General features: G+C 57.3%; 96 protein-coding genes and 3 pseudogenes (1 of these 99 running past the window's edge). 33 read left to right on the forward strand and 66 right to left on the reverse strand.

What is annotated here, in order from left to right; genetic code table 11:
- From RRH01S_RS25020 to RRH01S_RS25065, 10 genes are all read right to left on the reverse strand, one after another.
- Positions 1-715, reverse strand: the 5' portion of a protein-coding gene (locus RRH01S_RS25020) for an aldose 1-epimerase family protein (protein WP_234711737.1). 293 nt of this gene lie to the left of the window's left edge; only the first 715 of its 1008 coding nucleotides appear in the window; the start codon lies at positions 713-715; the stop codon falls past the left edge of the window.
- Positions 706-1119, reverse strand: a complete 414-nt coding sequence (locus tag RRH01S_RS25025) for an NUDIX hydrolase (RefSeq protein ID WP_234711738.1) — start codon at positions 1117-1119, stop codon at positions 706-708. Before RRH01S_RS25025 ends, RRH01S_RS25020 begins: the two co-directional genes overlap by 10 nt.
- 98 nt (positions 1120-1217) lie before the next feature.
- Positions 1218-2036: an inositol monophosphatase family protein gene (locus RRH01S_RS25030; RefSeq protein WP_042474789.1), complete on the reverse strand. Its 819-nt coding sequence runs from the start codon at positions 2034-2036 to the stop codon at positions 1218-1220.
- Positions 2029-2832, reverse strand: coding sequence for a glycerophosphodiester phosphodiesterase (locus RRH01S_RS25035; RefSeq protein ID WP_042474793.1), 804 nt, complete (start codon positions 2830-2832; stop codon positions 2029-2031). The genes RRH01S_RS25030 and RRH01S_RS25035 overlap by 8 nt, the downstream gene beginning before the upstream one ends.
- A gap of 14 nt (positions 2833-2846) precedes the next feature.
- The gene (locus tag RRH01S_RS25040; protein WP_052365273.1) at positions 2847-3710 is read right to left on the reverse strand and encodes an ABC transporter permease; all 864 of its coding nucleotides are present in this window, start codon (positions 3708-3710) and stop codon (positions 2847-2849) included.
- Entirely contained in the window at positions 3700-4632 is a 933-nt protein-coding gene (locus RRH01S_RS25045; protein ID WP_042474796.1) for an ABC transporter permease, read from the reverse strand. The genes RRH01S_RS25040 and RRH01S_RS25045 overlap by 11 nt, the downstream gene beginning before the upstream one ends.
- Positions 4632-5630: an oligopeptide/dipeptide ABC transporter ATP-binding protein gene (locus RRH01S_RS25050; protein WP_042474798.1), complete on the reverse strand. Its 999-nt coding sequence runs from the start codon at positions 5628-5630 to the stop codon at positions 4632-4634. The genes RRH01S_RS25045 and RRH01S_RS25050 overlap by 1 nt, the downstream gene beginning before the upstream one ends.
- Complete coding sequence (locus RRH01S_RS25055) at positions 5627-6574, reverse strand: ABC transporter ATP-binding protein (RefSeq protein ID WP_042474801.1); 948 nt, start codon at positions 6572-6574, stop codon at positions 5627-5629. The genes RRH01S_RS25050 and RRH01S_RS25055 overlap by 4 nt, the downstream gene beginning before the upstream one ends.
- 57 nt (positions 6575-6631) lie before the next feature.
- Positions 6632-8200: an ABC transporter substrate-binding protein gene (locus RRH01S_RS25060; RefSeq protein WP_042474804.1), complete on the reverse strand. Its 1569-nt coding sequence runs from the start codon at positions 8198-8200 to the stop codon at positions 6632-6634.
- 60 nt (positions 8201-8260) lie between these two features.
- The gene (locus RRH01S_RS25065; RefSeq protein ID WP_042474806.1) at positions 8261-9034 is read right to left on the reverse strand and encodes a DeoR/GlpR family DNA-binding transcription regulator; all 774 of its coding nucleotides are present in this window, start codon (positions 9032-9034) and stop codon (positions 8261-8263) included.
- A gap of 239 nt (positions 9035-9273) precedes the next feature.
- Between RRH01S_RS25065 and RRH01S_RS25070 the strand changes: the two genes are divergently transcribed.
- Positions 9274-9465: a hypothetical protein gene (locus tag RRH01S_RS25070; protein WP_042474809.1), complete on the forward strand. Its 192-nt coding sequence runs from the start codon at positions 9274-9276 to the stop codon at positions 9463-9465.
- 245 nt (positions 9466-9710) lie between these two features.
- On the opposite strand, the gene RRH01S_RS25075 is transcribed toward RRH01S_RS25070, so the two are convergent.
- From RRH01S_RS25075 to virD1, 9 genes are all read right to left on the reverse strand, one after another.
- Positions 9711-10175: a cupin domain-containing protein gene (locus tag RRH01S_RS25075; protein WP_042474812.1), complete on the reverse strand. Its 465-nt coding sequence runs from the start codon at positions 10173-10175 to the stop codon at positions 9711-9713.
- 253 nt (positions 10176-10428) lie between these two features.
- Complete coding sequence (locus tag RRH01S_RS25080) at positions 10429-12483, reverse strand: virA/G regulated protein (protein WP_042474814.1); 2055 nt, start codon at positions 12481-12483, stop codon at positions 10429-10431.
- Positions 12484-12548: 65 nt separating this feature from the next.
- On the reverse strand, positions 12549-14219 hold the full coding sequence (locus RRH01S_RS25085; protein ID WP_042474817.1) for a type IV secretion system single-stranded DNA binding effector VirE2: 1671 nt from the start codon (positions 14217-14219) through the stop codon (positions 12549-12551).
- A gap of 13 nt (positions 14220-14232) precedes the next feature.
- Positions 14233-14424, reverse strand: a complete 192-nt coding sequence (gene virE1 / locus RRH01S_RS25090; RefSeq protein WP_042474821.1) for a type IV secretion system effector chaperone VirE1 — start codon at positions 14422-14424, stop codon at positions 14233-14235.
- Between the two features lie 576 nt (positions 14425-15000).
- Positions 15001-17499: a virA/G regulated protein gene (locus RRH01S_RS25095; RefSeq protein WP_042474823.1), complete on the reverse strand. Its 2499-nt coding sequence runs from the start codon at positions 17497-17499 to the stop codon at positions 15001-15003.
- A gap of 107 nt (positions 17500-17606) precedes the next feature.
- A complete protein-coding gene (gene virD4, locus RRH01S_RS25100) occupies positions 17607-19601 on the reverse strand; it encodes a type IV secretion system ATPase VirD4 (protein ID WP_042474826.1) in 1995 nt (664 codons plus the stop codon).
- A 59-nt stretch (positions 19602-19660) separates the two neighbouring features.
- On the reverse strand, positions 19661-21985 hold the full coding sequence (locus RRH01S_RS25105; protein ID WP_234711739.1) for a virA/G regulated protein: 2325 nt from the start codon (positions 21983-21985) through the stop codon (positions 19661-19663).
- A 271-nt stretch (positions 21986-22256) separates the two neighbouring features.
- On the reverse strand, positions 22257-23597 hold the full coding sequence (locus tag RRH01S_RS33625; protein ID WP_080705466.1) for a T-DNA border endonuclease VirD2: 1341 nt from the start codon (positions 23595-23597) through the stop codon (positions 22257-22259).
- Between the two features lie 27 nt (positions 23598-23624).
- Positions 23625-24071, reverse strand: a complete 447-nt coding sequence (virD1, locus tag RRH01S_RS25110; protein WP_042474831.1) for a T-DNA border endonuclease subunit VirD1 — start codon at positions 24069-24071, stop codon at positions 23625-23627.
- Between the two features lie 256 nt (positions 24072-24327).
- On the opposite strand from virD1, the gene RRH01S_RS25115 reads away from it, so the two are divergent.
- Together RRH01S_RS25115 and RRH01S_RS25120 are read left to right on the forward strand one after the other, a co-directional pair.
- Positions 24328-25023 carry a conjugal transfer ATPase VirC1 gene (locus tag RRH01S_RS25115; protein WP_042474834.1) on the forward strand — a complete coding sequence of 232 codons (696 nt, stop codon included), beginning with the start codon at positions 24328-24330 and terminating at the stop codon, positions 25021-25023.
- A gap of 2 nt (positions 25024-25025) precedes the next feature.
- Positions 25026-25634: a conjugal transfer protein VirC2 gene (locus RRH01S_RS25120; protein WP_042474836.1), complete on the forward strand. Its 609-nt coding sequence runs from the start codon at positions 25026-25028 to the stop codon at positions 25632-25634.
- 133 nt (positions 25635-25767) lie between these two features.
- Here RRH01S_RS25120 and virG read toward each other — a convergent pair whose 3' ends face one another.
- From virG to RRH01S_RS25175, 12 genes are all read right to left on the reverse strand, one after another.
- Positions 25768-26529, reverse strand: a complete 762-nt coding sequence (gene virG / locus RRH01S_RS25125) for a two-component system response regulator VirG (protein WP_161990910.1) — start codon at positions 26527-26529, stop codon at positions 25768-25770.
- 220 nt (positions 26530-26749) lie between these two features.
- On the reverse strand, positions 26750-27781 hold the full coding sequence (virB11, locus tag RRH01S_RS25130) for a P-type DNA transfer ATPase VirB11 (protein ID WP_110924661.1): 1032 nt from the start codon (positions 27779-27781) through the stop codon (positions 26750-26752).
- 40 nt (positions 27782-27821) lie between these two features.
- The gene (gene virB10 / locus RRH01S_RS25135) at positions 27822-28955 is read right to left on the reverse strand and encodes a type IV secretion system protein VirB10 (protein WP_042474842.1); all 1134 of its coding nucleotides are present in this window, start codon (positions 28953-28955) and stop codon (positions 27822-27824) included.
- Entirely contained in the window at positions 28952-29833 is an 882-nt protein-coding gene (virB9, locus tag RRH01S_RS25140) for a P-type conjugative transfer protein VirB9 (RefSeq protein ID WP_042474844.1), read from the reverse strand. The genes virB10 and virB9 overlap by 4 nt, the downstream gene beginning before the upstream one ends.
- Positions 29830-30543, reverse strand: coding sequence for a type IV secretion system protein VirB8 (locus RRH01S_RS25145; protein ID WP_042475081.1), 714 nt, complete (start codon positions 30541-30543; stop codon positions 29830-29832). Before RRH01S_RS25145 ends, virB9 begins: the two co-directional genes overlap by 4 nt.
- Positions 30530-30709 carry a type IV secretion system lipoprotein VirB7 gene (locus RRH01S_RS33630; protein WP_374188766.1) on the reverse strand — a complete coding sequence of 60 codons (180 nt, stop codon included), beginning with the start codon at positions 30707-30709 and terminating at the stop codon, positions 30530-30532. Before RRH01S_RS33630 ends, RRH01S_RS25145 begins: the two co-directional genes overlap by 14 nt.
- A 21-nt stretch (positions 30710-30730) precedes the next feature.
- The gene (locus RRH01S_RS25150; RefSeq protein WP_042474849.1) at positions 30731-31618 is read right to left on the reverse strand and encodes a type IV secretion system protein; all 888 of its coding nucleotides are present in this window, start codon (positions 31616-31618) and stop codon (positions 30731-30733) included.
- Positions 31619-31718: 100 nt separating this feature from the next.
- Complete coding sequence (gene virB5 / locus RRH01S_RS25155; RefSeq protein ID WP_042474851.1) at positions 31719-32381, reverse strand: pilin minor subunit VirB5; 663 nt, start codon at positions 32379-32381, stop codon at positions 31719-31721.
- A gap of 16 nt (positions 32382-32397) precedes the next feature.
- Positions 32398-34767: a type IV secretion/conjugal transfer ATPase VirB4 gene (gene virB4, locus RRH01S_RS25160; RefSeq protein ID WP_042474854.1), complete on the reverse strand. Its 2370-nt coding sequence runs from the start codon at positions 34765-34767 to the stop codon at positions 32398-32400.
- Positions 34767-35093 (reverse strand): type IV secretion system protein VirB3, encoded by a 327-nt coding sequence (locus RRH01S_RS25165; RefSeq protein ID WP_042474859.1) that lies wholly within the window; start codon positions 35091-35093, stop codon positions 34767-34769. The genes virB4 and RRH01S_RS25165 overlap by 1 nt, the downstream gene beginning before the upstream one ends.
- The gene (gene virB2, locus RRH01S_RS25170) at positions 35093-35458 is read right to left on the reverse strand and encodes a pilin major subunit VirB2 (protein WP_042474862.1); all 366 of its coding nucleotides are present in this window, start codon (positions 35456-35458) and stop codon (positions 35093-35095) included. The genes RRH01S_RS25165 and virB2 overlap by 1 nt, the downstream gene beginning before the upstream one ends.
- Positions 35458-36195, reverse strand: coding sequence for a type IV secretion system lytic transglycosylase VirB1 (locus RRH01S_RS25175; protein ID WP_042474864.1), 738 nt, complete (start codon positions 36193-36195; stop codon positions 35458-35460). Before RRH01S_RS25175 ends, virB2 begins: the two co-directional genes overlap by 1 nt.
- A 422-nt stretch (positions 36196-36617) precedes the next feature.
- Between RRH01S_RS25175 and RRH01S_RS34895 the strand changes: the two genes are divergently transcribed.
- The gene (locus RRH01S_RS34895; RefSeq protein WP_234711745.1) at positions 36618-36914 is read left to right on the forward strand and encodes a plasmid pRiA4b ORF-3 family protein; all 297 of its coding nucleotides are present in this window, start codon (positions 36618-36620) and stop codon (positions 36912-36914) included.
- Positions 36915-36922: 8 nt separating this feature from the next.
- A complete protein-coding gene (locus RRH01S_RS34900) occupies positions 36923-37483 on the forward strand; it encodes a plasmid pRiA4b ORF-3 family protein (protein ID WP_234711740.1) in 561 nt (186 codons plus the stop codon).
- A gap of 103 nt (positions 37484-37586) precedes the next feature.
- Here RRH01S_RS34900 and virA read toward each other — a convergent pair whose 3' ends face one another.
- Entirely contained in the window at positions 37587-40076 is a 2490-nt protein-coding gene (gene virA, locus RRH01S_RS25185) for a two-component system sensor kinase VirA (RefSeq protein ID WP_042474867.1), read from the reverse strand.
- Positions 40077-40720: 644 nt separating this feature from the next.
- Here virA and RRH01S_RS25190 point away from each other — a divergent pair.
- Entirely contained in the window at positions 40721-40975 is a 255-nt protein-coding gene (locus tag RRH01S_RS25190) for a hypothetical protein (protein ID WP_234711741.1), read from the forward strand.
- Between the two features lie 354 nt (positions 40976-41329).
- Positions 41330-41492: pseudogene (locus RRH01S_RS35255) on the forward strand (type II toxin-antitoxin system HipA family toxin); the annotation flags it as partial.
- Here the strand turns inward: RRH01S_RS35255 and RRH01S_RS25195 are convergent.
- The 8 genes and pseudogenes from RRH01S_RS25195 to RRH01S_RS25225 all read right to left on the reverse strand — a co-directional run bounded on the left by RRH01S_RS25195 (position 41483) and on the right by RRH01S_RS25225 (position 51404).
- Complete coding sequence (locus RRH01S_RS25195) at positions 41483-41920, reverse strand: VirK family protein (protein WP_042474874.1); 438 nt, start codon at positions 41918-41920, stop codon at positions 41483-41485. The pseudogene RRH01S_RS35255 and the gene RRH01S_RS25195 sit on opposite strands and share 10 nt — an antisense overlap.
- 590 nt (positions 41921-42510) lie before the next feature.
- On the reverse strand, positions 42511-43449 hold the full coding sequence (locus RRH01S_RS33635; RefSeq protein WP_080705469.1) for a hypothetical protein: 939 nt from the start codon (positions 43447-43449) through the stop codon (positions 42511-42513).
- A gap of 483 nt (positions 43450-43932) precedes the next feature.
- Positions 43933-44593: pseudogene (locus RRH01S_RS34905) on the reverse strand (transposase); the annotation flags it as partial.
- Positions 44594-44743: 150 nt separating this feature from the next.
- Complete coding sequence (locus tag RRH01S_RS25205) at positions 44744-45919, reverse strand: cytochrome P450 (protein ID WP_042474877.1); 1176 nt, start codon at positions 45917-45919, stop codon at positions 44744-44746.
- A gap of 74 nt (positions 45920-45993) precedes the next feature.
- The gene (locus RRH01S_RS25210; protein WP_042474879.1) at positions 45994-47253 is read right to left on the reverse strand and encodes a cytochrome P450; all 1260 of its coding nucleotides are present in this window, start codon (positions 47251-47253) and stop codon (positions 45994-45996) included.
- A 311-nt stretch (positions 47254-47564) separates the two neighbouring features.
- The gene (locus RRH01S_RS25215; protein WP_042474882.1) at positions 47565-47939 is read right to left on the reverse strand and encodes a hypothetical protein; all 375 of its coding nucleotides are present in this window, start codon (positions 47937-47939) and stop codon (positions 47565-47567) included.
- 17 nt (positions 47940-47956) lie between these two features.
- Complete coding sequence (locus RRH01S_RS25220) at positions 47957-50332, reverse strand: S8 family peptidase (RefSeq protein ID WP_042474885.1); 2376 nt, start codon at positions 50330-50332, stop codon at positions 47957-47959.
- Positions 50333-50375: 43 nt separating this feature from the next.
- Positions 50376-51404: an AAA family ATPase gene (locus RRH01S_RS25225; RefSeq protein WP_165586813.1), complete on the reverse strand. Its 1029-nt coding sequence runs from the start codon at positions 51402-51404 to the stop codon at positions 50376-50378.
- 339 nt (positions 51405-51743) lie between these two features.
- Between RRH01S_RS25225 and RRH01S_RS25230 the strand changes: the two genes are divergently transcribed.
- Both RRH01S_RS25230 and RRH01S_RS25235 read left to right on the forward strand, forming a co-directional pair.
- Positions 51744-53462 carry an ATP-dependent nuclease gene (locus RRH01S_RS25230; protein ID WP_042474888.1) on the forward strand — a complete coding sequence of 573 codons (1719 nt, stop codon included), beginning with the start codon at positions 51744-51746 and terminating at the stop codon, positions 53460-53462.
- Positions 53449-54867, forward strand: a complete 1419-nt coding sequence (locus RRH01S_RS25235; RefSeq protein WP_042474892.1) for a UvrD-helicase domain-containing protein — start codon at positions 53449-53451, stop codon at positions 54865-54867. The genes RRH01S_RS25230 and RRH01S_RS25235 overlap by 14 nt, the downstream gene beginning before the upstream one ends.
- Positions 54868-54876: 9 nt before the next feature.
- On the opposite strand, the gene RRH01S_RS25240 is transcribed toward RRH01S_RS25235, so the two are convergent.
- The 9 genes from RRH01S_RS25240 to RRH01S_RS25280 all read right to left on the reverse strand — a co-directional run bounded on the left by RRH01S_RS25240 (position 54877) and on the right by RRH01S_RS25280 (position 68309).
- A complete protein-coding gene (locus RRH01S_RS25240; RefSeq protein ID WP_042474894.1) occupies positions 54877-58155 on the reverse strand; it encodes a UvrD-helicase domain-containing protein in 3279 nt (1092 codons plus the stop codon).
- Positions 58152-60758, reverse strand: coding sequence for a PD-(D/E)XK nuclease family protein (locus RRH01S_RS25245; RefSeq protein WP_042474896.1), 2607 nt, complete (start codon positions 60756-60758; stop codon positions 58152-58154). The genes RRH01S_RS25240 and RRH01S_RS25245 overlap by 4 nt, the downstream gene beginning before the upstream one ends.
- A gap of 51 nt (positions 60759-60809) precedes the next feature.
- Positions 60810-61445 carry a hypothetical protein gene (locus tag RRH01S_RS33205; RefSeq protein WP_052365249.1) on the reverse strand — a complete coding sequence of 212 codons (636 nt, stop codon included), beginning with the start codon at positions 61443-61445 and terminating at the stop codon, positions 60810-60812.
- A 419-nt stretch (positions 61446-61864) separates the two neighbouring features.
- Entirely contained in the window at positions 61865-62125 is a 261-nt protein-coding gene (locus RRH01S_RS35260; RefSeq protein ID WP_374188767.1) for a M20/M25/M40 family metallo-hydrolase, read from the reverse strand.
- Positions 62126-62451: 326 nt separating this feature from the next.
- The gene (locus tag RRH01S_RS25260) at positions 62452-63849 is read right to left on the reverse strand and encodes a hypothetical protein (RefSeq protein WP_042474902.1); all 1398 of its coding nucleotides are present in this window, start codon (positions 63847-63849) and stop codon (positions 62452-62454) included.
- Between the two features lie 47 nt (positions 63850-63896).
- Positions 63897-65219 (reverse strand): M20 family metallopeptidase, encoded by a 1323-nt coding sequence (locus RRH01S_RS33210; RefSeq protein WP_052365250.1) that lies wholly within the window; start codon positions 65217-65219, stop codon positions 63897-63899.
- 120 nt (positions 65220-65339) lie between these two features.
- Complete coding sequence (locus RRH01S_RS33215) at positions 65340-66395, reverse strand: nitrilase-related carbon-nitrogen hydrolase (RefSeq protein WP_161600011.1); 1056 nt, start codon at positions 66393-66395, stop codon at positions 65340-65342.
- 271 nt (positions 66396-66666) lie between these two features.
- On the reverse strand, positions 66667-67353 hold the full coding sequence (gene scpB / locus RRH01S_RS25275) for an SMC-Scp complex subunit ScpB (RefSeq protein WP_042474905.1): 687 nt from the start codon (positions 67351-67353) through the stop codon (positions 66667-66669).
- Between the two features lie 2 nt (positions 67354-67355).
- Positions 67356-68309, reverse strand: a complete 954-nt coding sequence (locus RRH01S_RS25280) for a DUF1403 family protein (RefSeq protein WP_080705475.1) — start codon at positions 68307-68309, stop codon at positions 67356-67358.
- A 169-nt stretch (positions 68310-68478) separates the two neighbouring features.
- Here RRH01S_RS25280 and RRH01S_RS25285 point away from each other — a divergent pair, with 169 nt between their 5' ends.
- The 5 genes and pseudogenes from RRH01S_RS25285 to RRH01S_RS33645 all read left to right on the forward strand — a co-directional run.
- Positions 68479-68736, forward strand: a complete 258-nt coding sequence (locus tag RRH01S_RS25285; RefSeq protein WP_042474909.1) for a type II toxin-antitoxin system VapB family antitoxin — start codon at positions 68479-68481, stop codon at positions 68734-68736.
- Positions 68736-69122: a type II toxin-antitoxin system VapC family toxin gene (locus RRH01S_RS25290; protein ID WP_042474912.1), complete on the forward strand. Its 387-nt coding sequence runs from the start codon at positions 68736-68738 to the stop codon at positions 69120-69122. The genes RRH01S_RS25285 and RRH01S_RS25290 overlap by 1 nt, the downstream gene beginning before the upstream one ends.
- Positions 69122-70186 (forward strand): tyrosine-type recombinase/integrase, encoded by a 1065-nt coding sequence (locus tag RRH01S_RS25295; protein ID WP_174080925.1) that lies wholly within the window; start codon positions 69122-69124, stop codon positions 70184-70186. The genes RRH01S_RS25290 and RRH01S_RS25295 overlap by 1 nt, the downstream gene beginning before the upstream one ends.
- Positions 70187-70751: 565 nt before the next feature.
- Entirely contained in the window at positions 70752-71708 is a 957-nt protein-coding gene (locus RRH01S_RS33640; RefSeq protein ID WP_080705470.1) for a hypothetical protein, read from the forward strand.
- Positions 71709-71837: 129 nt separating this feature from the next.
- Positions 71838-72251 (forward strand): annotated as a pseudogene (locus tag RRH01S_RS33645) (site-specific integrase); the annotation flags it as partial.
- Positions 72252-72551: 300 nt separating this feature from the next.
- On the opposite strand, the gene RRH01S_RS25315 reads toward RRH01S_RS33645, so the two are convergent.
- The 5 genes from RRH01S_RS25315 to repA all read right to left on the reverse strand — a co-directional run bounded on the left by RRH01S_RS25315 (position 72552) and on the right by repA (position 77642).
- On the reverse strand, positions 72552-73208 hold the full coding sequence (locus RRH01S_RS25315) for a hypothetical protein (protein WP_131597865.1): 657 nt from the start codon (positions 73206-73208) through the stop codon (positions 72552-72554).
- A gap of 46 nt (positions 73209-73254) precedes the next feature.
- On the reverse strand, positions 73255-73698 hold the full coding sequence (locus RRH01S_RS25320) for a transposase (protein ID WP_042474931.1): 444 nt from the start codon (positions 73696-73698) through the stop codon (positions 73255-73257).
- Positions 73699-74038: 340 nt separating this feature from the next.
- The gene (repC, locus tag RRH01S_RS25325; protein WP_042475098.1) at positions 74039-75253 is read right to left on the reverse strand and encodes a plasmid replication protein RepC; all 1215 of its coding nucleotides are present in this window, start codon (positions 75251-75253) and stop codon (positions 74039-74041) included.
- 155 nt (positions 75254-75408) lie between these two features.
- Entirely contained in the window at positions 75409-76431 is a 1023-nt protein-coding gene (repB, locus tag RRH01S_RS25330) for a plasmid partitioning protein RepB (RefSeq protein ID WP_042474935.1), read from the reverse strand.
- On the reverse strand, positions 76428-77642 hold the full coding sequence (repA, locus tag RRH01S_RS25335) for a plasmid partitioning protein RepA (RefSeq protein ID WP_042474938.1): 1215 nt from the start codon (positions 77640-77642) through the stop codon (positions 76428-76430). Before repA ends, repB begins: the two co-directional genes overlap by 4 nt.
- 387 nt (positions 77643-78029) lie before the next feature.
- On the opposite strand from repA, the gene traI reads away from it, so the two are divergent.
- The 13 genes from traI to RRH01S_RS25400 all read left to right on the forward strand — a co-directional run bounded on the left by traI (position 78030) and on the right by RRH01S_RS25400 (position 89218).
- Positions 78030-78653 carry an acyl-homoserine-lactone synthase gene (traI, locus tag RRH01S_RS25340; RefSeq protein WP_042474941.1) on the forward strand — a complete coding sequence of 208 codons (624 nt, stop codon included), beginning with the start codon at positions 78030-78032 and terminating at the stop codon, positions 78651-78653.
- Positions 78654-78663: 10 nt separating this feature from the next.
- Positions 78664-79641: a P-type conjugative transfer ATPase TrbB gene (trbB, locus tag RRH01S_RS25345; protein WP_042474944.1), complete on the forward strand. Its 978-nt coding sequence runs from the start codon at positions 78664-78666 to the stop codon at positions 79639-79641.
- Entirely contained in the window at positions 79631-80014 is a 384-nt protein-coding gene (locus tag RRH01S_RS25350; protein ID WP_042474947.1) for a TrbC/VirB2 family protein, read from the forward strand. The genes trbB and RRH01S_RS25350 overlap by 11 nt, the downstream gene beginning before the upstream one ends.
- Positions 80007-80306 (forward strand): conjugal transfer protein TrbD, encoded by a 300-nt coding sequence (locus RRH01S_RS25355; RefSeq protein WP_042474950.1) that lies wholly within the window; start codon positions 80007-80009, stop codon positions 80304-80306. The genes RRH01S_RS25350 and RRH01S_RS25355 overlap by 8 nt, the downstream gene beginning before the upstream one ends.
- A gap of 10 nt (positions 80307-80316) precedes the next feature.
- On the forward strand, positions 80317-82773 hold the full coding sequence (locus tag RRH01S_RS25360) for a conjugal transfer protein TrbE (protein WP_042474953.1): 2457 nt from the start codon (positions 80317-80319) through the stop codon (positions 82771-82773).
- Positions 82745-83548 (forward strand): P-type conjugative transfer protein TrbJ, encoded by an 804-nt coding sequence (gene trbJ, locus RRH01S_RS25365; protein WP_042474955.1) that lies wholly within the window; start codon positions 82745-82747, stop codon positions 83546-83548. Before RRH01S_RS25360 ends, trbJ begins: the two co-directional genes overlap by 29 nt.
- Complete coding sequence (gene trbK, locus RRH01S_RS25370) at positions 83545-83745, forward strand: entry exclusion protein TrbK (RefSeq protein ID WP_042475101.1); 201 nt, start codon at positions 83545-83547, stop codon at positions 83743-83745. The genes trbJ and trbK overlap by 4 nt, the downstream gene beginning before the upstream one ends.
- The gene (gene trbL / locus RRH01S_RS25375; protein WP_042474958.1) at positions 83739-84920 is read left to right on the forward strand and encodes a P-type conjugative transfer protein TrbL; all 1182 of its coding nucleotides are present in this window, start codon (positions 83739-83741) and stop codon (positions 84918-84920) included. Before trbK ends, trbL begins: the two co-directional genes overlap by 7 nt.
- Positions 84921-84940: 20 nt before the next feature.
- On the forward strand, positions 84941-85603 hold the full coding sequence (locus RRH01S_RS25380) for a conjugal transfer protein TrbF (protein ID WP_042474960.1): 663 nt from the start codon (positions 84941-84943) through the stop codon (positions 85601-85603).
- A gap of 17 nt (positions 85604-85620) precedes the next feature.
- Positions 85621-86433, forward strand: coding sequence for a P-type conjugative transfer protein TrbG (gene trbG / locus RRH01S_RS25385; RefSeq protein ID WP_042474962.1), 813 nt, complete (start codon positions 85621-85623; stop codon positions 86431-86433).
- Positions 86434-86436: 3 nt separating this feature from the next.
- On the forward strand, positions 86437-86877 hold the full coding sequence (trbH, locus tag RRH01S_RS25390) for a conjugal transfer protein TrbH (protein ID WP_042474965.1): 441 nt from the start codon (positions 86437-86439) through the stop codon (positions 86875-86877).
- A gap of 11 nt (positions 86878-86888) precedes the next feature.
- Positions 86889-88184 carry an IncP-type conjugal transfer protein TrbI gene (trbI, locus tag RRH01S_RS25395; protein WP_042474968.1) on the forward strand — a complete coding sequence of 432 codons (1296 nt, stop codon included), beginning with the start codon at positions 86889-86891 and terminating at the stop codon, positions 88182-88184.
- Positions 88185-88513: 329 nt separating this feature from the next.
- Complete coding sequence (locus RRH01S_RS25400; protein WP_042474971.1) at positions 88514-89218, forward strand: autoinducer binding domain-containing protein; 705 nt, start codon at positions 88514-88516, stop codon at positions 89216-89218.
- Positions 89219-89220: 2 nt separating this feature from the next.
- Here the strand turns inward: RRH01S_RS25400 and RRH01S_RS25405 are convergent, their stop codons facing one another.
- Positions 89221-89544: a transcriptional repressor TraM gene (locus RRH01S_RS25405; RefSeq protein ID WP_042474974.1), complete on the reverse strand. Its 324-nt coding sequence runs from the start codon at positions 89542-89544 to the stop codon at positions 89221-89223.
- A gap of 212 nt (positions 89545-89756) precedes the next feature.
- Here RRH01S_RS25405 and RRH01S_RS25410 point away from each other — a divergent pair, with 212 nt between their 5' ends.
- Complete coding sequence (locus tag RRH01S_RS25410; RefSeq protein ID WP_042474977.1) at positions 89757-89987, forward strand: helix-turn-helix domain-containing protein; 231 nt, start codon at positions 89757-89759, stop codon at positions 89985-89987.
- A gap of 45 nt (positions 89988-90032) precedes the next feature.
- Here the strand turns inward: RRH01S_RS25410 and RRH01S_RS25415 are convergent, their stop codons facing one another.
- The 5 genes from RRH01S_RS25415 to traA form a co-directional block, all read right to left on the reverse strand.
- Positions 90033-91613, reverse strand: a complete 1581-nt coding sequence (locus tag RRH01S_RS25415) for a Fic family protein (RefSeq protein WP_042474981.1) — start codon at positions 91611-91613, stop codon at positions 90033-90035.
- 205 nt (positions 91614-91818) lie between these two features.
- Positions 91819-92436: a TraH family protein gene (locus RRH01S_RS25420; RefSeq protein ID WP_042474987.1), complete on the reverse strand. Its 618-nt coding sequence runs from the start codon at positions 92434-92436 to the stop codon at positions 91819-91821.
- 16 nt (positions 92437-92452) lie between these two features.
- Positions 92453-93616: a conjugal transfer protein TraB gene (locus tag RRH01S_RS25425; protein ID WP_042474991.1), complete on the reverse strand. Its 1164-nt coding sequence runs from the start codon at positions 93614-93616 to the stop codon at positions 92453-92455.
- On the reverse strand, positions 93606-94142 hold the full coding sequence (gene traF / locus RRH01S_RS25430) for a conjugative transfer signal peptidase TraF (protein ID WP_234711742.1): 537 nt from the start codon (positions 94140-94142) through the stop codon (positions 93606-93608). The genes RRH01S_RS25425 and traF overlap by 11 nt, the downstream gene beginning before the upstream one ends.
- A gap of 26 nt (positions 94143-94168) precedes the next feature.
- Positions 94169-97495, reverse strand: coding sequence for a Ti-type conjugative transfer relaxase TraA (traA, locus tag RRH01S_RS25435; RefSeq protein WP_042474996.1), 3327 nt, complete (start codon positions 97493-97495; stop codon positions 94169-94171).
- Between the two features lie 254 nt (positions 97496-97749).
- Here traA and traC point away from each other — a divergent pair, with 254 nt between their 5' ends.
- From traC to RRH01S_RS25455, 4 genes are all read left to right on the forward strand, one after another.
- Positions 97750-98046, forward strand: a complete 297-nt coding sequence (traC, locus tag RRH01S_RS25440; RefSeq protein WP_042474998.1) for a conjugal transfer protein TraC — start codon at positions 97750-97752, stop codon at positions 98044-98046.
- 4 nt (positions 98047-98050) lie between these two features.
- Positions 98051-98266 (forward strand): type IV conjugative transfer system coupling protein TraD, encoded by a 216-nt coding sequence (gene traD, locus RRH01S_RS25445; protein ID WP_042475001.1) that lies wholly within the window; start codon positions 98051-98053, stop codon positions 98264-98266.
- A complete protein-coding gene (traG, locus tag RRH01S_RS25450) occupies positions 98253-100181 on the forward strand; it encodes a Ti-type conjugative transfer system protein TraG (protein WP_042475005.1) in 1929 nt (642 codons plus the stop codon). The genes traD and traG overlap by 14 nt, the downstream gene beginning before the upstream one ends.
- 243 nt (positions 100182-100424) lie before the next feature.
- Complete coding sequence (locus RRH01S_RS25455) at positions 100425-100850, forward strand: thermonuclease family protein (protein WP_178128729.1); 426 nt, start codon at positions 100425-100427, stop codon at positions 100848-100850.
- Between the two features lie 322 nt (positions 100851-101172).
- On the opposite strand, the gene RRH01S_RS25460 is transcribed toward RRH01S_RS25455, so the two are convergent.
- From RRH01S_RS25460 to RRH01S_RS25475, 4 genes are all read right to left on the reverse strand, one after another.
- The gene (locus RRH01S_RS25460) at positions 101173-101490 is read right to left on the reverse strand and encodes a hypothetical protein (protein WP_042475012.1); all 318 of its coding nucleotides are present in this window, start codon (positions 101488-101490) and stop codon (positions 101173-101175) included.
- 283 nt (positions 101491-101773) lie between these two features.
- Positions 101774-104083 (reverse strand): methyl-accepting chemotaxis protein, encoded by a 2310-nt coding sequence (locus RRH01S_RS33225; protein ID WP_234711743.1) that lies wholly within the window; start codon positions 104081-104083, stop codon positions 101774-101776.
- A gap of 139 nt (positions 104084-104222) precedes the next feature.
- The gene (locus RRH01S_RS25470) at positions 104223-105302 is read right to left on the reverse strand and encodes a substrate-binding domain-containing protein (protein ID WP_042475015.1); all 1080 of its coding nucleotides are present in this window, start codon (positions 105300-105302) and stop codon (positions 104223-104225) included.
- A 57-nt stretch (positions 105303-105359) separates the two neighbouring features.
- Positions 105360-105650 carry a hypothetical protein gene (locus RRH01S_RS25475; RefSeq protein ID WP_042475019.1) on the reverse strand — a complete coding sequence of 97 codons (291 nt, stop codon included), beginning with the start codon at positions 105648-105650 and terminating at the stop codon, positions 105360-105362.
- Between the two features lie 537 nt (positions 105651-106187).
- Here RRH01S_RS25475 and RRH01S_RS34910 point away from each other — a divergent pair.
- Complete coding sequence (locus tag RRH01S_RS34910; RefSeq protein ID WP_234711746.1) at positions 106188-106382, forward strand: WGR domain-containing protein; 195 nt, start codon at positions 106188-106190, stop codon at positions 106380-106382.
- Between the two features lie 58 nt (positions 106383-106440).
- Here RRH01S_RS34910 and RRH01S_RS34515 read toward each other — a convergent pair whose 3' ends face one another.
- Positions 106441-106614, reverse strand: a complete 174-nt coding sequence (locus RRH01S_RS34515; protein WP_165586814.1) for a hypothetical protein — start codon at positions 106612-106614, stop codon at positions 106441-106443.
- Between the two features lie 323 nt (positions 106615-106937).
- The gene (locus RRH01S_RS34520) at positions 106938-107090 is read right to left on the reverse strand and encodes a hypothetical protein (protein WP_165586815.1); all 153 of its coding nucleotides are present in this window, start codon (positions 107088-107090) and stop codon (positions 106938-106940) included.
- Positions 107091-107379: the final 289 nt, after the last annotated feature.

The following is a 107379-nucleotide window of genomic DNA, read 5'->3' on the forward strand; positions in this document are numbered from 1 at the left end:
CTAGCCGTAACGAGTTTAGAAGAGGCTCGGGCACACCGGTCACCTGCAAGTTTTCGTCGAGGAAGGGATAGCCGAAATTCAGGTGATAGAGAATGGCGTGACGCGTTGGATAGAAGCTTCGATTGGTCACAGTATCTTCGATCGTCAGAACCGACGAGACGACCGGTAGCGTGATTCTCCGATGCAATTCCAATGTCTCACCAAATACACTTGCCTGCCTGACAATCCCTTCGCAATATATCTCGCTTGAATTCGGGTCCACACCGTAACAGACAAGCCGCGCTTTCTCGGTCGAGATTCTACCATGCTGCGGCATTGTCTTCGTCTTGAGGTGAGGATGATTGTAGTGAGAGATATCTATTTCACGAGGCCGACTTATATGATCGAGGCCGCAGGTCACCAGGAAGCCATCGAAGTTGCGCATAAAGGCCCACCCATCCTCCGAACCGGGATCGCTCACCGGAAACCGCATCTGTGTCGGCGAATGCCAGCCAATATTGGTGCCTTTGAAGAAGAGGTTCGCAATATCGAACCCTCTGTCGACCGCCACTTCGAAAGCAATTCCGCTTGCGTTCCGCGCGATCAGGATCCTCTGACCGCGCCCAGGACCATCTTCGAGCGTGGCAAGCCGTATGTCCGCGACAGCTCTTAGATCCGGCGTCTTCTTTCTTAGATTGATGTCCACAATATTCTCCATCGCGAGCACTAAAAACATTCCAGGGCATCGTCTGAGCGGACGACGTTGCTCGTCCCGCCCAACTGGCTGCCCTGCAGATTCATGAAAAGCCGCTGCAACTCGGGTTCGTCTACCGCCCGAGCCGCGTCCGTCGGCGAAAACCACCTGATCTGGCGTTGCCCTTTTTCAGGAAAGTCCTCTTCCAGCTCCGATACAGCCAGCAGATGAACCTGAACCAGGCAGGGGATAAACTCGCCTTGCGAGACCCTCTTTTCATACCTGTAATGTCCGAAAGGCTTTTTGCGGACGTGACCACGCACGCCCGCCTCTTCCCATGCTTCCTGCTTCGCAACCTGATGCGGTTTCTTCTTATTGATTGACCAGCCCTTGGGGATGATCCAACGACCGGTCTCGCGGCTGGTGATGAGAAGAACCTCAACCACACTCTCAACGATATCGGTTGCTCGCAAACATATTGCTGCACATTGGTTCGCCTCTGGGTGTACGATGGTCTGAGCCCTTCCGGTAGAGCCGCGCCGCATTACGCAGCCACCGCCACTTTCTCGAGAAGAGGCCTGACTTTCTCCAGGAAGTCATTGCTGCCGCAAGCGAACCGGAGTTTAGCCGCAAGGTCGATCCGGTCCCAATCGATCGTGTGGGACACGCCGAGATTGGCGAGGATTGGAAGCCCCGCCATAACATCCCACGTCGAGTCTCCAAGCGAAACATAACCGTCGGTCTCACCCATGGCGACTTCGATGAGAGACAGGGTTGCCGAACCGCAGCACCTGAAGCTGATGCGAAGATCGTCAGAGATAAATCGCACCACCTCAAGCCGGTCATCAGTGGCGACCGATGGATGAAGACCGATCCCCATGGAAGCCTGCGAGAGGTCAAGGGCGGGAAGCGCCGGCATCGGTTTGCCGTTCAGCCGCGTTTCGACCGATTGTCCACCAGCCAACATAAGTTGGCGGACTGGCGCGTAAATCACACCGAATACCGGCCGCCGGTTTTCGTAGAGACCGATCGAGATCGCCCAGTTCTGACCGCCACGGACGAAATTGAACGTCCCGTCGATCGGATCGATCACCCATGTACGCCCAGAAGTCCCTTTGATTTCGCCACCTTCTTCACCGAAGATGCCGTCATCAGGGAACGCCGCTCGCAGATTGGCGATCAGGAATTCCTCGACGTCCTTGTCGGCCTTGGTAACAAGATCAAGGTGACCCTTTTTTTCCACCGGCAGGTTGGACAAGGACCGGAAGTGGATCAACGCGAGCTCGCCGGCTTTGCGGGCGATTTCTTCGACAACCGCCTCAACTGCACGTTCGGACGGGTTCGAACCATTGGTATCAGCCATGGGCTTCGTCCCGGAGCCGTTTGACCTGCGCAACATCGTCACTGATGAGCTGATCGAGTTGCCCTTCCCCGATCCATTGAACAACCTGGGCTTCGATATCTACGCCGTTTTCCTTGAGAGTTTTGAGCCGTTCCGGACGCGGCACATGTAGAAAAGCCGCAATGCCTCCGTCGTGCAACTGCAGCGCCTCGCCGCTCGGGAAGTGGTTGATCTCGAGATTGATGGCATCCAGATTTGCTTCGCGGGCGATTGCGGCCGGGTCGATCAGGCGCGAATGCGATAGGCCAACGGTCGGCACCTCGGGTATCGCCTTCTTGATAGCCCGCAGCTGGACGAAGTCGAACGAGGAGAACTGCAGAAGGTCGGCGCAACCGAGTTCGTCGATGACCGCCCGCAGCTTCGGGAAAAACACGTCGTCGCGATCGTAGGTCTTGAGTTCAACCTGATAGATGATGCCGAGCTCACGCGCGAGCGGCAGCGCGTCCTTCAACAGCGGAATATGCTCGCCTGCGAATTCATCGCCGAACCATCCACCGGCATCGAGCTTGGCTATCTCAGAGTATGTCATCTTGCTGATGAGGCCGTGACCGTTGGTGGTGCGGTCGACAGTCTCGTCGTGAATCAGGACAAGCTCACCATCGCTGGTGATCCTGAGATCAGTCTCGCAGGTGACACCTCGTCCTGCGAATTCATGGGCCTTTCGGAACGAAGCAAATGTGTTTTCCGGAGCGCCCGCACTGTGGCCTCGGTGACCGGCGAGACGCATCGTCGCCGGTGTCATTCTAAGCGGATTCATGCTTTCTCCTTTTTCTAACGGAGCCGCGCGTCAAAACGGTCGCGCAAAAAGTCGCCGAGCAGGCTTATGGACAGTGTGGTGAGTACGATGATCAGACCCGGCAGGGCCGCAAGCCACCAAGCGATCGCCAGGTAGTTTCTGCCGTCGGCGACCATCAGGCCAAGGCTCGTTGCCGGCGGCTGAATGCCCAGACCCAGAAAGCTCAAACCGCTCTCAAGCAGGATAATCTCAGGAAAGTTCACTGTGAGTTGGACGATGAGTGGCCCGGCAATGTTCGGCAGAATATGGCGCAGGTAAATGCTCAGGGATGGCACACCGACGATGCGGGCCGCCTCGGCATAGCCTTCCTGATTAGCACTCAGAACAAGACCACGGGTTAGGCGCGCGTACCGCCACCAGTTGAAGATGCCCACCAGGAAGACGAAAAGCAGCGGACTTGAGCCGAAAGCCGCGAGAACGCCGAGCGCGATGATGATGAAGGGCACGGAGGACATGGCGTCGGCAAAACCCATGATGAGATTGTCGATCCAGCCCCCGAAATGCGCCGCTAGGAAACCAAGGCTGGTGCCGATGAATGCGCAGATCACCGAGCCGATGAGCGCGATCATCAAAGTCGTCTGCGTTGCGACCAACAGATTGCTGAGCAGGTCGCGGCCGAGATGGTCGGTGCCCAGCAGATATTCCGGCAATTTCCCGGGTGCGGCGAAACGCGTCAGGGGCGATTGCTGGAGATATTCATAGGGCGCAATCCACTGAGCGCTCGCCCCGATCACCACGATTACGGCGATCCAGGCAAGGCATACCCATGTACTCGCAGGCACACCTGAAGCAAAACTCCAAAGTTGCCGCCTTGGCAGGACAGTTGCTTTAGTTTGCATCATTGTTCTGAAGCCTGATTTTCGGATTGAGGACAGCGTACAGAATGTCGACGGTCAGATTGATCGTGACCATGAACGCGGTGAAGAGAATGATCATGGCTTGGACAACGTTGAGATCGCCGGTCGTGGCGGCACGGACAAAGCCGGTCCCAAGCCCCGGCCAGGCGAATACCGGCTCGACCAGCACGGCGCCACCAAGCAGACCGCCGGCAATGAAGCCCACCACCGTCACCATCGGGATCGCAGCATTCGGAAGTGCGTGGCGGAGGATAACCTCCCACTCTGACACGCCGTCGGCGCGGGCGGCGGCGATATAAGGTTGGCCGAGCACGTCGATCAGCGTCGAACGGGCGAAACGCGCAACCGCGGCCGCGTTGAACAAGGCGAAGGTCGCGATGGGCAGAATCGCGTGCTGCAAGGTCGAACTGCCGGAGCTCGGCAGGACACGCAGCCAGACCGCAAAGACGAAAATGAAAATGAGGCCAAGCAGAAAGTTCGGAATGCTATAGCCTAGCACTGCTCCAGCCATGACCGTTTTGTCGATCGCGCTTTCGCGACGTACGGCAGCGATAATGCCCGCCGGGACGCCGATCAGGATGCTCACGAAGAAGGCCGATACAGTCACCAGGAGCGTCTTTGGGACACGTTCTGCAATAATCGTGAACACCTCGCGCCCATCGGCAAAAGACGTTCCGAAATCACCCCGGAGCGCATTCGTCACATAGATCAGGAACTGTACCGGGATCGGCTTGTCCAATCCCCAGTTCGCGCGGAAGGCCGCCAGCGCTTCCGGCGTCGCCATGTCGCCCAGCAACTGTTCCGCAGAGTCACCGCTCAAACGCAGAACGATAAACACGAAGGTCACGGTGAAAAAAAGAATCACTAGGGCGCGGACGAACCGCGCAAGAATAAAGCGAGCCACTATGCGACCTCCATCTGGGCAGCGATCGAGCGCGGAAATTCCTCGGCGCGATGACAGGCAACCTGCTGGTCGCCCACCTGTCGAAGCGCCGGCGCCTCGGATGCGCATCGGTCGATTGCAAACGGACAGCGCGACCGGAAAGCGCACCCTAGCGTCAGCTTGCTGACATCGAGTTCTCCCTGTATTGGCGGCTCGATGTTGCGAACGCTCGGATCCATCGTCGGCACGGATGCAAGCAGCGCCCGAGTGTAGGGATGGCGAGGCCATGAATAGACCGACCTGATATCGCCGGTCTCGACGACACAGCCGAGATACATGACGGCGATACGATCGACGAGGTGCCGGACAATCCGCAGGTCATGTGTGATGAACACATAGGCGAGGTCCAGCTCCTGCCAGAGCGACCGCAGGATCGAAACGACCTGGGCCTGAACAGAGACATCGAGCGCTGACACCGCTTCGTCGAAGACGACCAGTTTCGGTTCGAGGATCAACGCGCGAGCGATCACGACGCGCTGGCGCTGGCCACCGGACATCTGATGAGGAAAGCGGCTCATCATCGCGCTCGAAAGGCCGACCCGTTCCAGCATGGCGGCCGCGCGATCACGCGCACCAGTCCGGTCGGCGACGCGATGCACCCAGACCGCCTCGGCCACCTGCTCGCCGATCGTCATTTGAGGATTGAGAGCCGACAGTGGATTCTGCTGAACGAGGGAAGTCCGCTTACGAAACGTCGACCAGTCTCGAGATGTGCGATCCGTGTGTTTCACACCTTCGAACTGAACCTCGCCCTCGGTTGGAGGGGTCAGGCCAAGCAGGAGGCGGCCGAGCGTCGATTTTCCGCTGCCGGATTCGCCGACCACGCCGATCCGCTCCCGGGGCGCGAGTTCAAGGTTGATGGAATTCACCGCCACATGCATCGACGGCTTTGCGAACATCCCGGATCTCAGCCGAAAGACCTTGGTTACGTCGCGGGCTTGTAGAAGGGGCGTATTCATGCGCTCACCGGATGATAACAGGCGGCCTCATGAAGAGGACCGACGTTGGCGGGAGCGGGCAAGCTGGCGATGCAACGGTCGCTCGCGCGTGAGCAACGCGGATGGTAGTAGCATCCCGCGGGAAGGTTATCGAGAAGAGGCACTGTTCCCGGAATCGGTATCGGCGGTTCAAGATCATCGGGATTGATGGTTGGCATACAGTCGATCAGAGCGCGGGCGTACGGGTGTGCGGCTCGTCCGAGCAGCTCACCGACAGGCGCCGTTTCGACGATCTTGCCGCAGTACATGACGGCCGCGCGATCAGCCAGACGGGCGATCACTCCGAGGTCATGAGAGACGATCAGCAGCGCCATGCTCGTTTCGGCTCTGAGTTCCTCAAGCAGGTGGAGGATCTGGGCCTGCGTCGTCACGTCGAGCGCCGTCGTGGGCTCGTCGGCGATTAACAGCTGGGGCTTGGCCGCAAGCGCGTGCGCGATCATCACACGCTGGTTCATGCCCCCTGAAAATTGGTGGGGATAGGAGCGGAGCCGGCTCTTTGCCTGGTCGATACCCACGCGCTCAAGAAGCCGCATTGCTTCGAGCCGCGCATCGTTGCCTTTCAGTCCTTGATGCCGATAGAGCGCCGACTCCAAGTAATACCCGATGGTATGAACCGGATTGAGGCTGCTCGTCGGGTCCTGGAAGATCATGGCGATCGACGGCCCCTTGTCCTTGCCGCTTCGCGGCCCCTCGCCTTCCAGCGTAATCGTGCCGCCCGTTTGAGCGATGCCCCGGGGCAACGCCCTGGCAACGGCGAAGCACGTCATGCTTTTGCCGCAGCCGGATTCGCCGACGAGTCCGAGTGTCTGTCCGGCTTCCAACGAGAAGGTGACGCCGTCGATGATTTTGATTTTACGTGCCGGGACCTCAACGACGAGATCACGGACAGTCAAGAGTTTTGGCATTGGATCCTCCCATGGGCGGTGCGCACGGATGCGCACCGCCTACTCGACGGATTAGTATTACTTGAAGCTGAGGTTTTCGGCCCGCAGTTCCATCGTTTCGAAGCTGACCGGCTTCCAGTTGACATCCTTCCGGGCCGCGTAAACGTCGTACGGCTGGTAGAGAAGGACTGCGGGTGCCTCTTCCTCGAAGATATCGCGCATGCGGTTGAGGGCATCGAAGCGCTCCTGCCCGTCTGGAAGCTGCGCAACTTTGCCGGCCAAGTCGTTGAATTCCGCTGGCGCCTGCCAGCCCCACCGCTTCTGGATGCCGCGACCGGGGCCGAACTCGGAGACCATCGTGGTGAGACCATCGGTCAGCCACTGGCCGTTCGACCAGTTCCTGATCAGAACATCCGCGTCCTTCGGCGTGGTCCCTGGAGCAAAGATCTTCGGGACGACCGTGACGCCGATCTCTTTCCACATCTCGATCATCATCATCAAGGCAGGAACGGCATTGGCGTAATAATTGCCCATCGTATGATAGGTTATGGGCGTGCCGTCGTAGCCGCTCTCTTTCACGAGCTTCTTCGCTTCCTCGATATTATACTCCAACGGACGCCGCTTGGGATCGTAGCTCCCGCCGTAGCTCGGGAAGTTGAACCCGTTGGGGATCGATGCCTTGTTCTTCCAAAGCGACTCGACCATCAGCGGCCGGTTCACGCCAAGCGCTAGTGCGCGCCGCAGCTTCTTGTCCTTGAAGATCGGCTGGTTCATGTTGAAGGTGAACATGTGGACGTTCTCGATCAGCGTCCCGCGTGTTTCGAGATCCGGATAGCCGTCGACCAGCGCCAGGTCGTCCGGCGTCAACGTCGTGATGATGTCGTACTCGCCGCTGATGAGGCCCGCGACACGGGTCGCCGGTTCAGCCACGATCTGATAGGTTATTTTCGAGGCAGTGGGTTTCGTTCCCCAATATGCGTCGTTCGCCTCGAGGGTGACATGGTCGTTGGCGACGAAGTCGGCGAACTTGTAGGGACCGGTACCTATCGGCTTGTTGCCGAAGGCAACCGGGCCGAGGCCCTTGTAGTATTCCTTCGGAACAATACGGCCGAGCCACGACGCCACGTATTTCTCGATCAGATAAGATGGCGTTTTGGTGCGCAAGACGACCGTGTATTTGTCTTCTACGACGGGCTCATCCCAATTGGGCGAGAAGTTGCGGCCGTTGGGGATGGTCTTGATCGCCTCGTCACCCCACAACCGCTCCGATGAGAACGTATAAGCGACGTCGTCCGCAGTCATTTCCGCGCCGTTGTGGAACATGACCTTCTGGCGCAACTTGAAACGGACCGACTTGTCATCGATGCGCTCCCAGCTCTCTGCGAGCGCCGGCGCCAGCGCGATACCGTTGCCCGGCGCGCCATTGGCGAACCAGTCACGTGCGATCAGCGTGTCGAAAATCTGGTGGACGATACGAGGCCCCGTGTTGCTGATTGCGTTAATCGGCTCGAGTGTCGGCGGCAGGCCGTTAACGCCGATGCGCAGTGCGCGGCGCTCCTGCGCGAAGGCCAGCGTGCCGACGGTGGTCGATGCCAGCGCCGCAATACCGGAAGCGATTAGGAATTCTCTACGATTTGTCTTGAGCATCTGGTTTTCCTCTCCCTGCTCTGTCTGAAGTTTGCTGATGCTTTCCCGCGGACTTCGAACCTAGTTCGCAATGACGAACTTCTTCCGCAGCTTCTCCGGTGCTGTCTCGATGATGTTTCGGGCGCCGGCGTCGGTAACAATGACACCGACGTCTTCGATCCTGGCGGTCACAGAGAGGCTCGATTTCGTGAACTTTGAGTGGTCTGCTACGACGATGACGCGGCTCGCCACCTCGATCATTGCCTTCTGGACGCTCGCGTTCTGTGGTGACGCCGTGCAGATCAATCCCCGGTCGAGGTCGATCGAACTGGCGTTGAGGATGAGCTTGTCGACGTTGAACTGGCGGATGAACTGCTCGGCGAGCGGGCCCCTGAAGGACCGGTTCGTGTCTGTGTATTCTCCGCCGACCGAATAGACGTTTTTCGCCTCACCGCGGATCAATTCCGCAATGATGTCGGCGCCGTTCGATATCAGCGTGAGCCCAGTGCGCCCCACGATTCTCTTTGCAACTTCCAGCGCAGTTGTGCCGGCGTCCAGAAGAACCGCGTCTCCGTCCACGATCATTGCCGCAGCAGCGGCGGCAATCGCCGCCTTTTCCGGCTGGCGAGACACGGCGCGAGCCGCATGGGTGGAATCCTGCCCAACCTGATTGATGCTGACTGCGCCACCATGGGTTCTACGCAGCAGCCCGGCAGCTTCGAGCTCACCCAGGTCACGACGGGCGGTCGCCACCGATATCTGGAAGCGTTCCGTCAGCGTACCGATGGCGAGGAACTGCTCCTCGCGCAACAACTCGACGATCCTTCCTTGGCGATCCTGGGCATTATTGAGCACCGGCAACCTCCCTATTGACAGATGCGTGATCTATATCGATCACCGTTATGAGCGAAACAGATCGTAGTCAAATGAAGAATTCATGACACTACAGTCCGCAAAGCCAGTTTTTCTGCGACTAGCATAAGTGCTCGCAACTAACTCGAGCTCTGATCCCCTGCCACCCTATTGTTTGTTTGATCGATATCGCTCATACGGTGACCCGGAGGCAGACGGCAGGTTAAGACAGGAGGAAAGTCTTGGACAATCGCGCATTTGAGCGGCGTCGCGAACAGCTCACGCGCCGCAATCTCTCTGGCTTCCAGGAACCTTCAAACCCGCCCGACAAGCGCTTCATCCTGTCTGCGAGGCGGCGCGGGCAGGATGCCGGTGGGCAGCAATCCTCCCTGCTTTGCCCACCGGCTGGTTTCTCAAAATATCGGGATCTCTAGTCATCTTGACGTTTTGACGGACAGGAGTCCGCGTCCGATGGTGCAGATCCTACTCCGCACCGCTCGCTGTAAGCACGGGCCAGCGCCATAGCCGCCCCCCTTGCTATCGAGCGGTTCGGCCTCGAGGAGGGCCGGTTCGTCCGGCGTGGAAACTAGACAAAAGATGGACCTGGAAGGTATGGGCTTCGTTCAGGCCGAGCCGACCCGCTGATCAGCCGAAATGGCGCTACGATTGCATAAAGACATCATTGATGTAAGGCCGGATAATGATTGCGGACTGTTATGTCCTCGGGCAACCGACGACGCAGAGCGGTCATCTCAGCCGGCAGCAGGACCACGCTTTCCTGCTCGTTCGGGTCGGTGCGGGCGATGACCGCTGGCGCCGGCCGGTCGCTGAGATTGGCGGGAAGATGCGGGACGCCGGCCGGGATATAGAACATCTCGCCCTCGCGAACGATGACGTGTTCTTCCAGCTCGTCGCCGAACCAGCAATGCGTCTCGCCGGAAATCGTATAGATCGCCGTCTCGTGCGAGGCGTGAAGATGCGCCTTGGCACGAGCACCCGGCGGTATCGTCAGGAGATGCATGCAGATCCCCGTCGAGCCCACTGTCTCGGCGGCAATCCCTTCAAAATAGCTGAAGCCCTGTTTTCCGGAATAGGCGCTGCGGGGCCGCACGACACGGCAGGTGGGCTTCGATGGAACACTCATGGCATTGCTCCCCTGGATCTGGTGGCCCAATACAAGTGCATCGCGGGCGGCGCAAAAATTTCTCACCGAGTCGCCTGCGATGCGTCGAAGTCCTGCAGCGGGATGTCACTGAAGCGATTGCGTTTCATCACGATGTCCTACGCTCTCAACTATTTCTCGAGCATCGCTTCAAAGTGGCGTGTTCCGCATGGCTTGGTCTGTTTCAATCAAGCCAATGGGTAGATGCCAGATGTATGTGAACGGTATATCTATTCTAAAGTGAAAGCCCTCCTGACATGGAGCGCTCTCGGCTCCGTGAGCTTTCCAAAACCCTCGATCGCTCGTTATCCGCCTTCGGCAAAGGACCCGGTAATGGAACACCAAGCAATTCATTCAGTAAGGCTTGCTGTTCCGAATCTGTCAAATGGTCGCGTTGCGTCGAAAGTTCTGGCCGGCCTTCTGAGACGTGCGACAAGCCCGGTTCGCCAAACAATGACTGCGGATCAAAGCGCTCGCTTATTGTATTGGTTGAATGATCGCGTTCCAAAGGCCCTTGAAAATGTTCATCGACTACACTCCTCGGCACTGAACTCGTTCGCACCAGACTGTCTCCGGAAGCTTCACGGAAGCTGTCCTCAATGCGCCCGCCTGGTGCGGCATGTACTTCCAACGGCGGCGGGACTGGTACACTATGCAGGAAACTCAAGAGGTCTTGGTCGTTTGGATCCGACTGATGATTATTGATCGGGGATAAAGACACCGGCGGTGGTTGGGAATTCGTTCTATCGACCGAGAATTTCTGATCGGCGGATGGGTTTAGCGAGGCCTTCCGCGAGCCTAACATCCTTGTTCTTTCCGGGGATCCCGGAAACGACATCTCTGTTATTGGCCGGTTTGACCGGAAGAGATGTCCCGGCCTCTCACTGAGGTTTTTTTCTTCTTGCATTTCCCTTTCATTATCACGCTGGAGATTGATGGCCAGTGGCTCTTTGTACGACTTAGCCCCTTCCGCTCGAAAAGCTGGATCTGAGAGACGCACATTTGACAACGGAGGTGGTGTTTGAGAATTGACCTGTCGCTCTGAGTTCGGTTGGCGAAACAAGGGTGACGTTTGTACAACGGCATCAATTGGTTGGCCTTGTGCAGGCACAACCTTAGTTTCGGCCTCGTCACGACGGCCGCCTCCAACAAAACTGACCGGATACGACTGCGGCGCTAAATGCACATTTGCCGCCTCCCGTAGAGGCGATATGGGGATAACTGCGCGCTTCTGCCAAGCCTTCCTATGCTCAACGGATTCCAAATCGCGCAGCTTCTGAGCGTCATGTTCTTGTTCACTTAGCGCCGTCAGTTTGCGACGAACCGTCACGCCAAGTATCTTTTTTGAGACTTTTTTGACATCAGCGTTCAAATACGCTGTTTCACTCTTGTAGATCTTACCGAAGGTATGCTTGGTGCTCTTCAATTGCCCGCTGGCATCATCGTAAACGGCCGATCGCTTATTGAAGAGCCGGCGGTGACTTGATATATCCCGGCCAAGTTCGTTGCCCTCCTTGTCTAGGAGGGAGCTATAAGATTTGCTGAATGCGCCACCAAGTTTTCGAATCGTCGTCCGAGAAGTTTGACGGTCCGCGGCTCTCGTTAAATTCTTCGAAAATCCGAGACGTTTGCTGCCGACGAGCTCGAGGTTGCCTTTGTCGTCCCGCTCAAAAATTTCCTGCTTGGAACCTTTTTGACGGGTTAGTTCACGAAAGACCCGGTTTTCCGGTCCGCTCCGATAGGGTGCGCTCACCTTCTCGGAAATCGGTTGAAAAAGCCTATTTCGGTTGACATGCCGCGTACGGATCAGCAGGCCATTTTCGTCTCGTTCCCATTTTTCCTCAAAGCGTCCGTGTTTGTATTTCACAAGCTTCGCGCGAAGTGTACCGTCCTCGGCATAGAGATGGCTGCTAACGCTTCTCCAGGTCTTCTTTTCGTGGAGACCCAAGTAAATATCGCCGGTTTCTGCGTTACGCTTCAGAACTTTCTTCGTTTTTCTTAGTATACCATGCTCGCGCGTTAATTCTTCTGGGCTGTCGACCCGAAGCCGTTTATTTCCAAGCATTTTATAACTTATTTCGCCTCGAAAGCCGGCGTCCAGCTTGTCGATTATCTGCATATCGGCGGCATATTTTCGCTTCTGGTCCGGGGTTTCGAACCGGGCTAGCGTCCTTGTTGCCTCCTCTTCAGTAAGTAATGCCTTACGCGTTTGCTCAGAAAGCCGCTTAGCAGAACGGCGCATGTCAGCCGTAAGCGACTTCGCGACACTTTTTTTCGTCGTGTCGACCATTGTTGAACCCTTTCATTGGCATGTTTGAACTAGTGGGCTTCGTCACTGACGTGCTAGCAGGAAACCTACAGACTGTTTACGGTTGGACCACGCGGCCGGCTTTCGTAACTCCGCCGGCTGTCACTGATGGGTGGCAATGCTGGCTCTGGCCGGACAAAAGCACGTGAATATCTATCGGACGGTTCAGCGAGAAGCTGCGCTGCGTCGTTCGGCAATTTCATCATCAGGCGCTCATATTCCGCAACACTAGTGTAAGTGCCAGTTCTCTGACCCTTTTCATTGCGATCCGCTATCAGGACATCTTTTTGAGACAGTTGTTGCAATTTTTCCGAAGACAAATCTCGAACGTCACGTAAGTTCGGGCCCTCTGCAACAATAACCGCTGCCTGTGCGTCAAACTGCTCAAACTTGATACTATTCGCATGACTTTGCCGACCCATCGACACGGGCAGACCAACTCGATCCATCAGCTGGGTAAAGTGTTCCGGGTCGGAATACTCCAGTCTGGGAGGTGACATATAACGGTTTCCGTCGCGAGCAAGGACCTGAACGCGATCCCACAACTTTCCCTCTTTCAAGGCTTGCGCCCAAGGGGAACTGGGCATGTTTTGCAATAGGTAGTCAGCGCTTACATGACGATCGCGAGTCATCCCTCCCTGCCCATCTGGCTGCCTTCCCATATTCACAGTCGCAGCCGGAAATTGCCTGTTGTGAGCTCTGTTCTCGCCGGCGAACTCTGCGAAACGGATATCCGCACTGCCTCGCTCCCATGATTCCAAATATTTGGAGTCATGCATAATGCCAGACTTGGATTTCAGCTTGATCTCGGTATCACTGCCGTACTTATTTTTGATGGCGCGTTCGAATTCCTCAAATCGCTTGTTAGCGTAAGCGTCGCCGGCAAACCTATACGAGAAATGTATATCATTCTGCGGGGTCTTGATTAAAATATCGGGCAACAGAGAACCAGCTTGAAACTCGTGCTCGTAGCGCTTTTGAATTTCTCTGCGCCCATATTTCTCTGTTTGTATGTATCTATCCTCGGGCCTCAACTTATAATTTCGATCGAGCTTGATATTCTTGTCTGTTTGATAAAAAATTTCTGTGCCGGTGATACCCATCTCCGCGTGAGCTCGGTTCCAGACTTCCAACTTGTATTGAAAACGCGGTTTGCTCCGTTCTTTTGGCTCCAGCTTATGCAAGCTTGCAGCCAATTGTTCGGGAACATCAATCTTGTCGAATGCGAGGGGTGGGGGATAGTAGTTGCCGACCCCGTCCCTATAGAGCCGGCAGCTCGCATTGAATTCCGCCTTGGTGGGCAGATGATCGAGGTTACCTTTAACAGTACCTGCGAAGCTGTCTTGTCCGGTTTGCCGCACAAGAATATACTCGTCTGGGCGCCGATCATGGCCTGGTAAAGCCATATTCGCGAACAAGCTGGATAACTCATTTTCAACCCCAGACCGATTGTCATGGGCGCTGCTAAAAACATGGCTTGACTGAGAGCCGAGCAACTCCGCATCCAGGTGAGAGTTGATATCTTCCGTGTGGGTGGGGCTCCCGTGGATGTCGTGTGTGAGAATTTCGTAGCTGCCCGTCATCTCAATATCGGAAGTCGTGTTTGAATTCACGCCCGCTGTCCTCTGGCGCTTTAGATCGGCGACACCAGCATTTTTGACGTCGTGCTCGCCAGTCACATTGATATATTCATCGTTGCCGTCGGCCTTCGGATTCATCGTCTAACTCCTTTTAGCCAGCTAGGTTCTCTTCCGGGAGCGGGCAGTGAAGGACAAAATTCTCCAGTTCGATCATTTCGAGATCCAAACTCGTAAAACCATTCGGCTGGTGATTGTTGCTCAACTCCTCTGTGTGAATTTCTTGCGGCTCCTCAACCGCCAAGACAGGCCTGTTTTTATTCGCATTTAGTTTGATGATTGCCATATCGTTGTTTCTCCTACAGAAATTACGACGTTCCTAGCGCCTGCCGCTCCGGGCCTAAGCCCAACCTAAAAACATCGGACGGAAATTCATGAGCGCAAATTAGAGCTTTCTCCATCTTCACGGTCCCAAATGGCCTGGTGCGAGGCTGTTCCGGTACGCAGTTTCCATCTCGCTTCTTCAACCAAGTGTCCCTTAAAGTAAGTCACACCCTGAGATTGTCGGATTGTCTGCCAAGTGAACTTGACTATCGGCGGCAAGCGGTTCAGACGAAAGCCAGCTTGGGACGCAAGCGGTCCAATCAACATCAACCGTGCACAGTATTTCCAGACTCTTGCAACGGCAGTCTCTCTTCGGGCACAATCTAGACTCCGAATAGAAATGAGTTTGTGTTGAACCTACCATCCGAGCCTCAGTCATTAAACGAATATCGCGTTTCATATGTAACTCTCGCTAAATCACGGAGTTAGCGCGACTTTTTCAAAGAAGGCCGCAGGAGAAAGTGGCCGAGTAAACGGTGCCCCTGTGAATGATAGTCTGTCGGAATGCCACAATGAATTGTCATTCTGGATCCTACCGTCAGCGTTCACGGTGCTCCGCACGGCCTCGATCCCGCGGATCATAGACTCTTCGCTCGTCGTGCGGGATGGTATTGTCGTCCTTCGCGCTCGACGATTGAGCTTTCGAAGGTGACGCGCCTATCAAACCGGCGGTCCGGTCCAACGCAGAAACAAGGGCGGTTTTTTTCTTCCGCATACCAAGTGGTTTGGCGTCCAGATTCTTCTTGACGTCATATAGAGCCAAAAACTCCCGGTATACTTGCTGCTCACGCTCGAGAGTTGGCCATCTTCCGGTCAATGCGGTCTCTCGGGCAAGCACAGCTTCTGTTTGCCCACGGGGTCCAAGGTGCAGCAATTGAGGGGCTTGCTCTTTGCTGGGGGGTGAAAGGACAGGATCACGGCTCACCGTATAGTTATAGCTAGTTGTCGCGACCTGAATTGGCATGGTGACTCCATTGGGCGATTCACTTTGCAAACCATCGTTAGCGAGTTGATGCGCGTAGCCTAGCTGGTTCAACTGATACCCATTTGAAGCGGTCGCACCCTCCGCAGACGCAACAGGGTCCGACAGAGTTGCCCTTTGGTCTGAGCGATAGCTTGCATCATCTGGCCATCCGCGCCCAATCAGTCCGGTCCGTCTCCTGCCAGTGCCAACATGTTGGCGATGAAGCTCCTTGCATTCGAGGTAGGCAGGCATCGGCCTTTCCAGCCGCCGGCCCTCTTTTGTCGCCCGCAGGGTATTGTGGACAACCTTGAATCCGAAAATATGCTCCGACTCGTACTTCCCGGTCTCGGTCGCGAGCCGCGCTCGTTCATTTTTCCGACTTCCATAAGTACCAATATTGTCATTTCTCGAGCGCACGGCTTTTTCTGGCTGAGGGGATTGTATCGTCAAACAACCTTCATCGGACGACAATCCATTCGCGCTGGAAATCGCGTCATAGGCCGTTGCTGTGGCGGCTCGGTGGCTCTTGGTGCCGAGCCGCTTTACTTTGCTCGCACCCTCGAGGCGATTACTGCCGGCGATGATCGCGGTTTGGTCTGAATCCGGTCCAGAGGACCCGAAATTTAGTGTGCGCCTTGTTTCCAATTGTGCACATGCCGGGTTTTGCACGTGAGCCGTCTCTTGTGCTGCGTCACGTGCAAGACCGGGCCGGCGCGATGCCGGTTGATTATCCAAAATGGGAAGAATGTTCCTGGCTGTGCTTGCTTCCGATGGGGGAGCAACCGCCTCGCCATCCTCAAACGGATCATGTTCATCGAGAATCCAGGCCGATGGGTCGAGCTCTGCCAGACGCGCGTTCACCACCAGATTTTGCCACCGCGGCTGGGCTAGTTGCCTCCACCTTCCATACGCCTGACGTTCCGCATCCCCAAGCGACATTCCCTCATATACGAAGACTGAAGAAGGTATCTTCCCGATCGCCGGGTTCGAAACGGCATCGCCTTCAATAGCAGCTTGGCGTGCGTCTATGATAAGATCTTCCCAGGTGGGTCGGTCCGGCTTGCTCCAGCGATCATGTGCAGCGCGCTCGGCTGCTCCGAGCGCAACTCCATCGTACACAAAGGCACGCAACACCTGCTTGCCGTTAATTGGGGCGCCGGACATGCGCCCTGACTCGTTGGAAGCAACGTCCTTGCCCCGTTCGTGTTCGCACGACATCGAAGCAGAGTGCAATTCCGCGACGCGTGCGTCCACAACGAGGTCTTCCCATCCTGGCTGCGCGGGCTCGAGCCATTTTTCATACGCTAGCCGTTCCCCCTCCCCAAGCGGGACGCCTTCGTACTCGAAGACCGAGCTGTCATTTGATTCGTTGAGCCAGGTAGAACTGCCGATTGCCTGAAGACGGGCGTCAACTATCAGGTCTTTCCAGGATGGTGGTTGCGGTTTGCTCCAATTCTCATATGCTTCGCGCTCAGGTGAGCCGAGTCTCATCCCATCAAATTCAAATGGTTCAGGGAAACCGTCTTTTTTGTCAATCGAGCTCGTCCGCTTACGCTTAGGTGCATCGGATCTGAATTCCTCGTGAAGGCGACTATACTCATTCGGAATTGAAGTAGAGGTGTCTAGCTCTTCAATACGCGCGTTCACAACGAGTTCTTGCCAACTGGGCTGCCCCGGCTCCACCCATTCCTCGTAGGCACGCCGTTCCCCTCCCCCCAGAGGAACCCCCTCATAGACAAAAACCGAAGAGGTGCTTTCTCCGACATCGAAATTCCAAGCGGAACTGTCAATCGCATTCACGCGAGCGCTCAGTATCAGGTCTTTCCAACTGGGCCTGTCCGCTCTATCCCATGTCTCATAAGCGGACTGCTCGGCAGCACCCAGTCTCATTCCCTCATAAAAGAATGGCGCAGATGAATTTGCCCGGTGATCCGTTTGGCCGTCAGATGGGGAGCTAGCAAAACGGTTCAAAGGCTCTTTGGGATGAAGGACAGGCGTAACCCCGGCGTTAACCTCGAGCGAGTATTCAGCCCACTCGGCGAATCCAATTTTCGAGCTTCCCGACGGTTTCATGGCGATATCTCATTAAACAGCAACCTTCAGCGGTAGTAATGCATTCACGAAACATAACATCTGACGGCGCTAGCAAGACTCGATCCGATGCGGCGTCACAACGATCTTCAAGTGCTGGAAGCCGTTCTACCTCGTTGCTGGAGCGAAATGATCTGGTCCAGGAGTTCGCGCTGCGCCAAAAAGGCTGGAGCAATTTCCGCAAGCGTCTCGGAGGTTGCGGTGTCCGCACCTTTGTACTCCCGCTTGTCACCAACTCCGTTTGAACCCGGGCGAACTTCTATTGGTATTGACACGCTGTGCTCTCCATCAGCCACGGTTCTGCTTTGGGGGGTACCGACTTCTCCATAGTCACTCTCTTCAATCTGCACCGGTTTTTGCAAAGTTGTATCGGCTGCTCCCTGGCCGAGCTTGCCGTCAAAGAGGTTTGTGTCTCCCGGCAGCATCAAAGATGCGGGCTCGGGAAGGGAACCCTGTTGGCTTTCGAAAATCCGCTTCAATATGAGATCCGAATAATATCGCACTTTTCTCAGTTTGAGGGGAGGTTGGCCCTTGATAAGGACTATTTCATAATTGTCGTCGAGTAGGCGGACTTGTTCGGCGCGCAGAAGCGGTGCTCCTTGGTCGGAGATTTGGATGTTATGATCAAACATGCGCGCTTGGCTGTACGACGTTGAGCGAGCCTGGAACGTGTAGTCGCCGATAGCCTTAGAAATGTAGGTCGGCGTCTCGTCATCAGCAGTCGCCATGAATACCTGGACACCCGTATTGCTGAGAAAATTTTGCTTACCAGCCTCATCATAAGTTCCTGTCAAAGCCGACAGACTCTGAATAATAAACATGAAGCGGCCCTTGTAGCCGGCGATCGTCGTAATTGCCGTCTCCACGGCTTCCAGCTTGCCCAAGTGCTTGAACTCATCGAGGAGAAACAGAACTTCGTGCCGTTCATCCCAAAGTGGCAGCGATCGCTGCAGGATTGATACAACCTGCTGGAAGAGCAGACGCATCAAGGGCGCTATGACTTCGAGATCGTTCGGGCTGACACAAAGATAAATACAAGTCCTCTTCCGCCGCAGATCGTAGACGGAAAAATCCGAGCGGCTTGTAGCCGCTTTAACGAGTGGATCGGCCCAAAGATTGAGTCCGCCGTCGCCGAGCACCGATGTGTAGGACGTCAATATTTTGGTGTCATTTCCCGCCATATTGTCGAAGATGCGCTGAGCCTCTTTGTTTTGTGTTTCCTCCGCGAGTTGCGCAAATAGTTTGTATTTTTCGCCCGGCTGAGCAAACAGATCGTAAACGGCACCGATCGTTGGTGTGCCGCGCTCAATGCAACTCAATATGCCTGCTACGAAAAGATCCCGTGCCCCGTCGATGAAACCTTCGGCTCCCTTGCCTTTGGCTGTGATGAGATTCGCAGCGAGGCGGCGCGTTTCTGTAAAGCGCCGTTCGGGCGGCAACGCGGCAATATCCAGGACGGGATTGTAACAGTGCGTTCGCCGCTCTGGATCTAAGGGCGAGAACTTGAAAACCGCATCACCGCTTGATTTACGCGCCCTCGATGTGAGTTCAAATAGTTCGCCTTTCACGTCCAGAGCAATCACCGAGCCCTTGAAGGTTAGCAACGTCGGGATAACGACGCCAACGCCCTTACCAGCACGAGTCGGCGCGACAACAAGGCTGTGAGGTTGTTCTCCATTACTCAGGTAGCTGCCAAACCAACGTGGTCCACAGGTCTTGCCGAAGATGGGACCCGTGACGTGACTGTAGCGCCGAAGGTAGCCGGCGTGCTTCATCTCACCGGAGCCTGCCCAGCGAGCAGTGCCGTGATGTTCGCGATCGCGCATCGAGAACAATAGTTGGCATAGCAACACAAGCGTCGACGTGGCAACGATAATGGCAAGTCCGCGATAGAACGCGGGGCTTTGGTATCCCAAATAAGGTGGTGTCTCATACAGGAACGCAAAAACGCTGAAAGTCATCATCGTTTCGCCAGTAAAGCCATGGCGAAATGTTGCATAGAGACTGGCTGCACAAAACCCAGCTGCCAATGAACATGCTATGCTCACAGCTAGGCGTAATGGCGTGTACTTGCCTGAATTCATCACGTAACCACGCTTTGTTCACCTATTGGAAACGCCAATTTGTTTACCGGCAGCTGGATCTACAGCCCATAGCTTTCCCGCACCCGCGGTTCAAACGCCCTCGTACCACGCTGCGCGTCACGGCCATGCCCGCTCCGGCCCATGGACTGATCTGCTAACCGGTCTGCATGTTGCGCGCGATCTTCGGTTAGGTCACCGACAGTTTTTGCGTTTGACGTTCCAGGTTCGCCAACGTGGTCGTGGACACGAGTGGGATGTATGAACTCGATAAAAAGGTTTTCGGCGCCGTTCGCAACTTTGGAATTATAGGTTTCCGGCGTCATGTAAGCGTTGCCTGGCGATTTGAGCCAAACATTTTCCGCGCCATACGTATCCGTTACAGTCGCAAGCCTTTCCAACCTGAGAAGTTTTGGCCAAAACGAAAAGAAGGTTCCGCTAGGATGCTGTACCATCACCTCCGGATTGTGCACGCCCGCCTGTCGCGGGAACTCATAATCATGTTCGCTGATCCGTGGTCCAGCAGGTGTATAATAGAAATATTTGCTACCGGACTTCAATCCGCTGAAAGCATTTCCGGAGAGACCGAGCGCGTTCATTCGTTCCAGATACTTTTCCGGCCCGAGATGCAAAAGGAGCTGGTTTCGCGGCATGTAGGATCTTTGCGCGCCATCCGCTTTGACGAGGATCACACTGTTTTCCAACTCCTCCGCAGTCGGCCACTTCCGCAATCTTTCAAATAGTTGCTTGCATGTTTCAAAGCGCATAACGTGGTTCAACGGGTGGGGCCAAGGAGGAATTGGCTCGTTCCCAATTAGTAGGTGGTCACCAAGATGTTCAGCATCGAAAATCGTTTGAATGGACGGGTGTCGCGGCTGGTAAACATAGGATGCGCCAGATTCTGACTGAACCTGATAATCTAACGAGATTTTTTGTTTCTCTTTATCCGAAGCATCTCGTCGGATATCGACACGCGGTGCCTTGCCGATCTTCAGTGGCCCCGCGACGTCCGAGCCTGAAGGCTCCGCTTGGGTAGCCTGCGGTAGTCCAGATACTCCGCTTTCGAGCGTGATAGGTGCCGCCCGGGCGACGCTCGTTCCCGAAACCGTAGTGGGCGAACGAACCTCCTCGATAGCCTCGTTCAGACTGAGCCTATGAGATTTTCCAGCAACATCCTGCTCGAAACGACGCCTCTTGGAATGCAGCTCGACGAGTGCGTCGATCCGCGCTAACTCTTCGTCCGTCCATTCGGAGTCGTTGGAATTCGATTCTGATGGGCTTGTCACCAGCCGCGAAGTCCTCTGATGGGCCGCGGGGTCTCTAGGTAGTCCGTCGAGGCCCGCAGCAAAATCCTTGCCTGAGAAAACATCGCCCAACGGGGCCGCAGGAACAGCGGGTGCAACATCCCGCGCCGAAGTCGAGCGGGCTTCGAAGAGTGCGTCGATCCGCGCCAGGTCCTCCTCGGTCAGTTCGGGGAAGTCGTCGGACTTCGTTTCTAATGGGCTCGATTCCTGCCGAGAAGTTTCCTGATGGACCGCAGGATTCGTAAGCCAGCCGTCGTGGCCTGCGGCAAGATCCTCGCGTGAGAAGGCATCGTCCAAGCTGACCGCATGAATAGTGTGCGCAACATCCCGCCTCGAAGGCGAGGGGGCTCTGAAGAGTGCGTCAATCTGCGCCAAGTCCTCGTCGGTCAACTCGGGAAATGCATCGAAGCGTTCCTCCGGTGAGCCAAGCGATCGAACGGAACCTTCTTGGATCAATCCTGAAGCTGTTTCGCTACCGATTTCGGTCGCGTCGTCGAAATAGTCACTGTCGGCGAGGATTTGGGTGCTTTCGGTGCTGGTGGACCCTGCGTCAATGCTTAAATTCGTAGCGGCTATATCAGCAGGAACAACCTGAGTACTGAGCGGCGAACTGCTGTCGGCGAGCAAATCAAGGTCATCTAACCCTGGCCCAGAGAAGCCTTGTTCCGTCGAAGGAAGGCTATCCCCGCTGTCTACCATCCAATCCGGTGCGCTGTCGAATGTTTCTTCAGGCTGGCCCTCTCCAGGAATGATGACTTCATGACTTGAACCAAAAGCGCTTGTGTCAACAGGTTGCGTCGCAATTTCGTGCTGAGATTGCGTACCGCTCTCTCCAGCCTCTTCGATATTATCCAGCTCCATTACAGACCGGTGCGCCCCTTGCGACGCAGGCGTCGCGGTCGAGCTATGGTTCATAGCCAAAGACGCGGCAATAGTACCCACCTGCTTTTCCGAGCTGGTATTCCGTTTCGCCACTGATTCACTTTCGTCACCGGTTTGCTCGTGTTCGCGCAATCGCTTTGTTTGCCCCTTGCCAAAACGTGACGACGACGTTTCGTGGTACGCTGCGGCAGTGGACTGCATTTCAATCTCCCGCAGGTATTGCATGGCCGTACGAAAATACCCTTTATTCCTCGGAAAGACCGCTGATTGGCCTGCCGGAGCTTCGGCTGATCTCGCCGGGGGTATCTCTGCGGTATTCTGGGGATGGGTTGCAGGCCGTTGATTTCCGGTGGAAGTACCTGGAAGGTCGCGAGCCCCACCAGGAATTAATGGTCGTGAGGAATTCGAGTTCACCGTAGTGGAGCGGCTCAAGTCTCGACGGAATTCTTCATCTGCCATGATCGATCCTTTTCTACCTTCTATTTCCCTCATCCCCTTGGCTGCGCCCGTCCCTTGACCGCTTGCGAATGCTCGGCTCGGCGTCATCATCACGAGGACGCTTAGAATTTGGCTGTCGCTGCTGCGGGCGATCGGCTCTCGGAGGCAATCCGTCCGTAGCGATGTTGGTCTGTCCCGGGTCATGCAACGGATTTGGTTCAGGGGGCTGTATCGGCGATCTTATCGGATCGTCCGGGGCAACCGCTACGTCGGTGATTGTCACTCCCGTCCGAATTTCGTTTACCCTGGTCAGTTTTGCGCCGCTCTGCTCTTCCTCATCACCGCGAGGCCGTTTTCGAAGAGGTCGTTGCCGAACGTCATCTTCGCGTGTTGTGTGCGTGACGGTTGCCAAACGATGAGTGCCAGAACGGCCTTCAAGATCCTGGCCGTCTCCGGCTATGGTGAGAGGGCCGTTCCTCAAATTGTCATCGTCCACAAAGGCTTCATCGCCGCGGGATTGAGAACGGGAATCGTTTCCAGACGGTACACGATTCGGCGTCACGCCGTCGCCGTTCGACCCGACTGGTGCGCGGGAACGCACTTCAGACACCGGTTGTAGACACTCGTTTCGTTCCGAACCTTCTGACACGTTTTGAGGTAGCTCACCGTACGAAGAATTGAAAGATTGATCCGGTTCTCGGTCGTTTCCCCCAGGCGAGAATTGTTCGAAATGAGGATCCTCGAAACGAATTTGATTGGCCTGCTGCCGCTCAAGGCGTCGATACTGGGCAAAAGTCATCGGCCGATCGGTGATGCCGCGCTCAGCTCGCCTGGTCGCCTCGAGGACGACGCCATGGCGAAGTGAAATCTCGGCCATTTTAATGCGCAAGGCGTCGTAATTGAGTTGGGGGTGGCGTCGGGATATTTTCAGCCAGCCGTGCCCCAAAAGTTCGCGACGATTAACGACCACATGCAGATGTGGGTGATCGCGATCGATGTGAAAGGCTGTAAGATAGTTGTATCGGCCTCCCCCTGAGCCTGACCCAAACATCTCGTCTGCCCACTCCCGGCTCGCTGCATAGGCTGCTACCTGACTTGTACCGGCAGGGAAGCTTACAATGATGTGGGTGGTCAACTCCTGTTGCCTTTCCTCGTCTGGCTGACTTTCGTGATAAGTTCCGGTTTCTTGAACCCAGCTTCGGGCGAGCTCGCGGATTTCATCCGGTGGTACGAAAGTATCGAGATGCCGGGCCGAGCGCTGCAGCTCCAACTTGCCCTTCCGGGATAGATACTCCAACTGATTGATAATCTGTTGGAGGGTCTTCGTCCCACCTCCTGGCACGATGCGGATGATGACTTGAGACCGATCGGGCATCCAACAAATTCCCCGCCAGGTGCTACGTCAGTTCTGCAAGGCGTCCGCCAGCATGGAGCAACCGTCGATCCTTCGCCGTGATACGGACAAAATGGTACGGAGCAAGCCGTCGAGGTCAGCGAACGATTTACCAAAAGCGTTTCGTTCAGCTTGCAGAGCCCCTAAATCCGTTGTCGGATTTTCAGCATAGGCGCACAGCAGCGCGGCAATGTTGTTTGAGAGTGCTCCTATGGACTGAAGTATGGCTTCCATCGTCTGACGAGACTCTGCATCGATTTCGAGAAAGCCGGCAATGCGGCGGACCGCAACTCTTATGGCCATGCTGTCGGAGAGCCCTAGCAGACGGGCTTGGCTGGAGAAGCTCTCATATTCGGCCGATCGCAAACGAGTGCTAACGACCTTGAAACCTTCAATCTTCGGGCCTTCACGCCGGTCGACAATGTCACTTGAAGTCGGTTTTTCGCTTTGCGACATGGCTTGCTCCATAGAAAGCGGAATGATCTGGATTTGTTTCGGAGTGGAACTCTCCAGTCGAGACCAGCAGAGCCTAGCCTCGAACGGAATAAACTCAAGAATATCCTGCGCATAGTTCGATTTGTATAGTTACATTTGCAATTATCTTTCAATGCAATTGAAATATATGCCTGGTAGTTTTCTTTTATACACACAGCCACACATACAAACAAAAATACGGACGCACTTTCGTTCACAACGTCGGCAGGATAAACTCATGAAACTTCTGACATTTTGCTCATTTAAAGGAGGCGCCGGCAAGACCACGGCGCTCATGGGTCTTTGCGCCGCTTTTGCAAGAGACGGCAAAAGAGTGGCTCTCTTCGATGCCGATGAGAACCGCCCCTTAACGCGATGGAAAGAAAACGCCATGCGTAGCAACACCTGGGATACATCCTGCGAGGTGTACGCTGCAGAAGAAATGTCACTTCTTGAAGCGGCTTATGAGGACGCCGAGCTTCAAGATTTTGACTATGCGTTGGCCGATACGCATGGTGGTTCGAGCGAGCTCAACAACACAATCATCGCTAGCTCAAACCTGCTTCTGATCCCCACAATGTTAACTCCGCTCGATGTCGATGAGGCTCTTTCAACATACCGTTATGTCGTCGAGCTGCTGCTGAGCGAGAACTTGGTGATCCCGACCGCCGTGTTGCGCCAGCGGGTCCCGGTTGGCCGATTGACCACGTCGCAACGCGCGATGTCAGACATGCTGGCGAACCTGCCTGTCGTGCAATCTCCAATGCACGAAAGAGACGCATTCGCTGCAATGAAGGAGCGTGGCATGTTGCATCTCACATTGCTGAACACGGCAAATGATCCGACGATGCGCCTCCTCGAGCGGAACCTCAGAATTGCGATGGAGGAACTCGTGACAATTTCAGAATTGATCGGCGAAACCTTGGGGAACTGAAGATGGGGATCCGCAAACCCGCTTTGTCTGTCGGTGAAGCAAGACGGCTTGCTGCCGCGCGACCGGAGATCGTTCACCCAATCCCAGCTCGTTCCTCAAAAAACTCGGCGCAACCGCAGTTACCTGAAAGAGGCGGACAGGAAGATCGACCACCTCCTCCTATCGCCGCCAAGCGTCGTGACAACTCCGATCGGCAATCAATGCTAACGGCGGACGCCTTGAGTTCGACTGCGCCGCCGGAAAAGATCCAGGTCTTTCTTTCGGCGCGACCACCCGCTCCTGAGGTATCAAAGATATATGATAACTTGATTCTGCAGTACAGCGCTTCCAAGGCGCTGCAGATGATCTTGCGCCGTGCACTCGCCGATTTTGAGAACATGTTGGCGGACGGATCATTTAGCACGGCCCCGAATAGCTACGCGGTTCCCCAGGCAATTTCCGAAAAATCTATCATCGTTCAGACCTCCCGCATGTTCCCGGTATCGCTGCTAAAAATCGCTCGCAATCATTTTGATCCGTTGGGATTGGAGACTGCCCGGGCTTTTGGCCACAAACTGGCTACAGCCGCGCTTGCATCTTTCTTCGCTGGAGAGAAGAAGACTAGAGGCTAACCTTTAGGACCTATCCGACCACTTCGCAGTGCTGATGTGCTCGGAGTACGGAGTGTAAGCGGCCCATGCCACTCGGCCAGAACAATCAGTTAACTTTGGGAACAGGGTGCCAAGTCCGGTAGGCACCACTGCATCAGGCCGCCATCATGCCTCCATAGGAAACATTCACGTCAGCGTCAAAGAAATAGCCGGCGCCTCTTGCAGTCTTGATTAACTGAGGGTTTGTTGCGTTCTCTTCGAGTTTTCGGCGGAGCCTCAATATGAGGACGTCTATACTTCTGTCATATACCTCCTCCTCGCGCACTCGACTGGCGATCAGAAGCTGCTCGCGTGATAGGACGTCTCGCGGTTTCTCCAGGAAAGCAACCAAAAGATTAAACTCACCTGCCGTGAGTTTCACCTCAGCGCCCTCTTCCGAAATCAAACGGCGTTGCCTGAGGTTAAGGGTCCAGTCAGCGAAATAAAATGAGCGTCGATCTTTCGTTCGCGCGACGCTGGGCCGCACGCGCAATGCAACACGGATGCGCGCTAGAAATTCGCGGGTCCCAAAAGGCTTGGCGATAAAATCGGTTGCTCCCAGTTCGAGCGCGACAACTTTGTCCGCCTCCTCAAGGCGATCACCGCTAATAATTATGATTGGGACGTCTGATTTGGTCGCCAGGGTGCGAACGATCTCAAGCCCATCTTCACGACCCAAATTAAGATCGACAACCGCAACATCGACGGTCTCGGAAGAGAGCACGCGATTGAACTGCTTGCTATCGGCTACAGCGGTCACCTTAAAGGCATGTACCGTAAGGTACTCGACTATAAGATGACGCATAGCGACATCGTCATCTATGACAAGAACGTGTTTCAACGGTTCGCCTTTCAATCTAGGATCCTGGCCAGCAATTTGCAGCTCAACGGAATCTATGCATGCAAAGGATGTATGTGTTAGACTCCACTCGTCAATTTTTTCTCACTATACGGGAACTCCGGCAGAATTTCGGCCCGGCCCGTGCATGACAAAAATGCTAACGAATTGTTTCAGTTTCATGACAAAGATTGCTGGGCTTTGCTACAAATGTAATTTTGTAACAAACCCCGTTATATTTTGAGTGGAAGGAATACTACTATTGATTGAGAAGATCGCCTATGGTCTCGCCTCGACGGCGCGCCTCTGCCGCAAGCCAGATTTCGCCCACCTCATAGACGTCATCGTAGGCATGGAAAGGTATGATCACATCGATGGCCGTTGCGAGCATGTCAATCAGTGTGCGATCTTCCAAGCTAGCGCCTTGCGTACTACTTTTTACGAGTGAAAACAGCTTTTTGAAACCTTGAATGGGATTGGCGCCGTGTATTGTGGAAATCGATCCCGGATGCCCTGAGACGACTTCACTCAGATAAGCCCATGCAGCGTCGTCGCGCATCTCGCCGAGCAGTATTCGGTCCGGTCGCATACGCAGACTAGCCTGGAGCAGGTGCTCGGCGGTCACGGCACCCAGCCCAACCCCATTTTTAGAATAGAGTAGCCTTACGTGGTTCTCGTGTGGAATGACCAGTTCGAGCGTATCTTCAATGGTGATCAGCCTTTCCTGCGGCGGGATAGCGCTGATCAAGGTTTTGCTCATCGTCGTCTTGCCGCTACCAGTGGGGCCGCAAAGCAGCATCGTCAGTCGACCAACGACGCACGCGTGCAGAAACGCTTCCAGATCCCCGTTGTCGTAATGCTGAAGGATAGCGTCATCATGCTGATCTTGCCGCATTTTTCGTGTCTGCCACTGATTCCACCTCGAAGCAGCATAACGGGACGAGACTTCTCTAAGACCAGAAACACGGGAGCTTGGGCGCCGAATCGTTAAGCTGACGGTACCCGACGGGACGGTCGGCGGCAAACAAATTTGCAGCCGCTCACCACCTGGAAGTTCAGTAGCGCAAAGGGGGTTGCGTGGTCCGACATCCTGCTTTCTCAGCGCGCCAGCTAAAATAGCGATATCTTCGAGATCATCATAGGACAGAGGCAGAGGCAATTTGGTGAAGATGCCAGCTTGGCGTACAAATGCCTCTCCAGGTCGGTTTATCGCAACTTCTTCGGTCCTCGAGTCGTCGAGCCACTCCAAAATCGGCTTGAGCAGGAAGCGTAATTGCGGATCCACCTCCATTTGTATTGTATCCCCATCTGTAAGCGAAAAGTTGAATTCTTTAAGGGCGGCGATCCCGTCCCCGCACCGTGCCGGCAGTGGTGCGAAGCTGGTAAATGCCCGAGAAATCGAGGTCCCGTGCCACGAAAATGGAGACCTTGTCCCCCTGATTTTTCTTCAAAGTTGGCGGTATGTTGATGGTGGCCTTGAGGGCTGTGTCCGCCGTTTGTTCACCGTTATTCTGGAAGCTGTTGAAGCTCATCCCGCCGCCCGAGTTACTACCGTAGGTGCTCGCTGCTTGGAAGGCTCCTTGCACCACACTCAAGAGCATGGCCCCACTAAAGCGCTGCCAGAAGTGGTTATCGACCATGCCCGGTAATCCCGAGCGACCGAGTTCGTCTGCGCTTGGCGATGCAAGCGAAATCATGGCATGGTCGGGCGTCTCCGCGCGATCCCAAAGCACAAAAACGCGCGCATCACCCTGCTGTAGACCACGTTGGATTTCGCCTACAACGGTGGTGCCACGATCGAGAAGCACGACATTATTCGTTGCTCCACGAACATCTTGAGGCAACACGCATTTTACATAACCTGCCAAATTTGTGTCGATTGCCGTTTGTAGGATGCACGGAATAATCGTCCCCTGCGTCACCATGAAGTCCGGGTGGGGCAAGAGCGTAGCCCTGCTAGGCTGTAGCTCAGTGGGCTTCATGCGTATCGACAGATCGTTCTCGGTAGCTACTTCGCCGTTCGGCAAGGACCTGTCTTCTCCTGTGTCTTCGTGTCTTCGGTCAATCTCGCCCTGATTGGCGCGCTTGCTGATCCCTTGATCACCACTGGTATACGCAAAAATCGGTGTTTCTTCCGGGCGCGGTTCATGCCGCTCCGGCTCACTTCGTCCTGGTGGAACAGCAGTCGGCTGGACGGCTTCCTGGACAGCCGGAGGATCAGGCGGAACCTCAATTGGAGCCGGATGAAATGGCTTGGTGTTCGTAGCAATCATGGTTGCCGGCGGTGCGTTTCCATTTTCCTTCCTTTGACGCCCACCAAGCCAAACGAGGCTAAGTGATAACGCGAGAACGACACCTCCTACGACCAACTTTTGAGACCCGGAAAGGCGCCGGCGATGTGTGTCGGAGACGAGAGATCCAGATGCATCGACATTATGCGCCGATTGCTGATTATCGTCGTTCATCCCCTCGCCTCCTTAAGGACGCGCTTCACATCAGGCCTCACAGTGCCCGTCTCTGGCCTCCGGCCCACGGGATCGTAAGCGGTATTCCAGATGCATAGTACGGTGTGGCCATCCCTCAGACGCCAGCCACGGGAAACCGAAGAAATCTCGACATAGCTCCCTTTGACTGAATAGTTCGCGACAGCCTCTTTGCCATCGGCATTCATCGTGTAGATGGAGGGTATGCGCACATTGCCTGGGAAGTGGAATACCGTCGTAAATCCATTGTCGAAGACTTCGAGCGGCAACAGCGAACGATCGCCCTGAGCGACGTAATGCCAATTCTTGTCTCCGGCAACAACGGTCGTGGCAGGCTGATCCAATAAATCCACCGCTCTGCGTTGATATTGTGCTTCTGCATGCAGACGGTCTGCAACAGCCTTTTCTTGTGCCTCCTTCCTGCGAGCCGCTGTGTCATCGGAAGGGTACGCGAATTGTACGCTGTAGTAGAGATCGGGCTGCTCTTTATCGAGGCGCGACATCGTCTTGGAAGATATGCTGAAAACATAGCGCCGCATCCCGGCATCGCTGGCAGTTAGCACGACCACTGGCTGGGGCGGCAGAACCTGGCTAGCCTTGAAGAAAAGATAATTTCCGCGCGGAAGGGCCGCGAGATCTTTGCTATTGGAAACGGCAACAGCGGTAACCGTTTCGTTAGCCGCGAATGTAACAACCAAGGTGGCTCCAACCGCCGTCGATAGGCGCACCACTTGATCGGGATTGTAAGCCAGATAGCGCATGCGCGGATCGAGTTTGCCGGCCGCCGGCGTGTCTTCAGCCTTCGCGCCGGTCGCGGCGAAAAGTAAACATACCAGAATGAGAAACGCTTTTTTCGTCATGGTTCGCTGTGGCCTACGTTCGAAACGGTATCTTCCGATGTCTGGTAGGAGGTGACAACCACACCTCCCGGGTTGGTCAGTCTCAATCTCCCGGGCAAGTTGGTCACCTTTTCGTAGCGAACTGTCGCAGTCCACGTGCTCACCACCGGCATTTTGCCGTCGACGACGAGGGTCCGTTTATAGCGAATTTGCTGCACACCCGGAGCGACATCATTCGAAGCGATGTGCTCGACCTCCAGCCTGCCGCGTTTGCCGAGAATCACTTGAGGCGAACTGGGATTGGGATAGTTGAAGAATTGCTGATAATCTTGGCGCACTGTTGGGGCGCTGAAGTTCGATACCAGGTCATAGGCGTACTGGGCGGTATCGGCATTATAGCTCTCGCGCAGCCGAACATACTCCCACAACGAGGCGTTAACGACGGCCTCCTCCTGAGTTGCAGGCAATCGCGAGACGGATACCTCGCTGTCAACGGTGCCATCCGGCCGTACCCATAGATATACTGGCACAAGCCTGATCAGCGGCACCATGGTGGCAATGGTAAAGGCTTGAGCAACATTCCCTAAGACCGCAACGGCCGCGACAATTGCAATGACCTTGGAGAGACGCCGCGCCGATTTCGCACGCGCAGTTTGAAAAGCCTCCACTGCCTTGTAGTGCTCAGCTAGGCTTTCCCGCCCTACCAACAAGGCGTATTCAGACTCCTTCATGGCGTCCACCCGCGTTGGTGAGCTGAAGATCTGACGGCGTAGGCTGCCATCGCCCGACATTCAGCGGGAATATTGGGCCTTTGCAGCTCGCCAATTTGTCGTTCGTCTGGCAACCGCTTAAAGCGAGAACCATACATAGTAGGCAATATTTCATCGAGTTCTCCATTGACGCGATCTTTTCGCGCGCCTAGCGGCGCTCGACGTGAGCGAAGCGTCGGTACAAGCTGTTGGCAGATTGAGTCGAGCCGCTCCAATAACTGCCTCCGATGTTGCCGGCGATTGCCGGCAAAGCGACAATGAGCGCGTCACCAGTCAGAAAGAACATGTCGAGTTCGTAAAGACCAATGATCTTAGCCGCGGTTGTACCGGCGAGGGTAATTACCCCGAGCATAAGGGTGAGCGCAGTCGCTTCAGTTAGAATGACGATGGTCGCCACGAGGTTTAACAGGAGAAGCAGGAGACCGTAGGTGATAAGTTGACCAATCCACTTGGCCGCAATGTCGCGAGTGCGATCAAAGATATATCCTACGAGGATCAGCGGACCGATCGCCAGCAGCACTTTCGTGAGAATGCCAACGGCGTCGTAAATTCCGAACGCAGACCAGAGCGTGCCGTAAAAGACCCATTGAGCCCCCTGAAATGCAAGGATGTCCTGGTCATTCATTGGCCCGATTTCGGATGCGATTTTCTGAAATGCGACCTGGGTTAGGGCGAACATCGTATCCAGCTGAGCTGGAATGGTCTGCAGTGGCAGCCCACTGCCACTAAACTGCTGAATAAAGTTTGGAATCGTCTCTTCAAAGACTGAAACCACATAGTCATGGTAGTTGGCTTGCCCGACGACAAGGGCAACAACGACGGTGACCGTGATCACCCGAGTGATACCACCGCGCGTGTCGATTTCGCCACGCATGACCAGAATACCCTGAACGATAATCCAAAGAGTGACACAGGCGATCAATGGCGCGCTCACCGCCTGCTGGATCGTCCCAAGCATCGTGTCGAGGCCTGTAGTAAAGGCTAGATCGAAGATCGTATGAATGGCCGTAAACGGCGCCGGAATCGTGAAGTTCATCGTTTGGACCTGACCTTGACTGGCTTGTCGCGGAATGTCGGATACACTAAACTTGCATGCTGAAGTGTGCGGATGGACAGCACGAATAAGTTGCGCAATCTCAGGGGGCGACCCCAAAGATGACCGCAGTCTTTTGATGCTCTTTGCGTTGAGCTGCCGCCTCTTCGGCCTCATGAAGGCCAGCCTGGGCGGTGGTCATCGTTAACAAGTTGGTCGCCTGGACATTTTGAATCATTGCGTCGTGAATCTGCTTGAGAAGCAAACCGTTGGTGACGGTTGCCTGCATAATATTGCGGGAGCGAGAAAGCTGTGCCGACGTCTCGGTGTTCGCCGTCAAGCGTTTGTCCATCGCCTCCAGGTTGTCGGCCGCAATGCCGGCGCTATTCGCGGCACCGGTGATCTGCGACCGCAACAGTTCCGCTTCAGCGTCGCCACCAACTACGGCGCGATCTCTATCGGTGGTGATCGCACGCGCCATGGTCGACATTGGTGTTCGCGCCGAAAACATTTCCGTGTCCAAGTCCCTGGTCGAGGGATACTGATTTTTCTGATTGAGCGAAGTCAGCAGTCCGGTGACGCCGTAGGCCGACGTCAACATTGTAACCATCGCTATAGTCTGACTGAGATTTTCAGCAGTTGTGAGCGCCGTCGCCAGCGTCTCGGCTTCCGTCCCCGGGTCGCTAACAACGAACTGCGCCCGCGCGGAGCCAGCAGAAAGAAGGCTGACGGTCAACGCCATTGCAATATGTTGCGTCGTCTTCATAGTTTCCTACCTTTGATCAATCTTTTGCCTCTTGGTAACGGGCCATGAATTCGCTGAGCCAGGCGGATGGGTGGTCTCCCTGTGATTCGCGCAACCTATCCGCGAATCGCACCGTGTTGGCGCGTCCCGACAGGACGGCGACATATTCGCGCATTTCCCGCAGATCAAATTCGCAGATGACGCTTCCGCTCTCTCGTTTAAGCAGAAACTTCCGATTACCTACCGCCATGTCTTCACGGATCGCCTGAAATTCCTTTTCAGTGCATTTCAGTCCATCGACATATGCCGATCGGTCTGCGGTAGGCGACGGATAGAAGATCTTCGTCATACATTGCGCAACCAGGCTGGCGCCTAACTGCGATTCCAGAACATGCTCAGGTTGCTGGGTTGCCAGTATTAGCATCCCGTTGTTTTTGCGAACGGTAAGCAGGAATTTGTCGACCACAGCCGAAAATTTAGGGTTTAACAGATAGGCGCGAAACTCATCGCAACTCATCACAAACCGGCGGCCATCGACCATGGCTCCAATTCGGTGTAGGAGATATGCTGCGGCGGGAGCGCATACTTCCTCATATTCGAGAAGATGCGTCATATCGAAACCAGTAATCGAAGGATCCAATTTTACTTCGTCAAGCTCGCCGTCGAATGCCCAGCCCAGTGCATTGCCTCGGCACCAGCGTTCGAGTCGCGCTCCCGCGCCTTCGGCAGGCCCATGCAACAGAAATTCACGTAATCCCGCGATAGACCGCATATGGGGATCAAATGAGAGCTGTCGATGAATGCCCCGCACTAGACGGCGATTCTCTTCCGGAGAAATTCCTCCACGGCCATCGCTCTCAATGAGCGCGACGATCCATTCGCACAGAAAATCGTGTGAGGATGCCGTATTTTCCAGACCACGCAACGGCGCCAATCCGCTAGGCGCTCCTCTGCGGAGTGCCAAATATGTTCCTCCAGTGGCGCGGACCAGCAACTCACCCCCACGGTCCTTGTCGAAGAAGACAACCGCACCTCCGCGATCAACCATGCTTTGCTCGAGCATGGCGAGGATAAAGGTCATGAGCGTCGTTTTGCCCCTTCCGATAGGGCCAAATATCGCCGTCATGCCGACATCGTGCTCATGCGGAATGTAGTCGAAGGGCGTTCCACCATTAGTGCGAAAGCGCGCAATCGCGTTGCCCCAGTGACCTGAGCTCGACCCCTCGGGAAAACTTTCGAAGGAGACTAAACCAGCGAAGTTGCGCGAAGTGATTGCGCCTGGACGTGTGCGCCACTTATAGTTTCCCGGCAGCTGCGACCAATAGGCCGCTTCCATGCCGATGCCTTCTTGGACAACAACGGCTCCCGCATCCGCCAATCGCGTCCGGGCCCGAGCACCTCTGTCGGCAAGACTATTGAGATCGTTTGCGTATATGCAAAGGCTCAAATGATGTGACCCCATAACGAATTCGTTGCTCGCCAGTGCGTCCTCCGCCTCGGATAATTTGTTGATTTGGGTAACGGCTTTATCGCCAGAACTCATCATTTGGCTCGACTTGAGGCTGAGCTTCGCGTGCGCTTGCGCGCGAGTCAGGAACGAGAAGCTCTGCGTCAGAACAAGTGGAAAATCGAGAGACAATAGGGTATTGAGCATGCCCGGTCGCGTCCTTGCCGGGTATTCGCGAAACGAGTAGATAGATCCAACATAACTGTCCTTTGGCGTTCGGATCTCGAGCCCTCGCTTGCCGCAAATGACTCTGTCGGTATAGATCGAAGCGCCCAGTGAGCCGCTGACGACCGGAACCGGCGTGAATCGACCAGTCATTATTAGCCGCAGCGCTTCTCCAACCTCCGTGAAAAGTACGTCTTGCTTCTCACGAACGCCAAGCCGACGCAGGCCGTACGCTTCGAGAGCATCAGCGACAACATGCCAAAGATCTTCCAAGTTCCTGATTTGACTTGTTAGATCGTTTTCCTTTTTCCTATGGAGTTTGCTGAACCTCCTCCTGACTTTGCCAAGCGCCGCTCGGGGGAACACGATTAGCGTAAGGAAGTGGTCGTTGCGAAGGAGTTGGCCGGAGAGCACCCTCTGCTCAAAAGCTTCGCTTAGGCTCGCGGAGAAAGCGCTACGGAAGTGTCGCGGCGCCGATGGTGGCACATCGTCGTGACGTACGAGGTGAGCATATATTGACACATGATCATCAGCGATATTACGCAACAGCGTGTTAAATGCACGACAACGTGCATTGCGCATTTCAGTATCCTCGAGCTCAAAGGCAACGCCGTTAAGACGCGCCATCGTCATGATCGATCCATCTTCGAGAAGGACGATATGGTCGCTGAGGTGCCCAACGTAGGGGAGATAGACCTCACCGGATCTTTCGGTCGTGCCACTTGCGCCGAGCATTAGGCCATTCCTCTCCCTCGCGTGGGAACCTTGATCGGATTTGGGCTAACGCTTGCGCCGCCCCAAATCAGACCATCAACGCTCCTTCCTGCCGTCTGCAAAAACAGCAGAACGACGCTGGCCGCATTGTAGTCTCGCTCCACGACGAGCCGCGCCGCGAACCACAAGGGCACGAGAACGACTTCGTAGAGCGGGTTCTGAACGATAACTATGACAAAGCCAGCAAACATCATGAATAGCCCCGCCAATGTCAGCGGCACCCCAAGAAACAATGCGGGCCGTGTCGCCGCCAGGTAAAGGGTCGCTTCTTCTAGATAATCATCCATCAACCACCGCCAGTCAGCGTTTTGCCGAGGAAGCTAGCTCCAAACATGATGACAATGCCGCCGACGACGCCGGCAACGAGACCGAGCGAAGCTCGCCCGAACATCCAAGAGATTCCGATGGCCACAATGCCGAGAACAGCGAGTGACTGGCCGAACGGACCGAGGATAAACGTGCATATGTTGTTAACCATTGTGGCTGGGTCAGTACCGCCACCCGCAGATTGGGCTGCGGCCGGCCCTGAGGAGAAAATGCTCCATCCCATTGCACCGCCCACGCTCGGCGCATAGCCAGACACAATGCGCATCATCGCGTTCGAGATCGAGAGGCGATTCAGATGTACACGGTATCTCTCAAAGCATCGCATTATTGCTGACCTCCTTCATTTAAGTCGAATAAGAGTTGATTGTTGTCTTCGGATTTGCGGTTGTCCGGTTCTGGCGGCGGTGGCGGACCAGATGAACCGCCAGCCCCGCCCTCCGGAGAACGGCGCTTGTATGAACCCCAAACATCCCATGTTTCTTCGGATCTCGCTTTCTCACGATCGTCTTTTTGACGCTCGGTTAACGGAGGGATGAGCTGTTGAGCGGCCGTTTCAACTTTTCGCACGTAGCCGTTCGCAAAACCGTGCGTGAAATCACCGGTGTTGTAGGCGGAGATTGCCCGGCGAAGCGCCAATTGCTCTTCGTCGGCCGTTTCGCCCCCAGCATACCGACGAGCAAGCAAGTTTGCGGCGGCAGACAATGACGTGCACGCTTGAAGGGCACCGCCAGGTGTCAGACCGAGCGCGGAAAAATTCCGAGAATTGATCTGCATGAGGCCAACATCCAGCGAATGCCGCGCGTCGAGACGGTCCATCACGACCTGCGTTGCTTGTGCGTGATTCTGCCAGTGAAGCGTTTCGCCTGTGGTATTGTCATGTACCGTAAGCGGATCAAAGAGGCTCTCGACCTTAGCAATCGCCGCAAGGGTAGATGGCGCAACTGATGGCGCGCATTCGCGGGCAAAATAATCGAACTCGGCAAATGAGAGTGGCGCCGCTTCGCTCGACGAACACACGGAGGCCAATAAGACGATCGACAGTGGCCCCGTTGCCCTGAACATTCCTTATCTCCCCAATCGATAACCAACACAGCCCTTCGGTTGGAAGAGATGCGCCATTTGATGTTCACGATCATCGGGTGGGTTGGTTACTCTAGGATTTTTGATTTCTTCTTTTCGATTTCATTTGAAGCGAGAACTCCTTTTCAAGGTATTAGGCACGCGACGGCAAAAGACGGCACCCCTGAGACAATGGCGACGATCTAATCCCACCGACGTAAGATCTCGTACCGTACCGTGAGGGTAGTCTTCGGACGCAATGCCAAACACGGGAAATGCTGATTTAAGGGCCAGATCAGGGTATGAGACCGGTGCACACCACTCATGCAGATTGAGAAATTGCTCCCCTTAGAGAGATGACACTCAACCACGGTCTCATGACCCTTTCCGATCGCATTGCTCGACTGCATGTCCAACTTAACGGGATGGAACCAGTGATCTGGCGCAGGGTCGAGGTGCCACTTAACTTGAGCCTAAAGGATCTACACGACGTCATTCGGGCTCTGATGTTGTTCGAGGACTATCATCTCTTCGAATTTGAGGCTGGTGGTAGACGATATGATGTGTCGGATCCTGATGACGCATACACCCGAAAGACTAATGCCGCTCGGAACGTTCGCATTGGAGCACTGGTCGATCGCGGTGTCTCGACCGTCACCTATACCTACAACTTCGGTGATGACTGGCAGCACTCCATCAATGCAAGCCATCGAGGACGGTAATCCAGCCCTTGAATATCCGCGCTTCCTCGTTGGTGAGCACAGGGCGCCGCCGGACGATGATTGGCGGAACATCCGGCTTTGCGGAGTTCCTGGACGCAATGACTAAGCCGCGGCACCCCATGGCAGGCACGCCTCCTCAGCGTCGCCAGCTTGAGCGCTGGTGTGGCGGCCGCTTTGATCCCGCCGACATCAGCATCGATATCGTCGAGGCCGTGTCGCGAACCACGTTCGGCGTCGAACCTTGTAAAGGGGCTTTTCGAAAAGTCAGCACCGACAACGTTGATCACACCTCCGGAGAACTCGGCATTCAATGTGAGTTATCGCAACTCGATACCTCATGGCATCATCGCCCCAGGTACATAGACGCGATGCCCAATAAGGGCGAAGACTTTTGCGAATTACGTCATCCAAAAGTTCGCTACTTGTCCCCCCAGGACGATGGTGGGACGTCCGAGCTTAGCGAACGGCTCGCCTTTTACCGAAAAGATTTCAGCAATCGTCGCCCGTTTTCCGGTCCCAGCAGCCGCCCGAACTATCTGCAGAAAACGACCGCGACAAACCATTACTAGCGCGCCCTGATCACTTGGATTGTACTATTGATCTGGTTATGTAATCTCATATCGAGCCGCGCCGAACAGATGTTCGGATTGCCCTCGTTCAAATTTGTCAACTCTATGTTTTGATTTTAGTGTGAATCGCATGCGCCATCGTTCTGGAAGATATAGGCTTGGGCAGAAAAAGTTCAGTTGTCATGTCATCCCTTGAAAGGGACATGTTAAGGTCATTTCCTCCAGTGATGATATACGCGGTCTTCAACGCCGCATGCAAAGCGGTTTCACTCTGATTGATGGGAAGGGACGAATGGTCAACCAGAACCAGATCGGCTTGTTTGCCTTTTGAAATCCATTCACGAAACTCCTCAAATGCCCTAAAACCCACCGGTTCATAACCCAGAGCGGCAATCTTGTCTTCGTACACTTCCCTCAAGACGGGATCGGGTTCAACTAGTGCCACAGTCTCCCCGCTCCCGCGCGGTGTTTTACCGCGGCCAAAAAACGTGTCGGGGCTGACTGGCTCCTTAGAGGAAGGGGGTAGATAAATGTCAAAGCGCGTCCCTCGCCCGATAGTTGAGGTAACGTCGATGTATCCCGCAAGCCCGTTGATATGGCCATGCACGGTAGCGAGGCCCAGGCCAGTACCGCCGCTGCGAGCACGTGTTGTAAAGAAAGGCTCGAAAATGTGGGGTAGTACGTCCTCGGCAATGCCTTCACCGTTGTCGCTGACAGAAAGGAGAACGTAGTCGCCGGCTGGCATAACACCATGCGCCAGTATTTTCTGTCTCGATACAAAAGTTCGGCCAACTATGATGTCGATTTGTCCATCGTCTGTGACGGCCTGGGAAGCGTTCTTGCAAAGATTCATAAGCATCTGCTGAAGCTCAAGCGGGCTTCCTTCGATCACGCTCTGCTTGTCATCAAACTTGAAATTAATATCGATGCTACCCTGCAATGCAACGCGTAACAAAGGAGCGATTTCCATCACTAGATCTGAGACACTAAACGGCTTTGTCACGCATTCTAGCTTTCGGCTCAGCGTCAAGATCTGATCGATAATGAGCCTGGCTCTGTCGCCCGACGAAATGATATAGTCAATGTATCTCCGGATGACAGATGATCGAGGCACCGTGTTTTGCGCCATTTCGGCGTGCCCGAGGATTGCCCCCAAAATGTTGTTGAATTCATGCGCTATTCCACCGGCAAGTGTGCCAACTGCCTGAAGGCGTTCCGCATGCTCCAATCGCCTCTCCAGAATATCGCATTCGGTCTGCTTGCGGCGAACATCGATGTAATGGCAGAGGCAGGCGGTAGCGAGCTCAAGAAGCTGAATTTCACCCGGAGAAGGTCGCAGACGATAGCTTTGGTAACTTAGCGAACAAATCGCTATCAGTTGATCCGTGGATTTGTGCGCCAGCAATATCGAAAGGCCTGGAATCTCCGGAGAAAAGCAGCCGACGTTTTGGGTCGACATGATGCGAAACACCGACGCACGTTCGTCCGCTTTGGCAAAAGAAACCATTTCGCGTAGCGCCACATCTTTCCAGACAGGCTCGGGCAGCTTCGCAGTGAAGCTCTCGACGACCCACCTATCACCATGTTCCACCAATGCTAACGCACATGAATCGGCATTAAAGAAGCGCCGAATAATTCCAAGCGCAGCTTGCGCGGATGACGTGGTGGCCCCACCACCTTCAAAGCAAACGCCAATCTCTTTGATTAGCTCTTCGTAATCCAAACGCCGCGCTAACCAATCCGTTTTCCGGCGCAGCCGATAGACCAGTGAGATCATGTAGATGCAAAGGCCCACCGAAACGGAACCCAAGAAGATCCTTGCCCGCTGCTCTCTCGCGTTTTGTAAGCTATAGGCCTCCAAACACTTACGCTGCAACCTTTCAGCAATCTCAGCGGTGTCAGAGGTCTGAATCATGTTTACCGCATCGTTCACCCGGGGCAGAAGCGACAAGACAATGCGACCCTCACGTATAAGTATACGCGCCGGAGCTTCATCCCCATCGCGTGAATTTTGGAGCCTATCGAGTTCCTGACTGATCTCCGCTGAAAGAGCTGCGCTTGGCTGACGCATAAACTGCAGCATCAGGCTGGCCAATTCGATCGGTTTTTCGACCGCCCGATCCGTCGACGGCATTCTGGGAGGAATACTCAGCGCACGAGTGAAGCTGGCCAGTGAATCTTGCAGGAGCACGTTTTGCGTTCCGAACGCTGCGACCGCCGCGTCGGTCGTATCCACAGACACCTTTAGCTGGCCTAGCAGTTGAGAGAAATCGTTGCCGCTCACAAGATGGGATTGTTCAAATAGTCGCTTCAAATTTTCGAGGTTCTTCCGCAAAGCTCCCAACCTGGAGATAATGGGCCGGTAGTTCGCCACCAAACCAGCGTGAGCGCCGAGTACATCCCGCTGCAGCGAGGCACTGTCGATGTTAATTCCGCGCAATTGGGTCAGGATTGCCCGATTGGTTTCGTTGTCCTGCCAGCACTGAATTGCCACTAAGGCAAAAATCATTGCGGCAACTATCAGGGCCAGGATAGACCAAGGCTTGGCGCCTTGCTTGAAATCTTGCCGAGTCGGCGAAAACCTTCCGTTCATCCGCACTTACTTCCTCGTGCCAACGCTCCCACTCCGGCGGCGCATAGGCCGCACGGTAGGCTTTGTAAATGGGGTTGAAATCACAAACGTCGACTCAGTTTGTTTCAATTGAAACACAACCTTGGCTATGGCTTCTCCTGGCTGCCGAGGTGCTCTTTGACTCCGCGGTGGCTCATAGGATCGAATTGGTCAAATGTCGGGGTTTGCATCGAGAAAAAATGAAATCGTCGAGATAACCAAGAGCCTGATCATGCGTCGACAGGGCAAATTGCTATGCTACGAGCGGCGAGTAATGTCGTGGCGGGGCGGCGAAACAAAGTGGTGTCCATAGCGCTCCAAAGGCTGTCGTCTACGAAAGAGCGAGGACATCGGCGATATTTGAAACCCAACTGGCTATTTCATGTGCATATCAATGAAATATTCTTCAGACGCATTTTCGTTTTAGGTCACCCGCAGCAGCACGCAACGTCAGAAACGCAGAGTTACAAATGTAGCGCGATACGGCGCCCAATCCTGACCAATTGCCATAACTTATGGCAGGCTAATTGGGTTACGCTTGAAACCAATCTGCGCTCCCCTGTAATCATCATACTGCAGATGGGCTGCACATATCATCGGTAGGCTTACACAAGGAGTACGATGACATGGAACACCAAAAGAAAACAGACAAGCGGCGCAGCGACTTACACCTGCGATTGGTAACCATCGACGGCGTATCCCTACCCAGCCTACAATTGTTACCCGACCATCAGCCGCGTCCCACGTCAACGAAGAGATCCTTTTTCGAACAATTGCTCCTCGATTTTGCTTTTGGCTCCGAACTATTTTATCCGATCCAGCTATACGAGCATCTCGCAGTGAGCGAGGGGGAGGACAAGGAGCGCCAGCTCGGCATGTAAGAATAACGGTCGGTGGACTTGGGAAAATTCCAACCGGCCGCCACGCCCTGGTTTGAAACCCAACTCTATTGGATTTTCATATGTCATCATGAAATTTGTCGCGACGCGGACGAAAAATTAACGTGGTATCAATGTCACCAGCGCTGGCAAATCCACCCATAGGCCCGCGAGCGGGTGGCATACCATGGACGACATCGATGCGACGCAAGCAAAGGACGGTTTGGGTACGGAGGCTTCAACGGTTGCGAACCTTTACGGCCGGGACATCGAAAGCTAGTAAAAAAGTCGATGGGAACCTTAACGGGCATATAATGGGTAGCCGCCGGCATCGTATAACGACAAGACCGCTCTTCCCTCGGCGTCGCCGACGAGGCCGGCTTGGCGCACTCCGCTTCCGCTGGGGTTGGCAGTGAAGTTTTTCAGGCACCGATCCGAGATGGTATTCCTGCCCTGATCGAGCTCGGCCGGCTGCTAGATTACCGAGCAGATTCTCCGGGGGCAATCAAATCACTCTGAAGCGAAGAAACTCAATCCACGACTGATTGCGCAATTGTAGACCAAACTGGTACCTTTTCGCTCATAGCTTGGCATTTTGAATACGACCATGGTGAGTTCGGCATTGCCATCCAACCTGATGTGATAGCGAAGAAATTGAAGAATGGGCTCACCGTCACGATCAATCGTAAAGTGCTGGTCGGCAAACGCAAGGGTGCCGTCAGCTGTGATCCTGTACCCCTCTATTCGGATGCCTCCACGCGTCTTCGTCGGCGGTGTAACGCCGTTCGCGGGAGTGCATAAACTTAAGTCAATCGCGACACTCACCGGCTTGCCAGTTGTCAGGGCGAGCTCAATCTCGGGAAAAGTCGCGAGCACATGAAGATCGTTGGCAGCATTCACCGCTGTAGCCAAGAGTACCCCGAACAAGGTTGGGACGATATGCTTCATAGCTGATCCATTTTAGAACGAGTAAAAGAATTGAGAGCATCACGATACCAAGGAATGGAGATTGCGCGCAGCGCTGAGAAGGTCGATTCTACTACCAGATCCCGTCTTGCAGTCGTTCCGCCAGCCTAATGAGAAGGAATTCTCAGTAGGGACGAAGACTTCACTGGGATGGGTTCTTTCGACATTTTCACCGGTTTCTTTCGGCGTGAAGGATTGAGGGCGAAGGATCCTCGATAAAGCTCCGAGCGCCATCGGCGATCCATACTCCAAACCGCACGCAACCTGCAGCTTCGGTACATTATGGATCCTTCGATGGTAAGAAGCGCAACCGCAAAGTCGTCGGTTAGCAGGCGGCTCGGTTGCGCTGCCACCGTTGTTAGAATTTTCACACCCGCATATGTTTCGTTTATTTGCCCACACTCACGGGGCTCCGAAACCTTTCTTTTTCCCAAGGCGACCATCGGCAAAAATCGGCTCCAACAGGTACACTCTACATGCACCTGTCAAACGACATCCGGAACTGGGCCAGGGGCGACGACGCCAAACCTGATGCCGTGGAGCGACGCAAGCAGCGCCGTCGATCCAGGAAATTATCGCGATAATCCGGACCGACTTCTGTCACGCGAAGAAGCATCTAGCTCGGCCTTTGTACGAGTGTAGGCATCATTAATATTTTTCTCAAAGCTTTCGTTGGCCGTTAGAAGTCCGATAGCAGTTGGTCCCCCTCTTGCTACGGACGCGCTATACCTTTCGATTGCTTCAATTGCTGCGTCTACAGCTCTGACTTCCGGCTCCGCCGCATCCCTATATCTTCTGGGATTTGCATCCATTGCTTTTTGAACCTCGAAATCCTCAGTGGCTCGGCGAAACAGGGGAGATAGTCGCGGACGATCATTCCTCTCTTGTTGTATTCGAGCTTGTTGGTCCGCATTCAGGTACTTTTCGCCTTGGATCAGCACGTCGGCCGCAGGGCATTTCTGGCCCATATTCCAAGTCAGAGGAGGATCCAGATGCAAAATTTCGATGGAGCGTTCGATGAGGCGTGTCTTGTTAACTTCGCCAAGATCATCCAGATGCTTTATGACGCTGAGAATCGCATCGCATTGAGCAGATTCTGGCAAGTTGAGAATATTGACGACAAATCTCGATTTTCCCGCTTCAGATTGGAATTTAAGAATTGATCCGACGGCTCGCGTTCTAGCTGTCGGAGAAGGTCTGTTCACTTCCCACTCAGGCAATTGATCTCCAGGAATGACCGTATCGAACACGGCTTTGGCAGAAGCGCCAATTCGCTTCATGCGAGCGTGATATTTTCCGACAGGATCACTTCCAACGGCTTCGCGACCTACCCGCCCTGCACGCTCCAGGCTTCCGAGATTCCGTGCCGTTTCCACCGGGTCCGGCGTGGGAATATAAGTCGCAACCTTAGCCCAAAGCTCGGAAGGCAACCCTGTGCTTGCCGAAATGGAACGGACTTCTGCATGAGAAGCACCAGGTTCGTCATTGAAGTTTCGTTGGCTGGGTTCCATTATCCAAACTCCTTTTCCCTAAATCATCCGAAGCCTACTTCGATAAAGAACGAGTCTCAATTTTTATTGTATTATTTTTGTAATGTACAACTTATAATTTAGTCCAATGATATGGGTACAGGCTTGGGATCTAAATCCACAAATGACTGGGGTGACCCGCTCGTAAGAATGTCTAACTTAAGATTGCAAGCGTTCTACAACCCCAAGGCATATCGTTTCAGGAGTCCTTTGTTCAGCGTGTTGAGGTCAAGCGCTTTTGAGCTTTCAGCTTCTCGACAGTTCGACGTCTCTCGCGGGCCCTCGCTTCTCTTCGGGATCGGCGCATGCCCTCCCAGCATGGGATCAGTAGAATGAGATGGCCCAAATCTGTTGCGCGTTCTGACTGCGGTGAAGCGATCGACAGAAGAGCCCAGCGAGCTCACCTCATCCATCGTCCCGCAGGGGCGCCTTTCCACCGGTTAGCGGAATCTTTCCAGACTCCTCTCAGACAGACGCAGGCATATTCGCCCATTTCCAACGGAATTCTGTTCCGTCGCGCCACATGCGGTGCGTGATCACAGCAAGGCGGCGCGCCAGCGCGACAATCGGTTTTTGCCGGCCGCGTCGCTTGGCAACCTGCATGGCCCAGGCTTTGAGCCAGGACCATCTCTGGGACCCCGTCGCAGCATGACTTGTGCGGCCTCATACAGCAGCACTCGCATGGCTTCATCGCCGCGAACTGGGGTCAATCCGAGGGATGGCCCAACGGCTTTCGAATTCTTGAAGCGGGCAGGAACGTCGATCGTGCTCATAAAGCGAGCGACGTAACCGGGCCGACACCAGGAACCGTCATTAAACGTCTGCAGATCGCATTACCCTTGGCGATTTCTGACACTTTCCGATGTAGGCGGGAAAACTCTTCACGCAGCTTTTGCCTGGTGGTGAGGAGCGCGGCCATGATCTCCGCCAGATCGGGAATGTCTTCTGTGAGCTCGCGGACCCTATCCTCGAGATCGGCCGTCCCAACTAAACCAACTTTGAGCTCAAAATTGCGCAAGCGGCCGCGAATGTCATTCGCGATGTCAATTGCTTTCTCCTGCAGAAGCTTGCGCGCAGTTTGCAGCGCGCACCGCTTCTGACTCGTTAATTTCTTCACATGGCCGGGCGGAACAGGTCAATTATGCGCGGCGCTATTTAACATTGCGGTCTGATTACCGCTGTTGATATTAGGCTATAGACTGCTGCTGTAATTCAAAGAGCCAACCCGAAATAGCCGCATCGGACGACTTAGGTGTGATGCGACAGAAGCTACCGATCATATCAGCGTAACTGGAAGATTAATCGGTCCGCGGAAGCCAAAACCGCGCCACTGCACCGCGTCCGGGTTAGGCAGCGCCATATTCGGAAAGCGCTCAAGCAGCATGGGCAACATGATTGCCCCAACGGTTTGACGCGAGATTTGCGCACCGGCACAGTGATGCGGTCCTGAACCGAAGGACTGATGCGCGTTCCCATTGCGGAAGGCATTGAAGCGCTCTCCGTCCTCAAAGACATCCTCATCTCGATTGGCAGAGGCTTGGATGGTCATCACGGTATCGCCCTTCGGTATGAGAAAACCACGAATTTCCGTGTCCTCCAGCACGAGGCGCGAACTCGCCTGGATCGGCGCAACCCAGCGCACTCCCTCCTCGAAGACCTGCCCCCAGCATTGCTGCCTCTTTACCTCTTCGAATTGTTCGGGATTGGTCAGCAATCCATAGACAATCGTGCCGAGAGCATCGCGAGGCTCATTGATCCCTCCGCCGATGGCGATCTTAATGTTGGCATATATCTGGCTCATGGGTATGGGATCGGGCGCGTTCACCATGATCGCGAAAGCCGACGGGTTCGGCTCCGCCCGGTGCTTTTCGACAAGGATATCGAATAGCCTGTCCATCTCCGCATTGGCTTCGTCCGACCGCTCGAAGGGCTCGGGACGCCATCCGAAGTTGCCCGCCCCGTCAATGAGCCGCTGCGACCAACGTATCATCTCCGCGTCGGATGCTTCGCAAATTCCAAGGATATGAGCCAGGATGCGGGCGGCCACCGGGCCGCAGATTTCCGCAAATAGATCTACGGTGTCGCCGCGCGGAAGGCGATCAAGATAGTCATTCACGATGTCCCGATAGATCGGCGCCCAGTGCTCCGCGATCGTCTTGGGGGCGAAGGCCTTGGCCATGGCCATTCTTTCGCGGACGTGTTCCGCTCCATCCTTACGCATCAGAGTATGGGCCTGAAAGGCCGGCTTCATCGGTGTGCTGGGGTCATTAGAACTGAAGCGCGCGGGATCATCCTTCACCATCTTGGTATCGGAGGCCTTAGTCAAAAACGTCCGCTTCACCGAGGCGACACGCACCACCGGGGTCTGCGCGCGCATTCGGCGATAAATCGGATAGGGATCAAGCGTAAGGTCGTCGATCGTCGTTACACCATCCACTGGCGCCAATTGCATGAGAATCCTCCCAATTCATCTAAGACAGAGCGTGACACGCCATCCTTCCGCCGAGCGAGCAGCGCGGATTGAGCTCACTGGTCGAGACTCAACTTCACCGTCATTCCCGTGGCCCGCCGTACACCGCCGTGACCCATCATCCGTGGCGAGTCACCCGTCACGGCAAGATTCGGCGCGCGGCGCAAAATGGTTCTAAGTCCTTCTTGCAATTCAACCCGCGCCAGAGCCTCGCCGAGGCACCGGTGTACACCCGCACCAAATCCGAGGTGCCAACGCATTTGTTTACGCGCTACGTCAAAAAGCTCCGGACGCTCGTAGTGTCTCTCATCCCTGAGGCCGGACATGATACTTAGGGCTAGGAGACTTCCCTTTGGCAACACATACCCATCCAGATCAATATCTTCGAGCGCTAGCCGCGGGAAAGACCCAACTGGTGGCTCGAAACGGAGGCCTTCCTCGACTGCGGCTGCGACGCCGGACTGATCGCGACATAGCGAGGACCAGATAGCAGGATTTTGCAGCAAAAGAGCCGTCAACATCACCATCGCGGTACGCGTTGTATCGCTTCCGGCGAGGATGAGAAGAACCAATTGCATGATCTCTTCGATGGGTGACAGCGTTCCTTCTTCTCGCACCGCTTTCAAGTAGCTCGAGAGGAAGTCGTCACTTATACGACGGCTGCTGTCCGCTACCGCTGCCCGAACATAGTCTTGGAGCTCGATGGCAGAAGCTTCAATCTCCGCGAAATCCTCTTTTCGCCATGAAGGACTCAAGCAGCGTGAAACTTTATAAACAAGTTGCGTGAAGTAAGGCGCATCCTCAGATGGCAAGCCAAGCACACTTGCGATGGTTAGAGCAGGCAATTTCGAAGCATACATTTCAGCAAAGTCAAAATCCTCAACTTTCTGCAAATCGTCCCACAAATGCTCCGTTATTTTCATGATCTCCGGGCGCAGTGCCTCAATCATCCGGAATGCGAAGGTCTTCGTAAAGGCTGAGCGCCGTTTCGAATGTGCCTCGCCATTCGAAAAAAGCATGCTATAGCGGATAAAGTCGAAGACGGCACCGCCTTCGACGCCACGAGACAACATGAGTTCTGTTTCTATTTGCCTGGTACGTGGATCGGTGCCCAGCAGAATGATATCATCCGCACGGAGAACCAGAAAGACGCCGTCCTCTCGTCGAAGGAACGGGCGCCGAGGTCGCCATTCTGCGAAGAGTTCATGACCTTCAGCATCAAGCCTGCTTACAGGAACAGCGCCAGGATCGAGCTGCGTAACGTCTCTAGACTGCTGCCCGGTCTGGGGATTGTTGGAGGACCCGTTTGCGATCATTGTAACACACTTTCAGCAATGACAATCTAAGGAAGGCATAAAAGATACAGAAGTTCAAAGCCTTGGCTTTAGGGGGTTACGTTCAGCTCAAGGTAGCAACAAAGGATGTGCCTACATATTTGAATATGGTTTCATCTGTAATATGATCAAATTTATCCTTCAGCTGCGGTATCCTCATATAGAGACCGCCGATGGGAAATAGCCGTCCGAATGTCGGCGTATGGGCTAAATGCCATCATTGAAGGCAGTCTCTGCAATTGGCCATCGCAGACATGACGGTTACCGCCTCATCGCTCGGTACATCCTGATTATCATCCTGAATATGGACCTTGTTGAAATTTGCGAAGGGTGTGGAGCTCGTCATAGATGCCTGCCCCGAGCTCGTCGAGCAGCCCATATTTGCGCATCACATCGATGATGTTGTTGAGCTTGTCTATCTTTTTGCCTTCGATTTCCTGCCGGTCGGCTTCGTCGATGTTAGGGACGCCTTCGCGATAGAAATTCTGCGCGCGGTAGATGATTTGGCCCAGCGCGGCCTCGAGAATGGCCCCGACCTGCACCATCACGAGCTTATTCAAGCCGCCGCCGCCATTATGGTCACAGAGCGAGCGCAGAACGCCAGCGTTGTAAACAAGGTTGTCCCCAACCTTGAAATCGCCAATGAAGTTTGACGGTATTTCGACCACAATGTCTACTTCCTTAATTATGGAGCGGCTCGTTGCGCCGGACGCGGTTGAACGCGATTTCTCACCTGATCGTAAATTCTCAGCTCGCCAGGCATTTCCAGGGTAACCGCAAGACCGAACGGAACCAATTCGTCAACGGCGCCGGCGGGATCGGGTTCTCTTTGAATTTTCAATCGCAAGCTCATACCGTCGGCGACGACCGCGGCTTGAGCCCCGCTCCACACCCGCGTAAAGACGGTTCCGCGATTGGTCTGGTTTCCATCTGGTTGCCATGCGTCAGCGGAAACACCAAGACCCGCGATCTCGGCCGGATCGAGGATCTTCATCCTAACAGCGCGATAGGATTTCCGACCGGGCACGACCGGTGTGAACCAAGCCAATGTAGCAGAAACCGAGTGAGCGCGTGCCTGTCCGCCGATCGCCGCCGGTATCGGCACCAGCACATCGACGCTGCGCTCCCTCCCGAGCGAACCAACACACCAGAAGGTGGCACGGTCCGCGGCACAGGCGACGGCATCGTCGCTGTCGAACAGGCCATATCCGAGGAAGCGGCGAATGTTGTCCTTTTGACGTGGAGCCTGACCCTGGCCGAACGGCCCTAGTAGCTCTTTGACCAAGCCAGCCGCCGCATTCGGCCAGCGCGCTGGGTGCACAAGCAGAGCCTTGATGAGAATAGCTCGTTGTGTATTCGTCAGCTGCAGAAATTCCTGACCATAGGCCGCCTCCAAAGCATCGTGGATGCGATGTGCCGTTCGGGAAGCAAGTGCCGTTGCTGCGCTCGTCCCATTTGTGAACCCTTCGGCATTCTCAAGGCCAGGGCGTGGCGGTGCGGCAACTTTGAGGCCCGCTCCTCGACTTGCGCCCGCAGGTGCGACCGTGATGCTCTCCGCGCTGGCGACGACGCGGAGGTGCTCTCGTGCGCCCGGCATAAGTATATCTGGCTTAACGGAGCCTGCGAATCCAGGCCCTAGCGCGCTGGACGGGTTCGCAATGTCGAGTTCGGAATAGGGGTTTACGTTAACGCGTGCCAAGGCTCGCTCAGCGGTCGGCACCCAATCCAGGTTTCGAGCGCCGATGGTCAAGCCGTTGATCGTTTCGGACGGGGAGAGCAATCGACGGTCGGCGACAACTGCCGCAACCGCGTTGATCACGCCGCGCGCGCGCTGATCGGCGTTGGCATCCTCGAACGCGACCCTGTTTGCAAAGGCCGCGACGGGGAATTGTGTCGTTATATTGCCCGCGCTGACGAGGAAAAGGATACCGAAGCGATATGCCAGCCTGTCGAGAAGTCTCGCCCAGGGCGACAGCTGACCGTAGAATGGGCGCCGGACATTTCCAAGCGAGATATTGATGATGATCACATGTGGAGCCGAGGGTTGATTGCCCGCGCGCATTCGGATGACAGCCTGATAGATCAAATCGATGATCAGCCTGTCCGGCGGAAAGCGGTCGTTGTCGCCGAGAACAGGAACGCAGTGAACCTGACGAGGCAGCGGCGGCTCCGGCTTGTTGCGATCCCCGTGAACTAAAAGGGAGGCCATGGCCGACCCGTGATATCGTTGCGCCACGACAGCGCCGGGCTCAAGCCCGAAATGGTCCTCCACACTCAAATAGGGCTGCAGCAGCGGGTGACCCGCGACCGGGACACCATCGAGAAGCGCAAGGATAGGGTCGACGGTGACAGGTCCCATCGCCGGCGCAGGAGCAGCCGGCACAATATCATTGGCGTCAATTTCCGCGACGACGCTCTGCGGGCGAATGTGCATGATCGGCTCGACACCGGCCAGGCTGGCGGGAGACTGTTCCACGACCATCCGAATTGCTGCCACTGGCAATTCGGCAAGGATGGCGTGGTAGGCAATGTCATCCAGTCTGGCGCGACTGAGAAGTCGGCCACCACTCTGCCCGATCGCCTCCACGACCATCGCTTCACTGATCGCGCCTGCGTCAGGAGACGCGCGGAACACCAGTTCGATTTCAAGAGGAACAAGCTCGTCGTCGGCCCGACCTTCGATCTCCTCAGTCAGGACATCTGCGTCCAATCGCTGGACGCGATCGGTAGGACCCCAAACACGAAGGTCGCGAAGACAGGCAAAGACGTCGCGCCATGGTGTAAAGCCCTGTGGTAACACTCGGCCCGCCACCCAGGTTCGCCATAGCGACTCTATCTGCCTCAGTGCCCGCAAATCCGGTACAAGCAAGTAGGCAACGGGTGCCTTGTCCTCATCGCCCGGCAACTCTTCCTCGTCGATAAGTTCGAGGCCTGGCACGTTGTTGATTGCCCGTGCAAAGGCGGAAATGCTCCCCTTCACTTCGAATACGAGAAGTCGCTCAGGCGCCAGCGCGGCCGGATCAGCGCGAAGCGCAAGCCCTGCCGGGTCGCGCTGCAGCACGTCGGTAAGACGTTGAAATTTCGCGCCAAATCGCTGGTTCTGGTCAGCGGTTGAGTTTGGTTGAGGGCCGCGTACGACCGCTTGACGGCCGGGTGCTCTTGGCTGCGGAGCGCTCGGATGCAGTCTCAGTATCGGTTTGGTCGGATCGCTCGCCATTCAAAACCTCGGGGCTAACTCTTGTTGCCCAGAGGTCCAGTTCTGAACGAAGTGCATCGTCGATGGAAAGCTCCCCCAAGCCCAATATCTGTCGTCTTCGCACGTTTTGGCAGAAATCCAAAGCCTCTGCAAAACTTACGGTACCCAATTTCGCGGCGATCGATTTCGCCGCAGCCTTAGGCGCATCGGGCCATTGCGAGATAATGTGGTCGAGGAAAACTCCGATCCTCTGCCGGTCCGGGGCCGGGAAAGCCAACCGCATCTGGAAGCGTCGCCAAACTGCCCGGTCCAGCAGCTCGGCGTGGTTGGTTGCGGCGATCACGACGACGTAGCTGGGCAGCTGGTCGAGCTGCATCAGGAGGAACGAGACGACCCGCTTGATTTCGCCGGTCTCGTGGGTATCGCCACGTTCCTTGCCGATCGAGTCGAACTCGTCGAAGAACAGAACGCTCGGCCGTGTACGGACATAGTCGAATAGCTTGCGCAAACGAGCATTCGTCTCGCCGAGGTAGCTTCCGATCAGCGCATCGTATCGGACAACAAAAAACGGTAGCCCGAGTGCCTCCGCCACAGCCTCAGCAAAGGAGGTCTTGCCGTTACCGGGTGGACCGGAGAGCAGAACCCGATGGCGCGGCTCATAGCCATGAGCGCGCAAGACATCGGCGCGAGTATGCTCTTCGATGAGTTGACGGCCGCCCTGCTCCACCGGAAGCGGAAGCATCAGCTGATTGAGCTGAAGTCGCGGCTCGAGTTCGAGTATCGTGTCCTTTCCGGAACCGGCAGGACTGGAGGCGGCCGTCAGCGCGGGTGGCGTGACGGCGACCGTTGATAGAGCGCGCTCGAGTCTATCGGCGACGATGTGATGGTTCTGTGCACGCTCCTCAGCCACCAGGGCTTCCGTTGCGGATTTCAGCATTGCCCGATCGCCGGACGCTCCGGCGCGTACAAGGGAAATGAGGAGGTCGCTTCGTGCCATATCGATCGCGTTTCTGAGGGTTCTGGAGTTAAACTCGCGGTCACGCGAATCGTAACCCAAATAGTTGAAAAAGTCTTCTCCCGCGCACCTCTCGCACTTCTATACATGAAATTCACACCTCGCCAACACACACATGGAAAAGCCCTGTTCTCAATCACTCGCCATGAGTGTAATTTCTAATCCAGCCGCGGGCAGAAATAGCACGCCGTATACCCGGGTTTAACCACGGGTTGGCGGCAGAAGCTTATCGCGGAAAACGCAATTGTTAAGGGGGGCGGCATGACCGCAGTTCGGCTGCTAGAAATTGCGAACTTTCGCGCAATTAAAAAGCTTCGATGGCTGCCAGGACCCGGCGTAAACTGTCTGGTCGGTCCGGGTGACAGCGGGAAGTCGACTATTCTCGACGCGATCGATTTATGCCTCGGCGCGCGGCGATCGTTGTCCTTCACGGATACGGACTTCCACGGGATCGACTTTAATCAGCCTATCCGCATTTCGGTTACCCTTGGCGCCCTCGATGATCCGCTCAAGAACATCGACGCGTATGGCGACTTCCTTGTGGGCTTCAACGCGGTGACGGGAATCGTGGAGGCGGAGCCAGGCGCCGGGCTAGAAACGGCGCTGACCCTGCAACTCACCGTACAGAGCGACCTGGAGCCGGAATGGTCGCTCGTGTCGCCGCGCGCGCAGGCAGCGGGACGAACGCGCAACCTCAGTTGGGCGGATCGCACCCGGATCGCCCCGGCGCGGCTCGGTGGGGCGGGCGACTCACACCTAACGTGGCGGCGTGGCTCGGTGTTGAGCAAAATCACGGAAGGCAAGGCAGATACATCGAGTGAACTGACCCGGCTGGCGCGCGAGATGCGTGATGCTTTTGATCAGGAGAAACTCAAGGAGTTGGAAGGTTCGTTGAAGATCGTCACCGCCGCTGCAGGTGAGATGGGCGTTCCTGTCGGTGCGGCGGTGCAGGCCCTTATCGACGCCGGTTCGATCAGCTTTACGGGCGGGTCGATCTCGCTGCACGACGAGAGCGGTATTCCACTAAGGTCGCTCGGCTTGGGATCGTCGCGTCTCTTGATCGCCGCTTTGCAGCGGAAAGCTGCAGAGAAGGCAACGACCTTCCTGATCGATGAACTGGAATACGGTCTTGAGCCGCACCGCATCATCCGCTTGCTCGGGGCGCTCGGTGCCAAGGAAGAAGTTCCTCCGATGCAGGTGTTCGCGACCAGCCATTCACCAACGACCGTCACCGAACTGAGCGCTCACCAGCTCCACATTGTCCGACATAAGGATCACGAACACGTCGTGACCCGTGCCAGCGACGCAGGGAACGTGCAGGGGACGATCCGGGCTCACGCCCATGCCCTGCTTGCCACCTCCATCGTTGTGTGTGAAGGCGGAAGCGAGATCGGCCTTATGCGCGGGCTGGATCAACATTTTACCGGAACAGGTGAACTATCTCTCGCCGCCTGCGGCGCCACGCTGGTCAACGGCAATGGCGATGAGACGTTCAGCCGCGCCAACGCGTTGCAGTCCCTTGGATACCGCGTCGCCATCCTGCGCGATAGTGACAAAGCCGCGCCTGCAGCCGCGGAAGCAGCTTTCCTCGCCGGCGGAGGGCAGGTTTTCGCCTGGGGCGGGGGGCGGGCGCTTGAGCAGGAGCTGTTTGCTGCCTTGTCCGACGCGTCCGTCGCGCAACTCCTTGAGCTTGCGGTCGAAGCAAAAGATCGCGCACTTATCGACGCGCATATCAAGACGATTTCGAACAGCTCGACGTCGCTGATTGTTCTTGAAACCGACGCTTTGATTAATGGCTTCGATGCCGCCAGCCGAACGCTCCTGGGGAATGCTGCGGCGCGGTTCGGCTGGTTTAAGACCATTACAACCATGGAGACCGCCGGACGGACCATCGTCGGACCTTCCTATGCTGCCGCCAATGCCAGTCTCACGAGTGTAATGGATGGCGTGTTGGATTGGATTGAAGATGGCAGCCGGTGAAATCGACCTGAATGCAATCGGGCGGGGACTTGTCGTAGCGCCTGCTGGCTGTGGGAAGACGCAGCTCATTACGGACGCGCTTGCGCGGCACAGCGGCGCGAAACCGGTTCTGGTGTTGACGCACACCAATGCCGGTGTTGCAGCTCTGCGTGGGCGTCTCGAAAAGGCGGGGGTGAAGCCGAACTCTTATCGATCAGCCACGTTGGATGGTTTTGCCATCCGGCTGATTTCAACATTTCCGCAGCGCGCGGGGCACGATCCGCGGATCATAACCGGTGCCCGGCCGAATTATGAGGCCATCCGAGATGCAGCGGCACGGCTCGCCGCCGCCGGACATGTGAACGACATCCTCGCCGCCAGCTACGAAAGGCTGTTCGTCGACGAGTATCAGGACTGCTCGATCCGGCAGCATGCGCTCGTAGCCTGGCTTGCGCAGAGCCTGCCGACAGCGATCGTCGGAGACCCCTTCCAATCCATCTTCGGCTTCGGGGCCGACCGTCTAGCGGACTGGAATTCAGAGGTTCTGGCGTTCTTCCCGGTCGTCGGGGAACTGACAACTCCGTGGCGTTGGAACAATGCCGGAGCTGCCCAATTGGGCAGTTGGTTGCTTTCTCTCCGGCCCCAACTCGCCAGCGGCGCACCGATCGATCTGCGAATGGCACCGGCTGCAGTTCAGTGGATCGAGCTCGACGGCCGGCGCGATGATACGCTTCGTCTCGCGGCGGCCGCGGTACAAGTCCCTGGCGACGCGAAGGTGCTTATTATCGGCGACAGCACCGACCCGGCTGGACAGCGCCGCTTCGCACGTCAGGTCGACGGTGCCGTCACTGTGGAGGCCGTAGACTTGCGTGACCTCATTGATTTTGGCGCTGCCTTCGATGTCAGCCGCCCGGAAGCGCTGTCAGTGGCTGCCGGATTTGCAGAAAATCTGATGAGCAATTTTTCAGCCGATGACCTTGTGCGGTCGATCACTGCCGCCCGGGCGGGCAGCCTTGGCCGTGCCTTGTCCGACATGGAACAGGCGGCCGTTGTGTTCGAGCAGGAGCGAACGCTCAGCGCGGTTGCAGACCTTTTGGTGTCTATCAACAGGGCGGGTGGGGTGCGGTGTTATCGTCCGGCGGTGCTTGCCGCAGCACAGCGCGCCCTGCAGCTCGCCGCCTCCCCAGGGGGACCATCCTTCCGGGAGGCGACTGTTGCGATCCGCGAGCAGTCGCGGTTGGTCGGGCGGCCGCTTGCCAGACGCTCCGTCGGCAGCACCTTGTTACTCAAGGGCCTTGAAGCCGATGTCTCCGTTGTTCTGAACGCCGCTGCTCTCAACGCTCGAAACCTCTACGTCGCGATGACGCGTGGATCTAGCCGGGTGATCGTTTGCTCCTCCTCCCCGATACTCAATCCTGTCTGGTGATCACGGGACTCACGGTTCGATCCAGGAGACATGCCCAGCTGACATGTAAACGACGGCCCCGCGTTCAGCACCGGTCACGCTCAGATAGTCACGGAGCTGTGCCGCGTGTGCACCCTGTGCAGGCGCATCCGGGTTCACATCCGATTTCCAGTCTATGACCAGGGCGATCCGGTCATCGTCGACCCAGACCGCGTCCGCTCGGCCGGCAAGATAGCGTGGCGGGGTTGCGGCCCATAGCGGAATTTCGGGTACGAGCTTGCCGACGAACCGCTCAAGCTCGGGCAGGCGCAATGTCCGCAGCGCCGTTCTCCCCATCTCGGCAGGATCCGGCCTGCGCTCGATGGCGTCGTCATCGACAACGGCTTGCAGTTGGTCAAGCAGTTCGCCTGCGCGCCGGATGGCCTCGTCCTCACTATCGGACAATTCACCATTGAGAAGCTCCTCCATGAGCTTGTGAAGAACGGTACCGCGGAGGGCGCCTGCCCCGACAATTCGCTGGCCATCCGCCGTAATATCCACGACAAAGCTGTCGATCGTGTCTGCGCTGCGGTCAGGATCGCGCTCGCTCGGACGATCCCAGAGAATTGGTTCCGAGGCAGCCACGATGCGCTCGCGCTCGGCGATGAAGATCGCATCGGTCTGCTCGTTGGTTAGGATATTAGCAGTGGTCACTTCGGACGCAGGCAGCATGTCAGTCTGAAGCTCACTCAGGCGCTTTTGTCCCAGATCCATGACCCTCGACCACGAGCGCGACGACGCTCCTGGCAGATCGGGGATTACGAGCAGATCGCGGGCACGCGTGGTCGCAACGTACCACAGCCGTTCACGCTGCCTCGCTTCGCGGAATTCCTCCTCGTTGCGGGCGGCTGCCAAGTCGGGCGGCTCAATGCCGCCGACGATCCAATGAAGGGTATCGTCCGATTGGCGATACACAAACTGGTCCTGAGGCTTGAAACGAGTTGACGAATTCACCGTAATGACGACAGGCCATTCAAGCCCCTTGGCGCTGTGCATCGTGACGATTTCGACCGCGTCTCCAGAGACGTCCACCCGTCCCTCGGGGTGGCGGCGTTTTCGCTCCCACCCCCGCTGGAGATCGAGCGCAAACGCGCGCAGGCCAGCGACTCCATAGGGCCTGGCGAGCTCGATAATTGCGTCGAGGTTCGCCAGTGCTCGGGCGTTGCGTTGGCCATGACGCGCTGCCATCACCACGCGGAGGTTCAAGCGTTCGATCGCGTACCCCAGCAATTGCATGGGTGTGAGTTCCGCGGCGAGACGGTGCAGACCCTGGAGTTTGACAAGCACTTCACGAGCGAGGGAGTGTCCAACGTCGTCAGCCACCGTCCGCAACTGAAATCGCCGGCGTCCATCCGCATCAGGCTTGAGTGCCGCCGTGACATCGAGCAACTCTTCATCGCTCATTCCGACAAGCGGGCCGCGCATAAGCGCGCCAAAAGCGAGTGTGTCCAAGGGATCGGTCAAGGTTCGGACCAGAGCCAGAATATCCTGCAGTTCCTGCCGCCGGAATAGCGCGTTACCTGCCTGAGAGGCGACAGCGACCCGCTGTCCTTCAAGGGCGCGCTCGTAACGCCATAAATCGGTATGGGTGGGCGCGAGCAAGGCCATGTCCCCTGCGCGAAGGCGACGCTCCGTCCCGTCTGCTTCGGTGATCGTAAGTGCCCCTATCAGGCGTACGCAAAGTTCGGCCACTGCCTCCGCCTCCGCCTCGCGCTGCTCCTCTGCCCGGGCATCGCGCGGCACGTCGATCGTGAGCTTCGCCGCAGCTGGAAATGGCAGCGGCGGGGGGTTCACCGTAGCCGTTAAGGGTACGAAGCCGGGCTGTCCCGGCTTGGCCAGCACTTGCTGGAAAACCTCGTTGACATGTTTTAGCACTTCCGCCCGGGACCGGAAATTAGCCGTGACCGCAAGCAGGCAGCCATTCGTTGATTTTGCGATCACCGACTTAGCCACGGCATAAGCTTCGATGTCGGCCCCGCGAAACCGATAGATGGCCTGTTTGGGATCGCCGACCAGAAACAGTGCGCCGGGCCGAAGCTGAGCCTGTTCCCAGCGAGTGGGAGGCGAGGTTGCCGCGATGAAAAACAAGATCTCGGCCTGCAGCGGGTCGGTGTCCTGGAATTCATCGACGAGAAGATGCGAGTAGCGCCACGCGAGCCATTCGCGAATTTCCGTATGGTCGCAAACGAGAAGCCGCGCCTGAAGCAAAAGGTCATCGAAATCCAGCACCGCAGCATCACGCTTGCGAAGTTCATACGCATCGATCACTTCGCTCAAGGCCGCGGCCAGTTCGTGCACAAGCCTCTGGGCAATCGACCCGATCAAGACGCGGTATGCCGCGCTTACCTGCTCGTAGCGGGCGGACGCTTCCTCACCGCGGCGCTGGCCCTCGACCGCTCCGAGGACACTCTTCCAGGCCGCCATTCTGCGATAGGGCTGTAGATCGATGGACCGCGGCAACATCGCTTCGATGCGTGGAGGCTGCGTCAAGCGCCAAAGCTCTGGAAATGCGGTACTCACCAGGGCCTCGTTATAGAATGCGGCCAGACGCTCTAGGTCATCGATCAGGTCTGCTGTGCCAGTCTCGGCTGGACCAGCCGCGTGCCACCGGGAAAACGCCCCGACGGCATCGGTGAATGTCCGATCCGGCCGGGATGAAAAATCAGGTGCAGGTGCGCTCGCGGTACGATGGTCCCGGCGCAATATGGCAAGCTCGCGAACGCGCTCGACAACGCCAAGCGGGTCGTCCTTGGCCAGGGTGGCGATCGCTCCATCTTCGTCGGCACTGTCCGCGAGCTTGCCCCTCAGCCACTCGGCAAGCACTTCGTCGAAGAGAGCCTCGGCGACAGTCGCATCAATCACTCTGGATCCGGGATCCAGACTCGCTGCGAGCCCGTGCGAGCGGATGATGCCCTGGCAGAAGCCATGGATTGTCGTCGCCGTGATTTCGTCGAGGCGCGGAGCCGCGGCCTCGAGACGAGCAAGCGCATCCGCGTCCAACGGCTCAGTGAGTATTTTTGCAAGCGCCGGCGGGATCTTTCCGGCGCGGAGCTCCGCAATCGTCCAACGAATTCGCGCTTCAAGCTCGCTTGCCGCCGGTTCGGTGAAGGTGATCGCGGCGATCTTTGAGGGTTCAATCCCGCTCGCTATCATCATCGCAACACGGGCAGCCATCAACGACGTCTTACCGGTGCCAGCGGCTGCCTCGACCAGGATGTTGGATATGAAGTCTGTCAACGCGCGTCTGCGAGCATCTAAGTCAGCGGTCACGGACTGCTCCAAAGCTTGGATAGCGGGCTGTTCACCTGCGCGAAGGGACGTTGCTTGGTACGACGATAGACGTCCAGGTCGGATGGCAGCGCGATCGAAATCGGGTCAAAAAACTCCGGCTGGGGACCCGGCGCAATCTGCCCGGTCTTCTGAAGTTCGACACCGGCGGCTGTGAAGGTGATGGCTTCCTCGATTGCAGCTGCGAGTTCGTCGTGGACCAAGCTCAATGTGCGGGCGGGTTCGTTCCTGAGATAGGTCAGCCGAGACTCGACGTTCCGAACCTCCGGCAGCAACGATCTGGCGGCCAGAGCATAGAAAACGCGTTGCAGCTCCGTTCCTCGATTGAAAACGATAGTTTTCTTCCGCTCGGGCGCCGCACCTGCCTTGTAGTCGGTTATGATGGCCGTGCCTCGAGACCCGTCCTCGTCGAGCCGATCGATTCTGCCGCGAAATGCGATACCGGTCGCTCCCACCGAGACTGGCGAAAGCGTTGTCCAAGGATGAGGCCCGTCGATGGGCTCCCCGAATGTGAGCTCCGTCCAACTCATGCCACGAGGTTCTCCAAGAGCATCTCTCAACCCGCGGGATGCGCGTTCGCGGGCCACTGTCATGGTATGGCGCCATAGCAGACCCGGTGGGACAGCACGTGCGATTGGCCATGCGTCGCCCAGTCGCCTTGCTTCATCCGCTAGACCGATCTCGATCTCATCGGCATTTATCGGCGCACCGTCGCGGAGAACGCCTCCAATGAGGGCGTGGACGAGTTCTCCAAACGCGCGATGGTCAAGCGCCAGTGGCTGGGGGTCCAGATTGGGCTCACGCCAGTGAAGCGCGTACTCCCAGACAAACCCGAGCGGATTGCAAAGGAGGCGATTTAGGGACGTCGTGGATTGTACTTCCGCGAGCGCATCCAGGATCAAAGGATGGTTCGCTCGAACCAGGCCGTCATGCATTGTATGTCGCTCGCTGTCCTGCCAAGCCCGCCAGCAGGCGCGGCTAGACCGAACCTGCCGTTGCTTGCCTGCATCTGCAGGTCTTGCGTACAGGCGATCGCTTTCGCTGAAGGCGTGCCTAGGAATGCCGCTCCTGCTCACGATCCGCTCCTGATCGCGGCGCCATAGCGTGCTCGCGGCTTGCAGCGCACCCGTCGCACTCCTGTGTCCGCGTGACAGCGCATAGCCGTCAGACTGACTTACGATGAGGTTGTGCATCCTTCGGTCCTCGTCGGCTATATCAGCTGACGGAAGCCTAATCTTGTCGAGAAGATGCTGCGGCAGCAACGGATCTTCGATCGTTTGGCGCGGCCAGGCGTTTGCTTCGAGGCCAAGAAGCCGGACATGCTTGCGAGAGGCGCCGGCTAGATGACGAGCCGGTCCCCACACGACGCTGCTGCCGGGCTCTCTCCCGTCATCGACCCGGAGAGCCTGGAGCGATAGTGCCACTGCTTGGGGAGGCGCCATGCGCAGGGCATCCTGCCACAAGGTGAGCGCCGACCCACGCAACAGAAGATGTCCCGCGCGATCCGCCTCGAGGATACCGCGAGCGAGAAGCTCGATAACCGGCAACAATGCTTTTTCAGCCGCTTCTCCATCTGCCCGCTCGGCCCGCGCATTCTTGAGGGCGTGCCGCCAATGCTGCGGACTCGACAGAGCAGCGCTTCGCCGTAAACCCTTTGCCCAGTCGAGGGGGATATTGTGACGCGCTGGAGAAATCCGAGCAAACAGGAGGCGCACACGTTCTTGCGAGAGACCCCTCAGTAGAACATCAGCGAGCGCGGCGCAGCTTTGGCCCTCGCGCGTCGCCAAAGCCGGGACGCCATGGCTGAAATGCAATGGAAGCCCGGCCTCGCGCGCAAGCACCAAGAATGTATCGTCCCAAGTTGTCGGCGAAGTGGCTGTGACCGCGATTTCGCTTGGAGATATGCCGTCTTCCGCAATGAGCGCCCGCGCCCAGCGTAGCGCCTCTCGCACTTCGCTTCGCGGATCGGCGCAGACATCGGCGGCGGCGAGCAGACTGCGGCCGGCCGGCAAAGCTTCCGTCTTTCCCGGGAACCAGCTCCGCCGGCAATGAGCCGAAGCGACCCATCGCACTGGAACAACACCGCAGAGCTGCACGATGAGCTGGTGCCAGATAGGCTTGATGTCGGGAACCTCGTGAAGCGTGACCGAACCCAAAAGTTTTGGAGCGTGGTCCAGACGCTTCAGCGCCGCTTCAACGAGATCTGGCGGGGCAAGTGTACCCGCAGGCAGCGCCTCTCTCACACGTCGTTCCAGCATCGTAAAGTCACGAAGGCGGGGGTTGTCCGCAATTCCAGTTATGATGCCGGCGTCCCACCAGCTGCGGAGGGCGGTGAGTACAGCAGATGGCATCCCAGGCAGGCCGGCAACCTTTCCGATGTCTTCGTACGCTCCGGCGTCAAGAGCTGCTCGTATCGCGGGATATAAGATCTCTTGTGACGCCGGCGCTATAAAGCCGCCCGCTAGCCGAGCAGCTAGAAGGGGAAGCGTTAGTATCTGGCGGCCGATCGCGCCTTCGCACGCAGCGGCGAGCCGCTGCATCCGCAACGCTAGGGCCCCATCGACAACCACGGTATGAATGAGCATGTTCTTCGCCTCCAAACGCTCCCGTTCATATGGTTTCACCAATATTTTAGGTCAGAGGCGATGCGTATGGACCCACCCGGGCGACAACCGGTCTGCCGGAGCTATCACCTCTTGCTGAGGAGCATGGCACCTGATGAGCGCGAGCAGCTGCTTGAACTTGTAATTGTCGGTATCACTCTTCCACCGATTGATGAAGTTGCAGACGACCTGTAGATTACCTCGGGTGTAACCTCCCCCACTGTCGATGCGGTCGAGAGAGCACGCCATCTCTGGATCAGCTATTGCCCCATCAAATTGTACAGCCAGGTCGGATAGTTTGCAGCGACCTCCTTGGTCGGCAAACAATTCTAGAACGTGGGCAGCGAGTTCTTCCTCGGAGAGGTCGATGGTTTTCACCTTGTTGGATCGTAGGCTTGCGCTCTTGAGCGACGCTCTGGCGATCCGGTGCGCTGTCCGTGCCATACGTCGGGCGGATTGCAGCCTGAAACGCCGTTCCTCGCGCTCACGCGCCTGCCAGTTCGACTTCTGCTCTTCGTAGGTGCCCAGCTTGTCGAAATACTCCGCGGCATGAAACAGAAATCCGGCTGTGCCACAGGTCGGATCGATCACCCGTTCCTCGTACGGCCTCTTCAAAACCGGCAGAATGTCGAACTCGCTGAAATCGGTTATTTTAGCTTGTAGCTGCACGTCGAATCCTAGTTTGCCATGGAAGATCGACCTGCGGCGAGTGTCGCAGAGTCCACTGCCTTTAAAAACCTGAGCGCATTACCGGCCGTTTGACCCATCGAGTCAAGAAGGGCGCCCATGACCGGCCGTCACATCATCCTCATCAAAAGCAACCCAACCGAAATGATACCGCGCAATTCAAGGTGTCTGTCCCGACATGACCTGACCAGCCTTAAACAGTCTACCACGAATTTCAGAGCCATTGCTCGTTCAAGTGTCGCGCACGCTCTGTCTCGCCATGTTGCAGCAGGATCACTTTGATCAGAGGACATGTCAGTCCCCGATGATGCCGGCGCGCGGTTGGTATGCAAGCGGCGATCACGATTTAGAGGCCGAATTTCTAGATTTTACAGCGACAAGGTTGTCTCGACCAACCCTCTTCAGTAAGCGACCTCATAAGGGATGGCTGCGTGGTTGAAGTCATAGGCAGGGTCGTGCGGCCCCGCCGTGCTGCCGTTGTCAAGGAGCGCAGTATTTCCAGGTCGTTCTTCGAGCATGAATGCGAAGTCTTCCGAGCCCATGAGCTGCGAGTGGTCGGAATCGAAGGAGTCCTCTCCCAAGACAGTTCGGGCAGCCTCCACAGCCAACGCCGTTTCGGCCGGATGATAGACGACTGCGGGATAAAGGTTTCTGAACACCACCGTCGCAGCAGCCCGGTATGACGCTCGCGCGAGTGGACGCCTGTGGTTAACGGAACAGCCGCTTGCCAAAACAAGACGATCCGCATTCGCCTTTCTATCGCTTACGGCTGCATAAGATGGACAGCTTCCGAATGCGCCAGCGGTAGCCGTTGCTGCTCAACCCCTATTCATCTCCGCCGTGAGCCCGACTCTTGAAAGCCTCAAGGCAAAGGTATTAACTTCGTCGCGTCCGACCCAGCGGGGTGCAAAATAACTGATCGTTCAGCCAGTCTGCAAAGTACTTGGCGGCTCAGGTATCTCGATCCAGCATGGAATGCCATGGCGGTTCAGAGAACTGATTTTTGCGCTTCAAGGGCTTTAATCTCGCCATCGAAATCACGCGAGGCGAGAGATTTTATCTGTTTTATTCTGTCGACAGCGTCGTTTATCCCTGGCTCCAAGTAGTTGAATGACCCAGACCCGTTGTAAACCTCGTCATATTCTTGCTCGGCTTTGTCGATGGCATCCACTCGATACATACCCATTCGAATATATGACCTGGCAACCGCTGATACGAAATCAGAACGTGCTTTTTCACGTGCGGCGGTAATATCAGTCTGCTTCAGACGCCTTAGTTCCTCAATCTGCTCATCGATCGCGCCAATTGTATCGTGCCGCTTTTCTTGCGCGGTGCGCAGGTCGGGAGGGTTTTTGATCGTCTCAAGGTCTCCGTCGCAAGCCTGGACATAGACGACTTCGATCTCGCGCGTGCTCGGAATGGAGACCACTGGGCCGAAAATCGACAGCTCAGAGGTTCCGGTACCAGCTGAAAAATTGACCGAAATACCGGGCACCTTGGAAATACTCGCAAGCATTCCGTAATGGGCCTTGAGGACATTTTCAACGGCCGGGCAAATTCGCTGCGCGGACCCGGCGGGCGACATCGTCCCTGTCGTCAGTCCTGTGGCGATTGGCTCAAAAAACCCCTCCAGTCGGCCGATATGTTTGCTCCATTGCGCTGTGAGCGGAGTCCAAAAACCGTTGTCTCTCGTGTTTCTAATGCTGGCTTGCAGATTCAGCATTGAATTTACAGAGGACATGTACCCGTCCCCTTGCTGGCTGAACACACGCTCAACAGCCGCGTCGAAAGCGGCACGTCTCGAAAAGTAGTCGTAGCCGAACTTGACGATAAGAACGGATACGCCGACCACGATGACGATCTTGAGCCAGTTAGGAACTGCGTTGATTATCGTTTGGAGCACGCTGACGCTGTTGGCCTGCAGATGGCCAACCTGAAGCAAGGGTTCTGCCTTCTGCCGGGAGCGTCCTTGTTTGATACCTTCCACAACGAATTGGCCGTTAGTGCGAACGGATCTGGCTTTGAGCAACAACGCTTCCGTATCCATGTCGCGGAAGATGATGTCCTTTTTCGCGACGAGCGTCTCGACATCGACAAGCCAAGAGTCGTCCATCGGCACTTTCTGCTTTATCGTAGCCTCTATCACACGGTTGGCTGCCTCAATGACCGCGGCAACAGTATCAAGCTTGGCCCCCTTTACCTCGCCCTCCAGTGCCATCCTTTCGTGCGTGTCCTCCGGCTGCTCCTCGATGCTGGAAAGGTCCAACTGGGCGACTTCGGCAATCTTTCCTTTCAGCGCCTTATAAAGGTCAGAGACGATTTCGCCTCCAACCTTTGTTATTCCCGCGGTGGCGCCGGCGATGATGGCAGCTACGACGACCGACATTGGTCCCTCCTTCCGCGCGGATTGCGCCGGGGTGAATTTCGATGAGTTCAGTGAAGTCTTTCGCTTGCAAGCCGCGCAAGCGCGACCAGAAACCGAACGCCATTTGGGAGGGCGTCCGGGTGGATTGTGAACTCTCGCTGATGAACCCCGACGTCGCCTAATCCGTCCTTCGCGATGCCTTGTCCGAAATAGACCGCAGGCAACTGCTGTCCGTAATATGCAAAATCCTCCGAGGTCATGAAGCGGTCCGTCGACACGGCTAACTTTACACCCGCCTCGGTTCCCAGATCTGTCGCCAGGCTGCGAATAATACTCACATCGTTGATGGTGGGCGGCGTGCCGGGCGTTACGTGCCAATCAATGCTTGCGCCGTAGACTTGCGCAAGCGCCCCGATCCTGACCGCAATGAGATTGTTGAGTGATCCGGAAATTGCCACGTCTCCAAGGGGCTCGAATGCCCGCAGGGTCCCTTCTATCGTCATTTCTGCAGGGGTCGCATTGATCGAGTTGGAGCTGCTGCTGATCTTTGTCACCGAAATTACCGCGGGACGGTTCGATGAATCCCACCCGCGCGCAGGCAGGTTGGCAAGTTCAAGAATGATTTTGGCTGAGGTTACGCCAAGGTCTGCGCCTTCGTAAGGCATCGCGGCGTGCGAAGCCGTCCCGCTTAACGTAAGTTTGAAGGTGTTGCTGCCGGCCATCGCCGAGCCCTGCGAAACAGTCACTTCGCCAACGGCCTGTTCTGCGACGACATGCTGTGCGAAAATAGCCCGGACGCCAAGGCGCGTCAGAATCCCATCAGCAACAATGTCGTCGGCGCCTCCCTTGACCTCCTCGGCCGGCTGGAACAGGAAGACGATCTTACCTTTGAATTCCTCCGGATGCGCGTGTAGTTCCGCGGCCGCACCAAGAAGCATTGCACTATGGGCATCGTGACCGCAATTGTGCATGAGCCCTGGCAACTGAGACTGCGGATCGTGGCTCGTAGGTTCATCCCCAACATCCAGGCGACGAGCATCCATATCAGCACGCAGCGCGATTATCGGCCCAGGTCTACCGCTATCGAGGATGGCAATGACCGCTGATGGCAAAGACGGCACATTTTCAAACGAGAAGCCGCCCAAGGCCTGCAGCCGCCCGACAATGTAGTCATGGGCTTTAGGCAGGTCTTTGCCGACCTCTGGATTCCGGTGAAGGTAAACGTAGGCTTCGAGGGCCTCGTTCGGATCGATGCCGGTTTCGGCTGCATAAACTGGCGCGCCTGCCAAGAGGAAACCGGCAAAAAGAACAGCATGGACAGGCTTGAACCGTTCCATCTGGAGAAATTTCTTGACCCTTCCTCGCCCGCTGGACTTCGAAATCATTTTCATGAAAACTCCCTCAAATGCCCCTGATGGGCGGCCAGCGTCGAGCAATTTCCGTTAGCTTGCGACGGCCAATCGAACCAAGTCGGTCATACGGCTGTCACCGCGCGGATAACCTTGTTGATCTCATTGTCCGGTGTCGGGAATGCAGCCACAGCTACCCCCACGGCCGGCGTCAGTAGCCTTCCATTGATGATTCCAAGCGGAAGCAAACGAGTTACAAACTACAGGACACAAGTGAACTGCGGACATTTCATTTGTGACGAGGGGTGCCGGCGCCTGAAAGCTGTCAGGAATATGGACCAATACTAACGCGGAGGTTGTCGGCGTCGCTTCGACCGCATCTCCTGAAGGCGAAGCGTAGCCGCTGTCGCCGCAGTACACGGATGGAAGGAAGCGACCGTACGAACGTTCGCCTGTCGCGTTTGCACCCACGACAAAGGCGGATTTGAGATAGGCAGCCGCTTCGGAAGCATATGTTGTTGCATTAAAACCTTGGCCGCCGCACTGATTTTGCGCCGCCGCGGTGACGCCCCATGGCACGATGACGAAATCTGGTGTGAGCTTCTTCAATTGCTCAAGTGCGGCAGCTGGCGCGTAAGTATAGGCGTCCGCGCAAACGAGAATTGCCGTCCTTCCGAATGGGGTCCTGGCAATTTTGATGTCGTCTTTTTCACCCGGTGTGTACGAGCATTGTGGTCGGTTTAGGATGGATTGGCAGGCAGCGGGGTCAAAGGCGTTCTGTACGACGTTAAACTGTCGATGATGGATGACGATTTGCCCCTTGGGATTGATGAGAATTCCGGCATCATAAGCCTCAAATGCGTCTGGGTTGGAACCAGGACCAGCTTTTGGTCCCCGCTCCGTGAGCCCCGCGGCAACCCAGACCCCAAGTTCTGAAGCGATGGCCGCAAAGGCGGCGCTATATCTGCCGGGGATTGGCTCGGCTTGGGTAAAGGCTGCCGGGTTGAGCCATCCCAGATCCGAGGCCTCCGGATATACAACTAATTCTGCACCCTGGTTCTTAGCCTCTACAGCCAACGCCTTCATAACTTGGAAATTACCGGCGTCGGCAGTTCTCAGTTGCACAAGGCCGACCTCAGCCGCTCTCGACGCCGGCGAACCCGACACGAGCAGAGCAAAGGTAACTATCGCTCTGATACCCTGCCAGCCAACGAACATCCCCGATCCCCCGATCATGCAGCAAATATCGGCCCAAAATGACGGGACACGCTTGCCGCCAATGATGCTCTGCCAATCCCCAACCTATCGTGATCTCAAATTTGCCGGAATGCAACCATGACATGAGCCAAGCATTGCTTCACCCGTTCAACCGCCGTCCCTTCGAAGGAGAAATAGCATCGGTCGAATATCGAGCGGCAGGACACGCAGGAACCGCCGCCGGCAAACAATTTTGAATCGGCTCGATGAATACGCACTGACTGATCAAGTCTCATTCGTCGAGAATGTCGCCCTCAGGCTCGCTGCCCGTGTTTTCAAGCGCCTTTCGACTTAGCAGCCCAGCATCCTCGAGCGCTTCCATGTTGGGAAGATCCCGCAGCGTCTCCAATCCAAAGGCTGAGAGGAAGTGCATGGTCGTCACATATGTATACGGCGCGCCGGGACTCGGGCTGCGGGGGCCGGAGGCGAGAAACCCCGCACCGCGGAGTGCAGCGATCGTATCGCGGCTGACCTCCTTGCCAAAAATCTTCGACAACTCGCTCCTTGTCACCGGCTGGAAATATCCCACCGCCATCAGCACCATCGCCTCGAACTCCGAGAATTCCGCCGCCCCTCCCCTTGTCGGCGCGGAGGAAGCGCGGATCGTCTCGGCGAACCGCGGTCGTGTACGGTGCTGCCAGCCGCCGGCGACCGACACCAGTTCGTAGGGTCTATCCCCCAGCTCCGCGATAAGATCGTCGATCAGCAGATCGATGCTGCAATCTCTTCCGACCACCCGCGCCAGGGTCTCGCGGCTGACGGGTTCGGCCGAAGCAAAGATCACCGCCTCGACCCGCAGCATCCATTCCCGCCAACGCAACCCCGATGGCAGATCCTCGAGTTCGCGATCAAAGAGAACGTCCTGCTGTCGGTCTCGCGATGGTCGCCTTTGAGTTTGAGTTGCCGCGGACTTCGCCATCTTCATAATCCGAATATGCGGAATGATGAGCGGCCTGAAACTTCTCGCACCGCTTCAAAACTTTCGAGACGCTCGAACAGCCGGGTGGCGGCCCAGCGCGACAGGTTGCAGCCGGGCGCCGAGGCTGGCACTGCATCCTCGTTCAACAGCTTGCGGATCACCGATCCGGCACCCTTGGTGCGCAGCTTCGGCGCCACAGTCAGCAGCCGGCTGGCCCGCCGATCGATATCGGCAGCAGAGCGAAGCGCCGCCTCGACACCCTCGACCAACGCCAGGCAGACCGCGCGCGGATAAGCCGGATCGCCTGGCCGCACACGCCCGCGTCCGCCGATCGTGCGGAAGGCGGCGCCGTAGCGCTCGGACAGCAGCAGCGGCACGGGTCTTGGCCATTTCAGCTTTTGGGAGAGCACGACATCCGCCAGGCCCAGGGCCAGCACCTCTGCGTCCGGACGAACGGCAAAGATCCCCGTTATCAGGTCCGCCACTGCGAAGGGTGCTGCTCGCCCGGACTGGATCGCAGAATCGACCGTATCGAGGATCGAGGCAAGACCATCATCCCACCGGAGGTCCATTAAATCGGCGAGCTCCTTCACGAAGGGCGACCCCGGCGTGCCGGATCGGCGGGTCAGCGATCGTGTGGCCAGAAACAGCTTTCCGCCCGGCCCGGAATCGTCGCCCGGGGCAGTGAGCAATACCGCGTCGCGAAGGGCGGTTTCGTTCTCGCTGCGGCCGTGCATCCTGGCGGCGCCGGCAGCCGACTTGAGAGCAAGGCGATCTCGCCAGCAGCCCAGCCAGGGCGGGTCGGCGCGGATCAGATCGTCAAGCGATTTCAGAGCGATACCGGCGGCAAAGGCCGCGTCGGCCTCGTTCGTCTCGTGGCCGCGCGGCAGTGCCCAGGTTGGCAGGGTGTGCGCCCAGATCGGGGCAGGTGCTTGGGCTGATGCGGGCGAATCCATGCGAGAAAGCATAGTTGATGTGCGCGCTTTGTGCCAGTAATCCCGAAGAAAACCGCACCGCCCGTCCCCACACTATTACGTCCGATAATGTTGCATTATCGGACGCTCTTGACATACCCCGCAACCATAGGGTAGAAAATCAATAAAAGGTAGATTTTCGGAGCCTCTCATGTCCCTTAACATCAAAAACCCGGCCACCGTCGCGCTAGCCGACGAGCTCGCACGCCGCCAGGGGATCAGCAAGACCGCCGCCATCCACCAGGCCCTGAGCGAGCGGCTGCATCGCCTCGGCCACGGCGACGGTACACAAGAGCGCCTACTCGGCGAACTGCGGGCGATCCGCGAACGCGTGGCGCGACTACCGGAACTCGACAGTCGCAGCGACGAGGACATCATCGGCTACGACGAGCACGGAATTCCGAACTGATGGTGATCGACACCTCCGCCATCGTCGCCATCCTGCGCAACGAGCCCGACGCTGTCCGGCTGGAAAAAGCCCTGGTTTCGGATCCCGTTCGCCTGGTGCCGGCAACTTGCGTGCTCGAAGCACGCATGGTGCTGGTCAGCCGCCGCGGTGAGCATGCCCTAGCGGAGATCGATCTGTGGCTGACGAAGATCGCGGCCGACATCATACCGATCGACGCGGATCTGGTCGATATGGCAACACGAGCCTGGCTGACCTACGGCAAGGGCCGCCATCCGGCCGGCTTGAATTTTGCCGACTGCTGTTCCTACGCCTTGGCGAAACGCGCCGATGAAGCCCTACTCTTCATTGGCAACGACTTTTCGCAAACCGACATTGAGGCGGCGTGATGAGCAGCGACACGAAACTCGACGACCATCCACCCGGTAGTGTTCCCTCCCCTACCCCGCCGCCAGCGTCCGGCCTGCAGGCGCATCTCCAAGACCTTACCGACCGCGCCCGAGGCTACGTTGAGGCGGCGAGCTCGGCCAATACGCGCCGTGCCTACGCCGCCGATTGGAAGCATTTCTCCGCCTGGTGCCGGCGCCAGGATCTGTCGCCCCTCGCCCCGGACCCGCAAATCGTTGGCCTCTATATCACCGCCTGTGCCTCTGGAGCGGTAGAGCGTGGCATGAAACCGAACGCCGTATCGACGATCGAGCGCCGCCTGTCGTCGCTATCCTGGAATTTTGCCCAGCGTGGCCAAACCCTTGATCGCAGGGATCGGCACATCGCCACCGTAATGGCCGGCATCCGCAACAGCCATGCCCGTCCGCCGGTACAGAAGGAAGCTGTCTTGGCCGAAGACCTCGTCGCGATGATCGCGACGCTCGATCGCGGTACGCTTCGCGGTCTGCGGGATCGGGCTATGTTACTTCTCGGCTATGCCGGCGGCCTTCGGCGCTCGGAAATCGTCGGCCTTGACCTTAAAGTCGATCAGACCGAGGACGGTCGTGGCTGGATCGAGATCTTCGATAAAGGCATGCTCATCGCTCTTCGCGGCAAAACCGGATGGCGCGAGGTTGAGGTCGGTCGTGGCTCGTCCGACGCTACCTGCCCTGTCGCGGCCGTCGAGACGTGGATCAAGTTCGCCAAGCTTGCCCATGGTCCCCTCTTCCGTCGCGTCACCGGCCAAGGCAAATCCGTTGCCGCAGAACGTCTCAACGACAAAGAGATCGCTCGCCTGGTCAAGCGCACCGCTATGGCTGCCGGTATTCGCGGCGATCTGGCGGAGATCGAACGACATCTCAAATTCGCTGGCCACTCGCTGCGGGCTGGCCTTGCTTCCTCTGCCGAAGTGGACGAACGTTATGTCCAAAAGCAACTCGGCCATGCCTCGGCCGAAATGACCCGGCGGTATCAGAGAAGGCGCGACCGCTTCCGTGTCAACCTCACCAGGGCCGCCGGGTTATGACACGGGCTCTCTGTTACAATTGAGGTCTATACACCCCGAGCAGGGACGGACACTTGGCGTATGACTGTCATCGACGTAGCGGCCTTCGGTACAGGCCGGTGAAGACAGTTCAGCGGAACCGACTTTTCCTCGAGAGAGCCTGCTGATCGTCGCGAACAACAGCGGCGCGAAGAATATCCCGAGCATCGTGGCAAATCACGCCAGTGCCAAAAGAGTACTATGCCCAGGCTCAGCTCCGTAGCCTGGGCAAGAGGCAACACGCCGAGCACGAGCGCAAAAGCGCTGCAGGTGTCGATCGCACCCCTCCCTCTCTCGTTGCCGACCAGGCTCAGCTCGTTTCGAAAGCCCTGGGACGCCGTCCTCGCGGCAACGTGAAGGTGGCAAGCTCCGCCAACGCGCGCGAGGTCTATCTGTTGGAATGGAAATATTTTGCTGCCTGGTATCAGCGCTCGAACCTTAACCCAATACCGCCCAGTTTCAATTGCATGTGTAACCAGACTAAACAATACATTGTGGGAGGCGTTAGGTAACATGAAGCGTATTGCGATGATTTAGGTATGGTAACATGGAAAGACAGGATGCATCTCGTCAAGCCAGAAGCAGTTCGAACGCTCTCGATCGTTTAGCTCCAGAAACTGTAGGTGAAATTCTTAACTGCTTAGTGAGCGTTGATCCTCTAGAAACGATGAAATCTTTGAATGCGCTGCGGCGTACGAGCAAGCAACTCTACAACGCCGTTGAGAATGATGAAAAGACAGGATCTTTGTACCGCAATTTGAGTCGGTTAGGCAAAGCAATCGACATGATTTATCGCACTGCAATTCCAGAAGCGGGCTTTGATCATCCTAATGACAACGCTCAGAGTCACAAAGCATATGCACATACTCGCATCGAAGCTGTTGAGGCGACACTACATTTTCAACCGTCACACAGGAAACGTGAGCTCGTGACGCATGTCATGGCCCTGGAGCACGGATTGGATCAAGCTTGGGCGATTGGACGCTTAGCCCACAACCTTAAGACTTTTAATCGCACCGAAAGCAACGCCATTCTTCAAAAATCTTTTGAATATTTCTCAGACGATCTTCAAGGGATGAGTCACATGCACATCGCCGCGGGCGGGATAGCGCTTGTCGAAGCAGATATTCAAATGACTCCCCTGCAAAGACAGATGGTACAGACAATCCTGGAAGCCACCGGACAGCGTTGGGCTTTGAATGCAGCAACTTCCATCTGCCAGAGACGAGCTGAGCTTCGACGTGAACGCCTTACAAAATGGGAAGAAAGAATAGCTGCCACAGCATCTGGCTCCCGTTCGTCAAGTTTGGACCATATAATAACTGAAATCGAAAAATCGATCCAAGAGCGGGTGACACAGAGTCAGAGTAGTGATTTCGTTCGCATGACGAACGCAATCGAAATCCAGGTACATTTAGCGGATTTAGTTAAGCGTACCATTGATACCCACCAAAGTAGGGACTTAGGACGAGAACGTACAAGGCGATCAGAATTTGGACGATAGGCAGCGAAGCTATCTAGCATGTCAGGCTTTGACGTCGTTCGTTTAACAAGACTCTCAACGGAATACCAACCGCTTCTCTTATGGAAAACGCTCATCGCGGGCCGCATACCTTATCATTGCCAAGCAGATCGAGGATGGGTCGGGCTTCTTTACAAGAACATGATCCTCGACCTGGGCGGCAAGCCCGGCTGGCGCGACCTCGAGATCTGCCGCAGATCCTCAGATCCGACCTGCCCCGCCACCGCTGTCGAGACCTGGATCAAGCTCGCCCCGGCCCCTCTTCCGCCGCGTCATGGGACAGGGAAAGTCGGTCGGCCCGGAACTGCTGAACGACAAGGAAGTGGCGCGGTTGAAGTGCGCTGCATTGGCTGCAGGCGTTCGTGGTGATCCGAGCAACATAGAGCGCGCCTTCCAATTCTCTGGCTACTCGCTGCGCGCTGGGCTGGCGTCTTCCGCCGAGGTCGATGAATGCTACGTCCACAAGCCGGTGGCACACGCCTCTGCGGAGATGACCCACGCTATCAATGGCGACGCGATCGCTTCCCAGCAATCCTCGCGGACAGCATCACCGGGTCCACTTTCTCGCATAACCAACGGCACGTATTTAGTCCAGCCTGTGGCTATATCGGTCAGCACCACAAAGCTGCCGGACGACGAGCTCCCGGAATGAGCCACAAAGTCAACCTCGACATATCCGATTTTCCGTCTTGCAAAAACTCAGCGCCTCAACATCTCAGCGGCGCTGACGACGCTTAGCGATGTTCGAGCGCCGCGATCATTAGGCGCCACTCCACGTTGTTTGCCCGCTTTCTAGGGCTGAAGCAAGTTTGACCCGTATCGCGCTCAGGCGCTCCAAAATCGTCGAAGCGCGGACTTGAGCCTGTCATTCTCCTCACGGAGCTTTACGATCATGAGGCGCTTCAGACGACGGTTTTCCGCCTCGACAGCAGCAAGCTCGTCCTCCGAGCCGGACTGCACAGAGGGATCGCGACGATAACCGAGGACTGCAGCACATTCTGTGGTGTCGGGGGACCGCCTTTTTGTCCGCAGTTTCGCTCGAGACCTCGGAGCCCGCGACGGCACCGAGGTTCGCTCCTCCTGCACCAAAGGCCCGGCATTAAACGCGTTGCCCTTTATAGCTACCGGCTCGATGCCACCATCGTTCGGTGATAATGTTTCGGAAGGCCTCCCCGGAAGATCTTTAATGTCAATCTGAGCAAACGTGGTGGCTACGTCGGGATTTGCCGCGGCAACCTTCTCCAGGACTGAAGGGACTTGCGGCACATTTACCTTCGGCACGACCCCGTCGGCCGCGACCGCGCGGGCTGCCGCCTGCAAATCCAGATTGCCCCAGATCGATGTTGGTCGGACCTTGGCTTGGCGTCTGTTCGTCTTATATTCGATGACGAATTTGGATCGTAGTGTTTTCATGTGCCAGAAGATTGGGATTGTATTATAGCGCAACGATCTGAATGCGCGGAATTTTTTCAAGGCATTCATTGAGTGAAGCGCGGCAAGGTGATTTAGCGAGGGACCCCAAAAGCCGCTAATTCATTCCGAGTCTTTTGCGTAGGTCGGAGTTTTCTGCGCGCAACTTTTCAGAGAGCAGCTTTCTGAGCCGCCGATTTTCCTCCTCGAGTTGGGTGAACTCGGCGAGTTCATCGTCTCCCGACACAGACACGGCCGGTCTCTGTGAGACGGGTTGAACCATGGCTCTCTTCCATTGATAATAGGTTTGATTAGAAATACCCACGATTTTAACGGCGTCCTTCAAGATTACGCCGCCAGCGACCTGAGCTTCGACTTGGCCGATCATTTCCAGTTTTTCTTGATTGCTGCGTCCGCGGGTTTTCGGCTCCACCAATTTGAACGAACCCGTGTGGGACGTTTCGGCTCTTACTTTCTTTGCTCTTTTACTTTCCGGAGCATCCGGCTCAATTTCAGCAGCAACAGTACCGTCCGGCGGAATCTGAATCTCTTCGTCAGCCATTAGTCGTCCTCTGTGTGGTTTATTGCTTTGTCTCCCAGCTCGATCCAAGAGTCAACGCATATGCCTGGGGTAGTAAAATAGGAAGAATTCCGCGTTACATCCCTCGATCGGCAAAACACTCACCGATACGGCTGTCTGTTGAGGCTGGCTCTCCTCCACGGTCAACGACGGCACGGGGCCTTCGCTGCTTGTCGAGCAGTCTTATAAGCTTCTATCAGAGCAGAGCCTGGTTCTGCAGGAATCCGACGTTCAGCTGCCGATTCTAAAAAGGTTTATATTTTCAACCTATTAGGTCTGTGGTCAGCTGACCACAGACCATCCTGCTGCATACTCACTAATTCTAGCCAACCCGCAGTGTCCCCTGCCCGTGTGCTTTCAACAGCGCCATTATCATCGGGCCGAGGGAGAATTCCCCGAGCTCGCTCCGCCGTGTCAGATGTCGGAGATAGCCCCCGGCCGAACTGATGAAGTTCGCTCGCTCCAAAATGCACGCCATCGCTGCTGCCGCATTCTCCGGTCCCATCGCGTCACTCGCATCTTGGTAAGCCGACGGGCTCACCCCCAGCGCAGATCGAACTACCACTGCGGCCTGCATGAGATCACGCCAGCTAGCAATCGCCCCGTCAGGCCCGTAGTCGCTAATGGTCGGGCATGCCTTCAGGATCATTCCTAGGGGGAATGCTTTTATCGGCTCGCTCCTTGACCGGTGGGTTTCACTCGGATTAGCGCCCTGCTCTTTTTCGGAGCGAGGTTCAAGTTCAGTTAAGGATTCGGGTTTTGAATTCTGTATGTGCTGCTCATTATGAGCAGCATCGATGCTATTATTTTCTGAATTTTCTCGAATTTCTAATCGGTTGACTATCTCATCCTGAAGCATCAGCATTTCTTCGAGGATTGAAGTGGCGTCAGCAAGCGTCGGAGCGCGCGGAATTCTGCCCACAAGCCCCACATAGACGTCCTCGACCGCTTGCCAGTCGCCCTCCGCGCCCTCTTCGATAGCTGCAGTGATCAGCTTCCGAACGTCTCGTCGGCAAATCGTCAGGCTCTCTTTGGCCTTCCTGAAGGCCGCCCGATTGGCCATCACCTGCTGTGCCATCATCGCTAGCTCTTCAGACCGCGCGAGGAGCGGCGACAAATCGAAGCCAAATGCGCTCTCGATCTGGCCCGCGCCATCCTTTCTAGCGTAACGTTTTCCGTTGGCGCTATCCTTCCGGACGATCAAGCCCGACTCCACGAGCATGGCGATGTGCCGGCGCAAAGTTGCGCCGGCCATTCCATGCGCTCGAAGCGCAAGCTGAGCATTCGATGGGAAGACGATCAATTGTGCGTCCTGGCGCAACTCTTTGTCTGGATAAAAGCTCAGCAGTGCGTCGAGAACCGCGACGCTGTTGGATTGGATCCCAAGCAGATCCTTGGCGGCGGAAGCATCCCTGAATACTTTCCACTTATCCGCAGTCTTGCCGTGTTTGATTTCGGCCAACGCAGTCTGGCGCCGTACCAGCGCAAGCGTCATCGGCCGCCGCCCGAATGGCGTCGTTACACTTCCCGTCTGCATCATCTTTCACCTTTCAGCAGGCAAAGGAAATGAGCTCACCAAAACGGCGCCAAAGACTCTTGACGAGGATTCGAGGAAATGCGATTCTGTTCTTGCTAGAGAGACAGAAGGGCTTCCACGACGGCGACGTTGAGGAGGCTCTTTTCTTTTGCGGGTTACTCTCCCTGTTTCCGTTGGCTTTCGGCGCAGTACGCTTGATACAGCGCCGGCACCTGCTCGATCACGAAGGTCGCGAAATCAGGCGTCGCCTTCCTATCGATTGTAATTTCCAGTTTGGCCTTGCTCAGAGTTACCTGTGCAATTCTGGTGCCGTCAGGGGTGGACAGGACATCGGGAAGCCCGCGAGCGACCCGGCCCGGCTTGAGATTAGCAATCACCGCCTTGAACCGTTCTGTCGATGGCAGCGCTTGCAATTCCTCCGACATCGCATATTTCGCCAGGTCGGCCGGTGAAGAGATTTTTTCAACCAGCTCCGCAAGTTGCTGCCAACTGGGCCGTCCAACACCAGGAGCAGCGCCAATCGCATCGATCAGGTCAGAGGGGAGGGCATCAACGAGTAAAAGCATCTTCGATAAATTGCTCTTGTCGATCGACATCGCGGCGATGACAATCTCCCGAGAAAACTGCTTATTTAGGCGGTGTGCGAAGCGCGCCTTTTCGATGAAGGTAAGATCTTCGCGCTCGTTGTTTTCTTGACCCTGTGCTACGACCAACTGCTCGTCCGTCAGTTCGCGGACGACCGCTTTGACCGGAAGTCCCAGTTCTGAAACGGCCCGCAGCCGGCGGTGGCCGAAGGCAACCTGATATCGGGCCGGCTGGTTCGGATGCGGTCGCACAAGGATCGGGACCTGCTGTCCTTGCTCCCGGATCGAAGCAAGAAGACCGTCGATCTCCCCTTGCATGCGATCCTGCACGAAAGACGGCTCAATCGTCGAGGCATCAAGTTCTATCACTGCCTGACCTTCAGCGAGACGCCGCTCGATCTCTTCGGCACGGTTAAGGCGATCATTTTGCTCACGTAGTGCGTTGCCAATGTTCGCCGTTAGCTTCGTGGCCGGATCACGGTCCTTCCTTGCCACACCAAGAAGCGGCATCGAACGGTTCTTTCCAGACCTATTATCCACGGATGGCGTGTCGGGAGTGTTTGTCGAGACGCCAAGGATGTGTTTCCGGCTCATGTGGGTCTACCCCATGCTTTTTTGATCAGAGTTTCGATCTCGTCATTAACGGCGTTCATCGCCTCCAAGGCCCGGTCATAAGTCGATCGTGTGAACTGCCCGCGCTCGACTTCAAAAAGGGTTTGGTTTGTCAGACCAGCGTCCGACACCGCCGTGGTTTTCAGCATCGGGAAATTGAGGACACTCTCGCCAAATATCGACCGCAAATAGCCGACCATCTGGTTTTGCGGCCCATCGCTCGGTTCAAAACGAGTGATGAGGTAGCGCATCCAATTGAACTTGAACTCAGCGCCAGCGTTCTCGATTTCGCGAAGCAAATTCGAAGTCATCGCCAAGAATTGGTTCATAGACATCACGTCCAGCATCTGAGGATGGACAGTGACCAAGATCGATGTCGCTGCTGTCAGAGCCGAAAGCGTGAGGTAGCCGAGCTGGGGAGGGCAATCGATCACGACGACATCGTAGTTGTTAGCGATGTCCTCGATCACTTGACTGATACGACCGTAAAAGAGCGTGTCGCCTTCCTTGCGCTTCATCAGCGCGCGCGGGGTGTCGTGCTCAAACTCCATCAGTTCGAGGTTACCGGGAATGAGGTGCAGGTCGGGAATGTATGTTCCCCGGACAACCTGCTCGATCGGGACCTGCTCATCATCGTACCTAATGGCGCCATAAAGCGTTTCGTTCGGACCAACATCCGTCTCCGGTTGACTGCCGAAGAGTGCGGAAAGGCTTGCTTGAGGATCGAGATCGATCGCCAGTACCCGGTACCCGCGCATTGCCAGATACTGTGCTAGGTGTGCGGCTGTGGTCGTCTTGCCCGACCCGCCTTTGAAATTCATAACGGAGATAACCTGAAGCTGCTCGCCGTCTCGACGATGCGGTAGATAGCGTCGGTTCCCACGGCCGACCTGGTCCATGTGCTTGCGGATTGTATGGATATCTTCAATTGAGAAATTCCGCCTACCGCCCGGGCTCATGCTTACATTCAGCTCAGGCATTTCCGAAGCCGTCTGTCGTAGGTAAGATTCACCGACGCCGAGCAGCTTAGATGCCTCCGATGGCCCGAACGTTCGAATGCCCTTCTCGGAAGTCGGCGGGAAGACCTTGAGATGATGCGCTTGAAGTTGACTGGAGAGCGCGTCGGCATGACGCTCCATCAAGGTCGTCAACCCTTCAACTACAGGCGCTGCTCTTACGACGGACTTCGCCATCTCAAACCCATTCCTTGCCAGTGGCGATTTTTTTCGCGAAACTGGAAAAGTTCCGCCGCTGGCAGTTAGCGCCGATTCTGCTTTTTGGGCAAGAGCTTTTAGGTTAACAGACGGTTACGCGCGCAAGTCGAGAAACTCCAAAGAAATTAGTTTTACCTGTAATATCATTGCGTTAGAAAGACTGCCATTTGACAGTGTTCATGTTTTGTTTTACTGTCAATCCTACAATCGTAACCCAAAAAGAGGTCACCCTCTACGCGCCGTCGTCCAGTCTAAGCCAACTCGCCCATGCGACTCAGCCGAATCCTACCTTGTAGGATCCTATAACTATCCCTAGATTCTGATCCGTGCTGATTTCCCCGCCGACCAACGACGACGGAGAAATCCATGCAGGTTCTGGCGATCTCAAATCCACGAAATGTTCGGGAAGCTCAGCTCCTCCAATGCCATCATCAGCTGCGCGCGCGTGTCTTCGCCGACCGGCTAGGCTGGGAGGTCGATGTTGCCGATGGCCGGGAATCGGATGCTTTTGACGCTCTGATGCCGACCTGCATCCTAGCAATTTCTAACGGCGACCAACTGGCGGGGTGCGCGCGGCTCCTTCCTACGCTTGGTCCGACAATGGTGGCGAACATTTTCCCGTCGCTTCTCCCCGACGGTCAACTTATCGGTCATGCCGCTATGATCGAAAGTTCTCGCTTCTGCGTCGACACGGCGCTCGCGGAGGGGAGGGGCGGCGGTTCCATCCATGAAGCCACGCTGACCATGTTCGCCGGCATCATCGAATGGTGCTTCGCGAATGGCTACACCGAGATTGTCACAGTGACCGATCTCCGATTCGAGCGCATCCTTGCTCGCATCGGATGGCCGCTGCAGCGTCTGGGTGAGCCGAGGAAGATCGGCGTGACGATGGCCGTGGCGGGCACGCTGCCCGCCAATGCGGAGACGTTCCTCAGGCTCCGTCCTTCCAACTACCGTTCTGAACTCAGCCCTCTCAGCCAGGCAGCGTAAGGAGAAATCCGTGAACCAGCTTCGCTCTCATCCCAGGCTTGTCCGCAAACTTCAGGAGGCACTCGGCGATCAGCTTTGTGTTGCCCTGGACGACGCGACTGTCGTCGAGATCATGCTCAATCCGGACGGAAAGCTGTTCATCGAACGCCTCGGTCACGGCGTTGCGCCCGCTGGCGAGATGTCATCCGCTGCCGCGGAGATGGTCATTGGCACAGTGGCGCACGCGCTTCAGTCAGAGGTCGACACGGAACAGCCAATCATCTCCGGCGAGCTGCCGATCGGCGGCCACCGTTTCGAGGGATTGTTGCCCCCCGTCGTCGCCAAGCCTGCCTTCACGATTCGGCGCCGGGCATCACGTCTCATTCCGCTCGAAGATTATGTCCGCGCCGGCGTCATGACCGAATACCAGGCGTCGACGATCCGTAGCGCTATTTCCGCAAGGCTCAACATTGTCATTTCCGGGGGAACTGGTTCGGGCAAGACGACGCTTGCAAATGCGGTGATCGACGAGATCGTCAAATCCGCTCCGGAGGATCGTCTCGTCATTCTCGAGGACACCGCGGAAATCCAATGCGCGGCCGAAAACGCCGTTCTCCTCCATACCAGCTATACAATCGACATGGCGCGGCTCTTGAAGAGCACCATGCGGCTGCGTCCCGACCGGATCGTCGTTGGCGAAGTTCGCGACGGCGCCGCCCTGACATTGCTCAAGGCCTGGAACACCGGCCACCCGGGCGGCGTAGCGACCATTCACTCGAACACCGCCATGTCGGCGCTACGCCGTCTTGAGCAGCTCACGGCCGAGGCAAGCCAGCAGCCGATGCACGAGGTGATCGGAGAGGCCGTCGACCTGGTCATTTCGATTGAGCGAACGCCGCGTGGGCGGCTTGTTCGCGACATCATTCAAGTCGAGCGGTTCATCAACGGACGGTACGAGATCGAATCCGATCAGCTCACCGAAGAACAGGAGGCGCGCCATGTCGCGTAAGCATACCCTCATCGCCGCTGCGCTCATGGCGGCGCCAATCGTTCTTGCCTCTGTCGCCCCGGCGCTCGCCAGTTCCGGCGGCAGCCTCCCATGGGAAGGGCCACTGCAGCAGATTCAGGAGTCGATAACCGGCCCGGTCGCGGGCGCGATCGCGCTTGCAGCCGTGGCCATTGCCGGCGGCATGCTCATCTTCGGCGGCGAGCTCAACGATTTCGCGCGGCGACTTGTGTACGTCGTTCTCGTCGCCGGCATCCTGCTCGGCGCCACCAACATCGTCGGCCTGTTCGGAGCGACCGGCGCTTCGATCGGGCTGACGGACGAGCAGATCACCTCTATTGGTTCGAACAGAGGAGGGGAGGGAGTTCATGGCTGAGTCCCTGTCCGGCCTGCGGCATAACCGCATCCATCGCGCGCTCTCCCGCCCGAACCTACTTATGGGCGCCGACCGGGAGCTGGTGCTGATCACCGGTCTTGCAGCGGTGATCCTGATCTTCGTCGTGCTTACGGTCTATTCGGCGCTCTTCGGCATCGCCGTGTGGATCGTAATCGTCGGGGCGCTCAGGATGATGGCGAAGTCCGACCCGCTCATGCGGCAGGTCTATATCAGGCACATTTCCTACAAGCCCTACTACAAGGCGACCACTTCGCCGTGGCGCCGGTACTGAGGAGGCGGCCATGGTAGCTCTCAAACGCTTCCGGGTGACCGGCCCATCCTTCGCCGATCTCGTTCCCTATGCCGGCCTTGTCGATAATGGTGTCCTCCTCTTGAAGGACGGAAGCCTGATGGCCGGCTGGTACTTCGCTGGCGCCGACTCCGAAAGCGCGACCGACCTCGAGCGCAACGAGCTGTCGAGGCAGATCAATGCCGTTCTGTCGCGACTTGGAAGCGGCTGGATGATCCAGGTCGAAGCCATCCGCATTCCGACAGTCGACTATCCATCGGAAGATCAATGCCACTTCCCTGACCCGGTGACCCGCGCAATCGATGCCGAGCGTCGGTCGCATTTCGCACGCGAGCAGGGGCATTTCGAGAGCAAGCATGCGCTGATCCTGACCTACCGGCCGCTCGAGTCCAAGAAGACTGCTCTCAGCAAATACATCTACTCGGATGAGGAAAGCAGGAAGAAGTCCTACGCGGACACGGTGCTCTTCGTCTTCAAGAACGCGGTGCGAGAACTTGAGCAGTATTTTGCCAACACACTTTCAATCCGGCGAATGGAAACCCGCGAAACGATCGAAAGGGGAGGGGAGCGAATTGCCCGATATGACGAGCTGCTTCAGTTCGTTCGATTTTGCACCACCGGGGAAAGCCATCCGATCCGGCTTCCCGATGTTCCCATGTATCTCGACTGGATCGCCACAGCCGAGCTTGAGCACGGACTGACGCCAAAGGTCGAAAACCGTTTCCTCGGTGTCGTTGCGATCGACGGTCTGCCGGCCGAAAGTTGGCCCGGTATTCTGAACAGCCTTGACCTGATGCCGCTCACTTATCGGTGGTCGTCGCGCTTCATCTTTCTCGACGCCGAGGAGGCCCGGCAAAAGCTCGAACGCACACGCAAGAAATGGCAACAAAAAGTTCGGCCGTTCTTCGACCAAATATTCCAGACACAAAGTCGATCCGTCGACCAGGACGCGATGACGATGGTGGCCGAGACCGAGGATGCCATCGCGCAGGCCTCGTCGCAGCTGGTTGCCTACGGCTATTACACACCTGTCGTCGTGCTGTTCGACAGCGATCGCGAAGCACTGCAGGAAAAGGCCGAAGCGATCCGGCGGCTGATCCAGGCGGAAGGTTTCGGCGCCCGGATCGAAACGCTCAACGCCACCGACGCCTATCTCGGCAGCTTGCCGGGCAACTGGTATTGCAACATCCGTGAGCCGCTGATCAACACCAGCAATCTCGCTGACTTGATCCCGCTGAACTCGGTCTGGTCCGGAACCCCGATTTCCCCATGCCCGTTTTACCCACCGAATTCCCCGCCCTTGATGCAGGTTGCGAGCGGCTCGACAGCGTTCCGTCTGAATCTGCACGTCGATGATGTCGGCCACACGCTGATCTTCGGCCCAACCGGCTCAGGCAAGTCGACGCTTTTGGCCCTGATCGCCGCGCAGTTTCGCCGCTACGAACAGGCGCAGATCTTCGCCTTTGACAAAGGCAGTTCACTTCTACCCCTGACGCTCGCAGCCGGGGGCGATCACTATGAGATCGGCGGCGACAATGCGGAAGAGGGGAGGGCCTTGGCCTTCTGCCCATTGTCCGAACTCAACAGTGATGCCGACCGGGCCTGGGCGGCGGAATGGATCGAGATGCTGGTCGGCCTGCAGGGGGTCACAGTCACACCCGATCATCGCAACGCCATCTCACGTCAGGTTGGGCTGATGGCGAGCGCATCCGGTCGCTCGCTCTCGGATTTCGTCAGCGGCGTGCAACTGCGCGAGATCAAGGACGCACTGCATCATTACACCGTCGATGGCCCGATGGGTCAGCTCCTCGATGCGGAGGAAGATGGCCTCACGCTCGGCGCCTTCCAGACATTCGAAATCGAGCACCTGATGAATATGGGCGAGCGCAATCTCGTGCCGGTGCTGACCTACCTGTTCCGCCGGATCGAGAAGCGCTTGGATGGATCGCCGAGCCTGATCGTGCTCGACGAGGCGTGGCTGATGCTCGGCCACCCAGTGTTTCGCGACCAGATTCGAGAGTGGCTCAAGGTGCTGCGCAAGGCGAATTGCGCTGTCGTTCTCGCGACCCAATCGATCTCCGATGCCGAACGTTCTGGGATTATCGACGTGCTGAAGGAATCCTGCCCGACAAAGATATGCCTTCCAAATGGCGCTGCTCGCGAGTCGGGCACGCGCGAATTCTACGAGCGCATCGGCTTCAACGAGCGGCAGATCGAGATCGTCGCGACCGCCATGCCGAAGCGCGAATACTACGTCGCCACGCCAGAAGGCCGTCGGCTCTTCAACATGTCACTTGGGCCGGTTGCGCTGAGCTTTGTCGGCGCGTCGGGCAAAGAGGACCTCAAACGCATCCGCGGACTGAAATCCGAACATGGCCACGACTGGCCGATCCACTGGCTTGAAACGAGAGGAGTTCACGATGCCACATCGCTACTCAGGTTCGAATAGATGGCTCGCCTGCCTGGCGGCCGCCGCTCTCACGATTGGAGGCGCCGTTTCGGTGCAAGCCGGTACAGCCACCGGCGCTGCGACCGAATGGACGCAGCTCGCCAACAACGCGCAGCTCGTGGATCTCATGAAAAGCTCCGGCATCCAGGTCGACAATCAACTGACCCAGATCAGCCAGCTCGCGGAGCAGATCCAGAACCAGCTGAAGATCTACGAGAACATGCTGCAGAACACGGCGCAGCTTCCTGATCATATCTGGGGGCAGGTTGAAAGCGACCTCAACCAGCTGCGCAGTATCGTCGACCAGGGTCAGAGTATCTCATTTTCCATGGGCAACGCTGACGACGTTCTTCAACAGCGCTTTCAGAGCTACGCCGATCTCAAAACCAACCTGCCGGACAACGCAACGTTCTCCTCGACTTATCAGACGTGGTCGAACACCAACCGTGACACCATCGCCAGCTCGCTGAAAGCGGCGAGCCTCACGGCCGACCAGTTCGATAGCGAGGAAGATACAATGTCCTCGCTCCGGTCGATGTCCGAAACCGCTGATGGGCAGGTGAAGGCTTTGCAGGTCGGCCACGAGATCGCCGCTCAGCAAGTCTCGCAAATGCAGAAGCTTCGCGGTCTCGTCTCGCAACAGATGACGATGATGGGAACCTGGCTTCAAACGGAGCAGACCGACAAGGACCTGGCGCAGGCGCGGCGGGAAAAGTTCTTCAACGCCGAGGTCAAGAGCGTTCCGGAAGGCCAGAAAATGGAGCCGCGATGGTGAGCCGCCCCGTCCTGATTGCCTTGCTGTTGGCTGTCGCAGGTGCATCGTCTGCAGCGACAGTGCTGATCGTCAATTCACGAAACACAGGAATAGCTGCGCTCACAGAGGAGCAGCGCGCCGTCCGGGAAAAATTCTTCGGCTCCGACAAGGAGTTGCCGCCGATCAAGGAAGGCCAGGAGATGCGCCCGAGATGGTGAAGGCAACTGTTGCGCGTTCTTTCCTGATTACAGGTCTCTTTTTCCTCGCCTATGCTGTTCCCGCATTCGCGCAGGAGGGGCAGGTCCTCACGGAACTGGAAAACCAGGTCTCCTCCGCTGCGAAGGGGTGGGAGACCACCATCATGGAGGCGGCGAGATCGCTATTCTGGATTCTCGCAACGATCGAGATCGGCATTGCGGCCGTCTGGTTGGCGATCCAGTCAGCCACATTGGACAGCTGGTTCGCCGAACTGGTGCGGCGGATCATGTTCATCGGGTTCTTCGCATTCGTTCTGACCCAAGGTCCGACCTTTGCGCGAGCGGTGGTGGACAGTCTTTTCCAGATTGGCGCCGGCGGTGGTTCAGCTTCGCCCGCTGAAGTGTTCGATGCCGGCATCCGCGTCGCCTCGCAGATGTCGGAGCAAGCACAGTTCGGGGTGTTCGAAGACAATGCACTTGCGATTGCCGCCGTTCTCGCCATGGGCATCGTTGTCATCTCCTTCTCCCTGGTTGCAGCTATTTTCGTGTCGGTTATGGTCGAAATGTATGTCGGCTTGCTCGCCGGCATGATCATGCTCGGGCTGGGTGGTTCGTCCTTCACGAAAGACTTTGCTGTTCGATACCTCGTCTATGCCTTCGGCGTCGGCATGAAGCTCATGGCCTTGGTGATGATCGCCAAGATCGGATCGAACGTCCTGCTTGGCCTTGCCCAAGCTCCGACTGCCTCGTCGGATCAGTTCGTCACCACCTTGGCCATCGCCGGTATTTCAGTCGTCGTCTTCATCATCGCCATGTACGTCCCGAACATCATCCAGGGCGTCGTCCAGGGCGCATCGGTCTCCGGTGGCATGGAGGCAATCCGGCACGGCGGGCAAGCGGCGTCTTTTGCCGCCGGTGCTGGCTTCCTCGCCGCCGGCGCCGCCGGCGCGGGGTTTGCAGCGGCGCAAGCCGCACGAGCTGGCGGTTCATCAGTTGCAGGAGCCGCTCTTCGCGGCGTGGGCGCGAGCTTCAGTTCCGGCGCGCAAGCAGCCGGATCCGCCGCGAAGGAAAAGGCAATCGGCTCTCCCGGTGCTTATGCGGGGTCCATTCTCGGACTGGCCAACGCCAAACTTGATGAGCAGCGGGGCGGTCATAGCGGACCAAAGCCTCCTCCCGAACGCAACGACAAACCGTAATCAAGACAAGGGAAGAATAAATGGCAGCGAACCGCGCCCCGGAAAACCCGTATCTTGCCGCCCGCCAGGAGTGGAGCGAACGCTACGGCTCCTATGTGAAGGCCGCCGCCGCATGGCGCATTGTTGGTGTCCTCGGTCTGGTCATGGCCGTCATCGGCTTCAGCTACTCGATGTATCTGAGCACGCAGGTGAGGCTCGTGCCTTACATCGTCGAGGTCGACAAGCTCGGAACCGCGGTCACGGCAGGTTTCCCCGAGCAGATCGAGTATGCCGATGTCCGCGTGGTGCGGGCCACACTCGGCAACTTCGTCACGAGCTTTCGCTCGATCACGCCGGATGCGGTGGTGCAGAAGCAATATATCGACCGCACCTACGCCCTTCTTCGCACCTCCGACCCGTCAACCGAGAAGGTCAACGCCTGGTTTCGAGGCAATTCTCCATTCGAGAAGGCGAAGTCTTCGACAGTTGCCATCGAGGTCAACAACATCGTGGCGCTGTCGAACCAGACCTATCAGATCGACTGGACGGAATACGAGCGGGACCGCAAGGGCAAGGAAACCGGCACCCGCCGTTTCCGCGGGATCGCAACGGTGACGCTCACCGCGCCACAGGATGAGGCGACGATCCGCCTCAATCCGATCGGCCTCTACGTCCGGGATTTTGACTGGACGGCACAGCTCTAAGGGCAGGGATTCTTTCAATGAAAAAAAAGAGAATGATCGCAGCCGCCGGCTGCATGGCCGGACTCTTGGCTACGGCGGGCGCGCAGGCGCAAAGCATGACGAGCAACGAGGTAAAAGGCACAAATCTTTCCAGACAGTGGCGCGGCACGCCGGGACTGGTGACGACTGGTCCGGACGGAAAGGTCATCTTTCTGTTCGGCGAGACCCAGCCGTCCGTCGTCTGCTCTCCTCTACAGGTCTGCGACATCGAACTTCAGGGTGGCGAGATCGTCCGCGACGTCCTCGTCGGCGACACCGTGCGCTGGAAGGTAGAACCTGCGACGTCGGGAGCGACAGGCGGGCAGGCCATCCACCTGATCGTCAAACCCTCCGAACCTGGGCTCGTTACCTCGATGGTCGTGACGACATCACGGCGGACCTATCATATCCAGCTCAAGTCCCATCCGAGCCAGTACATGGCGCGCATTGGTTTCGAATATCCGGAAGACGTGTCGACCAAGCTCGCCGACATCAACGCCCGTCTCGAAACGGGCGGCATTCCGGGCACCGCGCCGGACAAACTGAACTTTTCCTACTCAATTAGCGGCAGTGCTTCTTGGAAACCGAAGCGGGTCTATTCGGACGGGGTGAAGACCTACATCCAGTTCCCGAAATCGATCTCCGGACAGGACGCGCCGGTGCTCTTCGTCGTCTCCGGCGGTCAAAATCGCATCGTCAATTATCGCATGAAGAACGACATGATGACCGTCGATTATGCGATCGACAAAGCGATCCTCCTTTCCGGAGTCGGTTGGCGGCAGCAGAAGATCACCATCCGGCGCGGAGGCTGAACCATGCTGAGGCTCCTCGCATATTTCGTCGTGGTCGCGGTGCTCTCCGGTTGCCAAACGGCGGACGACGCACTGAACACCAGTTCCACGCCTGTGGCCGTCACCGGACCGGCTGCAAGCGCCATCGCCGGCGACATGGCAAGTCGTCTGGCGGAACAGATCGGCCCGGCCGGTGCTACGACCACGATCAAAATGAAAAAGGATACATCGGAGTTCGCGACCGCCCTTGAGGCGGCCCTGAAAGGGTGGGGCTATACGGTCGTCACGGATGGCAAAGTCGCGAAAGACGTCAAGCCGGTCGAGCTTGCATATGCAATCGAGGGCTTCGACGGACAGGTGCTCGTGCAGGTCTCGACACCTTCCATCGCTCTTGGCCGCGCTTACACGCCGACGGCGGCGGGTGCTGTGCCGGCCAGTCCCCTTTCGATCATGCAGCGCAACTGACGGAGATTAACATGGTCCAGTCGCTCCAGCTTGGCACGTCGAGCCAAGCCGACGATCAGCAGGGCATGCGCCGGCTCAACCGCCTGCCTATCATCGTCGCCATCATCGTCATCGTGCTGTTTGTCGGCGTCGTTGTGATTGGTCTGTCGCTGCGCGGGCTTTCCTTCAATCGTGGCGACATCGAGGGTGCTTCCAACAGCCCTGCGACCAGTTTCGGCGACCAGCTTAAACGGGGTGTCACGGATGGCATTATCGGGGAGCCAGAAAAGCAGGAGGTGTTTCAGCCGACACCCGTCGTCATGGAGAAAGAGGAAAAGCAGAAACCGGCCGTCGAGCGCCAACCAACAGATCGACAAGATCGCCGACAAAGGCTCGAATCCGAAGAGGAGTGGAAGGCTCGCCTGAAGCGAGAGCAGGATGAGCAATATATGCGCGAGGCCCAGCGGCAACGGATGGCGCGTCTCCAGGCTCGTTCGACGGCGCTTGATTCGCCGCTAAAGGTAGACATTTCCGATGTCGAGAAGGCAGCAAACTCTAGCAATACCACCGATCGTCAACCGACAAATGTCGCTGCGAACAGCGCCTCAGACCTTTATGCCGCAGCCATGACCGGCCTGATGGGACAGAACGTCGATCAGAACGGGCAGACGTCGAAAGAGGATTTTTTCAATCAGGACATCAAGGATCTCGGTTACCTGCCGAACCAGGTCGTGCCACAGATGTCACCCAATGAATTGAAGCGCGGTTCGGTCATCCCGGCGACATTGATCACCGGCCTCAATTCCGACCTGCCAGGGCGCATTACCGCTCAGGTCAGCCAGAATGTCTACGACAGCGCAACCGGCTATCGCCTTCTCATCCCGCAGGGCGCAAAGCTGTTCGGTCGCTACGATTCCAAGGTGTCCTTCGGCCAGGAACGGGTACTCGTCGTCTGGACGGACCTCATTTTTCCGAATGGGTCTACCCTGCAGATCGGTGGTATGGCGGGTACGGACGCTGAAGGATATGGGGGCTTCCAGGACAAGGTCGACCGCCATCTCTGGAGGACATTCGGCTCTGCAGCCCTGGTGGCAATCATCGGGACGGGTATCGATATGTCGATGCCTGAGAGTTCGACGCTCGCGACGCAGGACACGGCTTCGGACGCAGCACGGCGGAATTTTGCCGAGTCATTTGGCCGGGTAGCGGAAGAGACGATCTCGAAGAATCTGAACGTTCAACCGACAATTCGAATCCGGCCGGGCTACAAGTTCAATGTTCTGGTCGATCAGGACATTGTTTTCCCGTCGACCTATGGCGGTCGCTAAGCCGCGCGGAACCTTGAGATTGCCCTATTTTACCGCGTGGCGACAGAGCTATTCCTCGGTAAAATCTTTCCTCAAATAATCATATTTTAGATCGTGAGGACTTGAATACTCGGTAGAGGTGAGTAGACCTATCAGTTGCAACGACCGTGGATATGCTTCGCGTACGAGGCAACTGTGTTTTCATCGGAAACGAATGAGGACAGAGAATTCGCAGCCAAGGTTCGATGTCCCGTGTGGCTCCGGCTGGCCGAACGGTGGCACCTGTAACTCGCGGCGCCAGCAGGCGCGGCGAGTGGGAGGCTCGCAGCTGCGCAGTAGGAGAAAAGTCAGTGGACGGTGACCTTCGCTCTCTCATCGATATGACAGAAGCCGCGCACGACGAACGTATGATCAAAAGTGCTCTGAAGACATTTGCGCACGCATGTGGCTTCGAGCGTTTTGCATATCTGCAGACTGAGGGATTGGAAATCCGCACATTTAACTCCTATCCGGAGGAATGGCAGGGCGTCTATCTCGAAAGCCAGTATTCCCGCCTCGACCCGGTCGTGTGGGAAGCGAAGACTCGCATGGAAATGTTTTCCTGGACCGCCGACGATTGGCCCGCTCGTGGAACCTCCGAACTCAGGCGCTTTCGCGACCAGGCGATCGATCACGGCATTCGCAGTGGGGTGACGATACCCGTCGAAGGAAGTTTCGGCTCAACGATGATGTTGACGTTTGCATCTTCAGCCCAGGCGGCGGATGTTTCAAAGCTTCAAGATGGTCAGAAAGCGGTCCGCGCGGTTCTGGCAATCCATTACCGTCTGAAGATGCTTGCCGCGACCACAATTGTTCCACCGAAGCGGTTGCTATCACCGAGAGAGGCAATGTGTCTAAAGTGGGCGGCGAAAGGAAAAACCGCGCCGGAAACCGCGATCCTGACGGGAATCAATCCAAGGACAGTACAGCATTACCTGGATAAGGCGCGCGAGAAACTTGAAGCGGCGACCGTGCCCCACCTCGTCGCGATCGCCAAGGACCACGGCCTGCTTTAGCGTCAATCATCGACATCTGGGGCAACGTCAGGGACGTAGCCAAGCGCATCAATGATTTCCGCAAGCTCCTCTTGCTGGGCCGCGGACTTCTGTTGGCGCGCGGTGTATTCTCGCTGCAATGTCTCAAGTACGGCGGTCGAGACCGCGGGATCAGATGACGCACGGGTCCACTCTTCGTAGACAGCTTCGTCGGCGACAATAAGTCGGCGGTGCTCTCTGATCGCAGCGATCGCCAGAGCCTCCAGTTCTGACTTCTCCATGGAACCAAAACAGGATCGGCGTTTTTCTGTTTCGTCATTGGTCTCAGACGAGTTGACGTCGCTCACCCGTTCTACTCCCTTTTTTAATCACCCGACGCTCGAGACGAAATCGCTCTGCGCAACAGTCGTCTAGGCTATAATGCCTGATATGTCTCTCATAGTTCCTTTGGCCGTCTTAGCGGTCCTGGCGACAGGCAGGACGAGCAATAGCACGTGCAACGTCGAATCGGAACTATAGTTCCTGGAATAATAGTTCCGTTTCAGGCTCCGCTCTAGTCATGGATCTCAGAGAGGTCATGGCGATCAATCTGCGTCGAATACGTCATGTCAAAAAATTGACGCAAGAGGAACTCGCGCACCGAACGGGCCTGAGCGTTCGGCACATAGGGGCAATCGAGCGCGCCGAAATGTCCGCCACGGTGACAGTCCTCGGCCAGATCGCGCAGGCGCTGAGTGTCGAACCTGCGGAGCTTGTGACAAGATCAAACGACGTGCGCATCGGCTCTTAGCTCGGGTGTCACCCCGTTCTAAGAGACACGGCAAGAAGCGGCCACCTATGCCCTTTTTCTCTGGGTGTTTTTGTGGCTGGCATCGGCTTCTGTGGAAGGCGGCGGTGCGTTGACGAGTTCCGACACAAATCTCGTCAGCGGCGCGATGTTTTCGTGGCCGCTCGCCTCTTCCAGGGCATTCATGTACTCGTCACGGCGCGCGACAGGAATGACCGTCCACGGCGCTCCGCATTCGGCAAGAAGCGCGTTCATGATAAAGCGCGCCGTGCGTCCGTTCCCGTCCGGGAATGGGTGGATATAGGTGAACAGGAACGGAGCGAGGATTGCCTTCACGCGCGCGTCGGATTCCTCGGAAATGCTCTCGAACAGTGCGTCCATGGCGTCGGCGATTGCGTGTGGCGGTAAGGGGACATGCGAGGATCCCCGCAAATACACATTGTGTGATCGGTAGCCCGCGAGTTGGTGCGCCTTGATGATACCCGCGGTTACCGAAGGGCTGAACATGGCTCGGAACCAATCCTGGTGCCGTGCCTCGAGCAGTTCGCCGGTAGGTGCTCCATCAAGAATCTTTCTGATGTCATCGCGCACCTCCTCAAAGGCCAATCTGTATCCCTTGGCGGCGAGTGCGTTCTTGGTCTCGTAGTCCTGCGCGTCCTCGTCCGGTTTCCATTGACCGTCCTGTACCCTCCGGATCAGCTCTTCCGACACCTCGTAACCCTCGATCGAAAGCGAGTTCAGGGCGTCGGCCACATAGCGTTCATCAATGTCCGAGATGTATCCGGCCCGGTCGTTGATACGCAATTGCTCGAATCCGATGTGATTGAGGGCGTCTTTCCCCATTTTCGCCCAGAGGTTCTTGATCCGGGTAGCGGACGGCGCCTGAGTTCGTCTCGCATCCAGCCTGACCAGATCGACTGCCGGGTCGAAAGGGTTGTCCTCGTGCGGGTTGTAGCCGGCCGATTCCAGGGTCTTGATGATCGTGTCCGCGTCCCTTGTGCGGCCAAGATGGCGCAGGGCGCCTGCGATGCGACCGCCAACGTGGCTCCGGCCGCCGTCCAGAAGATATTGCAGCAGCGTGCTTGTTCCACGGATCGAGCCAATGACCGCGATGACATCGGTCGCTAACGTTCTCCACGACTCCGGCGAGAGATTGCAAATCGCCTCCTCCATCGGCATCAATCTCAATCGTTCTCTCGTCTCGGCCGGCTCGTTTTCCTTTGAGCGCAGCAGATAGAGCGACGTATTGCTCGGTAGTTTCACGAGCTGGTTGTTCGCCTTCGGGCTTCTGACGATGACCTGCCCAGGAATGGAATGGTTTTCGGACCATAGAGCCACGGATGCCTCCGCGGACAACCGCCATTCACCCGCGAAACGGTCGTCCAGGTATCTGGCAACGAACTCCCAGTAGACGGTGCTCCAGGCCGCATCGATCCTGTTGTTGGCCGACGGTCGCGAGTTCACCGCCAGCCAGCCCTTCATGATTTCTTCGAGGAAGCCATTGTCCTGTAGTCGTTCCCGGTGGACACGGCTGAGCTCTTCGGATTTCACCACCGATCGGGTGCCGTTCTGCGTCACTCCCCTCAGTTCAGCCAGGGATGCCGCGAGCAGTTCGTTGGGTTTCGCCACGTTGGCCTCCGGCGACGGTGTGTGAGTAGTGGACCACTACTTCCGTGCATTGTTGTTGCACTAATTTGACGCCTTTGACAAACACTAATATTCTGCATTTGCGTCACACTAGTTTCACGCTTTTGAATCGCACTAGTTTAATGCGTTTGAGTCACACTAAGTTTATGCATTGGACTCAAACTAAGATTCCGCCTTGAACTCAATGCTATTGCTGACCACCAATGCGCGACAGATCGATCCGTATTCCCGCGCGCCCAGCATCCTGCTCCGCCTCTGGCTGTTCCTCTCTTGCTTTCGCGTCAACGTCCTCCCCCTCCTCGGCGGGGATCTTCTCTCTACTTTGCTGCGAAACACCAACCGTTGTTCCTGGATCCTCCGCCTGAAACACGCTCACGCCCTCGAACTCACCGGTTTTCCATGCGTAAACCGCATCCTCAAAAATCTGCGGGAAGACGTCTTTGCTCGTGGGGTTGCCATACCATTTCGCAACGATCCTGAGGACCTTGGCAAACATCGCCGTGCCTTTGCGAAGGTTCTGGCAGGGGTCGACCAAATCGGGCTTCAGATCGGTCGCTTCCTTGACTCCAACCCCAGCGGGAAACTGCGTCAGCCCAACGCGAACCACCGCCTGACCAGCATATTGCCGTACGATCGCCATCGCCTCCTCGGCCGATGCCGCTTTCGGAACGAGTATCAATCGGCCGCCCGATTTGACGGTAACGGCGAGGGGATCATCCGAGCCCGCTGCCATCACGAACTGCTCGACGATCGCGGGCTTGAGGGAAGGGTCTGCGCATTCCTTTATCAGGGCGGCGTCGAGCATGGTGTCTCCTAGGTAGTCAGGTGTTGAAGGCAATAACAAGCGGTTTTGCGAAGAGCTTTGCCCATGCGGTCGCAGCGGCGCGCTGAATGGCGACGATTGACGTCCCTTCGGTCCACCATCCGTTTCCCACGGCGACGACAAAATCCGGATCGTGGAGTATGGACTGGAGGATCGGCCAAACGATCAGTTGCTCGTAGCAGATCAGCGGCGCTGCCCGGCTGGCACCGATCGGGACGACCGGATTGGCAAAAAAATCCGCCCTGGCACCGCCACTTTCCCCGAACCAGGACCGCCACGGTTGCCACATCGAACCGGGAACCGGCATACGTTCGCGATAAAGGATGCGGCCGCCCTTCCTGTCGATCGCGACGAGGACATTGTCGTAGCCGGCGGCATCGAGCACCGTTGCGCCGGCGATGACCGTCGCATCGGTATCACCGGACGCGCTCGTCCAAAGCCGCGCCACGGTCGGTGTCCAGAAACCGAGCGCAGTTTCCGGCAGCACCACAAAGCGTGCGCCATCGCTGGCCGCATTCCGCACCGTTGCGATCAGGTCACGCTGGCGGTGAAGACCGGCGTCCCGACCGAGCGAAGCGCCCAATTCGAGGTCGACACCGCGCCAGCCATTGGGTAGACCCGGCTCGGTCCACGATGCGGCGGACCACAGCCAAAGGCCTGCGAAGGCGATGGCGACAGCTGGCCAGATGCGGGTTACGAGGCCCGCAAGGCCAGCTGTCATAAGCCCAAGTCCCCACCATCCCCACCCTGGGAACAGAACACCCGCGGCGGTGACAGGATGCGCCCAGCCCGTGATACCGAAAGGCGGGATCGACATGATGATGGCTGCCAGAAGATAGCGAAACGGACGAACTCCGCTGTTCTCCGTCCAGACGACCGTATGCACGGCAACGAAGCTCAAAGACGCACACAGCCAAAGCAGAAGGCCCGGCCAGATGTCCGACGAATAGAACGCCGCTACGCCTTGCGGCAAACCACGTGCTGCTGCCAGGAAATATCCGGCAGAGACAAGTGCCGCCACAAATCTCGTTCGCGAGATCGACCACAGAAGCGGAAACCCCAGCGCGACGGGTAGAAGCAACACATGGCCGCTCCAGCCCACTACGCCGATCGCGATCGAAGCGAATATCAGCAGCGCCGGCCGAAGGTAATCACGGCGCATAGGTGAGGACCTCCTGCGCCAGACCGAGAATCCCCGGAGCAGGCACCGGACCGAAGTATCGGGAATCGTAGGAGCCGGGGAACGCGGAATGCAGAAAGACATATCCAGGCGGTATGGTGCCGCTCATAAACGGCGCCAACGGCCGTCCCTTTCCATCTCGTTGGGCAAGACTGGAAGAGGGAACTTCCCGACCTTCCACGTTTACGCTGGCGCCGATTTCGACGTGTTGTCCTGCGACGGCGATCACTGTCTTGATCAACGGTGCGACGCCGCCCGGGCAGGAACCGGAACGGAGATAGCCGCGAGCCCTCGCTGCCCGCATTGCCGCCGTTTCCGGCGGGCAGATGAACAGGAGGTCGCCGACCGCTGCCGGTCGATGAAGCGGCATAATGCGCCACAGGCCGAGTGGCTCGCTCGGTGTCAGATTGATGCGGTAGCCGCCGACGACGGCAGTCACCACCAGCAGGATGGCGGCCACTGCCGCCATCGGCAGAACCACAACGGCTCGTCGCTGCTGCGTAGTCATCGACCGGCGCGTTCCAGTTCCCGCCGTCATTTCAGGGAGAGCCCTTGGCTCTTGGTTTGCCGCAGCGTCTCAGCCTGCCGGAGCGCTTCCGTCGTTCGTTCATAAGCGGCTAGTTGCTGGACCGTCCGCATGGAATTCCAGGCGGACTGGACCTCGGCCTTCTGGCCGGCCGTCATGCCTGATGTGACGGTCTCGAAAGTCTTGCCATCAGTGTCTTTCGCAGCCAAAGGCAGGAAGGTCCGTTCCCCGAAACGTTCGGAAACCGCCTTGGCGAAACCTTCGAGTTCTGCTTTCACCATTTTGTCGGCGAGCGCGTATTCCATTCCAGCCGGAAGATCGTTGCGATCGATCGCATCACGAACGCGTTCGAGCGTTTGTTTGGCAGACGGTGAGAGCGCCGGGATGTCGACCGAAACCTTGAGCCGGACCGCGCGCTCCTCCGTCTCATGTTTCAATTCGGCCTCGGCCCGCTCACGAAGGTAACGTTCAAGATTTCGCGCGAGCGCCGGCACATTGGCAATGGCTTTTTCCCGGTCCTGCTTGTCGCCACGGCTCGCGAGAAGACCGGTCTTGCCCTTGAGCGCGCCAAAGCTCTCTGGCTCGCCGGCAATCCTTGCCAGGGTGGACTGCGCGACCGACTGGTCCTTCAACATGGTATCGACATCGATCGCCTTGAAGGCAGCTTCCGGCATCGCGTAGACGAGCTGGAAGCGCATCGAGACGTCCTCCCATTGCGTCTTGAGGCCGGGATCGGCGGCGAGCTTATCCTCGACAGCCTGGTCGAGCGATTTGGGATAAGTGGTGATGCCTGATACCATGGGCTTGGCCTCCTTGATTGTGTCCGGGATGGAGTGTTTGTTGCTGCCGCGGACCAATCCGAGTGCCGCACCGATGGCGGCTAGACGGGCGCCGAGGTCGGCGAGTTTCTGTTTTTGCCGGACGGCCCATTGGAGGCGATCGTGTGCGATCGTGCGGGCGACGTTGACAAGATGAAGGCCCCGCGCTTCCGCGAAGCGCAGCGCTTGGCCGTAGAACGACGCCTTCTCGTAATCGAGGGTCGTCTCCTTGGCGTTGCGGCGCGACAGGATCGAGATGAGGCCGCCGGATTTCGCGAAGGAGCGACTACCATAGTAGACGGCGAGATCCTCACGATGGCGCGTCATGGCCACATAGGTGAGATGCCGGTCCAATGAAAGTGAAGCAAGCACCTTCACCCTGTCGACGGTCGCGCCCTGGCTCTTGTGGATCGTCGTCGCATAGCCGTGATCGAGATTGTTGTAGAAGCGCTGCTCGATCATAACCTGACGGCGGTGCTCGCCGTCACCAATCTCTGCAACGATCCGGCCAGGTGCGGCTTCAAGCACCTTTGCGAGCATGCCGTTCTTAACGCCAAGGCTGCCCTCGTTCTTGAGAAACACGATCTGGTCGCCGGTGGCGAACATGCGGGTTCCGTCCTCGGTCTTGAACGGTAATCCTTCTGCGACGACGCCGCGTTCGACCAGCTTGGCCCGCGCCATGTCGTTGAGCATTCGGACGTCGCGGCGGAGGTGTGCGAGGATCAGGCTGGTCTTCGAAGGGTCGTAGTCGCGGTCCCACGCTGCGATCAGGCTCTCGACCGCGTCGTCCTTCAGTCTCAAACCAATCATTCGACCATGAGCGGTGTAGGCATCGACAGCCTTGCGGACATTGCCACGCGCGAGATCGAGCGAGGCATCGCGCATCCATTGCTGGCGCTGACGATAGATTGTCTCAAGTTCTGCATAGCCGATGCGATCGGCAATGGCGCGGAAGGCGGCACCCGCTTCGATCGGTTGAAGCTGTTCCGGATCGCCGACAAGGACGAGTTTGGCGCCGGCCTTGGTGACGGCCTCGACCAACAGCGCCATCTGCCGTGACGACACCATGCCGGCCTCGTCCAGCACGAACACGGTCTTGTGGTCGAGCTGATTGCGACCCTGGTTCCAGCGAAGCTCCCACGACGACAGTGTGCGAGATTGGATGCCCGCTTCCTTTTCCAATCCTTCGGCGGCTTTGCCAGCCAACGCTCCGCCGACCACACGATAGCCGGCCGCTTCCCACGCCTCGCGGGCAGCCTTCATCATCGTCGTCTTGCCGGCCCCGGCGCGGCCGATGACAGCGGCAATCCGCGTGGCCCCGGCGACATGCTCGATTGCCGTTCGCTGCTCATCCGACAGACGGGAATGGCGCGCAAAGGTCGCCTGCAGCACCGCCTCACGGACGCCATGGGAGGTGCTGCCGGAGAGCCAGATCGCGCGATTGGCCATCTCGGCTTCAAGCCGGATCATCTCACGCGTGGTGTACTTCGCAGGTGTCCGAATACCTGTCGCAAAATCGATCCGCTCGCGTTCGAGCCGGAGCGCTTCCGGGCTTTGCAGAATGCGGACCATCAGACTTTGGAACAGAGCGACATCGTCGATATAGCGATACAACACCTTCGCAACATCGCGTTCGTCGAAGACGCTCTTCTCCCGCGTGATCAGGTCGAGCACGATCTCCGGACGGCGCTGGATGCGGCGGGCGTTCTCGCTGCGGCGCTCCTCCTGAAGCTCGATGCGTTCGAGTTTGGGGGGCGAGGTCTCCGACTTGTGGTCGGATTGCTCGGCCTTGCGCTCGATGGCTTTGGCGCCGACGCCGAGGTGAATGGTTGGCTCGAGATCGATACCCTGCTTTTCGAAGGAACGGCCATCGATGCGGATATCCAGGCCGGCAAGCGCCAGATGTTTGTTCTGGCAGGCAAACCAGCCGTCGCGAAACGCATTGAAATCCTCAGTGCTACCGGCCCACAGCTGATAGATGATTTTGCCGGCATCATTTCGGATTGGCTTGCCATCCGGGCCGAGCACCGCGACCTTCTTCGAACCGAAACCGTCTTCGGTCAGCGGGCGCAATGTGGTCATGAGGTGGACGTGAGGATTGCCGGGGGCGTCGTGATAGACCCAGTCCGCGACCATCCCCTGCGCGGTGATGTGGCCCGCCACAAAGTCGCGCATGAGCGCGATGTTCTGCTCGGCCGTCAGCTCGAGCGGCAGGGCGATGGTGACGTCCTTGGCGAGCTGCGCGTCGGATCGCTTCTCGAAGCCCTCCACTTTGTTCCAGAAGGCCTCGGAGGCCCCGGCGACCGAGCGATCGGCAATCATCGAACGTAGCCATTCGGGCGAGTCTGCCGGAATGACGAACTCCTCGTGCAGGAGGCCTTGCTTGCGGGTGTAGTCGATCGTCCGGGCTTCGCGCTCGAACTCCATCTTGGCGCAGTGCCGGTAGGCCGCCGACAGCACAGCGCTGCGGCCGGAGCCACGCGCGACGACGCTGACGGAGAAGTGAGGGACGGCCACGGCGGAGTTCTCTCCCGGTTGCGAACGAAATCAAATGGTTCGTCGGGAGCGGCGGTCCCACCAGGCTCTCTCAGCAACACGTCGAGCCAGCGACGTATAATTGCGCCCTTGGAAGCCGCTCCTTCGGATCGGCCGGGATCATCCAGCAAAGCATCGCCCTTGGCGATTGTAGGATTCACAGTAGTGCGTTCCGCACTCTCTTCCGAAAAACTGGGTTCGAAAGACAAGCTTTCTCACCCAGGAGACGATCGGACATGAAGAAGCCATCCTCGAAAATCCGCGACGAAATCGCCAAGCTGCAGGAACAGCTCAAGATCGCCGAGACAAGGGAAGCCGAGCGGATCGGCAAGATCGCGCTCAAGGCGGGCCTTGGCGAGATCGAAATCGACGAGGCGGAACTTCAGGCAGCGTTTGAGCAACTGACCAAGCGATTTCGCGGAGGGCATGGCGCTACGACCGGAGGGAAGAAGGCCGCCGGCGACAGCAGCGGACAAGCGTCGACCGCAGCGGACGCGTCTGGCGCGGGCGCGGGCAGCGCTGGCGAGGCTTGAGCGCATGGCGAGGACGATGACATCCGACACCCGCAAAAAGGACACGCGCGAAAAGATCGAGCTCGGCGGGCTGATCGTCAAAGCCGGGCTGCGCTACGAGAAGCGCGCGCTGTTGCTGGGCGTGCTTCTCGATGCCGCCCGCCGGATCAAAGGCGACGAGGGCGAGCGGTCCAGGCTGACCGCAATCGGCGTGGAGGCCTTCGGCAATGACGATCAATAGGATTGCGCTCGTCGTCGTGCCAGGGACGCTGATGATCCTGGTCGTCATCGGAATGACCGGGATCGAGCAGTGGCTTTCAGGCTTCGGAAAAACCGAGGCCGCGCAACTGGCATGGGGACGGGCGGGAATCGCCTTGCCCTATGGTGCCAGTGCGGCGATCGGAATTCTGTTCCTGTTCGCGAGCGCCGGCTCGATCAACATCAAGCAGGCAGGTTGGGGTGTCCTTGCCGGATGCAGCGGGACGATCCTGATCGCGGCTACACGCGAAACGATGCGCCTTGCCGCTTTCTCGAAGGCGTTTAACGCCGACAAGTCGGTCTTGGCCTATCTCGATCCAGCAACGGCGATCGGAGCGGGCGTACTACTCATGTGTGCCTGCTTCGCACTCCGCGTTGTGCTCATCGGCAATGCGGCGTTCGCACGGGCCGAGCCGAAACGCATTCAGGGCAAGCGGGCGCTCCATGGCGAAGCGGATTGGATGAAACTGACGGAAGCGGCGAAGTTGTTTCCCGATGCTGGTGGCATCGTGATCGGTGAGCGCTATCGGGTCGACAAAGACAGTGCCGGGAGCCAAGCGTTTCGAGCCGATAGCGCCGAGACGTGGGGCGCCGGCGGTAAGTCGCCGTTGCTGTGCTTCGATGGCTCTTTCGGTTCGTCGCACGGGATCGTCTTTGCCGGTTCCGGCGGTTTCAAGACGACGTCGGTGACGATCCCGACGGCACTCAAATGGGGCAACACGCTGATCGTGCTCGATCCATCGAACGAGGTCGCACCCATGGTCTCCGCGCATCGCGGCGGAGCAGGAAGAGACGTGTTCGTCCTCGACCCAAGGAAGCCGGACGTCGGCTTCAACGTCCTGGACTGGGTCGGCCGTTTCGGCGGAACGAAGGAAGAGGATATCGCCTCCGTCGCGTCATGGATCATGAGCGACAGCGGCGGCGCGCGCGGCGTCCGTGACGACTTCTTTCGAGCATCGGCGCTGCAGTTGCTCACGGCGCTCATCGCCGACGTCTGCCTGTCCGGTCACACGGATGAGACGGAGCAGACGCTTCGGCAGGTGCGCATGAATCTTTCGGAGCCGGAGCCGACATTGCGCAAGCGGCTGCAAGACATCTACGACAATTCGGGCTCGGATTTCGTGAAGGAGAACGTCGCCGCCTTCGTCAACATGACGCCGGAAACCTTCTCCGGCGTCTATGCCAATGCGGTCAAGGAAACGCACTGGCTTTCCTATCCGAACTATGCCGCCCTCGTGTCGGGAAAGAAATTCTCGACCAGCGATATCGCCGCGGGAAACACCGACGTCTTCATCAACATCGACCTCAAGACGTTGGAGACCCATTCGGGTCTTGCGCGAGTCATCATCGGCTCGTTCCTGAATGCGATTTACAATTGCGACGGACAGCTCAATGGGCGCGCGCTGTTTCTACTCGATGAGGTCGCGCGCCTCGGCTACATGCGGATCATCGAGACCGCGCGCGACGCCGGCCGCAAATACGGGATTACGCTGACGATGATTTATCAGTCGATCGGCCAGATGCGTGAGACCTATGGCGGCCGGGACGCAGCAAGCAAATGGTTTGAGAGTGCCAGCTGGATTTCGTTCGCCGCGATCAACGATCCGGAGACTGCCGAGTACATATCGAAACGCTGCGGCATGACCACGGTCGAGATCGACCAGGTCAGCCGCAGTTTCCAAGCGAAAGGGTCGTCACGAACGCGCTCGAAGCAGCTCGCGGCTCGACCGCTGATTCAGCCGCACGAAGTCCTACGCATGCGGGCGGACGAACAGATCGTCTTCACAGCCGGCAATGCGCCGCTCAGATGCGGCCGGGCCATCTGGTTCCGGCGGGTTGATATGAGGGCCTGCGTCGGCGACAACCGGTTTCATGCGATCGGCGGAAGGGGGAAGTAAGCTTCGAATTCGACGCCTTCGGTAAAGGCCGATGTAACCAGACCGATTGTAAGATCTGCCGGCGAAGGGGGATAAAGCTTGGCGCAAAAGAACGTCATACCGTTCAGGAGAAATCGGAAGGTCGCGAACGATCGTCACGGCATCAAGGCGTCGCGGCCGACGTCACGTCCTCACCGTTCCCATCGCGGGAAAGGCATTCCGACCGTGATTGTCTGGGCCGTGGTGATCGGCGCCGCCGGCTGGCTGTACCTTGATCGCAATGGTCATCTCGATAGCGCTTCTGCTTTCGTCAGACCGCCTGCGCAAGATGGCCTATCAGCGTCGTTCGTGCTGTGCGGCGACAGCCATCGGACGAACTGCGTCGTCGATGGCGACACCTTCTGGTTCGACGGCCAGAAAATCCGCATCGCCGACATCGATACGCCTGAACTGAGCCCGCCCCGCTGCGAGGCTGAACGGATCAAAGGTGAGGCGGCAAAGTCGCGACTGCTCACGCTACTCAACGCTGGAAAATTCTCGCTGGCGGCCGTGTTCCGTGACGAAGACAAATATGGACGCAAACTCCGAACCGTCTCTCGCGCAGGCAATTCGTTGGGCGATGTTTTGATCGAGGAAGGCCTCGCCCGATCGTGGGATGGCGCGCAACACGGATGGTGCGGGAGCCTTTGACAGCTATCATAGTTTCTCGCACGGGAGGGGGATTGAGGAAAAGGCGGAGTTCGGCAGTGAATACCACCGGCCGAGGGGAGTTCGCACCCGCTTCGCGCCGGTTGCGGTCATTGAAACGGCAAACGGAACCGCTATTGTCAACCCCTCAGGAAATGCATCAGTAGTCCGCTCGGGAACGGGAGGAGGGAACGCCTTCCTTCATGGGGTAAGTTCGAGGGGGTGGCAGAGCCACTCTCATAGCCGCTCCCGCCGGTCGATCCGGAAGGAACGGCTCACACGAGAGGCAAAGACCAGAGGCGGAACGCCGCCTCTGGTCTCGACCTCAATCCTCGCTCGGGTCGAAAAGCTCCTTGTCCTCAAGGCCGATATGCCATCGTTTGTCAGACCACCGGGAGGGGAGGTAGATCTCATCGCCGCCGAAGTGCGCGATGATGATCTTGTCTCCCTCGTGGAACAAACCGAAATCGACCTTGTTGTCGATCGCCAAAAGCAGCGCCGCAGACAGAAATTCGCGCGAGATTTCCTTGGGGAGATGAACTTCAGCGTCGAAACTGCTGCGCAAATGTTCAATCCCGGTCGGCTGTTGATCTGCCAGTTTCCGCTCTTCGCTAACCGGCTGTGTGATGTGATGCTGTGTCATCAGGGTCTCCTTTTCGTTTTCTGACGAAAGGGGTCCGCACCGTAGTCCGTGAGGGGTCAGGGACCGCGGAACGCGGCCGCCCTGCGGCGAGCGGAGGAACCGACTTTCTCTGTGCCGCTTGCGGCGCTGGGAAAATTGGAGGGGGCCGCGATGTCCTTGACGCCGGAACGGCGGGTGCAAGATAGGACGTCAGGGAGAGATAGGACCGCGTCCTGAAAAGGACGCGACCGCTTGCCAGCTCCGATGGCCAAAAGACCTTCCGTCAATCCACCGTCAGCTCCGCTCAGAACTCTTCCCAAGTCTGCTTGACGGCGGCGTTACCGGAAAAGGCCTTGGCGACGGCGCCGACGATCCGGCGCGCCGGCGATGCGACCTGCCGGCTGGATGGGCTGGCCTCGGTGACGGACGCCGGCCGGCGCATGCCTTCGCCAAACTGGAACTGGCTGATCAGGTCGCGAAGCCGTCCTGCCTCACCGGCAAGTGTCGCGCTCGCCGCATTGCTTTCCTCGACCATGGCCGCATTCTGCTGGGTGACCTGATCCATCTGGTTGACGGCAGTGTTCACCTCGGCCAGACCAACCGATTGTTCCCGGGCCGATGTCGCGATCGAGTCCATATGCTGGTTGACGGTAACAATGTAGCCGTCGATGGTTTTCAGGGCGGCACCGGTCTCGCTGACGAGCTTGACGCCATTCTGCACCTCGACCGAGGAGTTTCGGATCAGCTCTTTGATCTCCCTTGCAGCCTTCGCGGAGCGCTGCGCCAGTTCGCGAACTTCCTGTGCGACGACGGCGAAGCCTTTGCCGGCGTCGCCGGCTCGGGCCGCCTCAACGCCAGCATTGAGCGCAAGGAGATTGGTCTGGAATGCGATTTCGTCGATGACGCCGATAATGTTGGAGACCTGCTTCGACGATTGTTCGATCTTTTCCATGGCGTCGACAGCGCTCGCCACCACTTGGCCCGACTGGGCGGCACTGGTATTGGCCTGGGCGGCGATCTTGCGAGCTTCATCGGCGCGCTTGGACGAATTGGCCACATTCACCGTGATCTCGTCGAGGGCAGCTGCCGTTTCTTCGAGCGACGCCGCCTGCTGCTCGGTGCGCTTGGACAGGTCATCGGCGCTGCCGCTGACCTCGCGGCTGCCACTGTCAATGGCGTTTGCCGCGTCCGCGACGGCACTCAGGGTCTCGGCAAGCTGGCCGACGGCACCGTTGAAATCGGCGCGCAGCGTCTCGAATTCGGCAGCAAAAGTCTGCGAAAGCCGATAGGTCAAATCTCCGGTGGCAAGGTGCTTCAGCCCTTCGCCGAGACCCTGCGTGGCTTGTGCCATTGCCACTGCCCGGACGCGATCGCTCTCGGCCTTACGCTGCCGATCCTCTTCTGTCAGGTTGCGCTGCTCCTCTGCTTCCTGTTCGAGGCGGATATTGGCGACGGCATTGGCGCGGAACACTTCGACGGCGCCGGCCATGTCGGTGATCTCGTCGCGGCCGGACATGGGGACTTGAGTGGAATGATCACCGGAGGCGATACGGCCCATAACGGTCGCGAGCCTGATCAGGCGCCGCGTGACGGAGCGCCGGACGTAGAATAGGGCGCTGAGGGCGGCTGCAATCACGAGGAAGCTCGTTGCCGCATTGACGGCGACAGTCTGCTGGGTCACTCCCCGAGACAGTTCCGCGGCATTTCGGGCAGCTTGCTTTTCCTTCGCCGCAATCAGTTTGACGTCGACTCCAAGAATGATGGAGGTCACCGTCAAATCATTCAGCATATCTGCGATCTGGCCATTGAGCTTGGCCTGGTCGGCTCGAAGCGCAAACAGCCCTTCGGGACCTCCGCCCTCGTTCAGGAGAGCCGTGGCAAGCTGTTGCAGCGCTGCACTGCCGCCTGAGGCTTTCAGGCGAGCCAGTATGCTGTCAATCTCCTTGGCGGAGGTATCATATTGATCTTTGATAGCGGGTAGTTCGGTCTCTGGCGCATCTGGTATGGCCGATATCAGGGTCGATATCTGGGCGGCCGCCATCTGGAGGTCGGTCAGGGCGCGGGATCGATCGATGCTGGTGTCCGCCGCTCCGGCCTGTGCGTTGCGGAGCATGGACGCCAGAGACTTGTAACGGGACAGAGCGCTGGCCACGCCCTCCTGCATGTGAAACTTCGACTTGATCCGGTCGGAAGATATGGATGTCAGCTGATTGAGCTTTGGTTGGAGGCTTTGGCTCGTCTTTTCCACCGAATCAAGTAGTTCCGCCGTCACTCCAAGGTCGCGCAAAGCCGTCAGTCGACCGCTTTGACCGGCGAGGATTGCTTCCAGGCGCTTCGAACTTGCGTCGAGCGAAGCGAGATCCGGCTCATAGACGAGATTGGGCGCCTCTGCGAGAAGGATGGCGCTTTCTTGCGCGAAGGCGAGGGATTCGGTGACGGTCGGGAGTGTTCGATCGCCGAGCTCCTTGACGATGCCGGAGCTTTTCATCGAATACCAGGACGAGGAGGCCCCGGCGATGGCTGCGAGGGCCGCAATGCCGACAAAAGCCGCCGTCAAGCGTCCGGCAATCCCAAAATTACGTCGGTCGTTGGAATTCGTTGCTGCTGGTGTCATGGGAGACGGCTCCTTGGAATCGGAGCGACCGCGGGCACACTGATCCCGGCACGCTCGATAGAGTGGGTTGAGTAATTACACTGATGACCTCGACTTCTGACGTTCGCCGGACCAGGCCAACGTCGTGGTAGGCAAGCGGTCAGGGCTTGCCGTACAGGGCCTTGAGGTCGGTGTCGGTCAGACTGCTCGGCATCCAGAATTTTTCTGACAGGTCAGCACGGTAATTCGCTTTTGCCTTCTGGATGTCCCAGCCGTCCGGCTCATAAACATAGCGTTTGTGGATGGCTTTGCCCTCGAGCAGCGCGGCGGCGGCGCGAACAGCCGCGGCTCCCTGTTCCGGCCCATATTCGGTGGCAACCGCGTCAACCCCGGTTTCGATCCATTTCTGAAGAAAGCCGTTGTTCACCTCTCCGGTGATCGGCGGAACTTTTGCGCCATATTGCTGGAAGACGTCCATACATGCGCGGCTCATATCGGCGCCCGATGACCAGATGCCGTCGACCTTCGGGTTTTCGAGATAAAAGGTCTCACACACCTTGTGGCCATAATCATACGACCAGAGACCAGCATCTTCGGCAACGATCTTGATATCGGTACCCTTGATGGCTTCGAGCAGGCCTTTGTAGCGATTGATGTCTTCGGGATGGGTGGGAAGTCCGCGCAGGACCCAGATATTGCCCTTTCCTTCGAGTTCCTTGACCAGGAATTCTCCCGAAACCTTTCCGAAGTTCTCGCCGCCGCCCTGAATATCAACGGTGTATTTGTCGGTTTTGGTAAGCCCCGTGTGCACGATCACGGGAATACCGGCATTGACCGCTCTGTCGATGCCTGCGTCGGCGGACGTCGGCGAAACCGGCGTAATGATGATGGCATCGACCTTCTGGGCGATCAGCTCATCGATGTCGGCAATTTGCTTGGCCTGACTTAGATTGGCGTCGAGCAGCACGAACTGCGAAATACGCGGATCGCTCTTGGCAGCCGCCTGCGATTCGGCGGCCATTTGAGCAGCCCAGGTGTTGGCGTTGACGCCAAAGTGGCTCATCCCGATTTTCCAGGGGCTCGCCTTCTTGAATTTGTCGGCTGGTATCGTGCCCTCGTCGCCCGAACGAGCGACTACGCCGGTCATCAAGTCGACGTCTTCCGCTCTGGCACCATGGCTGAGGAGAAGTGCTACCCCCAACAGGAAGGCGTATTGTTTCTTTTTCTCGAACCCGAGCACAGTCTTTTTCCTCACGTATCTTGACGATGGCGACGATCACCAACCGGTTGAACAACTTCAGTCATCGGATGCATATCGGATGTTGCTACCGCGATAGACCTCGCGAGACGCAAGGCTTTCACCCGCATTGCGACTGTCCACGTGCGGAGTGATTTCACTCCGACTTCTCTTCATTTCGGCTTGATATGCGAGAATTGCCGCCTGCGTTCGTTCGGCTTGCTTGAGAACCCCAAGCAAACTTTCGGCCGCCTTGAGAAAGCGTGCACCCTCTCGCTCCGCACTCTCGATCAGCGCGCGTTGCTGCGCGCTGTAGGTTTGTTCCAAGGGAAAGTCGATAATTTCTGCCATGCCTTAGACTTCCTATTTCCCCAGCAAATCCCGATCGGTTGCCGAAAACTCCATCCCGGATGGACCCTTGCGACAGAGGAATCGAGCCTGATTCGCACGACTTCGTCTCGCCCAAACCGATCGTGGGATAATAGTTATTCAGAGAGAATGAATATTAGCTTAAAGTCTTAACGATGTCGCCGGGATCATTCCCGGAATGACGTTCAAGGCCGCGTGCGTCGGAGCCGGGATATTACGATTACTCGGACTAGAACGGCGCCGTACCATCCGCGAGAGGATCGTCACGCGAATGCGCGGAGACCGTCTCGGGCTCCGCGAGTGCCAGCGAGTAGAGCCGTGCGGCTGAGCCGTCTCGCCCAGCTAGTCCCCCCTATCTCGCGAAACATCACGGCGATGAATCGATCGGCTTTCAACGATTCAAAACTGTCGTTGGACGCATTGGCGGGGATCGGCGATTCTGTCTGCATGGTCACGCAACCCTACCAGCTCTATGTCGAACGAACGGACCCAGCCAAGAACATGGCCCGTTTCTACGCCATGCAGATTTCGGTTTCCTTGTTCGGGGAAACCTGTCTGACGCGAAGGTGGGGAAGGATAGGAACGTCAGGGCAGACAAAGGTCCACCATTTCCAACGGGAGGAAGAGGCGGTCAGCCTGTTCCTCGATCTGACGCGACAAAAAAGAACACGTGGCTACCGACCGAGGGCGGCCAACCATCGCGCTATGCGCTAATAGCAGGGCTACCGGCGGGAGATAGCAGTGAAAAAGACGGGCCGTGGCGACCCTTGCGTCATTCGCGCCGGTTCCAGTCGGTCTCGAACCAAACCTCGATCTCGACGAAGAACGGGATCTTGATTGCGAGCTTCAGGCCGAGCTTTCCCTTCCGGAAGAAGTGACTGATCACCTTGCCGAGATTGCGGAGCCGGCGGCCCGTGGCTGCGAGGAACTTTGCGAGCTGTTGCATGGCAGGTTCTCCTTTCGAATTGCTGGTATCGCGGGGATCGAAAGCAGACCTCGAAGGAGGGCCGCACCGGAACGGTCGAAGCGCGAGCGGAGAACCTGGAGCCGCCTGAATTTTGATTGCGCGAGGAGCCGCATGCGCCGGGGAAAATTCTGGCGGCGCAAGGTTGCGGCGTGACGCAAGGGCTGCAACATCCGCTGACGTAGATGACAGCTGCGTCGAAAGGAGAGATGCGACGGCGCGGTGCTCCTCAGGCGGAAAGCGCTGGAATCGGGGACCCTGATAGCCGAACGGAGCTCGGCTCTGAAATGAGAAGGGAAGCCGCCTCAGAAGGGCGGCTCGGCCTCGATGGCACCGACCTGCTCGGCGAGCTCGGCCCGTGCAAGTTCAAGCTCGCGCTCGATCTGGCGGCGCTCGGCCGCATCGCATGCGTTGTTCAGCTCAGCCCGCAGTTCTTCGATGTGCTGTTCGATCGTCATGGTCTCATCTCCTTGAGTTCGTGAAAGACGAGCTTGCAGGAGCGGGACGGGATGGCGGGGTCAGGGATCGCGACGCGACCGCCGGAGGCGGCGGGTGGGGGAGCCGATTTCGTGTTGGCGCCACAGGCGGCGGCGCGAAATTGGGGGAACCGCTCGTCCTTGAGGCTGCCATCCCGGCCCGGCACCATCGGGCGATCTGAGCGGCTATCCCGGTTTCCGTATGGCACCGAAAAAAGCCGGGAGCGGGCTCGACGCCTGGTTCCGGCTTCACATTTTGACGGGAGAGGCC

The sequence above is a fragment of the Rhizobium rhizogenes NBRC 13257 genome (assembly GCF_000696095.1).
Classification (GTDB): domain Bacteria; phylum Pseudomonadota; class Alphaproteobacteria; order Rhizobiales; family Rhizobiaceae; genus Rhizobium; species Rhizobium rhizogenes.

Bases quoted from the DNA above. Each gene is read 5' to 3' on its own strand.
- virE1 (WP_042474821.1), bottom strand. From the start codon at position 14,424: ATGGCAATCATCAAACTAAATGCGAATAAAAACAGGCCTGTCTTGGCG.
- RRH01S_RS25190 (WP_234711741.1), top strand. From the start codon at position 40,721: ATGGAACACCAAAAGAAAACAGACAAGCGGCGCAGCGACTTACACCTG.
- RRH01S_RS25410 (WP_042474977.1), top strand. From the start codon at position 89,757: ATGGATCTCAGAGAGGTCATGGCGATCAATCTGCGTCGAATACGTCAT.
- RRH01S_RS25145 (WP_042475081.1), bottom strand. From the start codon at position 30,543: ATGAAGGAGTCTGAATACGCCTTGTTGGTAGGGCGGGAAAGCCTAGCT.
- RRH01S_RS25425 (WP_042474991.1), bottom strand. From the start codon at position 93,616: ATGCGCCGTGATTACCTTCGGCCGGCGCTGCTGATATTCGCTTCGATC.
- traC (WP_042474998.1), top strand. From the start codon at position 97,750: ATGAAGAAGCCATCCTCGAAAATCCGCGACGAAATCGCCAAGCTGCAG.
- RRH01S_RS25150 (WP_042474849.1), bottom strand. From the start codon at position 31,618: ATGAACTTCACGATTCCGGCGCCGTTTACGGCCATTCATACGATCTTC.
- virB9 (WP_042474844.1), bottom strand. From the start codon at position 29,833: ATGACGAAAAAAGCGTTTCTCATTCTGGTATGTTTACTTTTCGCCGCG.
- RRH01S_RS25355 (WP_042474950.1), top strand. From the start codon at position 80,007: ATGGCTGAGTCCCTGTCCGGCCTGCGGCATAACCGCATCCATCGCGCG.
- RRH01S_RS25360 (WP_042474953.1), top strand. From the start codon at position 80,317: ATGGTAGCTCTCAAACGCTTCCGGGTGACCGGCCCATCCTTCGCCGAT.
- RRH01S_RS33215 (WP_161600011.1), bottom strand. From the start codon at position 66,395: ATGTTCGTTGGCTGGCAGGGTATCAGAGCGATAGTTACCTTTGCTCTG.
- RRH01S_RS25035 (WP_042474793.1), bottom strand. From the start codon at position 2,832: ATGAATCCGCTTAGAATGACACCGGCGACGATGCGTCTCGCCGGTCAC.
- RRH01S_RS25320 (WP_042474931.1), bottom strand. From the start codon at position 73,698: ATGGCTGACGAAGAGATTCAGATTCCGCCGGACGGTACTGTTGCTGCT.
- RRH01S_RS33210 (WP_052365250.1), bottom strand. From the start codon at position 65,219: ATGAAAATGATTTCGAAGTCCAGCGGGCGAGGAAGGGTCAAGAAATTT.
- RRH01S_RS25235 (WP_042474892.1), top strand. From the start codon at position 53,449: ATGGCAGCCGGTGAAATCGACCTGAATGCAATCGGGCGGGGACTTGTC.
- RRH01S_RS25165 (WP_042474859.1), bottom strand. From the start codon at position 35,093: ATGGATGATTATCTAGAAGAAGCGACCCTTTACCTGGCGGCGACACGG.
- RRH01S_RS25105 (WP_234711739.1), bottom strand. From the start codon at position 21,985: ATGCAGTCCACTGCCGCAGCGTACCACGAAACGTCGTCGTCACGTTTT.
- RRH01S_RS25350 (WP_042474947.1), top strand. From the start codon at position 79,631: ATGTCGCGTAAGCATACCCTCATCGCCGCTGCGCTCATGGCGGCGCCA.
- RRH01S_RS25460 (WP_042475012.1), bottom strand. From the start codon at position 101,490: ATGACACAGCATCACATCACACAGCCGGTTAGCGAAGAGCGGAAACTG.
- RRH01S_RS25245 (WP_042474896.1), bottom strand. From the start codon at position 60,758: ATGCTCATTCATACCGTGGTTGTCGATGGGGCCCTAGCGTTGCGGATG.
- RRH01S_RS25060 (WP_042474804.1), bottom strand. From the start codon at position 8,200: ATGCTCAAGACAAATCGTAGAGAATTCCTAATCGCTTCCGGTATTGCG.
- RRH01S_RS25085 (WP_042474817.1), bottom strand. From the start codon at position 14,219: ATGAATCCGAAGGCCGACGGCAACGATGAATATATCAATGTGACTGGC.
- RRH01S_RS25080 (WP_042474814.1), bottom strand. From the start codon at position 12,483: ATGGTCGACACGACGAAAAAAAGTGTCGCGAAGTCGCTTACGGCTGAC.
- scpB (WP_042474905.1), bottom strand. From the start codon at position 67,353: ATGGCGAAGTCCGCGGCAACTCAAACTCAAAGGCGACCATCGCGAGAC.
- traG (WP_042475005.1), top strand. From the start codon at position 98,253: ATGACGATCAATAGGATTGCGCTCGTCGTCGTGCCAGGGACGCTGATG.
- RRH01S_RS25120 (WP_042474836.1), top strand. From the start codon at position 25,026: ATGGGGATCCGCAAACCCGCTTTGTCTGTCGGTGAAGCAAGACGGCTT.
- RRH01S_RS25420 (WP_042474987.1), bottom strand. From the start codon at position 92,436: ATGCTCGACGCCGCCCTGATAAAGGAATGCGCAGACCCTTCCCTCAAG.
- virB11 (WP_110924661.1), bottom strand. From the start codon at position 27,781: ATGGAGGTGGATCCGCAATTACGCTTCCTGCTCAAGCCGATTTTGGAG.
- virB2 (WP_042474862.1), bottom strand. From the start codon at position 35,458: ATGCGATGCTTTGAGAGATACCGTGTACATCTGAATCGCCTCTCGATC.
- RRH01S_RS25230 (WP_042474888.1), top strand. From the start codon at position 51,744: ATGACCGCAGTTCGGCTGCTAGAAATTGCGAACTTTCGCGCAATTAAA.
- RRH01S_RS33625 (WP_080705466.1), bottom strand. From the start codon at position 23,597: ATGCCCGATCGGTCTCAAGTCATCATCCGCATCGTGCCAGGAGGTGGG.
- RRH01S_RS25380 (WP_042474960.1), top strand. From the start codon at position 84,941: ATGGCAGCGAACCGCGCCCCGGAAAACCCGTATCTTGCCGCCCGCCAG.
- RRH01S_RS25295 (WP_174080925.1), top strand. From the start codon at position 69,122: ATGAGCAGCGACACGAAACTCGACGACCATCCACCCGGTAGTGTTCCC.
- virD1 (WP_042474831.1), bottom strand. From the start codon at position 24,071: ATGTCGCAAAGCGAAAAACCGACTTCAAGTGACATTGTCGACCGGCGT.
- trbL (WP_042474958.1), top strand. From the start codon at position 83,739: ATGGTGAAGGCAACTGTTGCGCGTTCTTTCCTGATTACAGGTCTCTTT.
- traD (WP_042475001.1), top strand. From the start codon at position 98,051: ATGGCGAGGACGATGACATCCGACACCCGCAAAAAGGACACGCGCGAA.
- virB4 (WP_042474854.1), bottom strand. From the start codon at position 34,767: ATGCTCGGCGCAAGTGGCACGACCGAAAGATCCGGTGAGGTCTATCTC.
- RRH01S_RS25290 (WP_042474912.1), top strand. From the start codon at position 68,736: ATGGTGATCGACACCTCCGCCATCGTCGCCATCCTGCGCAACGAGCCC.
- RRH01S_RS25075 (WP_042474812.1), bottom strand. From the start codon at position 10,175: ATGAGTGTTCCATCGAAGCCCACCTGCCGTGTCGTGCGGCCCCGCAGC.
- RRH01S_RS25225 (WP_165586813.1), bottom strand. From the start codon at position 51,404: ATGCTGAAATCCGCAACGGAAGCCCTGGTGGCTGAGGAGCGTGCACAG.
- RRH01S_RS33635 (WP_080705469.1), bottom strand. From the start codon at position 43,449: ATGGAACCCAGCCAACGAAACTTCAATGACGAACCTGGTGCTTCTCAT.
- trbI (WP_042474968.1), top strand. From the start codon at position 86,889: ATGGTCCAGTCGCTCCAGCTTGGCACGTCGAGCCAAGCCGACGATCAG.
- RRH01S_RS25115 (WP_042474834.1), top strand. From the start codon at position 24,328: ATGAAACTTCTGACATTTTGCTCATTTAAAGGAGGCGCCGGCAAGACC.
- RRH01S_RS25315 (WP_131597865.1), bottom strand. From the start codon at position 73,208: ATGAATGCCTTGAAAAAATTCCGCGCATTCAGATCGTTGCGCTATAAT.
- RRH01S_RS33225 (WP_234711743.1), bottom strand. From the start codon at position 104,083: ATGACACCAGCAGCAACGAATTCCAACGACCGACGTAATTTTGGGATT.
- RRH01S_RS34520 (WP_165586815.1), bottom strand. From the start codon at position 107,090: ATGACGATCGAACAGCACATCGAAGAACTGCGGGCTGAGCTGAACAAC.
- repB (WP_042474935.1), bottom strand. From the start codon at position 76,431: ATGAGCCGGAAACACATCCTTGGCGTCTCGACAAACACTCCCGACACG.
- traF (WP_234711742.1), bottom strand. From the start codon at position 94,142: ATGACTACGCAGCAGCGACGAGCCGTTGTGGTTCTGCCGATGGCGGCA.
- RRH01S_RS34895 (WP_234711745.1), top strand. From the start codon at position 36,618: ATGGAACCAGTGATCTGGCGCAGGGTCGAGGTGCCACTTAACTTGAGC.
- trbH (WP_042474965.1), top strand. From the start codon at position 86,437: ATGCTGAGGCTCCTCGCATATTTCGTCGTGGTCGCGGTGCTCTCCGGT.
- RRH01S_RS34910 (WP_234711746.1), top strand. From the start codon at position 106,188: ATGCAGATTTCGGTTTCCTTGTTCGGGGAAACCTGTCTGACGCGAAGG.
- RRH01S_RS25030 (WP_042474789.1), bottom strand. From the start codon at position 2,036: ATGGCTGATACCAATGGTTCGAACCCGTCCGAACGTGCAGTTGAGGCG.
- RRH01S_RS33630 (WP_374188766.1), bottom strand. From the start codon at position 30,709: ATGGAGAACTCGATGAAATATTGCCTACTATGTATGGTTCTCGCTTTA.
- RRH01S_RS25475 (WP_042475019.1), bottom strand. From the start codon at position 105,650: ATGGCAGAAATTATCGACTTTCCCTTGGAACAAACCTACAGCGCGCAG.
- traI (WP_042474941.1), top strand. From the start codon at position 78,030: ATGCAGGTTCTGGCGATCTCAAATCCACGAAATGTTCGGGAAGCTCAG.
- virB5 (WP_042474851.1), bottom strand. From the start codon at position 32,381: ATGAAGACGACGCAACATATTGCAATGGCGTTGACCGTCAGCCTTCTT.
- RRH01S_RS25195 (WP_042474874.1), bottom strand. From the start codon at position 41,920: ATGAAGCATATCGTCCCAACCTTGTTCGGGGTACTCTTGGCTACAGCG.
- RRH01S_RS25260 (WP_042474902.1), bottom strand. From the start codon at position 63,849: ATGTCGGTCGTCGTAGCTGCCATCATCGCCGGCGCCACCGCGGGAATA.
- RRH01S_RS25175 (WP_042474864.1), bottom strand. From the start codon at position 36,195: ATGTTCAGGGCAACGGGGCCACTGTCGATCGTCTTATTGGCCTCCGTG.
- virD4 (WP_042474826.1), bottom strand. From the start codon at position 19,601: ATGAATTCAGGCAAGTACACGCCATTACGCCTAGCTGTGAGCATAGCA.
- RRH01S_RS25285 (WP_042474909.1), top strand. From the start codon at position 68,479: ATGTCCCTTAACATCAAAAACCCGGCCACCGTCGCGCTAGCCGACGAG.
- RRH01S_RS34515 (WP_165586814.1), bottom strand. From the start codon at position 106,614: ATGCAACAGCTCGCAAAGTTCCTCGCAGCCACGGGCCGCCGGCTCCGC.
- repC (WP_042475098.1), bottom strand. From the start codon at position 75,253: ATGCAGACGGGAAGTGTAACGACGCCATTCGGGCGGCGGCCGATGACG.
- repA (WP_042474938.1), bottom strand. From the start codon at position 77,642: ATGGCGAAGTCCGTCGTAAGAGCAGCGCCTGTAGTTGAAGGGTTGACG.
- RRH01S_RS25205 (WP_042474877.1), bottom strand. From the start codon at position 45,919: ATGCAATTGGCGCCAGTGGATGGTGTAACGACGATCGACGACCTTACG.
- RRH01S_RS33640 (WP_080705470.1), top strand. From the start codon at position 70,752: ATGGAAAGACAGGATGCATCTCGTCAAGCCAGAAGCAGTTCGAACGCT.
- RRH01S_RS25095 (WP_042474823.1), bottom strand. From the start codon at position 17,499: ATGAAACCGTCGGGAAGCTCGAAAATTGGATTCGCCGAGTGGGCTGAA.
- virA (WP_042474867.1), bottom strand. From the start codon at position 40,076: ATGAACGGAAGGTTTTCGCCGACTCGGCAAGATTTCAAGCAAGGCGCC.
- RRH01S_RS25055 (WP_042474801.1), bottom strand. From the start codon at position 6,574: ATGCCAAAACTCTTGACTGTCCGTGATCTCGTCGTTGAGGTCCCGGCA.
- trbJ (WP_042474955.1), top strand. From the start codon at position 82,745: ATGCCACATCGCTACTCAGGTTCGAATAGATGGCTCGCCTGCCTGGCG.
- virB10 (WP_042474842.1), bottom strand. From the start codon at position 28,955: ATGAACGACGATAATCAGCAATCGGCGCATAATGTCGATGCATCTGGA.
- trbG (WP_042474962.1), top strand. From the start codon at position 85,621: ATGAAAAAAAAGAGAATGATCGCAGCCGCCGGCTGCATGGCCGGACTC.
- RRH01S_RS25210 (WP_042474879.1), bottom strand. From the start codon at position 47,253: ATGATCGCAAACGGGTCCTCCAACAATCCCCAGACCGGGCAGCAGTCT.
- RRH01S_RS25050 (WP_042474798.1), bottom strand. From the start codon at position 5,630: ATGAATACGCCCCTTCTACAAGCCCGCGACGTAACCAAGGTCTTTCGG.
- RRH01S_RS25040 (WP_052365273.1), bottom strand. From the start codon at position 3,710: ATGCAAACTAAAGCAACTGTCCTGCCAAGGCGGCAACTTTGGAGTTTT.
- RRH01S_RS25280 (WP_080705475.1), bottom strand. From the start codon at position 68,309: ATGGATTCGCCCGCATCAGCCCAAGCACCTGCCCCGATCTGGGCGCAC.